Source organism: Lachnoanaerobaculum sp. MSX33 (assembly GCF_000512995.1).
Classification (GTDB): Bacteria; Bacillota; Clostridia; order Lachnospirales; family Lachnospiraceae; genus Lachnoanaerobaculum.
The window spans coordinates 173,014-276,358 of record NZ_AZXX01000062.1 but is presented as its reverse complement, the minus strand read 5'-3'; the positions used below and the strand labels follow the sequence as shown (position 1 = coordinate 276,358).

Below are 103,345 nucleotides of genomic sequence, written 5' to 3'. Positions count from 1 at the left end.
AGAAGAACTGTATGAATGCGAAGACTGTAGTGGATGTCCATATGCAAAGAAATGTAAGAAGACAGATAAGAATCGAACCGTTCGGATCAATCAGGAACTAACTTCTATGCATCAGGAAGTAATCGAAAACCTGGAAAGTATCCACGGTGCGTTATTACGAATGAATCGTTCGATACAAGCAGAAGGTACTTTCGGAATTATGAAAAGCGACCGTTGGTACAAGAGAATTGTCCGAAGAGGTATTCATTCAGTCAAACTGGAAGTTTTACTCGTGGCGATAGGCCATAATTTATATAAATATCAGAAAAAAAAGACAAGAAACAGAACTGCCGCATAGATTCAAAAAAAGAATTTCTATGAGGTAGGGGAAGTGCGCTTTTTTTGTGTATGATTTCAGTCATCTATACACAATAAGTGCAAAAAGGGAGATGCGAAAAAACTCAATCGAGTTTTTTCACATCCCCATATTTTATAAATGTAAAGTTTCATTTGGTTTTAAACAAATCTTACCCTATTAGAGATATTTTCTTTTTCCTTAGGATCCGGTTCTGCTACGATTCCTCCAAAAGGCATTTGTGCGATTGATTTCCATGACTTAGGAACTTCAAACATTTCTTGCACAAGGTTGTCAATTACAGGATTATAGTGCTGTAAGTTTGCACCGATTCCAAGCTCCCTAAGAGCTGTCCAGATATTTATTTGCAACATACCGTTTGCTTGATTAGCCCAAACAGGAAAGTTATCTGCATATGTCGGGAACTTTTTTTGCAGTGCCGCTACAACTTCTTCATCATAAAAATAAAGTATTGTACCTGCTGCAGCCTTAAATCCGTCGATTTTTTCACGAGGGACCTTGCCCTCAAAGGTATCAAATATTCTATCCCAAAGCTCATCCTGTTTCTTATCCATAACTACAAGTACACGAGCACTCTTCATATTAAAGGCATCAGGTACAAGTTCGGTGATTTCTTCAACGACCTTTTTTACTTCATCATTTGATACCGGAAGTGTTTTGTTTAGATTATAGTAAGTCCTTCTTTGTTTTAAATTATCTATAAGTTTCATAAAATCTCCAATCTATTCCTATATAATAAATATGTATGTAATATGGAATGTCTGATTATTATAGTCTATTTTTTAATTATTTTAAAGTAAGATACTTTTAATATATAAAACCGGATTTTTATTTTCGGTTTGTGATACAATATAGTTGTTACCATATATGTTGTTTGCATGGAATAAAGGAGGGAAGTATGGAGTTTATAAAAAGGCATAGAAGGTTTCTTATAAATACACTTATCTATATCATTTCTTTTGTTGTAATTGTTATTCCTATGGATATGTGGATATATAAGGGATTAAACCTTTATAGGCTGGGAAAAAGTGCGGTTTATGTTTTTGGAATATGGTTCGGCGTATCTGCAATAATTGCCGCTGTAAATTATTATGAAAATAAGGATAATAAATGAAGGCGAAGATTTTATGTTTTAACTGACAACTCAAGAAGTTGAGGAATTTTCAAGGTGCAAAATTTCACCTTGTACAGAGGTACCGGACGATGGAGTAATATTAAGTACAATCCTTATGCCTTTACTGAACAGGGGATTTATATGCTTATTACTGTATTAAAGGGTGACCTTGCATTAAGGCAAAGTAGAGCTTTAGTTCGTACTTTTAAACAAATAAAAGACTACATTGTAGAAAATTAAGAAATGTATAACAAGCTAACATGCGTAAAATTGACAAGTTCATTTATCTGAACATATAAAGCTTATATTAGAAAATATGTAATTTAATTAAGGAGGACTTTGATGGAAAATTTGGAGAATAAAAAAATATACAGATTTAAAAAATTTTTAGGATTCTTGGGATTGTTAGGTTTTTTAGGATTTTTAGGATTTGTATTTGATTATGTAGCATTTTTTCATTTTTTTGGTTTTTATTGTTTTTTTTCATTTTTTTTTGTGAATGATACGCAGAGTATTAAGAATAAAGATGACAAAAGACATACTTTATACAGAGGTGTTTTGGCAGTTATATTTACAGCCAATATAGTTATAACTAACGGTGAATATATCCATGATAAATATGCGGCTATGACTATTTTAATCAACGTAGCTTTTGCTATAGCCGTAATAGTGGATACTATTATTGAAAAAAGTTGAATGTAGTTGAAGTTGAGTTAGTGTTTATTGAGTTTGTACTTATACAATAAAAAACACCGGCATGTCAGGTGTTTTATTGTATTAGCTCAGAGCCACATCCAGTGCCATCATCACTGTAAATCCGAAGGCAAATAATATAACTCCTATATTTGAATGTTCTCCTTCACTCATTTCGGGGATAAGTTCCTCTACTACAACATACATCATAGCTCCTGCCGCAAAGCTTAGAAGATATGGCATTACAGGGATAAAAATCTTTGATGCTCCAAGCATTATAAAAGCTGCAATAGGTTCTACCGCACCTGAGAGTATACCGTAGAACAGTGCTTTCATTTTGCTCTCTCCTTCCGCATGAAGAGGCATGGATATAATGGCACCCTCAGGGAAGTTTTGAATTGCAATACCCAGAGAGAGTGCAAGAGCAGCCCCTGCAGATATACCTATAGTTCCGTTTAAAAATCCTGCATATACTATGCCGACTGCCATTCCCTCAGGTATGTTGTGAAGAGTTACTGCAAGTACCATCATAGTTGTTCTTGCAAGCTTGCTTTTTCTACCCTCAGCTTCATTTGCATACATATGTAAATGGGGAATTATATGGTCAAGACTCAGCAAGAACAAAGTTCCGAGCCAAAAGCCTATAAATGCCGGAAGAAAGCTGAGCCTGCCTGCACCGGACTCTTCCATCTGTTCAATAGCCGGGATGATAAGACTCCAGACTGATGCGGCCACCATAACACCTGCAGCAAAGCCTGTCAGTGCTCTTTGGACACTTCTGCTCAGTCCGTTTTTCATAAAAAGTACACCGGCCGCACCTAATGATGTACCTATAAAAGGAATAAAAATTCCTTGTATTGCTTCATATAACATAAATACACCTCCTATATTAGATTTATATAAATTTGATTGTACACTATCAATATATACATATGATAACATTTATAAATACAAATGGCAATATATAAACTTAAAGAATGTACTACTGTATAAATGTTTTATAATAACTTATCTCACTTGATATGTTAAATCCCAAGTCTGTGTATATTTTATAAGCAGGTGTATTTTCCAAAAGCAGCTGCAAATGAATCTTTGTTTTTCCTATATTCTTTAAAAATAAAAGGATAGCTCTCATAGACATTTTTCCAAGTCCTTTGTTTTGATACTCCTCATATATATTAAAACTGTGAAAATAAATATCACCAACATCAAAGTTAAAAGTATAAAAACTGAATGATCCTATTTCTTCGTCCTTATAATAAATATAGAAAATGTCATCATCTTCCTCATAAATGTCGATATCGGTTATCACATTGCAGGAATATGTGGACAAGTCAAGCTCCATCATAGTTTCAGTACATTCATAGTCAAATGAAAGCTTTTTTGCACATTCAAGTGCAGATGAATAGTTTCTTTCGCATATAAAAGAAAGCTCTGTACCGGCTTTCAAATCAGTATAAAGGTAGTCTAAAACAGCTTTGAAATAACCTTTTTTTCTGTTATCTACATCTGTAAAAGCTATTATCTCATAAATATTATTATCTATTTCAAATAAAGCCGAAACAGACATAAGGTTTTTGCTTTCATAACAGAGATAATATACACATCTTTCATCACTGAAATCAAAATAAAGCGGAAGGTGATACTCTTTGTCCTGGGCCTCAACTATGGAATTTATTTGATTTATCATATTTTCTGATAAATCTCTCGTTTTTATTATATTCATGGCAATCTCCAAGCGTGCATTTATTGAAATAATACGGGTATATGTGTTATACTTTTAAAAACATAATTATGCCCAAAGGGCTCTTAGGAGAAAATATGATTGCAAAACTTATTGAAAAAATCAAGCAAACAAATGCCCCTATATGTGTAGGTTTAGATCCGCTTATTTCGCATATACCGGATTATATACTGGATGAGAAGATAAAGAAATACGGAAAAACTACAAAGGCTATAGGAGAAGCTTTCTTTGAGTTCAACAAAGAGATAATTGACAAGACCTATGATCTTATTCCTTCGGTAAAACCTCAGATAGCTATGTATGAGGAGTTTGGTATAGAGGGAATGATTGCCTACCAAAAAACAGTCGAGTATGCCAAGGAAAAGGGTTTACTTGTTATCGGTGATGCAAAAAGAGGAGATATAGGTTCAACTTCACTTGCTTATGCAAAGGCACATATCGGAGTAAGTGATGTATTGGGCGGAAAAATAGTAGGATTTGATACGGATTTTGTAACTGTAAATCCATATCTAGGTACAGACGGTGTGAAGCCCTTTATAGATGTATGTAACAGTGAGAATAAGGGTATATTTGTACTTGTAAAGACTTCAAATCCTTCAAGCGGTGAATTCCAGGATCAGCTGATAGACGGAACACCTCTTTATGAACTTGTAGCAAAGAAGACCTGTGAATGGGGTGCTATGAGCATGGACGGAAATTATTCAAATGTAGGTGCCGTAGTGGGTGCAACATATCCTAAGATGAGTGCAATACTTAGAGAAAAGATGCCGAATACTTTCTTCCTTGTTCCGGGATACGGTGCACAGGGTGGAACAGCCGAGGATTTAAAGCCATGCTTTAATAAAGACGGACTTGGTGCTGTAGTAAATTCTTCAAGAGGAATCATAGCCGCATATAAGCAGGAAAAATATGCTTCACTTGAGTTTGGAGATGCGGCAAGAGCGGCTGTAAAGGATATGATAACAGATATAAACAGAGTTTTATAAAGAGAAGTGAAATGACAAAGATAATGGATAATGGGAAGGTACTTTCCCAGGATGAACTGAGTAAAGATATTTATTCGATTTGGATAAAGACAGATATAGCAAAGACCACAAAGCCGGGACAATTTGTAAATGTATATACAAAGGACCCTTCAAAGCTTTTACCGAGACCAATAAGTATATGCGAGGTAGGTAAAGACTCTATAAGGCTTGTGTACAGAGTTACAGGTGAAAATGCCGGAACAAAGGAATTTTCAAACTTAAAAACCGGAGATGATATCAAAGTTTTGGGGCCTCTTGGAAACGGCTTCCCTACAGATTCAAAGTCTACTATCCTTATAGGAGGAGGTATAGGAATACCTCCGATGCTTGAAACCGCAAAGCAGACAGAGGGTGAAAAGATAATTGTACTGGGATTTAGAAACAGTGATACTTTCCTTGCAAATGAACTTGAAAGCTATGGGAAAGTATATATTGCCAGTGAAGACGGAAGTATAGGCACAAAGGGTAATGTACTTGATGCAATAAGAGAAAATAACTTGAGTGCAAAAAGGATTCTTGCCTGCGGACCTACTCCGATGCTTAGAGCTATAAAGAACTATGCGGATGAAAACAATATCGAATGTTTCCTGTCATTGGAAGAGAAGATGGCATGCGGAATAGGTGCATGTCTTGCTTGTACATGTAAGTCAAGTGATATTGACAGCCACTCCAAAGTGAAAAATAAAAGAGTTTGTACTGAAGGGCCCGTATTTAATGCTTCGGAGGTGGAACTATGATAAATACAAAAGTAAAGATTGCAGGAGTGGAGTTTAAAAATCCTGTGACGGTTGCAAGCGGAACCTTCGGACATGGTGAAGAGTTTGCAGACCTTGTGGATATCAACAGACTCGGTGCGGTGACTACAAAAGGTGTTGCAAATATCCCATGGGAGGGAAATCCTACACCCAGAATTGCGGAAGTCTATGGAGGTATGTTAAATGCTATCGGCCTTCAAAACCCCGGAGTTGATACATTTATTGAAAGAGATTTGAAATTCCTTAAAGAAAAGGATACAAAGATAATAGTAAATGTCTGCGGAAGAAGTGTTGAGGATTATATTGAAACCGTTGAAAGACTATCAGATGAGGATGTGGATATGTTTGAAATCAATATATCCTGTCCTAATGTATCACATGGGGGTATTGCTTTCGGTACAAATGTTGAGAGTGTAAGTGAGATTACAAAGCAGATGAAGGCCCATTCAAAGAAACCTATTATCATGAAGCTTTCACCGAATGTTACAGATATAACAGAGATTGCAAGGGCAGCCGAGGCTGCAGGAAGCGATGCGCTTTCACTTATAAATACAATCACCGGTATGAAGATAGATATCAATAAGAGATGCTTTGCAATAGCAAATAAGACAGGCGGAATGTCAGGACCTGCCATTAAGCCGATTGCTCTCAGAATGGTATATCAGGTGGCAAATGCTGTTAAGATTCCTATAATAGGTATGGGAGGTATATCTACTTTTGAGGATGCCATAGAATTTATGCTTGCAGGTGCCACAATGGTAAGTGTTGGAACAGCAAATTTTATAAATCCCAATGCAAGTATTGAGATAGCTGAAGGTATTGAGAAATATCTTGAAAATAACGGATTTAAAGATGTAAACGAGATTATAGGTTTGGTAAAATAAACCTTTGAATGGAGAATTTATGGAAAACTACAAAAAAGAATTTATTGATTTTATGATAGAATGTGAAGTTTTAAAGTTCGGTGACTTTGTGACAAAGAGCGGAAGAAAGACTCCGTTCTTTGTTAATACGGGATTTTACAGAAGCGGAGCACAGCTTAGTAAGCTCGGAAAGTATTACGCAAAGGCTATAAGAGGTGCTTTCGGTGATAAATTCGACATCCTTTTCGGACCTGCATACAAGGGTATTCCTCTCAGTGTTGCAACATCGATGGCACTTAGCGAAGAAGGTGTGGATGTAAAATACTGTTCAAACAGAAAAGAAGTAAAAGATCATGGAGATACAGGCATTTTACTCGGTTCACCTATTAAAGACGGGGATAAAATCGTTATAATCGAGGATGTGACCACAGCGGGAACATCTATCGAGGAGACTCTGCCTATTATAAAGGCACAGGGAAATGTAGATGTACTCGGTCTTGTAGTAAGTGTGGACAGATGCGAAAGAGGACAGGGTGAGAAGTCCGCACTTGTGGAGATAAGTGAAAAATACGGTATAAAGACTACAGCCATCGTTACAATGAATGAAGTTGTAGAGTATCTTTATAATAAAGAAGTGGGCGGAAGAATTATCATAGATGATAAATTAAAGGCCGCCATAGATGATTACTACAAGATTTACGGAGTAAAATAAAATCCGGCGGAGGAAAGATGGAAAAGACATATAAACTTATGAAATTCTGTGGTGGAGCAGGGATTGCTATCGGTGTGATAATGATAGTTGTAGGTGTTGCTACAGGTGTTATGTCCATTGTAAACGGAGCAAGACTGCTGGCAGGAAAGAAACATATAGAGTTTTAATATGAATAAACTTGGCACTAAGTTTAGATTCATAGGGATGATTTTTTTTATAATATATCTTTTGGTATTATGCTATTTTCTCTTTTTTGCAGAGGCATTCGGAAGAGGAATATCTTTTGAAGCACATGGTTACAATACCACACCTTTCTTTGAGATAAGAAGATATATTGATAATTTTGATAAACTTGGTATGATAACGGTGATGAATCTGGGGGGTAATGTACTCGCTTTCATGCCCTTCGGATTTTTCAGACCGATAATCGGCAGAAGAAAAAATGCGTTTTTCAGGACTTTGATTCAGGGCTGTCTGTTTTCACTTATGGTGGAAGTTATACAGCTTTTGACCAATGTAGGAAGCTTTGATGTGGACGATATTATACTTAATACATTGGGAGTCTTTCTGGGATATATTATTTTTATTCTGTTTAAACTTATCATATGGAGACGGGAATGAGTTTTTTTAAAAAAAAGAGAATAGGAATTCCTTTTAGAAGAGAAGAAAATATTTTGGACTCCGACATATTTTTATCGGCAGAGGACAAGGTCAAGTTTGCTACAAGTAGAAAAGATATGGTCGACTATATGAGACGACCTTTTGCAAAGGATGCAAAATTTGCATTGTTTATGGATATAGTTGCCGTGGTACTGCTTGTTTTTGCAGTAAGAAAAGTGATAGAAAATCAGGGTGCACCAAGTACCCAGGTATCCGCTTTTGCACTTTGTTCATTTCTGTTTGCAGCGGCGGGATTTTATTATTCGCTGAAATCTTTTAAACAGGGAACGGCCAGGAAATCACTTTCGGTGATTACTACAATAATTGGAGGAGTTTTATTTTTACTATGGTTTATGATATTTATTCTTGGGATAGCAGGCTGATAGTAGAGAGAATAAATTTGGCAATGGAGAGAATTTCTCAGATAAAATCTGAGAAAGATATCAGATTTGGTGAATTTTTCTTGAAACTCTCAAGCTTTTTGGAACAAGTAAATGATTTAAGAATAAAAAGAGATACGGGAGAGTTTGAAAAGCAAAGCTTTGAAGAACTTAATATATCTCAAAATGAACTTTTTTATGATTTAAAAGAGGAAAACTATGATACATCCGTATACAATCCGGATGTATTGGAGAAGCTTTGTGACAAGGAGTTTGTGTCACCGCTTTTAAGCCTTTCTTTTGAGGTAAGAGCTGCACTTATAACAGTATTTGAAGGAGACCTTGAAGGATTTGTCAATATTTTGGAGCTGTTTTTACAGGTATACGGTATATGCCTTGAGGGAGGAGATGCCAAGGAAGTCTCCGAGGCTGTTTATTGGTACGCTTCAGACTATCTTGATATTACAGCAAGAAAAAAGATAATAGAAAGCTTCACTACTTCCAACAGATTTTTTTATAATATAATTATGAAAGATGATCTTTCCGATCTTAGATATCTTTTTAAATTCGGAGAATACATCGGTGAAAACGAGATAAAAACCGCAAAATACCTTAATTCACTTGATAATGATACTGTCAGACTGTGTGCAAAAACTTTTGTGGACGGCTACAGAGACGGTTTTATTGCAATGCAAAAGGATATCTCAAAGAGAAGTATTGTATCTTTGATATATCGCATCGGATTTGAGAGAATCGTAAAAGAAGCCGTTATACTCTTTGAAGATATGGGCTTTGAGGTAGTGCTTGACAGAAAGCCTTACAGACTTGCCGATATGTCACATATCAGAAATAGAGGCATCTGCAGTGGCGGTGTAAACAGACAGTTTGTGTACGACCACAAGTATGATATGAATATCTTTACAAAGAAGGCATATCTTGACAGAAAATATGAGATAAGCAAGCAGACATTTGAAGAGATAAAGGAAAATATGGCACTCTACGGTGGTCCTGCATTGATGGATGCATTCGGTGACACTGAATTTTTGCCTGTAAAGAAAAATTCTGCAAATTCATTTGTTGAAAAGCAGAATAATTTGATGAACAATTACAGAAATGATATGATGCTTTTACAGGATGAGTATATAGATACTTCAGGTACCGCATTCTGTATTATTGCATGGCCTCTTCCAAGTATTGCAAATAAGCCGGAGGTTTATTCAAATATATTTGATGATATTATAAGAATAAATACTTTGGATGCCGGCAAATATAAAGAAGCGCAGCAAAAAATTATAGATGCCCTTGATAAGGCCGACACTGTAAGAGTTATCGGAGGTAAGAATAATAAGACGGATCTTACCATAAAGCTTCATGAGTTAAATGATCCTTCCAAGGAAACTAATTTTGAAAACTGTGGAGCGGATGTAAATATTCCGGTAGGTGAGGTTTTTACATCTCCTGTACTTGAAGGAACAAACGGTACACTTTTTGTTAAGGATGTTTTTTTGGCAGGATATCATTTAAAGAATCTTTGCATAACTGTAAAAAACGGTATGATAGAGGATTATATCTGTGAGAACTTTGAGACAAGAGATGACAACAGAAGAATGGTTGAAGATTCCATCTTAAAGGGACATAAGTCTTTACCTATGGGCGAGTTTGCCATAGGTACAAATGTGGTGGCTTATAATGTAGCTAAGAAGTATGACATTTTTGAAAAAATGCCTATTTTGATTGCTGAAAAAATGGGACCTCATTTTGCATTCGGAGATACATGCTATTCACATGATGAAGAAAATGTTTCTTACAATCCTGACGGCAAGGCTATTATTGCCAGAGACAATGAATGCTCTATAAAGAGAAAGACAGATATCAAGAGCGCATATTTTAATTGTCACACAGACATTACAATCCCTTTGGTTGAGCTTGGGGATATCTATACAAATGAACCTGACGGTACAAATACTTATATTATCAAAGACGGCAGATTTGTGCTTGAGGGCAGTGAAATATTGAACGAATAAAGAAATCCATAGGCTTTGTTTTACAAATTATTTTGTAAAACAAAGCCTATGGTTGGTTATACAATAATATTATTTTTCACAATGGAGGTAAGTATGGTTGAGGTTGCTATAGTTATGGGAAGCGATTCGGATTTGAATGTTATGAGAGCCGCCGGAGATTTCCTAAAAGAGATGGGTGTGGAATATGAATATAATATCATTTCAGCACACAGAGAGCCCGACATTTTCTTTGCATGGGCAAGAGATTTAAAGAAAAGAGGAATCAAGACGGTAATAGCAGGTGCGGGAAAGGCGGCGCATCTTCCGGGAATGTGTGCGGCACTTACACCGCTTCCTGTAATAGGAGTACCGATAAAGACTTCGGATCTTGGCGGTGTGGATTCACTATACTCTATAGTTCAAATGCCGGGAGGAATCCCCGTAGCAACCGTAGCGATAAACGGAGCAAAAAATGCGGGAATACTTGCAACAAAGATACTTGCCTTAAGCAATGAAGAGCTTTTTGATAAACTTGAAAAATTCAGCGACAGCATGGCTAAAGAGGTGGAAGCCAAGGATAAAAGATTAAAAGATGTGGGAGTTGATACTTTTTTGAAAGGCTGATTACTATAATTTCAGTTCTTTCTTCTTTGTATAGTTGTTTTTGTTTTGTATATTGGAGGTAATATGGATTACAAGAGTGCCGGCGTGGATATTGAAGCAGGTTATAAGGCGGTTGAGTTGATGAAGCGGCATGTAAAGGCTACTATGAGACCGGAAGTCCTTGGAGGACTTGGAGGTTTTTCAGGAGCGTTTTCTTTAAGTAAGATAAAGAATATGCAAGAACCTGTTCTTTTATCCGGAACCGACGGAGTGGGAACAAAGCTTAAACTGGCCTTTTTAACGGATAAGCATGACAGTATAGGTATTGACTGTGTAGCTATGTGTGTGAATGATGTGGCCTGTGCAGGCGGTGAACCACTGTTTTTCCTTGATTATATAGCTTGTGGAAAAAACGATCCCGAAAAAATAGCAACTATTGTAAAAGGTGTGGCGGACGGATGTATACAGTCGGGAGCAGCACTTATAGGTGGTGAAACTGCAGAAATGCCGGGATTTTACCCTGTAGATGAATACGATTTGGCAGGCTTTTGTGTGGGTGTTGCCGACAAATGCGATCTTATTGATGGAAAAGATTTAAAGGCAGGAGATGCTTTGATAGGTATTGCTTCAAGCGGTGTACATTCAAACGGATTTTCTTTGGTAAGAAAAGTTTTTGATATGACAAAGGAAGCCTTGGATACCTACTATGATGAACTTGGGAAAACTTTGGGGGAAGCACTTTTGGCACCTACAAAAATATATGTGAAGGCACTTAAAGCTGTAAGAGATAAAAACATAAAAATAAAAGCCTGTTCACATATTACAGGTGGAGGATTCTATGAAAACATTCCAAGAATGCTTATTGAAGATACTAAAGCTGTGGTAAGAAAAGACTCCTATGAAATACCGGCTATATTCAAACTTATGGCAAAGACAGGTGATATCAAAGAAGAGATGATGTACAATACCTTCAATATGGGACTCGGAATGGTGATAGCCGTTGATAAGTCTGATGTATCAAAAACGCTTGAAGCACTGAAGTCTTCAGGAGAGTCGGCATATGAAATCGGATATATAGAAAAAGGAACAAAGGGAATAGAGCTTATATAAAGGAGCAACTATGTTTGATATTGTATGTCTGGTTTCGGGAGGCGGAACCAATCTTGCCGCAATTATAAAAGCAATAGAAGAAAAACGGATAAAAAATGTAAGAATAAAAGCCGTTATATCAAATAATAGTGATGCATATGCCTTGGAGAGAGCAAAAAATGCAGGAATAGATGCAAAATGTATATCACCTAAAAACTTTTCAAACAGAGATGAGTTTAATAAGGCATTGCTTGAGGAACTGAAAATGCTTAATCCGGATTTGATAGTACTGGCAGGCTTTTTGGTAAATATATCGGAGGATATAGTAAAAGCTTTTCAAAATAAGATAATAAATATTCATCCTTCCTTGATTCCTAGTTTTTGCGGTAAAGGCTACTATGGATTGAAAGTTCATGAGGCTGCATTAAAAAGAGGGGTTAAGGTAACGGGAGCCACAGTGCATTTTGTAGATGCAGGGATAGATACCGGCAGGATAATAATTCAAAAGGCCGTGGAGGTTCATGCAAAAGATGATGCAAAGTCATTACAAAAGAGGGTAATGGAAGAGGCTGAATGGATTATTTTACCTGAGGCTATTGAAAAAATTGCAAATGGAGAGAGCTTATGAAGATTTTAGTAGTAGGTGGAGGCGGCAGAGAGCATGCCATAGTTAAGAAATTATCCGAGAGCAAAAAAAGACCGGAAATTTATGTGGCTCCGGGTAATGCAGGCACGGAAGATATTGCAACAAATGTGGCAATATCGGTTATGGATTTTAAAGCTCTGACAGACTTTGCAAAGAAAGAAAAAATAGATTTAACGATTATCGGAATGGATGATCCGCTTGTAAAAGGTATAGTGGATTGCTTTGAAGCCGAAGGACTTAGAGTATTCGGGCCGAGAAAGAATGCCGCCATACTTGAGGGTTCAAAGGCTTTCTCAAAAGACCTTATGAAAAAGTATGATATTCCTACAGCCGGATATGAAAACTTCAGTAACCCGAAAGAGGCCATGAAGTATCTTGAAAATGTCAAATACCCTATAGTACTTAAGGCTGACGGTCTTGCACTTGGAAAGGGTGTGCTGATTTGTAAGGATAAGTCTGAGGCGATATCGGGAATAGAGGAGCTGATGACCAAAAAATCTTTTGGAGATGCCGGAAATACCATCGTTATAGAAGAATTCTTAGAGGGAAGAGAAGTCAGCGTACTGTCTTTTGTTGACGGAAAGCACTATGCACTTATGACTTCGGCACAGGATCATAAAAGAGCCAAGGACGGTGATGAGGGACTTAATACCGGAGGTATGGGAACTTTCAGTCCAAGTCCCTTTTATACTGAAGAAATAGATAAGTATTGTAAGGAACATATTTATCAAAAAACTGTGGATGCTATGAGAGCCGAGGGCAGAGAGTTTAAAGGTATAATTTTCTATGGACTGATGCTTACAGATAAAGGGGTAAAGGTACTTGAGTACAATGCAAGATTCGGAGACCCTGAAACTCAGGTAGTACTTCCTAGAATGGAAAATGATATCATAGATGTTTTTGAAGCCTGTATTGACGGAACTTTGGATAAAATCGAGCTTAAATTTGAGAACAATGCCGCAGTTTGTGTTGTACTGGCAAGTGAAGGCTATCCGCTTGAGTATGAAAAGGGAAAGAAGATAAGCGGATTTGAAAATTTTAAGGATAGAGACGATTTATACTGCTTCCATGCAGGTACAAAAAGGGACGGAGCTGATATAGTTACAAACGGAGGCAGAGTCCTTGGAATTACCGCCAAGGCAGCCACGCTAAAAGATGCAAGAAAAAAGGTTTATGAAGCAACAAAACTTGTGGATTTTGAAAACAAGTATATGAGAAATGATATCGGTATAAGTATACTTGACAACGATTGACACGGTAGTTTGTATTTGTTAGACTAATGAGAAAAAAGTAATAGAAACTGCATTGAATCGCAGAGGCGTTCAATGTGTATCCGGCAAAAAAGGAGAAAAACCATGGCAAGGATCATAGGTGAAGGCATCACATTTGATGATGTACTATTGCAACCGGCATATTCAGAAGTTATAGGAAATCAAATTGATATTTCTACATATTTAACAAAGAATATTAAATTAAATATTCCTTTGATGAGTGCAGGAATGGATACTGTTACAGAACATAGAATGGCTATAGCTATGGCCAGACAGGGCGGAATCGGAATTATTCATAAAAATATGAGTATTGAAGAGCAGGCACAGGAAGTTGATAAGGTAAAGAGATCGGAAAACGGAGTTATTACAGATCCTTTCTATCTTTCACCAAAGTATACACTTTCAGATGCCAATGAGCTGATGGCAAAGTATAGAATCTCAGGGGTTCCGATAACGGAAGGGAAAAAGCTTGTAGGTATTATTACAAACAGAGATTTAAAATTTGAGGAGGATTATACAAAGAAAATATCCGAGTGTATGACAAAAGATAATCTGGTTACGGCGCTTGAAGGTACTACTTTGGATGAGGCCAAGAAAATACTGGCACATGCCCGTGTAGAGAAGCTTCCTATAGTGGATAAGGACGGTAATCTCAAAGGGCTGATTACAATAAAAGATATAGAAAAGCAGATAAAGTATCCTAATTCAGCCAAGGATTCTCAAGGAAGACTGCTTTGCGGAGCCGCACTTGGAATTACAGGAAATGTACTTGAAAGATGTGAAGCTCTTGTAAATGCAAAGGTGGATGTTGTGGTACTTGATTCGGCACATGGACATTCCAAAAACGTAATTGACTGTATAAAGGCAATTAAGGAAAAATATCCGGATTTACCTGTTATAGCCGGAAATGTGGCAACAGGTGAGGCTACAAAAACACTTATTGAAGCAGGGGCGGACTGTGTAAAGGTCGGCATAGGACCCGGGTCCATCTGTACCACAAGAGTTGTTGCAGGTATAGGTGTACCGCAAATCAGTGCAATAATGAATTGCTATGCTGTGGCAAAAGAGTATAATATACCTATAATTGCAGATGGAGGAATCAAATTTTCAGGTGATATTACAAAGGCATTGGCGGCAGGCGGAAATGTATGTATGATGGGTTCGCTTTTTGCGGGATGTGATGAATCACCGGGAGACTTTGAATTATATCAGGGTAGAAAATATAAAGTTTATCGTGGTATGGGATCTCTTGCGGCTATGGAAAAAGGCAGTAAGGACAGATATTTCCAGACAGATGCTAAAAAACTTGTACCTGAGGGAGTAGAAGGAAGAGTGGCATATAAGGGACTTGTGGAAGATACCGTATTCCAGCTGCTTGGAGGACTCAGATCGGGTATGGGATATTGTGGAGCGAAGGATATAAAGACTCTTCAGGAAACTTCGGAATTTATAAAAATAAGTGCCGCATCCTTAAAAGAGAGTCATCCTCATGATATCCATATAACAAAAGAAGCACCGAATTATTCATCGGAAGATAACTAAAAAATAAACATAAGGGGGATACAAGATGAATGCAACATTAGTGGTTATGGCGGCCGGTATCGGCTCAAGATTTGGCGGAGGCATAAAGCAATTGGCACCGGTAGGGCCAAACGGTGAGATTATTATGGATTATTCCATATATGATGCGAAGGAAGCAGGATTTAATAAAGTTGTATTTATAATCCGTCATGATTTGGAGAAAGATTTTAAAGAAATCATCGGGGACAGAGTAAAGAAATATATAGATGTGGATTATGCTTTTCAGGATCTTAACGATTTGCCGGAAGGATTTGAATGTCCGAAAGAAAGAAGCAAGCCATGGGGAACAGGTCAGGCGTTGCTTTCTGTAAAAGGCATTGTAAATGAACCTTTTGTAGTAATAAATGCGGATGATTATTACGGAAAAGAAGGCTTTAAAGTAATATATGACTACATGGCAAATAAGATGGACAAAAACAGCAAAAAGCTCGATCTGTGTATGGCAGGCTTTGTACTTAAGAATACTCTCTCAGACAATGGCGGAGTTACAAGAGGAGTATGTAAGGTCGATGCAAACAATAAGCTCGCCGATGTGACAGAGACCTTTGAGATTGAAGTAAAAGACGGGGTATTAAATGCTGTAGATGAAAACGGTAATAAAAGAGATGTAAATCTTGATGATATTGTTTCCATGAATATGTGGGGACTCACACCTGAATTTCTTGATATTTTGGAAGACGGTTTTCCGAAGTTCCTTGGCAGCATGACAAATGAGTTGAAAAATGAGTACTTATTGCCTTCAGTAATAGATGAAGCAATCAAGTCAGACAAAATCAGCGTGGAAGTATTAAAGAGCCATGACAAGTGGTTCGGAGTAACATATAAGGAAGATAAGGAGATTGTTGTTAATTCAATAAGAGCCTTAGTAGATAAGGGAGTTTACCCTGAGAAAATTTTTGATTAAGAGGAATTTATGACAAAGCTTAGAACATTGATAATGGGACATAAGAACCCGGATACGGATTCAATCTGTGCGGCTATAGGTTATGCCGATCTAAAGTCCAAAACTGAAGAGGGGGAGTTTTTACCAAGGCGTGCCGGCGAAATCAATGAGGAAACCAAATTTGTACTTAATTACTTCAAGGTTAAACCGCCTAAGCTTACTGAAAGTGTGAAAACTCAAGTAAAAGATGTTGAGATAAAGCATACAAAGGGTGTTGATAAGAATATATCATTTAAAAAAGCCTGGGCACTTATGCAGGAACGCGATGTGGTGACTTTGCCTGCGGTAAACGGTGAAGGTGACCTTGAAGGAATAATATCAGTCAGTGATATTGCAAATTCATATATGAATATATATGACAGCAGAATACTTGCAAAAGCAAATACAAGATATTCAAATATTATAGAAACCATTGAAGGAACTTTGGTAGTCGGTGATGACAAGGCCTATTTTAATTCGGGTAAAGTAGTTGTTGCAGCAGCAAATCCGGATATGATGGAATACTATATAGAAAAGGATGATCTTGTAATACTTGGAAACAGATATGAGATGCAGCTTTGCGCCATTGAGATGGGTGCGGCCTGTATTATAGTTTGTGAGGGTGCCGGTGCATCCATGACTATAAAGAAGCTTGCAAAGGATCATGGAACCACTATAATTACTACGGCCTATGATACATTTACCGTAGCAAGACTTATAAATCAGTCAATGCCTATAAATTACTTTATGAAAACCGAGAATCTTATAACATTTGAAAATGAGGATTATCTGGACGAAATAAAGGAAGTAATGGCGAATGTAAGACATAGAGATTTCCCTATTCTTGATAAAAACGGAAAATATCTCGGAATGTTTTCAAGAAGAAACCTTCTCGGTGCCAAGGGTAAGAGAGTAATTATGGTGGATCATAATGAAAAGAGTCAGGCGGTGGACGGTATAGAGCATGCAAATGTACTTGAAATAATAGACCATCACAGACTGGGTACCGTGGAGACTATAGGGCCTGTTTATTTCAGAAATCAGCCTCTCGGATGTACATCTACAATTATTTATCAGATGTACCATGAAAAGGGAGTGGAGATTCCAAAACAGATTGCGGGGCTTCTTTGTTCAGCTATTATATCGGATACTTTACTTTTCAGATCGCCTACATGTACGGAAGTTGATAAGGCTGCAGGCCTTGACCTTGCAAGAATTGCAGGTATTGATATAGAAAAGTATGCAAACCAGATGTTTGCATCGGCAAGCAATCTTACAGGTAAGACCGATGAGCAGATTTTCCATCAGGATTATAAGACATTTGCACTTGGAAAAATTAATATAGGAATAGGACAGATCAGTTCCTTGAATGAGGAAGAGTTAAGAGATATTGAAAACAGACTCCTGCCATTCCTTGTAAAGCTTCATGAAAGCAGCACAGAGGATATGATGTTCTTTATGCTTACCAATATATTGGAGCAGTCAACAAGACTTATATGTGTCGGTCCGGGTGCGATGGCTCTTGTAATGAAGTCATTCAGAATCGAAGAAGGCGTTTACGAGATAAATGATTCAGGTGTAATAGAGCTTGCTTCGGTGGTATCAAGGAAAAAACAGCTTGTACCGAGTCTTGTAATAGGAATACAGATGTAGGAGAGATATGGGGAAAAAAACTAATATTACATTAATCGGTATGCCTGCATCAGGTAAGTCTTCAGTCGGTGTGGTTTTGGCCAAGCGACTTGGTAAAAAGTTTGTAGACACCGATATCGTTATTCAGGAAAAATATGGAAAGCTCTTAAAGGAACTTATAGAAGAGCATGGTGATGAAGGTTTCAGAGAAATTGAGGATGAGGTAAATGCCGGACTGGATTTGGACAATTGTATCATATCGCCGGGAGGCAGTGTGGTATATGGTGAAAAAGCCATGCAGCATTTAAAAGAAATCAGTGTTATTATATATCTGGAACTTTCATACACTGCAATAAAGTCAAGACTTGGCGACTTAAGAGAGAGAGGAATTACTTTAAAAGAAGGACAAAGTTTAAAGGATCTTTACCTTGAAAGAGTTCCGCTTTATGAAAAGTATGCCGATATTACAGTCAATGAGATGAAAAAATCATTGGCAAAGACTATTGATGAAATCTGTGAGAGATTGGGTGAAAAGCCGAAAAAGAGAAGAAACTTCAAGAGTAAGAGAGTTCCTTTCGCTCCTAAAGATAAGCAGGAAAAAAATCCGTCACATAAGAGTGGTACGGCTAAGAGTATCAAAGATAAAATTATCAAAGACAAGAATACTAAAGACAAGAACTTTAAAGACAAGAACTTTAAAGATAAAAACTTTAAAGACAGATTCAGTAGAGAAAAATCCGATATAGCGAATAACAATAAAGCTAAAGCAAACAATATTCAAAGAAAAAATATAAAGAAACACTTTAAGAAAAATGAGAATTGATTTTAAACCCGGAAATATGCTATACCCCGTACCGGTGGTAATGGTAAGTTGTGCAGACTCTGAAGGAAGAAGCGATATAGTTACTGTGGCGTGGACAGGTACAATATGTACCAATCCTCCCATGGTTTATATTTCTCTTAGACCAAGCAGATATTCATATGATATAATAAAAAAGTCCGGAGAATTTGTTATAAATCTTACAAATGAAAAGCTGGCAAAAATAGCGGATGAATGCGGTGTAAAATCAGGCAGAGATATTGATAAATGGAAAGTATTAAAGATAGAGCAGTTGCCATCAAAGGTGGTAGCTGCTTCATCTATTAAAGAAAGTCCGGTTTGCATTGAATGTAAAGTTGAAGATATCATTGAGCTTGGTTCACATCATATGTTTATAGCAAAAGTGGTTGCTGTAAATGTAGACGCAAAATATATGGATGAAAAAAACAAATTTGACCTGACAAAAGCTGACATGGTAGTATATAATCATGGAGAGTATATTGGACTTTCAAAGGTACTTGGTACCTTCGGTTATAGTGTAAGAAAGAAAAAAATAAGAAAATAAGGTAAACTCGGGAGGCATCTTTTGAAAAATATTAAATTTAATGATATAAAGCACATATATTTTTGCGGTATAGGCGGTATAAGTATGAGCGGACTTGCAAGAGTACTTTTTGAAAAGAACTTTGAAGTGAGCGGCTCGGATACAAAGGCTAATAACAGGACAAAGGATCTTGAGGACAGAGGTGTAAAAATATTTGTAGGTCAAAAAAGTGAGAATATCAGTGATGATATAGATTTGTTTGTATATACTGCCGCCATACATAAGGACAATCCTGAGTTTATTGCGGCTAAAGAAAAGAATATAAAAATGATGACCAGAGCTGAGCTTCTGGGATATGTAATGTCAAAATTTAAAGAGAGTATAGCAATAAGCGGTACACATGGAAAGACCACAACAACTTCCATGTTGTCATATATATTACTGGATACAAAGCTTGACCCTACAATCTCTGTAGGAGGTATCGTAAAGAAGATAAAAGGAAATATTTATATAGGCAAGGGTGACACATTCGTTACGGAAGCTTGCGAATATACCAACAGTTTCCTTGAGTTATATCCTACAGTAGGTGTTATATTGAATATCGAAGAGGATCATCTGGATTTCTTTAAGGATTTGGATGAGATCAGAGACTCTTTTAAGAATTTTGTAAAAAATACAAGCCCTAAGGGTTGTATAATAATAAACGATAAGATTACAAATAACAGAGAGATTACACAAGGGTATGAAGGTAATATAGTAAGATACGGAACAGAAAACAGTGACTGCTATGCTACAAATATAAGATATGATGCTTTGGGGTATCCGACATTTGACCTTGTACATAAAGAAGAGACATATGAGAATGTAAAACTTTGTGTAGGAGGAAACCACAATATATACAATGCCTTAGCTGCTATTTGTGTTGCCTTTGAACTTGGAGTAAGTATCGAAGATATAAGAAAAGGACTTTCGGAGTTTAAGGGTGTGGACAGAAGATTTGAGGTCAAAGGAAAGCTTGACGGCATCACAATAGTTGATGACTATGCACATCACCCAAGTGAGATATCGGCTACATTAAATATTGCGAAGAGATATCCTCATGAAAGACTTGTAGTGGTATTCCAGCCACATACATATACCAGAACGAAAGCATTTTTTGATGATTTTGCCAATGTATTAAAGAATGTGGACGAGGTTATAATTGCAAAAATTTATCCTGCAAGAGAGAATGACAATCTCGGTATGAGTTCAAATCTTCTGTCAAAAAGAATAAATGAACTGGGTGGAAATTCTACAAGTTTTGAGACTTTTGATGAGATAGAAAATTATCTGTTGGAGGAGCTTAGAAAGGGTGATTTACTGATTACCATGGGTGCCGGAGATATATTAAGAGTGGGCGAGTTTTTACTTGGGAAATAATTTATAAAGATATAGATTTAAGACAAAGGGAGAGCTATGAAGTACGAATTTTTAAAGGCAGATATAACAAGCATTGTAAGTTTGCCGTCAGAATTTATAGATAAATACATGCTAAAGGCAAACGGTGATTATATAAAGGTATACCTTTTTATGTTGAGAAATGCCGACAGACTGATAAATCCCGAAATCATAGCCGATGCCCTTGAACTTACTATAAAGGATGTTGAAAGAGCTATAGCATACTGGTGCAAGAGCGGAGTGCTGATAGAAAAGGCTGAGAATATAGGTAAGCTTGGAAACGGCGACGACTTTGAAGAAGTTCTTATTACAAAGGGAATGCCTTCAAAAGAAGAACTTGAGGAAGCAAGACGTATTCTGACGGCGGCAAAAGAAGTATATAAAAGAAGAGAAATGCTTGAAGCCGGTATGGGAGCGGAAACATTAAAAGAGAATAATGTTAAATCGGAAAGCCCTGATGCAGCAAAAGACTTAAAAGAAAGCGATTGTAAAGCGTCTGATGCGACAAAAGATTCTGATGTAGAGAATAATTCCGAGAGCGAAGCAAAGGCTGAGATACCTGAAGAAAAACCGGAGCCGCCAAAGCTTCCTGACAGAAGTCTGGTGGATTTGACAAAGCTGAAAGGCGATGAAGATTTTCAGGAACTTGTATTCTGCGTGCAGACATATACTGAAAAGATATTTACACCTACAGATACTGAAAAGCTGGCATATCTTTATGATGTTGTGGGTATGTCAAAGGACTTACTTGAATATATAGCGGAAGTTTCAGTACAAAAAGGTAAAAAGAGTATAAACTATATCGAAAGAGTGGCATTTTCATTCCATGAAAAAGGTATTACAACTGTGGAGGAAGCCAAAGAGGACAATGTAAAATATTTCAATGAAAATAAAGCCGTGTTAAAGGCATTCGGAATATATGACAGAGTTTTGGCACCGGTTGAATTAAGATTTGTTAAAAAGTGGTTTGATGAGTACGGTTTCAGCACTGAGATAGTGGTCGAAGCCATCAGCAGAACAGTACTTAACACATCATCACAGAGTTTTTCATATGCCGACGGTATACTTACAAGATGGCATAATGAGAATGTGCGTACACTTTCAGATATAAAGGCACAGGATGAAAAACATGATGAGAAAGTAAAGGCGGCTCCGAAAACTTCAAATACCGCTTCCGGTTCAAAGTTCAATAATTTTGAACAGAGGAATGACAATATTGATTCCGATATGCAGGACAAGTTTTTAAATGAGTTGAACAATTTATAGTTTGGCTTAAAGGAGATATATGGCTATAGATAATTCCTCATATAATGCAATAATGAGAGAATATGAAAATATAAGAGCAAATAACAGAGCCGCGCAGGTCAGAAGAATAGAAGAGGTATATGAAAAAATACCTGAAATGAAGGAATTAAACAATTCCACAGGAAGTGTGGCTGTTTCCAGATATAAAGAAAGCTTGAAATCGGGGAAATTGTCAATAAATGATTTAAAAAACGATATTGACGGAATAAAAAATAAAAAGGAAGAACTTTTGCTTTCTGCCGGCTTTCCGAAAGATTATATGGAAATAACATATGATTGCAAAGACTGTAAGGACACAGGATATATTGACGGAAAAAAATGTCATTGCCTTCAGTTAAGGATAAGGAAACTTCTGTATGCTCAATCAAATCTTGAAAATATATTAAGTAAAGAAAATTTTGAAAATTTCTCATTTGATTATTATGATAATAAAACAATACTTCCGGGGCAGAATATGACAAATGCCGCCTATATGGAGGGTGTAAAAAGATTTTGTGAGAAATTTGCGGACAAATATTTTAAAATAAACGGAAGCAAAAATGGGGTTGATACTGCTTCCGACGAAAATGACAGAAGAAATATTATATTCAGCGGTAATACCGGTGTAGGCAAGACCTACTTAAGCAATTGTATAGCCAAGGTATTACTTGACAGATATTATTCTGTAATATATCTCAGTGCAAAAGAACTTTTTGAAGCACTGGTAAAGGTTAAGTTGGAAAAGAGTGAGGATCAAAAATATTTGCTTCTTATTGAAGAGGTGTATGAAAGTGATATGCTGATAATTGACGATCTCGGCACGGAACTTTCCAATCACTTTACAACTACCGAATTTTTCCATATAATAAACCGTAGGGTTAACACCGAAAAATCTACTATAATATCGACTAATCTCAGTCTGGATGAAATGAGAGACATATACAGTGAGAGAGTTACTTCAAGAATAAGAAAAAGTTTCATGTATATCAGATTATTTGGAAATGATATTAGAGCAAAGCTGTAATGGAGGGAAAATGCTGTACGAAGATAAAAAAATTGATTCTATTCCTGTAGGTCCTTTGGGACTTATACCTCTTAAAGGAATGGAGGATTTTACAAAAAAAGTAAATAATTACCTTGTAGAGTGGCGTAAGGAGAGAGAAAGTGAGCATAAGGATACACTTTTATTCTCAGAGTATGAGAAAGAAGATTATATTATAAAATCAACCATCTCAAGATTCGGCTCGGGTGAGGCAAAAGGAACCATAGAGGAATCTGTAAGAGGTGATGATTTATATTTGCTTGTGGATGTATGTAATTATTCCATGACCTATTCACTGTCAGGAAAAATAAACCATATGTCACCGGATGATCATTTCCAGGATCTTAAGAGAATTATTGCGGCAATAGCGGGAAAGGCAAGAAGAATAACTGTTATAATGCCTTTCTTATATGAGAGCCGTCAGCATAAAAAGACCGGAAGAGAGTCTTTGGACTGCGCACTGGCATTACAGGAACTCACAAATATGGGTGTTGACAATATCATTACATTTGATGCACATGACCCGAGAGTACAAAATGCCATTCCTTTAAAGGGATTTGAGACTGTGCAGCCGATTTATCAGTATACAAAGGGACTTCTAAGACATTTCCCGGATTTACAGGTTGATTCGGATCATATGATGATTATTTCTCCTGATGAAGGCGGAATGAGAAGGGCGATATATTTTGCAAATATGCTTAAGCTTGATGTAGGTATGTTCTACAAGAGAAGAGATTATACAAAGGTTGTTGACGGCAGAAATCCGATTATAGCACATGAGTTTTTGGGATCGGATGTTGAAGGTAAAGATCTTGTAATCATTGACGATATGATATCTTCTGGTGAGAGTGTTCAGGAAGTTGCAAAGGAACTTAAAAAGAGAAAGGCAAAAAGAGTCTTTGTATGTGCCACTTTCGGACTGTTCACCAACGGCTTTGCAAAATTTGATAAATATTATGAGAACGGTATTATCGACGGTATATTTACAACAAACTTAGTGTACCAGTCACATAATCTCTTAAGCAAACCTTATTACTACAATGTTGAGATGAGTAAGTATGTGGCTCTTATTATCGACAATTTGAATCATGATTCTACTATAAGCGGTCTTTTGACACCTACAAACAGAATCAACAATTTACTTGAGAAGGTAAAAAATAACAAATAGGATATAAGGTTTGGGTTATGAGAGTAGTTATATGTGATGATAATCCAATAGAACGAAAGAATTTGTTAGAGATCACTACACATATATCAAAGTCGGAGGGCTTTGATACGGAATTTGAGGTGTTTGAGAGCGCCAAGCAGATGTTATTTGAAGTGGAAGATAAACTTGAGCTTATTGATGTAATGTTTCTGGATATAAATATGCCGGGAATTGACGGCATGGAAGCCGCATCAAAACTTCGTTCAAACGGATATATCGGAGAGATAGTATTCATCACAGTTTCAAAGAATCATATGTTGGGGGCTTTTGACGTCAGAGCCTTCAACTATATTGTGAAAGGTGAGACTGACGGTGCCAAGACGGTAAAGATAATAAAGGATGTTTTTAAAACGGCATTAGAAAAATCAAAAGAGTATATGCTCTTTACCGGCATCGGTGAATATAGGAATATCGCGATAAATGATATAAAATATTTTGAAGTTAGAGGAAAGATAATAACCGTGTACTACGGCAGTAAAAGTTTTGAGTTTATTTCAACAATAGGAAAACTTGAAAACCTGCTGTTTACAAAAGGTTTTTTAAGAGTGCATAGATCATTTTTAGTTTCATTGCAACATATAAAGAAATTCACTTATGAGGAAATCACATTGATAGACAACACGGAAATTCCGGTGGGAAGAAAGTACTACAGTGGACTTAAGGAAGCGATGAAAGAAAATGCAATAGGGTGATTAAATGAAGAAAAAATATAAAGCAATGGGTGCTATGTCATTGGCACTGACGACCGCCTTTATATCGGTAAACGGTGTAGGTGTTCTAAAAGGCAATGCGACAACTGTTGGAGCCGCATATGTAGATATGACAGGTATTCAAAAAAACGGAGGTTTACATGGCTCAAACGCAGGGTATGTTGAAACCTCAGCCGGAATAGATGAAAGCAACTATGGAGAGTGGATAATTGAAAGAGAGCCCACATATGAGCAGGACGGGCTAAGAAAAAGAGAATATGTCGCTTCGGACGGTACATTTTATGTACAGTATGAGACTATTCAAAAGCTGCCTGTACCGCCGGTGCCCTCAGATCCGAGACCTGAGCCTACAAGGCCTTCAGATTCTGGAGAGGGAACAAAGCCTTCAATACCGGATAAAAATATTGCCACAAAATCCAATGCGAATAAGTCTTTTGGACATTCATCGGGAAAAAAGAAAAGAATTGAAAATTCGGAAAGTTCAAAAAAAGGTACAAAAGCCTCTCAGAGCGGCAATGACAATTCGGACACTAAGAACCCGACAAATAATGTAGAACCAACCGAAAGCTCCGCGCAAAAGGCTGAAACTGCAAAGCAGCCGGAAAATAAATCAGGTCATAAACATAAAAGAAATGATAATGACAGTGTGAGTAAATCTGAAGTTGACAAAAATGTTCAGACTGAGGTAAATACCGATAGTACAATTACAGATAATGCGACTGAAAACAATACGTTCACAAGCCTTCCTGATATTACTGAAACTTCGACTGAAATAAGCAATAATGAAGTTATTAATGAAACTGTTGAAGCTTCAACAAATGCGGATGAAAGTATAGAGGAAAACGGTTCAACTGATAAAAGCTTTAACAGATATGACGGTGTTACACTTTTGGCTGCCGGTGCATATGCATGGTGGATTGCAATTGTATTATTACCGATGATAAATGCGGTTAAATGGATAAATAAAAAGAGAAGAGAAAAATCGAGGGGCAATGTTAATAAGAAATATAATTGAGATTGCATTAATTATTATATTATTCATTGTAGGCATCGTGGTATATTTGTATTTAAAAAGAAGGATAAATGATGCCGAATCTGATTTGGTAATCAGAAAGAAAAAAGAAATAAAAGAAGATATAGAGGATTAAATAAAAATGGCTAAAGAAAAAAAGCTTGTAGAAGAAATTACTTCCATGGAGAAAGACTTTGCACAATGGTATACAGATATTGTGCTTAAGGCGGAGCTTGTTGACTATACAAGTGTAAAGGGTTGTCTTGTAATAAGACCTGCCGGTTATGCAATATGGGAAAATATGAAAAATGAGATAGACAGAAGATTTAAAGAGACAGGAATTCAAAACTGTTATCTGCCTATGTTCATACCTGAGAGCCTTTTACAAAAAGAGGCGGACCATGTTGAAGGCTTTGCACCTGAGGTTGCATGGGTAACTCATGGTGGAATGGAGGAGCTTGAGGAGAGACTCTGTGTCAGACCTACATCGGAAACATTATTCTGTGACTACTACTCAAAGGTTGTAAAGAGTTATAGAGATCTTCCGCAGCTTTTAAATCAGTGGTGTTCTGTAGTAAGATGGGAAAAGACAACCAGACCTTTCCTTCGTTCAAGAGAGTTTTTATGGCAGGAGGGACATACTGTTCATGCCACAGCCAAGGAAGCTCATGACAGAACGGTACAGATGCTTGAAGTATATGCGGACTTCTTTGAAAAGGACTTGGCTATACCTGTTATAAGAGGTATAAAGACCGATAAGGAGAAGTTTGCCGGAGCCGAGGCAACCTATACCATAGAGGCACTTATGCATGACGGTAAGGCATTACAGTCAGGTACCAGCCACTACTTCGGAGACGGATTTGCAAAGGCATTTGATGTAACATTTACTGATAAGGACAATCAAATCAAGCCTGTTTTTGAGACCTCATTCGGTATGACTACAAGAATAATAGGCGCTGTTATAATGGTACATGGTGATGACTCAGGTCTTAAGTTACCACCTCATATAGCACCTGTTCAAGTAAATATAATACCTGTAGCCGCACATAAGGAAGGTGTACTTGAGGCGGCTAATGCGCTTAAAGACAGACTGTATGCTGCAGGTGTAAGAGTAAAGCTTGATGACAGCGAGAAGAGCCCGGGATTTAAGTTTGCCGAGTCTGAGATGAGAGGTATACCTCTTAGAATTGAAATCGGACCGAAGGATATTGAAAATGATCAATGCGTATTTGTCAGAAGAGATACAGGTGAGAAGATCTTCGTATCACTTGAAAATGTTGAAAGTGAAGTTAAGGAATGCCTTGAAAAGATTCAGACAAATATGTATGAAACAGCCCTTGCGCATAGAGAAGCTCATACTTATGAGGCAAGAACTATGGAAGAGTTCAAGAATATTGCAGATAACAAGCCGGGATTTATCAAGGCTATGTGGTGCGGTGACAGAGCTTGTGAGGACAAGATAAAGGAAGAGGCAGGAGCCACATCAAGATGTATGCCTGAGGCACAGGAGCAGCTTAGCGATGTATGCGTTTGTTGCGGCAAGAAGGCTACAAAGATGGTTTACTGGGGAAAAGCATATTAAAATAATAAAGAGACTGCAGTCAGAAGGCTGCGGTTTTAATATTAAGTTTTTAAGCATTCATATACTTATGTCCCCGGTATCAGCTTTTGCTAAGGAGATAAGAATGAGAATAGATTTGCCAAAAAACGTTGAAAATATTATAGAAAAGTTGGAGGAGAACGGTTTTGAAGGGTTTGCAGTAGGTGGCTGTGTCAGGGATTCCCTGCTTCACAGGAAGCCTAAGGACTGGGATATCACTACAAACGCTCTTCCTGAAGAAATGAAGAGGATATTTAAAAAGACCGTTGATACGGGTATTGCACACGGAACTATTACAGTACTTATGGACGGAGAAGGCTATGAGCTGACTACATACAGAATAGACGGAAACTACTCGGACGGAAGACATCCTGACAGTGTTTCATTCAGTAAAAGTCTTTCTGAAGATCTTTGCAGAAGGGATTTTACAATTAATGCAATGGCCTATTCACATAAAAAGGGTATAGTGGATCTATATAAAGGTCAGGAGGATTTAAACAGCGGTATTATAAGAGCTGTAGGAGATCCAAATAAGAGATTTGACGAGGATGCTCTGAGAATGCTTAGGGCAATACGTTTTTCTGCACAACTAGGGTTTGAAATAGAAAAAGCCACATTTGATGCAATAAAAGACAAGGCTTCATTATTATCAAATGTCAGCAAGGAGAGAATATTTGTAGAGCTGAATAAAACACTTTCAGGAAATTTTGCAGAAAATGTAAAGTATATATACAGCAGCGGACTTTATAAATATATCGGTAAAGAGTTTGCAAAGCTTGATGAAAGTTTTTATGAGTTTTACAAAAGAGATATCGGTGATGAAAAACATATGTACTGGACTGTATTTTTGCAAAATGTAGAAAATATAAATTCGGTAAAGAAAATACTTTCGGAATTGAAGTCTGATAATGCAACAAAAATAAATACCTGTCTGCTTATAGAGGAACTGAAATTACCTTTACCGAAGAAGGATTCGGATATAAGACTGTCCTTGCACAGACTCGGTACAAAACTCTTTGAGGACTATATTAAGATTTGCAAGTCGGACAGAAAAAATGCGAATATTTTGGAAGAGATAAATGATATTGAAAAGAGATATGAGAAGATTAAAGAAGAAAATCATGCTTTTGATATCTCCATGCTTGATATTACCGGGAAAGATCTGATGGAACTTGGAATACCGAAAGGACCTAAAATCGGTGAGATTCTGGAAGAGTTATTAAAAAGAGTAATTGAAAATCCCAAACTGAATAATAAAGAACTGCTTCTTGATATAGCAAAAAATGAGTAATAAAAAGCTACGGGTCGGTACAGTAGGTACAAACCTGTAGCTTTTAACTTTATTTGTTTCTTTTTCTTATTTCACTAAGTTCCTTCATCTGAGAGATGTACTTTTTATTAAGTCCCGGATTTCCTTTTATCATATTTCTAATAAAGAATGACATGATTTTTCCGGTTTTCGGTAAGCTTAAGGATACCTTTTCTCTTGCAACTTCATATTTTATTTTAAGCTCAAGATAAGCCGGACTCTTTGAAGCAACCGTATTTGAAAGTGATGAAAGAGCATTTTCTATATCGGATTTTAAATATGAGAAACTCACTCTTCCGTTTGAGATATATTCATTTGCCTGGCTCACACGTCCTGCCACACTGTCTTTGATACCTACAAGCTTATTTTGGGTTTCACTTACAAGGTCGTCTGCAATCAATGAAAGCTTTTCTTTGACTTCAAGGAATTCAACCTTAGCCCTTTCAAGTGCCGTATATGCTTTGGCAAGATTGAATGCGGCCTTTATTGAAAGAATCAAATCCGAGAAAAAGATAATACTCACAACTATTACAGAAGTCTTCAAATTTGACTCATTTATCTTAGATACAAATCTATAGACATTTACCTGTAAAAAATCGGTAAGCAGTAGTGATAAAAATCCCCATGCTATAGAGGTGGAGAGCGATATATATCCGCTTAAATTGAACTTGTGATCGCTATAGTCCCAGTATTTGACTTTGAAAAGTCTTTCCATCACATAACCTGTGATATATTCAAGTATTGTAGCAGCAATCATTCCTGAAAAGTAAACTTCCAAATTATTCCCATGAAAGTTGTCTGTAATAATAAGAACAAACAAAGCGCCGAAGGCATATATAGGAATATAAGGGCCTCGAAGGAAGCCTCTGTTTGTAAGTTTTCTCTCCTTGATAGTTGCATATCCGGATTCAAAACACCATCCGAAAAAACAATATATATAAAAAAATGCAATCCATTGCAATAGGGTGTACTTGGTCATAATCACCTCCAATGAGAACAATAATACCACAGTAGTAGATTATCTACAAGTTTTGAAGTTTTATAAAGATAATAAAAACTCACTTTATATCAACTTTTATGTTATAGTATGATATTGAAGTAAGCGTATTTAAAACCCTATGCGGTTTTACCTGCAAATAATATAAAAAGAGAGTATAAATATGAAAGTAAGTATATGCTGCATTACCTATAATCACGGTAAATATATAAGAAAGGCAATAGATTCCTTTTTGGCGCAGAAAAGAAACTTTGATATAGAAATTCTGATAAATGATGATGCATCAACAGATGATACGGCAGATATTATAAGAGAATATGAAAAACAATATCCGGATATTATAAAGCCCTTATTTCATGAGGAAAATATGTACTCGCAAGGGGTTACAAATCCAAGCGGAAAATACAACTTTCCAAGAGCAAGCGGAGAATATATAGCCATGTGTGAGGGAGATGACTACTGGTGCGATGATAATAAACTTCAAATGCAGGTGGATTATATGGATGCACATCCCGAAATAAGCTTTTGCTTTCATGCTGCGAAGGTTGAAAATCTGGATGCCACATTTTCTCCAAACCTTATAAGACCTTATACCGGAAACTGTGTAGTCGGTGCAAAAGAAGTTATAAATAAAAGAGCACATTATCCCACTGCCTCACTTTTATTACGAACAGAGTATATGAAGAGTTTGCCCAAGTATTATTTTGACTGTAAGGTGGGAGATATACCCATGCAGATAATATCTGTAAAATACGGTGATGCCTATTATATCGACAGGGTTATGAGTGTGTACAGAATGGGAGTGCCGACTTCATGGACAGCCTCACAGTTTAGCGGTGATTACAAAAGAAAACAGGAAGAGTATTATCAAAATATGGAGGCTATGTATAAGGCATATGATGAAGACTCAGGATACAGATTTCATGATGAAGTGCTAAGTGCCGCAAAGAGACTTCGTTTCCTTACATATGTAAATACAAGAGATTTTAAAAACATATTGTCAAAGGACTTTAAAAAAGAATATAATGAGCTGGATTTTAGAGAAAGATTTTTTATAAAGTTTGAATATTTCTTACCTGCATTATATAAGTTTGTGAGGAATACAGCATTATATTTTAAAAGATAACGGAGGACTATGACATATTTTAAAAATATAAATCTGATAAAAGTAATAAAAATTGCTGTCGGAACAGGACTTGCAATATTTATTGCCGGAATTTTCGGGTTAAACTACAGTGCATCGGCAGGTATTATAACCTTACTGAGTATACAGGATACAAAAAAATCCACAATAAAGATTGCATTAAAAAGAATTGCGGCATTTGTTCTGGCTATGTTGATTTCATTTGTCGTATTTAGTTTATTCGGATATGATATATGGGCGCTGGTTTGCTACTTGCTCATATTTGTAGCGGTTTGTATGGTCTTTGATTTAAATGAAGGACTTTCACCATGTACCGTCTTGGTAACACATATTCTGGCAACGAAGTATATGAGTTTTGATGTTGTAAAAAATGAAGCGGTTTTGATGCTTATAGGAACATCCGTCGGAATATTTTTAAATATGTATATGCCGAGAAACTTGAAACATATAAGGGAATATCAGGCAAAAATAGAAAATGAAATAAAGTACATGCTGGATACTTTGGTAGGCTTTCTAAGAGATGAGAATAACAGGGTAAAACTTGAATATGATTTTGATGCGCTTGATAAGCTGATAGACAGTGCAATCTCAAAGGCATATATTGATAAAGACAATATACTAAGCTATGATTTGAAATATTTTATAAACTATATGGAAATGAGAAAGTCTCAAATCATGACCCTTAGATATATTTTTGATCAGGGAAAGGGAATGAAGACAAGACCAAGTCAGGCAAGAGATGTGGCTGAACTTATTTTTAATCTTGTGCCCAAACTGCATGAGTCAAATAATGCGGTAAATGCCCTGATGGACTTATATTTTGTAAAAGAAAAGATGAAAAACTCACAGCTTCCAAAGAGCCGAGAGGAATTTGAAGACAGAGCAATACTTCATTCAATGGTAGTAAATTTTGAGCAGTTCCTTGAAATAAAAAGGGAGTTTGCCGCAAATTTGAGTGAAGAAGAGAAAAATATATTTTGGAACAGGTAAATATATGGCAAAGAAATATTATGCGGTAAGAAAAGGAAGAAATACAGGTGTCTTTGAGACATGGGATGAATGTAAAAAGTCAGTTAGCGGATTTTCGGGAGCCGCTTATAAAAGTTTTACAAGCAGGGAAGAGGCTTTGGATTTTGTAAACGGAACAAAGAGTGTTGAGGATAAAGAGGAAGGCGAAGAGAAACAATCTGAAGCATTTGCATATGTTGACGGAAGTTATGACGACACTACCAAGTCATATTCATATGGCATGGTTATAATGCATAAGGATGATGAATTTTATTTTTCAAAAAAGTTTGAAAAGGATGATATGAGCGATATGAGAAATGTTGCAGGTGAGATACAGGGTTCTATGGCGGCCATGCAATATTGTCTGGATTATGATATAAAGAGTATCAGTATTTTTTATGACTATGAGGGTATAGAGAAGTGGTGCAACGGAGATTGGAAAGCCAAAAAGCCCGGTACCATGCATTATGTTGAATTTTATAAAAATGCTTCAAAGCATGTGGATGTGGATTTTATAAAGGTAAAAGGACATTCGGGAGATAAGTATAATGATATGGCGGATGAACTTGCCAAAAAAGCACTTGGAATTATATAAAAATGCCGGAGTATAAACTCCGGCAAAATTATTTTTCTTTATTATTTTCAAATAAACCGAGTCTGTTAAAAACAAGGTCATAGCCGTCATTTCCATAGTTTAGAGAACGGTTTACTCTGGAGATGGTAGCTGTAGAAGCGCCGGTTTCCTCGGCAATCTCCAAATATGTTTTCTTTTCACGTAGCATTTTAGCCACTTCATATCTTTGAGAGATGGAGAGCAACTCATTTACGGTGCAAACATCCTCAAAGAAAATATAAAATTCCTCTTTATCTTTTAGTGTAAGGATGGCGTCAAATAGATGGTCTACCGCGTCAGTCCTGATCTTATTATTCATACAAATTGCTCCATTCAAATAGTAATTACATTTTAGCATTTTAACTTGTAAAAGTAAAGTCGAGATAAAATAATATTTTTAGTGAATTATATTAAAAAAGATGGTATTATATTTTATTGTATAAAGCCAAATAACCCTAGGAGGGAATTTAGATGACAGATACTATACTAAGTCTGGAAAATATAAAGAAGAGTTTTGACGGTGAGAATGTTTTAAAGAACATCTCCCTTGATATAGGTAGAGGAGAGTTTATCACTCTTTTGGGTTCAAGTGGTTGCGGAAAAACCACTACGATAAGAATAATTGCAGGGCTTGAGAGTCCGGATGGCGGCAAGGTGATACTTAACGGTAAGGATATCACAGGACTGGCACCGGAAAAGAGAGATGTAAATACGGTATTTCAAAATTATGCTCTCTTCCCTCATATGAATGTTGAAAAAAATATAGGCTATGGATTAAGACTTAAAAAGATACCTGCAGATGAGATAAAAAAAGAGGTGGAAAAAGCTCTTTCTCTGGTACAGCTTGAAGGCTTTGAGAAAAGGAATCCGGCGCAGCTTTCAGGAGGTCAAAGGCAAAGAGTTGCAATAGCAAGAGCTATTGTAAATAAGCCGAGTGTATTGTTACTTGATGAGCCTCTCGGAGCACTTGATCTGATGCTTAGAAGACAGATGCAGATGGAGTTAAAGAAGCTTCAAAAAGCTCTCGGTATTACATTTATATATATAACTCATGACCAGGAAGAGGCTTTGAATATGTCATCAAGAATAGTTGTTATGAGGGACGGTAAGATAGAACAGATAGGTACTCCAAGCGAAGTATATGATACTCCTGCAACCGCTTTTGTAGCCGAGTTTGTGGGCGGTGCAAATCTCTATAAAGACGGTGAGAAAACATATGCAATACGTTCTGAACATGTAAGGCTTGGAGCAGGTGACTATGACGGTATAGTAATTGAAAACAGTTTTACCGCAGGTCTTTCAAAAGTAAAGGTTAGATTGAAAGATAATCAGGAGATTACTTCTTCACATATGGGCATGAATATCAATCTGAATCCGGGCGATGCTATAAGCATAGGCTGGGATAAAAAAGATATGGTGGAGGTTCAAGGTGAAAAATAAGAAACTTAACAAATATCTGCTAAGAATACCGATATATCTTTTTACAATCCTCTTTGTAATATTGCCTCTGGCCTATATGGTTCTGATCAGCTTTTTGACAAAGGCAAAGACCTGGGGATTTGATTTTACATTTACTTTGGAAAACTATAAAAAAGTATTTGATCCTTTTTACTTAAATATATTTTTGGAATCCATTAAGCTTGCTTTAGCATCAACCGTTTTGGTTACTTTGATAGGATATCCCTTCGGATATTTTATGGGAAGACTCAGTGAGAGATGGAAGAGAAGAATGATGATGCTTCTTATGATTCCCTTTTGGACCAGCGGTCTTATCAGGTTGAACGGATGGATAATAATATTTAGAAGTAACGGTGTGCTTGATAAACTTTTAATGTTTTTGGGCATTACAAAGACTCCGCTTAAACTGTTGTATACATATCCTGCCGTACTTGTAGGTATGGTATATTTTTTACTGCCTTTTATGATACTTTCAGTGTATTCCAGTGTGGAAAAAATGGATTGGAGCCTGATAGAAGCATCCAGAGATTTGGGGGCAAGCAGGCTTGAATCATTCCTCACAATAACACTCCGACTTACAATGCCGGGACTTCTAAGCGGTGTGGTACTTACATTTGTACCGAGTATGGGACTTTTCTATATCTCAGATATACTCGGAGGAAATAAAATAGTTCTTATCGGAAGTGTTATAGTGGAGCAGCTTACAAAGCTTAGAAATATACCTTTTGCGGCGGCACTGAGTGTAATACTTATGTTACTTACCATAGTATTCTTAAGACTTTATAAGAAGGTTTCGGGTACAGGAGAATTGGAGGGATTATTTTGAAAAAGGTATCAAAAGCGGCCGTTATATTTTTGGGGCTGGTAACTGTTTTAAACTATCTTCCCATTATACTCACTGTAGTTTATTCCTTTAATAAATCCAAGCTTACAAGCGTATGGGAAGGATTTTCTCTCGACTGGTATAAGATGCTTTTTAATGACGGTGATATAAAGAAAGCATTGTTAAACAGTATAATACTGGCGGTGTTGACATGTATGCTTTCACTTGTAATTGGTGTCAGTGCGGCTCTTGCCATGAGAGGGAAAAAACTTATTTTTGATGATTTCATCAGCGGTTTTGCATCTCTGCCTATAATGATTCCCGAGATTATTCTCGGAATGGTCTTTATGGCTATATTTTCATATATGAACCTGCCTTTCGGCTTTGTAACCATGACGATTGCACACAGTTCATTCTGTGTACCTTATATATTTTTGATTGTAAGGGCGAGACTTATGGGAATGGATCTTTCGCTTGAGGAGGCGGCAAGAGACCTTGGGGCAAGTGAGTTTGAAACATTCAGAGATGTAACATTACCATATATTTTGCCGGGAATTGCATCCGGATTATTATTATCATTTGCAATGTCCTTTGATGATGTGGTAATATCTATATTTACGACCGGTCCTTCAGTAAATACTCTTGCAATAAAGATATATACAAAGATGAAGACAGGTATTACTCCTGAAATAAATGCACTCGCAACCGTTATACTTGTGATTACGGTGCTTGTAATATTTATTTCGGAAAAAACAAGGAAAGATTGATTTGGAGGTAAATTAAATGAAATCTAAAGTATTAGGTTTACTCGGTTTGGGAGCGGCTGTTGCTCTTACAGCATGTGGAGGCGGTTCTAAAGATGCCGCACAGCAAAGCACAGGAGCTGCCACAGACAGCGCTCTTAAGGGGACCACTTTAAATCTGTATACATGGGACGGAATGTTCCCACAGGAGGTATTGGACGGCTTTACGGAAAAGACCGGAGTTAAGGTAAATTATTCAAACTTCGACCTTGATGAGACAATGCTTGCAAAGCTTGAAGAGACTAAGGGCGGTGATTATGATATCGTTGTTGCAGACGATTATATTATCCAGCTTGCAATAGGAGAAGGACTTGTTAAGGAGCTTGATAAGTCAAAGATATCTACATATGACAATATAAATCCTTTATTCCAAAGTAAGTTCTATGATCCTGACAATAAGTATACAATGCCTTACGGTGCAGGTATACCTTTGATAGTATATAATCCTGAGACTGTGAAAGTGGATATTCAAGGCTATAACGATCTTTGGAATCCTGAGCTTGCAGGTAATGTAGGTATTATCGGAAACTACAGAGTAATAGACGGTATTACTTTGAAATCACTCGGATATTCATTTAATACGAATGATCTTACTCAGATACAGGAAGCAGGAGATAAGTTAAAGACTTTAGCGCCGAATATACGTCTTATAAATGACAATAATCTTCAGGATTATCTCTTAAGCGGTGAAGTTGGAGCGGCATTTATGTATACATCACAGGTAACTCAGGCAATCAAAGCAAATCCTGATTTAAAAGTTGTATATCCTAAAGAAGGACTTGGATTCGGAGTAATGGGAAGCTTTATTCCTTCAAATGCACCGAATGCCGAGGCTGCATACAAATTCCTTGAGTATATCAATGAGCCTGAAGTAGCTGCAAAGTGCTTTGAGTACATCGGATACTTTGTTACAAACAAAGCTGCTGAAAGCTATGTATCAGACGATTGGAAGGACCTTATAGTATTCCCTGAGGATAAGATTTCACTTATTGAGGGCGGAGAGCTGATAGAGAATATCAGTGATGAGGCAAATGAGCTTCACAACAAGCTCTGGGAAGAGTTCAGACAGGAAACAAATTAGGAAATAAATAAGAGGGATGTCGCAATGACATCCCTCTTTTAAAATATACGGATATATTAATCGTCTTCCTCTTCTAAAAGCTCTGTTCCCGGATTTTTCGGCGGGAAAGCGATAGAGAAGATTACAAAACCGATAAATGCAAACACAAGTCCGGGTATAATTGCCTGAGAGAAGTGGATTCCGAAAAGGTATCCCTTGGAAAATTGTTCAAGATAAACCACAACAATTGTTCCGAAAATCAGAGAAGCAATAGTACCGGCTTTTGACGCCTTTGCCCAGTAATGTCCCATTACATATGGGAAGAAAGAGCCGGCGGCACGTAAAGTGAAGCAGAACATCAATATTGATACAATACTCTTTGTATTAAATAATGCAATCAAAAGAGATAAGAATCCGACTATAATCATAGTTATCTTAGTTACATTCATAACTTCCGAACTCTTTGCATTCGGACGAATATAAATCTTGTAAATATCATTTGCAAATATAGAACCTGCACCCAAAAGGTCGGAGTCCGAACTTGACATTGTAGCTGAAATTACTCCTGAGAAGAGCAGTCCGCAGACGATGGCAGGCATGGTACGGATAGCAAGAATAGGTAGAGCATATCTTGCGCCAACCGATGCAAAGTCCTTATCTGAGAATTTTCCCATATTAATTAATGCCAAAACGATAATTCCCAGTATTGTAGGAACAAACGCATAAATGAAATTAAGCAATGCTGCAAGCCATGCTCCCTGTTTAGCCGCGGTCTCGTTCTTTGCCGCATAGAAACGGGAAACTGCTTCCTGTCCGACGGAGAATGTTCCGACATACATGATTACAAGTGAAATAATACCGAATAAATCATATCCTGAGAAAAGATTCATTGTTTCAGGTGTAACATTTGTAACAACGGCGCTCCATCCTCCTGCGTAGTTAAGAGCAAAAGGAACCGCGGCAAGCATACCTAAAATAATTAAAAATACCTGAACGAAATCGGTTAATGTTACACTCCAAAGTCCACCCATAATTGAATAAATTGTTACGACAACGGCTACTATAATAACCGAAACTTTATAGCTGATTCCAAGCATAGTGGATAAAATTACGGAAGAAGCTATAAATTGTCCTGCTGTAAGCCCTATAAGAGGAAGCAACATAATAATTGCCGTAACAAATCCCGATTCCTTGCCATATCGTCTGCGGAAATATTCCGGAACTGTTTTTACTGTAGCGGCACGAAACTTAGGTGCTATAAAAGAAAGGATGGCAAAGGCGATTCCCATTGTAATAATATACCAGGCAGCACTTAAGCCGTATCCTGACATACCGTTTTGGACAACTCCTAACGAACTTCCTCCTCCTATCTCCGTTGCGGCTAAAGTACCTGCCATAAGAAAAGGTCCCAGTCGCCTTCCGGCAACCATAAAGTCAGTGTTACTGTTGATTTTAGTTGAGGAATACCAGCCTATAAAAAGCATGGCAATCAAATAAACTATTACGACAGCTGTTACGATCCAATTTGCACCCATAAAAAACTCCTTTCTGTACACAAACATAGATGCCTTGGAAAGAATTTTCGACAAAGTATTCACGAACATAGTTTTATTCTGCCGAAAATCTATCCGTCAAAGTTGAATAAAACTTTCTGTACTTATTATTTTAATAGAAAAATTCATATTAAACAAGTAAAAATTGTCCAAAAAACAGATAAATAAAAAAGCGATGTAAAATACTTTCACACCGCTCACAATTAATATATTAAATTATCTTCCCTGCATTATAGGATCTGTAGGATCGTATGTCTGGTTTGCAGGAATTGGCTGCTCTATAGCGTCCTTCTCAACAGGACCCTTATTTGTAGGATCGTTGTAAACTATAACAGGTGTGTTCATCTTGGTGTTGTAATATACCCAAGCCGCATCACCTGCACGGAGTCTTAAACATCCGTCAGATCTTGCATCATCAATATAGTTGTATGTAGATGCGTCAAGTCTGTTTGAATCCGCTTTATCATAGTAGATAAGTGAGTGAATGATATATCCGTCCTTAAATCTTGAAAGGAACTGACAATAGATATTGTCATGCATTATTTTCCATCTGTACTTAACATATGTCTTGAATGTACCTATAGGTGTAGCAGGTCCGTCAGTTGACATGAAAGTCTTGTAAGGAATTATATATCCGTTTGCACCGTCTTTAGCCATGATGTACATGGTCATTGTTGCTTTATTGTACTTAATCTCATAAGAATCCTGTAATCCCATAACAGGCTCAAGATCTCTTACAACGGCACCTGTATTCTCATCAAGATAATACTTATATCCGTCTATATACTGCCATCCCTTTTGAGTTGCACCGTCTTTAAAATAGTACTGGTCATTATTATAAAATCCCCATCCGGTATAGGCATCTTTTGATGAATACTGAACCTGACCGTTGGCATCTACATAAGTTCCTTCATAAACAGGAGCTTCCATAAGTACCTTTGTCGGCTCTGTGAATGCTGTCTGCTTGTCCCAAAGTGTAAGCTTAAGAGCTACTATATATCTGTCTGTACCGATAGTACCGAGAGTCTGACCGTTCTTAGCCCAGTCAAGTACGGTTCCGTCATTTAAAACGGCCTTGTAATAAAGGTCGCTTCTTACACCTGTATATCCTTTTACTCTTATTTGAACAGCCTGAACCTTGTTTGCAGGATCTGTAATAGGTGCAGTCTCCTTAGAGTTCATCCATGTTGACCAACCTGAGTTCATATTGTAGGTTCTGTAGTAATATCTACCTATACCTGAATGATTGAGATAAAGCTTGTTAAAACCGTCTTTTGCATAAGCATAAGCACTTGTGTTTGTCTCGGCACCTGAGATCTCCTGATCTGCAGTATTCCAAAGTCCGAAGTGAACCATCTGAGTTTCACCAAGTACAGGCTCGGGATTTGTATTTCCGTTGCCTACATTACCAAGACCTGCATTGGCAACTACGCTGTCAAGGTCAAGGTTTTCAGGCATATTTACATTGTTGATGGTGGAAGGTATATAATCGTTTGTAGATACCACCTCACCTGTAGCTGCAGAAGTTGCAGCCTCTGTACTTTCAGCTGTTTCGGTCTGTGCTGATGTTTCTACAGCTACCGAGCCGGCTGTGACATTTCTTCTTATTGTTGCTGCAAATACGTTGGATGATAATACTGAAGAAATCATCAATGCTGACGCAAATACAGCTGAAAATCTTTTTAAATGCATATTTCCTCCTTAAAAAGAATACATTAGTAAACTAAAGTCACTATGGTTTAAAATTATAACATATAAATAAATTTTGTTCAATTGATTTAAATATTACATAAATCTTTCATTTGTTAACGAATGTTACATTATATAAAATCTTTGCCTGATTTGATTGCGAAAATCAATATAAAGGGGTTATAATAGTCATTAGTTTATATATTGACGATATAGATAAGTTATATATTAGGAGGCAATATGGAAAAACTTTACTGTAAAGGCGGAGGTTGTACCGCAAAGCTTGGAGCGGGAATACTCAGCCATATACTTGAGAGATTGCCGAGGCAAAATTTTGACAAAAATTTAATGGTGGGTTTTGATGCAAAGGATGATGCGGCGGTTTATAAGCTTACTGATGACATTGCATTTGTTCAAACACTTGATTTTTTTCCGCCGATGGTGGAAGATCCGTACACATTCGGACAGATAGCGGCAGCAAATGCCTTAAGTGATATATATGCCATGGGCGGTGAGGTAAAGACAGCACTCAATATAGTATGTTTTCCGCAAAGCAGTGATTTAAATATCCTTGGAGAAATAATGCGAGGCGGACTTGAAAAGGTAAAAGAAGCAGGCGGTGTGCTTGCAGGCGGCCACTCAATAGATGATACTGATGTAAAATACGGTCTCAGTGTTACAGGGATAGTAAATCCTAAGAAGATTTATTCAAATAATACCGGAAAACCCGGAGACAGACTGATACTTACAAAAAGACTTGGAGTGGGGATTATATGTACTGCAGCAAGAATAGGTGAAGCGGATGGGAATACCTTAAATGAAGCTGTTGATTCTATGAGGACTTTAAATAAATATGCCTGTGATATATCAAAAAAATACGATATTCATGCATGCACCGATATAACAGGTTTCGGATTTTTGGGGCATCTTATGGAAATGATGGGTGATGATAAGTCCTGTGAAATTTATGCAAAACAGATTCCGGTATTTGAAGCAGCAAAAGCTTTGGCTGATGAATTCCTCATCACTGCCGGAGGACAGAGAAACAGAAATCATGTCGGTGAAAATGTGATTTTTGAGGATGTGCCTTTTGCAATGGAAGAGATACTGTTTGATCCTCAGACTTCAGGCGGACTTTTGCTTGCTGTTGGAGAAGAGGAGGCGGATGCACTTTTAAATGAATTAAAAGAGGCAGGTATGCCTGTCGCAATAGTAGGAGAAATAAAGGAAAAAGAAAATACAGCTATAAAAGTAGCTTATAAATAGGAGGAAAATATGATTAAAGTAAATGCGATAGGTGATGCATGTCCGATACCGGTGGTTAAGACAAAGAATGCGATAAGAGAACTTGGCGGAAGCGGAGCGGTAGAGGTAAGTGTTGATAATGAGATTGCGGTACAGAATCTTTTAAAGATGGCAAAGCAAAAAGAGTACGAGGCATCTTTTGAGAAAAAGTCAAATACGGAGTATATCGTTACCGTCAATGTAAACGGTGGAGAAGCTTCCGAGGCTAAACCTGTTACAAAGACTGCAGTAAAGTCTGATGAAATAAAATTAAAAGAAACAATTGTGGTAATAGATTCCGATAAGATGGGCGACGGTGATGAAGAGTTCAGTAAGACTCTTTTAAAGGGCTTTATCTATGCTCTCAGTTCACAGGATATACCGCCTGCAAAAATCCTGTTCTACAATACAGGTGTAAGAATTACTACAGAGGGTTCTGCAAGTATTGAAGATTTGAAGGTTTTGGAGAATGCAGGTGCAAAAATCTATTCATGTGGTGCATGCCTTAACAATTACGGACTTAGTGAGAAGCTTTTGGTAGGTGAGGTGACAAATATGTATGATATTGTAAGTTATCTCATGGAAGCCGATCTTGTAATCAGACCATAATGATTTATCTGGATAATGCCGCCACTACATTCAAAAAACCGATAAATGTAATAGAAGCTATAAACCATGCGCTTACATCCTATGGAAACAGCGGAAGAGGTGCATACAGGGCCGCGCTTGATTCAGGTAGAATGGTCTATGAAACAAGAGAAAAAATTTCAAAATTTTTCGGAAGCGGCGACCCTTCAAAAGTGATTTTTACATCCAATGCTACAGAGAGTTTAAATATCGTATTGTTCGGACTGTTTGGCAGTGGAGATCATGTAATAAGTACGGTAACGGAGCATAACAGCGTGCTTAGACCGCTCTATAAGCTTGAAAAAACCAAGCATATAGGCATTGATTTTATCGGAATAGATGAAAGCGGAAAATTAAAATATGATGAATTTGAAAAGCATATAAAAGAAAATACAAAGGCTATAATTGTAAACCATGTATCAAATGTGTCCGGTGAAATAGCGGATATAGAGTATATCGGGAAAATAGCAAAAAAGAATAATCTGTATTTTATAGCGGATGTATCTCAAAGTGCCGGAAATATCAAGATAGATATGAATAAAACGGGGATAGATATCCTCTGCTTTACGGGGCATAAGGGACTGTTCGGACCGGGAGGAACAGGCGGTATAGTTATAAATTCCGATATTTTGATAGATACCTTTAAGGTAGGAGGAAGCGGTGTGCAATCCTTTAATAAGGAGCAGCCTGATGAGTATCCGACAAGGCTTGAAGCAGGTACATTAAATATTATGGGTATTGCGGGACTTGGTGCCGGAATTGATTTTATAAATGAAGTCGGAATAACAAATATACATAAAAAAGAGATGCATCTGTTAAAAAGGCTTTATGATGGTGTAAAGAATATAAAAGGTATAAAGTTTTATACGGATTGTTCTGAATTTGAAAAAGAACCCGAGTTTATAAGGCATGGGAGTATTTTGCCGTTAAACATAGACGGAATCCATTCGGGAGATCTGGCCGATTATCTTGGTGAGGACTATGATATAGCGATAAGGGCGGGTGCTCACTGTGCGCCCTTGGTGCATAAGGCATTTGGAACAGTGGACGAGGGAATAGCAAGATTTTCGTTTTCATATTTTAATACCGAGGAAGAAATAGATGCCGTTATAAAAGCGATAAAAGAAATAGTGGAAGAATAATGAGAGAAAAAAGTTGGAAATATATAGTGACATTTCAAACCACCACAGCCGCAATGGCATTTGAAAGTCTGTGTGCAAAAGAAAATGTACCGGGAAGGCTGATACCCGTTCCGAAAGAACTTTCCTCAGGTTGCGGTTTGGCATGGTGTGTTCCTTTTGAGTCGGCGGATTTGATAGATAACTTGATTAAGAAAGAAAATCCTCTGTATGATAAGGCAAGTAAGGTTTGGCATTAAAACTATATAATAAACAGTGTTAAACAAATATGTAAATTATTAACATGTTTAGTCTGAAAAATAGTATGATTTGCTCATAAAAAATAATATTTAGATTGATTTTTGCAAGAAAAAATGATAGTATATAAAAAATAAAAGCTATAACGATATTTTTTATTAAATATACCAAAGGAAAGTTTATAATTAAACAGTTAATATGTAGATATTTGACGCATCAGAGAATATCTGATGCGTATTTAAACCTTTTCTATTGATATCTTTTTAACAATAAGAAATTTAAATATTGATCCTTAGTACATTTCATCTCTAAGAGATGTAAAAATAAATGTCTTTTTTAAGGAGGATTAAAATGAGTGAAAAGACAAGTAGTTCAAATGTAAGTATTGATAATATTTACAAATTGGACGGAAGAGTTCCTGTGGCAAAAGCAATACCTTTCGGACTGCAACATGTTATGGCCATGTTCGTTGCAAATCTGGCGCCTATACTTCTAGTATGTGGTGCGTCAAAGTTACTTGGAAGTGATGCTGATAAGATTGGTGGAGTGGAGCTTGCGAGAATCATGCAAAGTGCCATGTTTATAGCGGGCCTTGGAACTTTGGTACAGTTATATCCTGTATGGAAAATTGGTTCAAGATTGCCGGTTGTAATGGGAGTCAGCTTTACCTTTGTGCAGGCACTAGGCTACATAGGTACTAATTTTAATTATCAAACAGCGATTGGTGCGATAATAGTCGGTGGATGTATAGAAGGCTGTCTCGGATTAACTTATAAGTATTGGAAAAAGATAGTTTCACCAATAGTTTCGGCTTGTGTAGTTACTACCATAGGTTTTTCTCTGCTTGCAGTAGGTGCAAAAAGTTTCGGAGGCGGATATGTTGATGATTTCGGTGCTCCAAAATATATGCTTGTTGGACTTATTACACTTGTATCATGTATAGCATTCAGTTCACTTGCAAAGGGATTTTGGAAGCAGCTAAACGTAATGTTCGGTCTTATAGTTGGATATATAATTTCTCTTATATTTGGTATTGTAGATTTTTCGCATTTTACCGGAACAATAAATACAGTGGGATTTATTGCATTGCCGAGAGTATTGCCATATAAGCCAATATTTAATCCCGGTGCAATTTTGTCTGTTGCTCTAATCTTCTTGGTATCTGCTGCAGAGACTATCGGTGACACCACTGCGGTTGTTGCAGGCGGACTTGACAGAGACATTACAGAGAAGGAAGTATCGGGATCACTTGCATGTGACGGTTTCTTAAGTGCTGTATCAGGTGTGTTTGGATGTATGCCTATAACATCATTTTCACAGAATGTAGGTCTTATTGCAATGACAAAGGTAGTAAACAGATTTACTATTATGTTTGGTGCATTGATCCTTATATTGGCAGGAATATTCCCACCAGTAGGTGCATTCTTTTCAACATTACCGGAACCTGTACTCGGTGGATGTACAATAGTGATGTTCGGTACTATAGTGGTAAGTGGAATGGATATGATTGGGAAATGCGGATTCACTCAAAGGAATACAATAATTGCGGCTTTATCTATAAGTATCGGAATAGGATTTACTCAGACACCGGGCATATTTGATTATTTCCCTAAGGTTATAGGAGATATTTTTGCAGGTAACTCCGTAGCGGGCGTATTTGTACTTTCAATGTTATTAAACTTCGTATTGCCGAAGGATATGGATGTAAAGAAATTGGTAGGTATGCAATAAATGATAATTTCATTAGTTGGTGGTGGTGGAAAAACCACCACCATGTTTTATATAGGTAGATATTTTGCCAAAAAAGGCAAAAAAGTTGTTATAACAACAACAACTCATATAATAAAGCCGGAAGAATATATTGAAATAGATTCTGCAAAAGAGCTTGAAAAAGTTGAGTTTAAGGATGAACCTGTGGTTATAGGAAAAGATGTAGGTGAAAAATTATCATCTCTTGATATAATAGAGGTGAGGGATTTTAATAAATATGCCGATATAGTATTGGTTGAGGCTGACGGAGCAAAGCGCTTACCTATAAAAATCCCAAGAGAAGGGGAGCCTGTAATACCTGAGAATACCGATATTTGCATAGTATGTATGGGTATTGATGCTGTCGGAAAAAAGATAAGTGAAAAATGCTTCAGGTATGAAAGAGCTGTTAAGCTTTTCGGATGGGATGAGAATCATGTTCTCAGTACGGAAGATGCCGCAAAGATTCTTACAGATGAAAGGGCGGAGTTTAAAGGTGTAAACAACAGAAAAACTTTATTTATTATAAATAAAACCGACACTGAAGAAGATGTAAAGAAGGCTTTAGAGATAGAAAAATATATAAAGATTTTCTGTGAAGCAAACGGTTTTAAAAATTTCAAGGTTTCAATAACATCATATAATAATAACAGAGAGTTTTGTGATTTTGAATTTTTAGTCTAGAGAGAAGGTTTATGATGGACAAAAAGATTTGGATAAGAGGTGCCGGAGATTTGGCAACGGGAATTGCTTTAAGATTGTACAGATCGGGATTTGATATAGTAATGTCTGATATCGCCGTACCTACTACGGTAAGAAGAACGGTTGCATTCTCACCTGCCGTTTATACAGGTGAGGCAAGTGTTGAAGGTATAACAGGTAAGCTCTGTGAAAATATTTCAATGATTGATACTGTAATGGAGTCGGGATGTATACCTGTGATAGTGGATCCAAGCGGGGAAATTATGAAGGAATATAAGCCGGATGTGATAGTGGATGCAATTATCGCAAAGACAAATATAGGCACCAAAATAACCGATGCCGATATTGTAATAGGTGTAGGACCGGGATTTAATGCGGGAGTTGACTGCCATGCGGTAGTGGAAACAAAGAGAGGACATAATCTGGGCAGAGTACTGTGGAGCGGAAGTGCTTATCCGAATACGGGAGTTCCCGGAAATATAGGCGGATACACTGTGGAAAGAATCATCAGGGCAACTGCAGACGGAGTGTTTAAGGCAAAGGTAAATATCGGAGACTATGTAAAGGCAGGAGATTTGTTGGCATACTGTGATGAAACCCCTGTATATGCAAATATTGACGGTATTGTCAGAGGACTTTTACAAGACGGTGTAAAAGTAAAGACAGGTATGAAATCGGGAGATGTGGACCCCAGAGCAGAAAGGGAGTATTGCTTCACCGTATCTGATAAGGCAAGTGCCATAGGAGGCGGGGTACTGGAAGCAATACTTAGTAAAATAAGCGGCAGGAAAGCTTAATGGATTTGGTGATTCTGGCTGCCGGAGAAGGTAAAAGATTCGGAGGTGACAAGCTTCTGGCAGATATCAAAGGGGTTAAGCTCTATCAATATATGGAAAAAATATATAAAAGAGCATATGACTTTGATAATAAGATAATAGTAAGTAAGGATACCGAGATTTTAGATTATTATAAAAAGAACGGATTTATAACCATATATAATGGTAAACCTGAGCTTGGAAAATCCCGCTCAATAAAGCTTGCGGTGGAGAAACTGAAAAATATTGAGAATTCAGGAAGTGTATTATTCGGTGTCTGTGATCAGCCTTTATTAAGATCACAGACAATAACAAAGATAATAGATGAATTTCAACAATCGAATAAAACTATAAGTAGTGTAAGATGTAAAAACAGGCTTGGAAACCCATGTATATTTTCCAGTGAGTATTTTGATGAACTGCTTTTACTTGGAGAAGAAGAAGGCGGCAAAAAGCTTATAAAAGCGCATATTTGTGAGGTTTTATTTGTAGATATAGAAAATGAAGACGAACTTTTGGATATTGATACGAAAGAAACTTATTATTATGTACTTGATAAAATACATTGATAAAAATAGAATAGTACAATTCTTATATATATATTGATAATTCAAATAAATATAGGGCATAATTCATATAAAAACTTCGCAAAAAATTTGACGAAAACCTAATTAGATGATATCCTCTAATCAAATAGATATTTAAATTATATTCTATGTTTCTCTTTTGGAGAGTTTACATAAAAATATTAAATTAGAGGACTTATATAAGCTCATAATCGGTTGAGCGTCTCTACCAATTACCGTAATAATTGACTATAGGCCCACAGAAATTGTGGGTGGAGTGAGGTGTGTTTCCATGCACAATGGAAAGCACCTCATATTTTTATTAGGGGAGAATATGATAGTTAAAGGGAATTTGGTGGATTGTACAAAGAAATGTACGATCAGAATAAGAGAAAAAAGCTTTTTAGTGGTTGAAGACGGTATTATATCAAAAATATATTCGGAAGATGAATTTCCCGATTCTTTAAAGAATGAAGAGATAGTAGACTACGGAGATTCTTTGATATTACCGGGACTTATAGATATGCATCTTCATGCTCCGCAATTTGCTTTCAGAGGGCTTGGAATGGATATGGAACTTTTGGATTGGTTGAATACATATACATTTCCGGAGGAAGCAAAATATAAGGATATTGAATATGCAAAAAAAGCTTATAAAAAATTTGTTGATGCACTGACTAAAAGCTATTCCACAAGAGCGGTAGTATTTGCAACATTGCATACAGATGCCACAATACTGTTGATGGATATGCTTGAAGAGAGCGGATTGAAATGTTTTGTAGGTAAGGTAAATATGGACAGGAATTCTACAGATGAACTTATTGAGACTACAAAGTCATCTATAGATTCCACAATTAAATGGCTTGATATCTGTAAAGACAGATACAAGAATATAAAACCTATAATAACTCCGAGATTTATTCCAAGTTGCAGTGATGAACTTATGAAAGAACTTGGTAAGATTAGAGGTGATACTTACGGTTTACAGTCACATCTATCGGAAAATCCGAAAGAAGTGGAATGGGTGAGAGAACTTTGTCCGGATTCGGAAGGATATCTGGATGCTTACAATAAAAGAGGTAATCTGAATAAAAGTAAGGTAGACACGGTTATGGCACATTGTGTATACTCTGATGAAAAGGAGATTGAACTTTTAAAGGAGAAAAATGTGTATGTCGCTCATTGTCCGCAGTCAAATATATGTCTGTCATCGGGAATAGCACCTATAAGGAAGTTCCTTGATAAAGGCATTAAGGTGGGACTTGGAAGTGATATAGCGGCGGGATTTTCACTGAATATATTTAACCAGGCGGTAGAAGCAATAGGGCTTTCAAAGCTTTATTGGAGATATATAGATAAAAATTCAAAACCTTTGGAGCTTGCCGAGGCATTTGCCATAGCAACAAGAATCCCCGGAAGTTACTTCGGAAAGGTGGGAGCCTTTGAAGAAGGATTTGAAGCGGATATGTTAGTAATAAATGATGAGGAATTGAATAAGGATATTGATGATATAAGAAAGAGATTTGAAAGATTCCTATATCTGTCAGATGAATGCTCATTGAGAGCAAAATATGTATCCGGACAAAAAACAGTTACTTTTTAATTTTATATTTTTATCAACTTACAAAGACACACAGCCAATCGCTACAAGAGGATAAAGGTATATAAATTAAATAATATAAAAATAATAATTTAGAGAGGAAATAATATGGAGGTTGGAAAAAGTATCACCAGAGTGGATGCGTTTGACAAGGTCACAGGTAGAACAAAATATACCGACGATTTATGTGATGCAGGAGCATATGTGGCAAAAATAGTGCATTCCACAATAGCTCACGGAAAAGTTCTTTCCGTTGACACAAGTGAGGCTGAGAAGATTGAGGGAGTTGTTAAGATTGTTACCTGTTTTGACCTTGGACAGTATAGAAATTACTTCCCTACAGCAGGACACCCATGGTCTACAGATGTAAGTCATCAGGACGTTGCAGACAGATTGCTTCTCACTGATGAAGTTAAATTTTACGGAGATGATGTCGCTGCGGTTATAGCTGAAAATGAGGTGGCGGCAAATCAGGCACTCAGGGCTATAAAGGTGGAATATGAAGAGTATCCTGTAGTTACAGATGTTTTGGAAGCCATGAAGGACGGCGCTCCACAGATTCATAAGGATTATCCCAACAATATTTTAAAGCACACAAGTCTTAGCAGAGGTAATTATGCAGAGGCAATCAAAGAAGAGGGTCTTACGGTAGTTGACAGATGGTATACTACAGAACCTGTACAGCATTGCCATATTGAGAACTTTATATGCTATGCTTATGCTGAAGGCAAAAGAATTACCGTAGTTGCTTCCACACAGATTCCTCATATTGCAAGAAGAGTCGTAGGTCAGGCTCTAGGAATTCCGTGGGGAGATGTAAGAGTTATCAAGCCTTATATCGGCGGTGGATTCGGAAATAAGCAGGATATACTTTATGAGCCGCTTTGTGCATTCCTTTCATTACAGGTAGGCGGACATCTTGTAAAGCTTGACTGCAGCAGAGAGGAAACTTTCTTTGCAAACAGAACAAGACATGGTATAAAGTTCCATATAATTTCACATGTAAGAAAAGACGGTACATATGCCGCAAGAAAGATAGAAGCATTCTCAAATCAGGGTGCATATGCTTCACACGGACATTCAATTGCAGCTAAGGGACTCGGTGCTTTCCCACAGCTTTATCCATGTGATAATGTTGAAGGAGATGCATATACGGTATTTACAAACAGACCTGTAGCCGGAGCCATGAGAGGATACGGAATTCCGCAGGCTATGTTTGCGGTAGAGTCTCATACGGAAGATGTTGCGAAGATAATGGGTATTCCACCTATCGACTTCAGACTTAAGAACCTTATGCCACAGGGATATAAGGACGCTTTTTCAAAGAATGAAAACTACTATGATACATTCAGACAATGTATCGAAAAAGGCAAAGCTTATATGGACTATGACAACAGAGTCAAAGAGCTTGCAAAACAGACAGGCAGAGTAAGAAAAGGTATAGGAATGGCAACATTCTGGTACAATACCGCAGTTTGGCCTATATCACTTGAGTCATCATCATCAAGAATGGTACTCAATCAGGACGGTTCCGTAACATTACAGCTTGGTGAGACTGAAATCGGTCAGGGAGCGGATACGGCATTCTCACAGATGGCTGCAGAAGTTCTTGGAATCAGAGCTGATGAAGTGCATGTTGTTTCAAACCAGGATACCGATATTACACCTTTCGGTACAGGTTCATACGCTTCAAGACAGACCTATGTAGGCGGTTTCTCCATTGCAAAGACTGCAGGACTTTTGAAGCAGAAGATTCTTGACTATGCTTATATTTTGACAAATATGCCGCCTTCAATTACAGATATCAAGAATTCTATGATAATAAGAACTACAGACAACAGAGAGCTTATTTCATTGAGTGATTTGGCAACGGAAGCACTTTATTCTCTCAGCGACAGCAGACATATTACAGCGGAGTCTACAGCACAGATTAAGTCAAATGCATATTCATTCGGATGCTGTTTTGCGGAAGTTGAAGTTGATATAGATATGTGTAAAGCAAAGCTCACAAAGATTATAAATGTACATGACTGCGGTAAGCTTATCAACCCTGCACTTGCAAAGGCACAGGTTGAGGGCGGTATGAGTATGGGTATAGGATATGCGCTCTCGGAGGTACAGCTTCTAGATAAGAAGACAGGAAAAGTGCTCAATGACAACTTACTCGATTATAAATTATCTACATGTATGGATCATCCGCATCTTGAGACGGCATTTGTTGAGAATCCTGAGCCTACATCACCTTTTGGTACAAAATCATTGGGTGAGCCACCGGTTTGTCCTGTGGCACCGGCTATAAGAAATGCTATTATGAATGCTACAGGTGTAGGTGTTAATGAATTACCTTTACGTCCGGAAAAACTGTATGAATATTTTGATAAAGCAGGTTTACTTAAGTAGGAGGAAGAAATGTACGATATAAAAGCTTTATACGAGGCGACAAGCGTAGATGATGCTTGCAGACTTTTAAAAGAACATCCGGGCTCACAGGTTATTGCCGGCGGAAGTGATGTTTTGGTACAGATAAGAGAAGGTAAGAGAGCGGGTAAGGAGCTTGTAAGTATCTATATGCTTGATGAGCTTAGAGGAATCTGCCTTGATGCCGATGAAAATATAAGAATAGGATCTTTGACAAGCTTCTCACATATTACAAAGAATCCTATTATACAAAAATACATCAATGTACTTGGTGAAGCTGTGGATCAGATAGGTGGACCGCAGATCAGAAATATAGGAACTATCGGCGGAAATACATGTAACGGTGTTACATCAGCCGACTCCGCATCTACACTTTTTGCATGGGATGCACAGGTTGAGATAGCCGGAGAAGGCTACAGAAGATTAGTACCTATAAATGAATTCTATATAAAGGCCGGTACAGTGGATTTAAAAGAGGGAGAGATACAGACAGCAATCATTATCCCGAAGAAGGCTTATGAAGGTTATAAAGGTCATTATATAAAGTATGCCATGAGAGAGGCTATGGATATCGCTACTACAGGATGTTCGGTAAATGTAAAACTCTCAGAGGATAAAAAGAGCTTTGAGGATGTAAGAATAGCTTACGGTGTAGCAGGCCCTATTCCTATGAGAGTTCCTTCAGCGGAAAACTTTATAAGAGGAAAAGAAGTTAATGAGGAGAATATAGAGGCTTTTGCGCAGAAAGTTTTGGAAGATATCAATCCTCGTGATTCATGGAGAGCAAGTAAAGCTTTCAGATGTCATATCGGTGTTGTTATGGCAAGAAAAGCTTGTGAAAAGGCTGTAAAGCAGGCAGGAGGTAAGGTCGATGACAGGACAGAGTTATAAATTAGTCAGTTGTACCATAAACGGCAAGAAATGTGAAAAAATGGTAGATGTAAGAAGTTCACTTACAGATATGCTCAGAAATGACTACAGACTTACTTCCGTAAAAAAAGGATGCGAAGTAGGAGAGTGCGGAGCATGTAATGTTCTTATAAACGGAGAGGCATTCAACTCATGTATCTACTTGGCAGTTTGGGCTGAGGGCAAGGATATTCTTACATTGGAAGGTCTTATGGGACCAAACGGTGAGATATCGGATTTGCAGCAGGCATTTATAGATGAGGCTGCTATCCAGTGCGGTTTTTGTACACCGGGATTTGTAATGTCGGCTACAGAGATTCTTAACAGCGGAAAACTCTATTCAAAAGAAGAACTCAGAAAGTTGCTCTCAGGACATCTTTGCAGATGTACAGGATATGAGAATATCCTTGTTGCAGTTGAAAAGACAATGAAAAAGAGACTTGGCGTTGACTGATCGATAGGAGCTTGACTTTTGGAGGGAGTATGAACAAAGATAGTTTAAAGCGACTGATTGATGTGGCAAATGGGAAGAAAAAAGCTGATCTTGTACTAAAAAACGGCTCTATAGCGGATGTCTGCAGCGGAAAAATATTTAAAGCGGACCTTGCTGTAGCGGAAGGTTATATTGCAGGATTTGGAGAATATGATGGTGAAGTTGAGGTGGATATAGAAGGGAAATATATCTCACCGGGTCTTATGGATGCACATATTCATATAGAGTCATCATACTGTACACCTGAAGAATTCGGCAGAATGGTGGTACCTCACGGTACTACCACTGTCATAGCGGACCCTCATGAAATAGTGAATGTATGTGGGATAAAGGGCTTTCACTATATGCAGGAGGCTGCAAAAAATACCTGCCTTTCAGTTAAATATATGATGCCGTCCTGTGTACCTGCAACAAAGATGGAGGATGCGGGATATGTGATATCGGCTGAAGATATGGCAGATGATATAGTGTCAAAAGATGTTCCGGGACTCGGCGAGTTTATGGACTACAATGCAATCATTGAAAATGATGATATTGCACTTGATAAACTTGTTTTAGCAAAGAATCACGGGAAAATTGTAGACGGACACAGTCCGAATCTATGCGGTAAGGCACTGAATGCATATGCCTGTGCAGGAATTGACACGGATCATGAGTGCTCCACACTCGAAGAGATGGAAGACAGACTTGAAAGAGGCATCTATGTACAGCTAAGACAGGGATCAGCCTGTCACAATCTTAGTGCACTTATACCGGGTATAAATGAGTTTAATTTCAGAAGATGCTTATTATGTTCGGATGACAGACAACCGAAGACTATATTTGAGGACGGACATCTTGAATATCATCTGAAAACTTTGGTAAATGCCGGAATCTCACCTGTTATGGCTTTGGCAATGGCTACTGTGAATGTAAGTGATTGCTATGGACTCAAAGACAGGGGAATGATAGTACCGGGAAAGAGAGCGGATCTTGTGATTTTTGAAGATTTGAAAGATTTCAAAGTATCATCGGTATACATTCTCGGTGAGGAAGCGGCAAGAGACGGAGAGTATCTCAAGGAGTTAAAAAAGCATGATTTTACAGATGTATCAAACACTGTACATCTGGATAACTTCAAAAAGGAAATGCTACAAATGTGGCTGAAATCCGATGAGGTTTATGCAATCGAAATGATTGCCGGAGGAGTGCTTTCAAAGAAAACAAAGATAAAGATAAAAAGAGATGAAAACGGACTTTTTGTCTTTGATAAAAATATAGATGCCTGCAAATGTGCGGTTATAGAGAGGCATCACAATACCGGAAAAGTCGGACTAGGAATAATAAAAGGTTATGGCATACAAAGCGGTGCCATAGCGGCATCTGTAGCACATGATTCACATAATATCATCTGTGTAGGTGTAAATGATGATGAGATGAATCTTGCTATTGAGAATGTAAAACAAAACGGTGGAGGTTTTGCGCTGGTAAAGGACGGAAAGGTGATTGAAAGCCTGTCTTTACCTGTAGCGGGACTTATGAGTGATTTAAGCGGTGAAGAGGTTTCAAAGAAACTTTTAAGTCTTCACAAAAAGGCTGTAGTTGAATTAGGGGTTAACGAAAGCCTTGAGCCTGTTATGTCACTCACATTTATGTCACTTATTGTTATTCCCGAGTTGAAACTCACTGCCCGAGGATTATTCGATATTTTTGAGAATAGGTTCATAGACATTGAGGCGGATTAGATTTTTAAAATATATTGAATGGCAGTGATATATAGACTTAAATATCTTGAATTAAATTTGACTTATAAGGAAACTAAAACTCCGGGCCGAGTATCACCGGAGTATAATAAAAAAAGGAGACTATATATGGAAAAGTTTTTTAAACTGAAAGAAAACGGAACCGATGTAAAAACCGAGATTATTGCCGGTATAACAACATTTATGACAATGGCATATATACTGGCGGTTAATCCTAACATCTTAAGTGCTGCAGGTATGGACAGAGGTGCCGTATTTACAGCAACCGCAATTGCTTCATTTTTAGGTACCGCACTTATGGCATTGTTTGCAAACTATCCTTTTGCACTTGCACCGGGTATGGGACTTAATGCATATTTTGCTTATACAGTAGTTTTAGGTATGGGATATACATGGCAGACAGCTCTTACAGCGGTATTTGTAGAAGGTATTATATTTATAGCACTCTCAGTTACAAATGTGCGTGAGGCTATCTTTAATGCGGTTCCAAGAAACTTAAAATCAGCTGTAAGTGTGGGTATCGGACTTTTTATTGCATTTATCGGACTTCAAAATGCCAAGATCGTTATAGGCGGTGCTACACTTGTAGAATTATTCTCACTTGGAGGATACAACAAGGTACATGGCGTTGAAGGTGTATTGGCTACAGGAAATGATGCAGGTATTACAGTTATCATCGCTATCATCGGTGTTCTTATTACAGCATTCCTTGTTGTAAAAGAAGTAAAGGGAAATATCTTACTTGGTATATTGGCAACATGGGTTCTCGGTATAATCGCTCAGGTTACAGGTTTGTATGTTCCAAACCCTGCCCTCGGTTTTTACAGTGTATTGCCTGATTTTTCAAACGGATTAAGCATACCGAGTATTGGACCGGTTTTATTCAAGCTTGAGTTCCACAAGATTGCAACATTGGAGTTTGTAGTAGTTATGTTCGCATTCTTATTCGTAGATATGTTTGATACTATCGGTACATTGATAGGTGTATCTACAAAGGCCGGAATGCTTGACAAAGACGGTAAGCTTCCAAATATAAAGGGTGCTTTACTTGCGGATGCTGTAGCTACTACAGCAGGTGCAGTGCTTGGTACAACAACAGTTACAACATTCGTTGAGTCTGCTTCAGGTGTTTCTGAGGGTGGAAGAACAGGTCTTACAGCAATGACAACAGCAGTTCTTTTTGCGGCTTCATTGTTATTGTCACCTATATTCCTTGCAATACCTTCTTTTGCAACGGCACCGGCACTTATAGTGGTAGGATTCTATATGTTCTCAAATGTTGTACATATTGATTTCTCAGATTTGACAGAGGCTATCCCTTGCTATATCTGTATAGTTGCAATGCCTCTCTTCTACAGTATTTCAGAGGGTATTTCAATGGGAATTATATCTTATGTAATTATCAATGCCTTTACAGGAAGAACAAAGAAGGTTACACCGCTTATGTATATACTTTCATTATTGTTTATATTAAAGTATATATTACTCTAGGTTTTACCGATATTTTCACTGCCTTGAATAGTTTTTAATAAATGAAGAGATATGGGGAGACCCGTATCTCTTTTTTAGTGACATGAAAGGGGCTTTAATTTTCAATCCTGAAAGTGTGGGATAAATATGTATATTAGTACTTTGTGCACAAATAAATACAATTCAAAATGTTTACTTTTAATAACAGCTTGGCAAGCACGGGAAAGTAGAAACAGAATGCAACAGGAGTATTGAAATTTATTTTCAGAAATGGTAAGATACTTTCAGATGGAGGTAGTAAAAATGAATGACAGAATCAAAAACCTAAAAGGGAAACTGATCGTTTCATGCCAGGCACTGGAAAATGAACCGTTACATTCAGACTTCATTATGGGGAGAATGGCTCTCGCAGCAAAGATGGGCGGAGCTTGCGGCATCAGAGCAAATACTGTTGTGGATATCAAAGAGATACAAAAACAGGTGGATTTGCCGATAATCGGAATCATTAAAAAAGATTATGATGACAGTGAGATTTATATCACACCTACAATGGACGAGGTAGATGCTTTGGTAGAAGCGGGGGTTGATATAATAGCACTGGATGCGACAAACAGACTCAGACCGAATAAAAAAAGCTTAAAGGAGTTCTTTGGAGAAGTTAGAGCAAAGTATCCTGATAAGCTGTTTATGGCGGATTGTTCTACAGAGGAGGAAGCAATCTTTGCGGATGAATTAGGTTTTGACTTCATCGGTACTACTATGGTCGGATATACAAAGGAGAGTGAAGGGCTAAGGATTGAGGAGAACGATTTTGAGATATTGAGAAATATCCTCGCTAAAGTAAAGCATAAAGTGATAGCTGAGGGTAATATCAATACACCTGAGAAATGTAGGAGAGTAATAGAACTTGGAGCGTTCAGCGTAGTGGTAGGTTCAATTATTACCAGACCGCAACTTATAACAAAAGAATTTTCAAAGGCGCTTGAACAGGTTGTGTAAAGGAATAATCTTGAGTGTAAGACTCATTAAGGAGGAAATATGAAGAAATTATTGTTAACAGGTTTGACAGTTACAGCAGCAGGTATGCTCGCGGCATGTGGCGGAGGAAAAGCGGCGGATCAAACAAGTGCAGCGGCTGATTCAAAGGTGGATACAAAGCAGGAGGGAGCAAGTGAAGCTTCAGGAGATGCTGCCGAAGTATCACTTTGGACATATCCTGTAGGTAAATGGGGAGACTCTGCAACAGTTGACGGAATTATCAAAAAATTCAATGAGAAGTATCCAAACATTAAGGTAACTGTAGAGTATCTTGACTATCAAAACGGTGATGACCAGATTAACACAGCTATAGAAGGAAAGCAGGCGCCGGATATCGTACTTGAAGGACCTGAGAGACTTGTAGCAAACTGGGGTGCAAAGGGACTCATGGTTGATTTAAAGGATATGTTTGAGAAGGATGCGGCATCAGATATTTATGATCCTGTAAAGGCTGCATGTAAGAGTCCTACAGGTGAGTTTTATGAGTATCCTGCATTCATGGTTGCACATTGTATGGCTGTAAACAAGACAATGTTTGAAAAGGCTGATGCATTACAGTATCTTGATTTGGATACACATACATGGACAACAGACAACTTCCTTAAGGCTGTTCAGGCGGTATATGATTCAGGACAGCAAAATGTAGGTGCTATCTACTGTGTTTCACAGGGTGGAGATCAGGGAACAAGAGCTTTGGTAAACAATCTTTACTCAGGTACATTTACAGATAAGGATCATACAAAGTATACAGTTGATTCTGAAGAGAACAAGAAAGCTTTACAGGCAATTGTCGATCAGGCAGGTTTAAACTTCGATCCGTCTATAGCAGGTGGTGATGAGATTACACTTTTCAGAAACGGTACTTTGGCAATGTCACTTTGCTGGAATGCATCACAGCAGACAAATTCAGATAACGGTCCTGCAGGAAAGACAAATGCAGGTGATGAGATTATACCTATGTTATTCCCAAGTGATGACGGCGTTACAGAGCTTTGCGGCGGTATCTGGGGATATGGAATCTTTGACAACGGAGATGCAGGTAAGATTGAAGCTGCAAAGACATTTATCGACTTCGTATGTAATGATGAGGCACAGGTTAAGGAAAGCGTTAAGGCTTCAGGATTCTTCCCTGTAAGACCTTCTGTAACAGGTGTATATGAGGGAACAGAGACAGCTGATGCAATGAAGCTTTTCGAAGAGAAGTTCATGCCTTCGATGGGTGACTACTATCAGGTAACAAAGGGATGGACTACAGCTCGTACAGAGTGGTGGAACATGCTTCAGAGAATAGGTGCAGGCGGCGATGTGGCAACAGAGGTCGCAACATTTACAACTAACGCAAACGCGGCAGCAGCTCAATAATAACAGTAGTAAAATACTGATCTTTAAAAAATAGTTAGGTGATCTAACATGTTATAAAATGTTGCTAGAGAGTTTCTTTAGCAACATTTTTTAGAAAGGGGAAACATGGCAAAGGGTGTTTATACAACCAGGTCAAAGGAATTGGTAAGAAGAGAAACCGCTTCAGCTTATATGTTTTTATTACCAAGCCTTGTATTCTTTATCGGTTTTGTAATAATACCGATGATTATATGTATATATACCAGCTTCTTTGATTCTACGATGGGCAAGGATGCTAAGGATGTATTTATCGGATTTGGAAATTATATAGAACTGTTTCAAGACGGAATTTTTCTAAAGGCACTTAAAAATACCTTTGTTATTGTTATCGTTTCAGTTCCTGTGGTTTGTATATTTTCATTGTGGGTTTCATCCGTAATATACAATCTAAATGATAAAGTGCTTTCAGTTTTCAGATGTATCTTTTATCTCCCTGTAGTCACCGGTTCGGTAGCCGTTACAGTGGTTTGGAAGTGGATGTACAATAATTATTACGGTATCTTCAATTATATCGGAAAAGGTACAGGTGTTTTAAAAACAAATATCAACTGGCTTGGAGACGAGAGATTTGCTCTGGCATGTATCATACTTATCCTGCTTACCACATCTGTAGGTCAGCCTATAGTATTATATGTATCCGCACTTGGAAATGTGGATAATTCATTGGTTGAGGCCGCACAGGTGGACGGAGCAAATGAGTTGCAATTATTCTGGAAAATCAAATGGCCGCAGATTATGCCTACAACATTATATATTCTTGTTATAACAACTATTAACAGTTTCCAGTGTTTCGCTCTTATACAGCTTTTAACATCAGGCGGACCGAATCATTCAACAGATACTGTAATGTATTATATCTATTATATGGCATTTAAGATGTTCAGATACGGATACGGAAATGCAATGGGCGTGGTACTTGCAATATTTATAGCGGTATTGTCTGCAATTCAGTTTAGAGTGGCAAAGGAGAGATAATATGAAAACTTCAAATACACTAAAAAAACTGTATACTGTTGTATCGATAATTGTACTGATAGCTTTGGCATTTTGCTTTGTTTTTCCACTGTATTGGATAGTTACAGGCGCATTTAAAACACCTGTTTCAATAAATTCACCGGTACCTGATTGGATACCTAAGGAGCTTGTACTTGATAACTTTAAAAAGCTGTTCTCAAGACAGACGGCACCTATATTTGAATTGGGATTCATAAAGGGGCCTATGGCGCCTGCGGCAGTAAGATGGATGATAAATACGGTATTTATGGCGGTTATGGCCATGGTATTTACATGCCTTACAGCATCTATGGCGGGATATGCGCTTGCAAAAAAGAGATTTCACGGAAGAATTATACTTTTTACACTTATAGTATGTGCTATGGCATTGCCTAAGCAGGTTATTCTGATACCTCTTATCAGAGAAATGTCCGCACTTAAGCTTTATAACACTATATGGGCGGTTATACTTCCTACCGTAGGATGGCCTTTCGGTGTATTCCTTATGAAGCAGTTCTCCGAGGGTATACCTACAGAAATGCTTGAAGCTGCAAGAATTGACGGCGCAAGTGAATTTAAAACATTTACCGATATAGTTTTCCAGATGGTAAAGCCGGGAGTAGGTGCTTTGGCAATATTCACATTTATTAACAGCTGGAATGATTATTTCATGCAACTTATTATGCTAAGTTCTACTTCTAATTTGACAATTTCTCTCGGAATTGCTAAACTACAAGCAGAAAACTCGACAGATTTCGGACTTATAATGGCGGGAGCTACACTGGCCGCAGCACCTATACTGATAGTGTTTATTGCACTTCAAAAATACTTTACAAAAGGTATTACTCTGGGTGCTGTAAAGGGTTAGTAAGTAGCGGAAAGAGGGGAAAATGATATACGAAAAATCAGTGATTCCGATAATAGAATCAAAATATACGCTTTTTACAAATACTGAAAAAAAGATAGCGGATTATTTTTTACAATGTGATGCAAATATGGATATAAATATCCAGAATGTGGCTGAACAGCTCTATGTATCACAGGCATCTATTTCAAGATTTGCAAAAAAGTGCGGCTTTGTAGGTTTCAGAGAATTTATATTTGCCTACCTGGACAGTGCAAGAGTGAAAAAGCCGAACGGTAACAGCACTACACAAAATGTATTTAATACATATCAGGATCTTTTGAATAAGGCATATTCACTGCTTGACAACGATCAGGTACAAAGAATAGTGAAGATGCTTGTAAATTCAAAGAAGGTCATAGCTGTAGGTAAGGGAAGTTCAGGATATGCGGCAAGTGAAATGGAGAGCCGTTTTGTGAGAGTGGGACTTGATATAGACTCTCTTACGGATTCAGACAGAATAAGAATGCAGTCGGTATTTTTAAAAGACGGAGATACAGTGGTCGCATTCAGTATAAGCGGTAAGACTGAGGATATTATTTTCCTTTTAAAGCATGCACATGACCGAGGCAAGAAGACCGTATTTTTCACAGCGGCGGACAACCCTCATTTACATGAATTCTGTGATGAGGTTGTATTGGTGGCTTCACTTGAATATCTGGAGAACGGAAATCTTATTTCTCCACAGTTTCCGATGTTACTTGTACTTGACCTTATATACAGTGAGTACATAAATATCGATCCTGTTTTTAAGAGTGCAATCTTGGAGGATACCGTTACTACTTTAAATAAGAAAGAAGATGACAGAAGATTTTATCTGTCAAGACCGACCAGATAATTATTATATGAAAATTCGGTAAAGAGCTTGTATTATACTCGACAAAGTAATTTACAGGCTCTTTTGATATTATTTTCAATTTTACTGTATAAATATCCGCTTGAAAAAATATATTAAAAGCATTATAATGTCAATGCAAATGATAGAAGTAAATACAATGGCTACTTATATTCATTTTAAGAACGTGCATTTATTTCAGATTGTTTGCAGATAAAATAAAAATAGATATGTCAATTATCGGCATCTATTTGTGAAGGGATGATCTTAGTGGCTAAAGAAAACCGAAATACTACAGGAAGTAAGGCATCAAAAGGCAGTGAAAGTGCAAATAAGAAAAAGATGTCACCGCAGGAGTTCTTACAGAAACTGGAGGAACTTGTAAATAAGGGCATGGCTTCTGACATGAAACTTAATATAGGTGAGATAAATGATTTTTTTGCGGGTACGGAGCTGAATGCCGACAGCGTAGAGCAGATTTATTCTTACCTTGAGAACAAGGGTATTGAGATCAATGAAAACATCTCGGATGATATTAATATTGATATTGACAATATTGATAATATAGACAGTATTGTAGATGATGACTCACTACTCTTAGACGATGATGATGAGTTTGACAAGGACTCTGAAGAGGACATAGATCTCAGTGCGATTGACCTGCTTGAAGGTGTAGGTACTGAGGACCCTGTAAGAATGTATCTTAAAGAAATAGGTACTGTACCTCTCTTGACAGCAAATGAAGAGCTTGAATTGGCGAAAAGAAAACAGGATGGCGATGAATACGCAAAGCAGCGTCTTATAGAAGCTAACCTTCGTTTGGTTGTAAGTATTGCAAAGAGATATACAGGAAGAGGAATGAGTTTCCTTGACTTGGTACAGGAGGGTAATTTAGGCCTTATAAAAGGTGTAGAGAAGTTTGACTACACAAAGGGCTTTAAGCTTTCAACATATGCTACATGGTGGATCAGACAGTCTGTAACAAGAGCACTTGCAGATCAGGCAAGAACCATAAGAGTTCCGGTACATATGGTAGAGACCATAAACAAGATGAGCAAAATGCAAAGAAAACTTACTTTGGAACTGGGTTATGAGCCAAGTGTTACAGAACTTGCAAATGCACTTGATATGACTGAAGAAAAGGTCATGGAAATAATGCAGATTGCAAGAGAGCCGGCATCTTTGGAGACTCCTATAGGTGAGGAAGATGATTCAAACCTTGGAGATTTTGTTGCAGATGCAAATGTTTTGACACCTGAGGGAAATGTTGAATCGGTAATGCTCAGAGAGCATATCGATACATTGCTTGGAGACTTGAAAGAAAGAGAAAGACAGGTTATTGTGCTTAGATTCGGTCTTGAGGATGGACATCCGAGAACCTTGGAGGAAGTAGGAAAAGAGTTCAAGGTAACAAGAGAGAGAATAAGACAGATTGAAGCTAAGGCTTTGAGAAAACTCAGAAATCCTGTCAGATCAAAGAGAATCAGGGACTTTTTGGCGTGATGAAGAGAAATTTACAAAAAGAATTGGAAGATATTATAAAGAAAGAGGAAGCTTTGGGCAATCGCCCAAGGCTTCTTCTTCATGCCTGCTGCGGACCGTGTTCATCATATTGTATGGAATATTTGGAAAAACATTTTGATTTGACTGTGTTTTTTTACAATCCGAATATTGATGATACCAAGGAATATAAGCTCAGGGTGGAAGAAGCAAAGAGACTGATAGAAGAGATGGATTTTACTTCAGAGGTAAAATTCATCGAAGGAGATTATGATCCGAGCATTTTTCACAGCGGAATAAAGGGCTATGAAAATGAAAAAGAGGGCGGAAAAAGATGTGATATCTGCTTTGAGCTAAGACTGCATGAGGCTGCAAAAGCGGCATCAGATTACGGTTTTGACTATTTTACAACTTCTCTTACCATTTCACCTATGAAGAATGCCGAAAAACTTTGTGAAATAGGCGAAGAGGTGGCTAAAGAATATAATGTAAAGTATTTGCCGAGCGATTTTAAGAAGAAAAACGGATATAAGAGATCTGTGGATTTGTCTAAGGAACATGAGCTTTACAGGCAGGATTATTGTGGATGCTCATTTTCAAAACGAGAGTCGATTGAAAGAGCCAAGGCAAGAGAGAATATAAAGAGCCAAGGCAAGAGAGAATATCGTTTGACGATTGGTATACTTTGATTTATAATTAATAGGTAATGTTTATATCAATGATCAAAAGATCTTGAAATATGAAAGGAAGATTATTATGTTAAGTAGAAAAATTACTATCAAGAATCCTTCAGGTTTGCACCTACGTCCGGCAGGAGTTCTGTCACAGACAGCAATGAAGTTTAAATCAGATATAATAATTGAGTACGGTGAGAAGAAGATAGTTGCAAAGAGCGTGCTTAATGTTATGGCTGCAGGTATCAAGTCAGGTACAGAGGTAAATCTGATAGTTGAAGGTGATGACGAAGAGGAAGCAATGAAGACTTTGGTAGAGGCTATAGAGTCAGGCCTTGGTGAAAAATAATAAATAATTTTTCTATTTGTAACATATCATACTTGACAAATGCCTATATTTGGTGGTTAAATAATGCAATGTATTTTGTATTGTGCAAAATACGATGTTATAAAATGAGGTATAGATATGAAAGAAAGAAAAATCCGCCTTCTGTCGGTTGAAGACGCTAAGAACTTTGTTAAAGTTGCTACCGAGTGTGATTTTGATGTGGATTTATATGATAACAGTATTATGATTGACGCAAAATCTATTATAGGAGTGCTGAGCATGGATCTTAGACATGTTTTGACAGTCAGATATTCAGGCGAGAACGAAGAATTGGAAGCTTTTTTAGATGAACATATGAAGGGAATCGAAAAAATAGCTTAAGCATATTTATGATATATCATAAATGGTTTAAAATAAGCCGGCTTGACCGGTAGTTGTTTAACATACAGGCAGGTCTTTGACTTGCCTGTTTTTCCATATAGAAGAGACGGAAAGGTAATTATGAGAATAGGACATGGATATGATGTTCACAGACTTGTAGAAGGCAGAAAGCTTATAATAGGAGGAGTGGAGATAGAGCATACTCTGGGACTTCTCGGGCATTCGGATGCGGATGTACTTTTACATGCGATAATGGACTCTTTACTTGGAGCTGCAGGACTTGGAGATATAGGAAAACATTTTCCAGATACAAAAGCGGAATATAAGGATGTAAGCAGTGTTGTGCTTTTGAAAAAAGTTGCTAATATACTTGACGAGAATGCATATATAATAGAAAATATAGATGCGACTGTTATTGCGCAAAAGCCTAAAATTGCTCCTCACATTGATAGGATGAAGGAAGTGATATGTGATACGCTGAGTATATCACCGAGCCAATTGAATATAAAGGCGACCACTGAAGAGGGGCTTGGCTTTACAGGAAATGAAAGCGGTATATCTGCGCACAGTGTCTGTCTGTTGAATTCGGTAAGAGATGCTTTTTATGTATCTACAGATTCAAAGGATTGCACTGCCTGCAACGGATGCCCAAGTAAAGGATAAAAGGAATTTTATGAAGATTTTTAATACACTTTCTAAAAGGAAAGAAGAGTTTGTGCCTATTGAAGAGGGAAAAGTAAGAATGTATGTCTGCGGACCTACGGTCTACAATTTGATACATATCGGAAATGCCAGACCTATGATTTTCTTTGATACGGTAAGAAGATATTTTGAATACAGAGGATATGATGTAAACTATGTTTCAAACTTTACGGATGTTGATGATAAGATAATCAATAAGGCGATAGAAGAGGGTGTTGATGCCTCTGTAATTTCCACAAGATATATAAATGAATGTAAGAAAGATATGGAGGCAATGAATGTGCTTCCCGCAACAAAAAATCCTCTGGCAACAGAAGAGATAGGCGGTATGGAGGAGATGATATCAACTCTTATCGAAAACGGCCATGCATATGTGGCAAAGGACGGTACGGTATATTTCAGAGTAAAAAGCTTTGACGGATATGGTAAGCTGTCACATAAGAATATTGATGAACTTCAGTCCGGATTCAGAGAGATTAAGGTAACGGGTGAGGACGGAAAGGAAGACAGCAATGACTTTGTGCTTTGGAAACCTAAAAAAGACGGAGAGCCTTACTGGGATTCACCATGGTCAAAGGGAAGACCGGGATGGCATATAGAATGTTCCGTAATGAGTAAAAAATATCTTGGCGATCAGATAGATATCCATGGCGGCGGAGAAGACCTTATCTTCCCACATCATGAAAACGAGATAGCTCAGTCGGAGTCGGCAAGCGGAAAGAGCTTTGCAAATTATTGGATGCACAATGCGTTCTTAAATATTGACAATAAGAAGATGAGTAAATCTTTAGGTAATTTCTTTACAGTAAGAGATATCAGTGAGAAGTACGACCTTCAGGTATTAAGATTTTTTATGCTCTCCGCACACTACAGAAGTCCTCTTAATTTCTCGGCGGAGCTTATGGAAGCTTCAAAGAACAGCTTGGAGAGAATTCTTACAGGAGTTGAGAATTTAAAGGATGTTCAAAAGAAGAATAATTCTTCACCGATTACAGATGCCGAGCTCTCAAATCTTGAGATGGCAAAGGTATTAAAGGATAAGTTTGTAGCCGCGATGGACGATGATTTCAATACAGCTGACGCGATAAGTGCTATATTTGAGCTTATAAAGCTTTCAAACACTTCATTAAATGAAAACAGCACAACGGAGTATGCAAACGGACTTTTAAATATAATTGAGCCGCTTTGTGATGTACTTGGAATTATTACAGAAAGAAAGACCGAAATTCTTGACAGTGAAATAGAGGATCTGATAGAGCAGAGAACTCAGGCCAGAAAGAATAAGGATTTTGCACTTGCTGATAAGATCAGAAACGATCTCCTTGAGAGAGGTATTGTACTTGAAGATACAAGAGAGGGAGTTAAATGGAAGAGATCTTAGATTATCTTCTGAAACCTTTTAATATAGAAAAAAGGGATGCAAAAGAGTTTTCTCCATTGGTATTGGCTTATATAGGTGATGCTGTATATGAGCTTATAATAAGAAGTATTCTGGTATCAGGCGGAAACCGCCCGGTAAATAAACTTAATAAGGATGCCACTTCTCTTGTAAAAGCCGGAGCACAGGCACAAATTATAAAACTTATAAAGGATGAGTTAAGTGAGGAAGAGTTCACCATATTTAAAAGGGGCAGGAACTCTTCTCCGCATACCATGGCAAAGAATGCCAGTATGACTGATTATAAATATGCTACCGGATTTGAAAGTCTTATAGGTTTTTTATATCTGGACAATCAGTTTGACAGAGCGCTAGAACTTGTCAAAACCGGTCTTGACAGATTCTTGGAAAATAATGATATTGGAGTAAAGAATATATGAATGAAAATGCCATAGAAGGCAGAAATGTGGTAATAGAGGCTTTCAGAAGCGGTAAAACTGTTGATAAATTATATTTGCAGGACGGTTTGAAGGACTATACAGTTTCTACAATATTAAGAGAAGCCAAAAAGCACGGTACATATGTAAATTTTGTAAGTAAGGACAGACTTGACACAATGAGCGAGACCGGAAAGCATCAGGGAGTTATTGCCATAGTTGCTGCATATGAATATGCAAGCGTTGAGGATATACTGGAAAAGGCAAGACAAAAAAATGAGCCGCCTTTTGTATTTATTTTAGACGGCATAGAGGATCCTCATAATCTCGGTGCAATTATAAGAACAGCCAATCTCAGCGGTGCTCATGGAGTGATTATACCTAAACACAGAGCTGTAGGTCTTACTGCCGTAGTGGCAAGAGCTTCAGCAGGAGCTATAAATTATACACCTGTTGCCAAAGTCACCAATATAAATAAAACAATGCAGGAACTGAAAGATGCAGGAATGTGGTTTGTTTGTGCAGACATGGGCGGAGAAAGGATGTATAATATTGATTTGACAGGAAGTATCGGACTTGTAATAGGTAATGAGGGAGACGGAGTAAGTGAAAGCGTCAAGAAAAATTGCGATTTCATAGCTTCTATACCTATGAACGGTGATATTGATTCACTCAATGCATCCGTTGCCTGTGGTGTATTGGCTTATGAGATAGTCAGACAGAGGATTGCGAAAGGAGCAATATATGAAAAGTGATAAGAGAAAAGTTGTTCTTGTAGGATGCGGTATGGTCGGCATGAGCTACGCATATGCTATGTTAAATCAAAATGTTGTGGACGAGCTGGTTCTTATAGATGTAAATAAATTAAGAGCCGAGGGTGAAGCTATGGATTTAAACCATGGTCTGGCTTTTTCAGGTTCACATATGAGGATCTGGGCAGGAGATTACAGTGACTGCACAAGTGCGGACATTGTCGTAATATGTGCAGGTGTGGCTCAGGCACCGGGAGAGAGCAGAAGAGATCTCTTAAAGAGAAATATGGAAGTGTTTAAATCCATTATAGATCCTATTACAGAGAGCGGATTTAACGGAATCTTTCTTGTAGCAACAAACCCTGTGGATATAATGACAGAGATTACATATAAGCTTTCAGGATTTAATCCGAGAAGAGTAATAGGTTCGGGAACCGCACTTGATTCTGCAAGACTGAGATATCTGCTTGGATCTTATATACAGGCAGATCCCAGAAGCGTGCATGCCTATGTTATAGGTGAACATGGCGATTCCGAGTTTGTTCCATGGTCAAATGCAATGCTTTCTACAAAGCCTATAACAGATCTTATAGTTGAATCAAAGGGCAAACTGAATATAGAAGAGCTTGACCGCATTGAAGAAGATGTAAGAACAGCTGCATATAAGATAATAGAAGCTAAGAGAGCTACTTATTACGGTATAGGAATGAGCCTTACAAGAATTACAAAGGCTATACTGGGTGATGAGAACTCGGTTCTTACAGTATCTGCAAATCTTCGTGGTGAATACGGACAAAACGATGTATTTGTTGGAGTTCCATGTGTAATAAACAGTGCAGGAATCCAAAGAATACTTGAATTCTCTCTTACAGATGAGGAAAAAGCAAAGTTTGCAAAATCCTGTGAGGAGCTTAGAGCTACATATAAAGAGCTGGAAGAGAAATAAAATAGAGACATCTTTGTTTCATTTTGGAGGGTAGACTTGAAAGACAAATATTATTCTATTGGGAGAGTATCGGAAATATGTAATATTCCTATAAAGACTTTAAGATATTACGATAAAATAAATGTAATGGTTCCAAGTATCAGACAGGAAAACAATAATTACAGATATTACAGTCATGACCAGATGGTACGGCTTTTTATAATAAAGAGACTCAGATATTTGGGATTTTCTCTGGAAGAAGTTAGGAATATATTAAAAGAAGATGATATTCAAAAGATAGAACTTATAGTGACAAAAAAACAAAACTCCATAAAAGATGAAATTATTGAGCTGAATAAAAAGTATGAAGAAGCCGCTACACTAAAGAATAAACTTCAATCTGCGCAAAGAATACTTGAAAACAGTAATAACTACAATGTAGAAAGTTCATTTAAGCTTGAAAAGCAAAGAGAAGTATATGTATTTGGCAAAACTACCATGATGCAGTCGTATAAGAATGAAAAAGTCAGTTTAGAAAAGTGGATAGATATTATAGAGTCTGCCAAAGAAAGAAATCTGAATATTCAAGGCGATATACTTGTGTCTTATCATACTGAAATGTTTGGGCAATTTATTCACAGAGACTGTGAAGTAGAGTTTTCTATTGTAGTGGAAAACGATACAAAGGATGCTGAAGTAAAGAAATTCGGAAATTTTCTTGCCGCAAATGCAATTCATGTAGGCGATTATAGCGATATAGTGCATACATATATTTCTTTGAAAAGATGGATTGAAGAAAATGAGCTGATGGTGGATGGACCTGTAACGGAAAGATTTATGCTTTCACCTGTAGATCTGCCAAATACTGAGCAACATATAGTAAAAATAATAGTTCCGGTAAAACCGAGAAATTAAATTATATAAAATATAATGGTAGTGTTATTAAAAGTCTCCACCTGGTGGAGACTTTTTTGTTATGTAAAAATCCGTTGAGAAAAACTTGTGATAGGCATAACTAACAAAAATATAAATTCGATATTGTGTAAGATTACTTTCAAAAAATAGCAATATGCATAAAAGAAGACTTATAGTAGCTTTTTGTTGAATTAATTATATGTAAATTTATGCTTTGAGTAATAAATTTATAGGAGACAAAAATGAAATACAGATAAAATATATATTAAATTCAGAAAAATTTAACTTGAATATACAATAGCTGTATATTCTAAGATAATAATTAAATAAAATAAGTTCTTAAACAAGTGATAGTTAATTATTTAACATTTTAAAATAAAATATGTAGGAAAGGAGGACAGTATGGCGGGATTTATTATATCAAATACCATATCAAACATAATTGTATGTGGTCTATGGACATATATATCAGCTATGTTTGCAGGTCCGCTGATAGCAACTTGGGTAGGCTTTGCAGGATGTACATCTTATTATGCAGCCGGTTGTGGTAAAAACGGTTTTATCAGATCTTTATGCAGTAATATGGCGGGAATCTTTATAGGATGTACCATAATTTGGCTATGTGTAAATGTAAATGGAAGTCTATGGTTTAACGGATTGATAACAGGAATTTTCAGTGGAGTTATCATTTATATCACTCATTGTGATTTGACCAGATTTGCAACTTGCACATTTATGGGCGGCTTCAGTGCATTTGCATCAGGTGGTAATTGGAAGATGCTTATTATTTGCTTTATCCTGGGAAATATCGTTGGGCTCGCATCAGATTATCTGGGAAGATTTATTTTAGCAAAGTTTTTCAAGAAGACCGATAAAAAAGACTGGGTCATAGCTAAATTTTTAGAGGATTAAGAATCAAAAAGTAAGGGGTTTTAATATGAGCAAAATTTTAAAATTGGCATATGGCATGGAGAAGTCGGAAGGCTTTAATTACAGACTTGCCATGGAGGAAGCATCCAGGTGTCTTCTATGTGAAGATGCACCTTGTTCTAAGGGATGTCCTGCAGGGACAGATCCGGCTAAGTTCATTCGCTCACTGAGATTTAAGAACATAAAAGGTGCTGCGGAAACAATAAGAGAAAATAATCCGTTAGGTGGTTCATGTGCTTGGGTATGTCCTTATGACAGAATGTGTGAAGAAGAGTGTAGCAGATGTGGAATAGATAAGCCGATTCAGATTGGTAAAATACAAAGATATCTGGTTGAAGAAGAGCAGGCTATGTCGGCAAAATTTGTCAGTGCGGGAAATAAAATCGGAAAAAAAGTTGTATTGATAGGTGCCGGACCTGCATCACTTGCTTGCGCAAGAGAGCTTGCACTTGCAGGAGTGGATACAACTGTTTTTGAAAAGCAGGCTAAGGCCGGTGGAGTTTTGAGATATGGTATTACACCTACAAGACTTCCCGACAGAGTTGTGGATTTTGATATAGAACTTATAAAAGAGCTGGGAGTAAAGTTTGAATTTAATAAGGAAATAAAATTTGAAGATATTCCTAAGCTAAAGAGTGAGTATGACGCCGTATTTGTCGGAGTCGGACTTTGGGATTCAAAGAAGGTTGCAGTAGAAGGAAGCGAGCTTAAGGGCGTTGAATCGGCTATTGATTTCTTGTTTAAAGCAAGAACCGGTGAGACAAAAGAGCTTCCGGAGAGAGTAATTGTAATCGGTGGTGGTGATGTAGCGATGGATTGTGCTACAACCGCAAGACAATTGGGTGCTGAGAAAACATGTATCTGCTATAGAAGAACTATAGAAGAAGCACCTGCAAATATTGAAGAGATTTCTTTTGTAAGAGAGATGGGAATTCCTATTTATACAGGATTTGCGCCTGAAAAGATCTGTGGGGAAAACGGTCATGTAACGGCTCTTGTTGCAAAGGGAATGAAGGACGATAATGAGATGACACTTAAGGCAGATATGGTTATCTTTGCTATAGGTCAGGACCAGGTAGAGGATTATAAAGGACTTATGGCAGGTGATGGAGTATTCACCGGCGGTGACGCATTACATGGTGTCGGTATAACAGTGGTAGAGTCTGTTCATGAAGGAAAAGAAGCGGCTTACCAGATATTAGATTATATAAGGTGAGGAGATTAATATGGCTTTGAAAAAAGATTTATCAATAAATTTTTTAGGTGTTGATTGTGAGAATCCTTTTTTTCTATCTTCTTCACCTGTAGGCAGTAATTATGAAATGTGTGCTAAGGCACTGAGAGCCGGTTGGGGTGGTATTTTTTATAAAACAATAAGTGTTTTTATACCAAATGAATGTTCCCCAAGATTTGATATAGCCTCAAAAGAGGGAACACCTTGGACCGGATTTAAGAATATGGAGATGACTTCAGATAAGCCGAATGAAGTAAACTTTGAGTTTATTAGGCAATTAAAGAAGGACTTTCCGAATAAAGTGATAGTTTCAAGTATAATGGGCGCAAGTGATGATGAGTGGGAAATACTTGCAAAAGAGTCTGAAAAGGCCGGAGCGGATATGATTGAGTGTAATTTCTCATGTCCACAGATGACATCATCCACTATGGGTTCTGATGTAGGACAAAATCCTGATTTGGTAAAACATTATTGTGAAGTGGCTTCTTCAAGTACTAAATTGCCGATAATAGCAAAGATGACACCAAATCTTGGAAATATGGAGATTCCTGCAAGAGCTGCTATAGAAGGCGGTGCAAAAGGAATAGCTGCAATCAATACAGTAAAATCTATTACAAATCTTGATATAAACTTAAGAACAGGAATGCCAGTTGTCAACGGAAAATCTGCAATATCAGGGTATTCCGGAGCGGCGGTAAAACCTATTGCACTCAGATTTATATCAGACTTAATGCATGATCCTATTGTAAGTAAAGTTCCGATAACCGGAATGGGTGGTATAGAAACCTGGAGAGACTGCTTGGAATTTTTGATGCTGGGTGCATCAAATCTTCAAGTAACAACTGCAGTAATGCAATATGGATATAGAATTGTTGAAGATATGATAAGCGGTATATCACATTATATGAATGATTACGGAATCAATAAACTTCAGGATATAGTGGGCACTGCTGTAGGAAATATTGTAGGAGCTGATGATTTGGACAGATCATATAAGATTCTGGTTCAGATTGATAAAGAAAAATGTGTCGGATGTGGAAGATGCTATGTATCATGCTTTGATGCGGCACATCAGGCTATTGAATATGACTATGCAACCAGAGTACCTACAATAGATGAAGATAAATGTGTAGGATGTCATCTTTGCTTAAATGTTTGTCCGGTAATGCATTGTATACAACCCGGAAAACTTGTTTATAAGGATAAGAATGATAATCATACAATTAATTTAAAGGAAACTAATAGTTATCTATAATATATCAGGGGGGTTGATCTATGTTAGATTTAATTATTAAGGGTGGAACTGTAGTTACGGCAACGGATATGTTCCCGTGTGATGTTGGTGTAAAAGACGGTAAGATTGTTGAGATGGGAATGAATCTTGACATGGATGCAAAGGAAGTAGTGGATGCTACAGGAAAGCTTGTGCTTCCGGGAGCATTGGATGTACATACTCATCTGGCTATGCCTTTCGGAGGAACAATATCTGCAGACAGTTACCTTTCAGGTACCAGAGCTGCAGCCTGTGGAGGTGTTACTACAATATTTGATTATCCGGTTCAGAGAAAAGGTGGCACCATTATGGATTTGGTAAATTCCAAAAAAGCCATTCTTGAAAAAGAAGCCTGTGTAGACTGGGCATCTCATTGTATAATTACAGACTTTAATGACGGTCAGATACTTGAAGAGATGGAAGAAGCCGTTAAAGAAGGTATTACTTCTTACAAATGCTTCATGGTATACAAAAAAGCCGGAATGATGGTAGATGACGGAATGTTTGCGACTTTGCTTCTCAGAGCAAAGGAACTTGGAGCATTGGTAAATGTTCATGCAGAGAATTCCGATATGATAGATTATTTTGAAGCTAAGTTTAAAAAAGAAGGAAACTTAAGTCCTTGGTATCACTATCTGGCACGTCAAGAGTTTGTTGAGGCTGAAGCCGACAGAAGAGCTCTACATTGGTGTAAGCATTTGGATGCACCGCTCTACATTGTTCATATGGCTGACAAGGAAGGTCTTGAAGCATGTATAGAAGGTAAGAAAGAGGGCGTACCTATTTATGTGGAGACCTGCCCTCAGTATCTTGAGTTTACATGTGAGGTATATAAGAGAGAGGACGGAAGAAACTTTGTATGTTCACCTCCTATAAAGGGAGAGGAAAGCAGACAGGCTCTTTGGGAAGCTATAAAGAAAAATCAGGTTGATGTTGTTGCAACAGATCACTGTCCGTTCCAAAGTTATGAAAAGGATTGGGGAATTGACGACTTTACAAAGATTCCAAACGGATGTGCAGGTGTAGAAAATATGTATCCATATATGCTTGATGCAGCTAATTCAGGAAAAATCACTTTCTCACAGGCAGTAGCTCTTTGCTCAACAAATCCGGCAAGAATATTCGGATGTGATAAGAAGGGAGGAGTCAGAGTAGGGAATGATGCGGATATAGTTATTTATGACAGGGATAAGGATTTTACAATAAGTGTAAATAATATGCATTCCGACTATGACCATACCATATGGGAAGGAAAGAAGCTTCATGGATATCCTGTAAAGACATTCCTTAGAGGACAGCTTGTCTATGATAACGGAGATTTTGTAGGAAAACCGGGAATGGGTAGATTCGTAAAGAGAGTACCTAGAAGTTAAAGTATTAATGATTGTATTTTACTGTCACTGCTTTATATATAGGTAGTGGCAGTACGATTTTAAATAATATGTTTTTTAATAGGGGGTAATATGTATAAGTGTAGCGAAGATAGAATGGCAGATAAAATCAAGACTATGAGTCAGTTTGGTGATGCAGGACATGGCGGTATCACAAGATATTCTCTTTCAAAAGAAAATCTTATGGCAAGAGCTGAATTCAAAAGAAGAATGGAAGCTATCGGTGCAAAAATCAAAACCGATGATATGGCAAATATGTATGCAACATTAGAGGGCAGCGATCCTACATTACCTGCAATTGTTATGGCTTCACATTCAGATTCGGTTAGAAACGGTGGAAACTATGACGGTATTTTGGGTGTAATGGGAGCTATGGAGGTCTTGGAGACTGTTGCAGAACAGAAGATACCACATAAACACAATCTTGTAGCAATGATTTGGACCAATGAGGAAGGTTCATTATATCCACCGGCTATGATGTCATCAGGTGTTATCTGTAATGATTATTTGCCTGAAGAGATTGGAAAGAAGTTTAAGCATGAGGACATGCTGGCATCAACCTCGGTTCTTGATAAGAATAAGACATTTAAAGAGGCTCTTGAAGCAAGCGGCTATAAGGGGGATGTGGCAAACAGATTAAATCCTAAGGATTATAAGGCTATGTTTGAGCTTCATATTGAGCAGGGACCTATCCTTGAGGCTGCAAAGAATGATATCGGTATCGTTACCTGTGTACTTGGAATGATAAATTACAGAATTAAGACCTTCGGTCAGTCGGATCATGCAGGAACAACACCTATGCCGTATAGAAAAGATGCATTATATGCAGCTGCCAAGCTTTTACAGTATTTGCATGATGAACTGGATAAGCTTGATAAGGCATTAGTATATACTACAGGTGAGATAGTATGTCATCCTAATGTACATACAGTTATTCCTGATTTTGTAGAGTTCTCAATTGATGCAAGACATGAGGATCCGAAGGTTATAGAACAGGTAGTTGAAGTAATAAAGAATATGCCGAAAGAAATAGTGGGTTGTACTACAGGTTATGAGAGAGCATGGTCAAGAGATACGGTTTATTATGATGAAAAGCTTGTAGGTTATGTAACAGAGGCTGTAAATGAGCTTGGATACTCAAATCAGAGAATTAACTCAGGTGCAGGACATGATGCACAGTTTGTAAGCTATATGATGCCTACTACAATGATATTTGTGCCTTCAAAAGACGGACATTCACATTGTGAAGAGGAGTTTACACCGGTTGAACAGTGTACAAAGGGTGCCAGTGTACTTTTGAATGCAGTATTGAAGTGTGATGCTCAATAATATGATGTAAGTGTTGGGGTCAAATGTTTTTGGCCCCAATATTATAGTAGAACAGAGGTGTGAAATGAGTGTAAGAAAAGTAGCGGAATTAAATTATAATATGACAACTGCCGATGCAAATAATGTTGAAGGAAAAATACCGTTCGGACGACAGTTTGATTTTATCGGTGATGTTGAAACCGAGCTGATGATATTAAATGACGGTGATGAATCATTGTGTCTCGGATATACTGATGTTGAATTGTATGAAGATGCATATGTGGGTGATCAGCTTAATTTCAGAGCAGAGATGTTAAAGGTGGGAAATACATCAAGAACCTGTAGAATAAGTACATATAAGGTTGCAACACCTGCTTACAGAATGGGTATCAAAGATGCAAATCCGGGAGATATGTATTATTTTGATCCTCCAAAATTGATTACTGAAGGTACTGTAGTACTTGTAGTAAAGAAAGAATTACAACGTGGAAATCAGCCAAGTGGTGAAGTTATTGACCCTTGGAGAGAACTTGAGCTTTAATAGGGGGGTATTATGAGTACTGAAGTTACATTAAGATATAGAATGTCCGATAGAGATGTTTTCTACGGTGGAGGAGTTGTAAACGGTGCCAGGTCTATTACTTTGATGGAAGATACCGCAAACAGATTGATGACTAAGGTTTATGGAAATCAAAGCAGATGTGCAAAGGTAAGAAAAGTAAGATTGTTTGTGCCATGTTTTGCCGGAGATTATATGGAGTATAAGGCGAGACTTTTGGGTGAAGAAAACGGAAGAGCAATTATCGAAGTGCGTTCATTTAAGGTTGCGGTTATCCCTGAGGAGCCTGAGTTTGAAAGCTCTATAGATGTTTTGGAGGATCCTCCTCTTTCAACTGTATGTATTTTTGAATATGTTATTCCTGCAAAGAAGGAGAAAAAGAAAGCAAAAGCCCTTGAGGGGCTGAAAGTTCTTGACCTTACACATGCATATAACGGTCCTTTCTGTACCGCACTTTTAGCAGACAACGGTGCCGAGGTTATAAAGATAGAGCCTCTTACAGGTGATCAGTCAAGATATTGGCCTCCAATGGATGACAATAGCGGTGAGAGCGGATTTTATGCATTTATAAACAGAAATAAAAAAGGAGTTACTCTTAACTTAAAGACTGAAAAAGGAAGAGAGATTTTCTATGACCTTGTCAGAGAGGCTGATGTGGTGGTAGAAAACTTCAGAGTCGGAGTAACAAAGAAATTACAGGTTGACTATGAGACATTAAAGAAGATAAATCCAAGAATAATTTATGCTTCAGGTAGCGGTTTCGGACAGTATGGACCTTTCTCAAACAGACCGTGCTATGATATCGTTGCACAGGCTCTGGGCGGTATGATAAATCTTACAGGTTATACAGATGCCCCTCCTGTAAAATGCGGTGTATCGGTAGCCGACAATGTTACCGGAATTTATCTTTGCGTCGGTGTACTTATGGCTCTTTACAGAAGAAATGTAACCGGTGAAGGTCAGCAGGTAGATGTGGCTATGGCAGATACTATATTCACATTGCTTGAAAATGCAATAATCTATACAACCCTTAAGGGAATTATACCTCAGAGACAGGGAAATATTGATGCTACAGTTTCACCATTCAATGTATATGAGGCAAAGGACGGATATATAGCGCTTGGAGTAGGTACAGATAAGCTGTTTAAGGTATTCTGTGATGTAATAGGCAGACCGGACCTTGTTACAAATGAAAAATTTGCAACCAATGATCTCAGAATTAAAAATTACAATGACGGTTTACATGAGATAATTGTGGATTGGGTAAAGCAAAGAGGTAAGGCGGAAGTAGAGAGTATGTTTGAAGAGGTGGGAATACCTTGCGGACAGATACTTGATATGAAGGAAGCGATAGAACATCCACATTTCCAGGCAAGAGAGATGATGGTACATGTTGAGCATCCTACTATCGGTGATATGTATATACAGGGTTGTCCTATAAAGCTTAGCGAAACACCGGGAAGCGTAGATGCTCCGGCACCGCTACTTGGACAACATAATAAAGAGGTTTACGGCTTTGATGATGAAACATTGAAACAATTAAAAGAAGAAGGCGTAATCTAGTGGAGGAAAAGAAATGGATTTTAATTTTTCCAAAGCACAGTTGATGCTGAGAAAAACTGTAGCCGACTTCAGTGAAAATGTGGTAAAACCAAGAGCTGAAGAAATAGATAGAAGCGGGAAATTTCCAAAAGATTTATTTTTGGAGATGACCAAGATGGGATTAACCGGTATAGGAACTGAAGAAAAATATGGAGGAAGCGGAGGCAGCGATATCGAAAAGGTAATTGCTGTGGAAGAAATAGCGAAATACTGCGGTTCTACTGCAGCTACACTTTCAATACATACTATATTTGCTTCAGTAATCGGAAAATTCGGTACTGAAGAACAAAAGCAAAAATATTTGCCGGTAGTATGTTCAGGAGGCGAGTTGGGGGCATTTGCCCTCACCGAGCCAAATGCCGGATCTGATGCAGGAAGTGCAAGGACAACCGCTATATTTGATGAGAGTACACAAGAGTATGTTTTAAACGGTACAAAATGCTTTATAACAGGTGGAGGATTGGCAAAGTATGTATTGGTATTTGCTCTTACATCACCTGAATTAAAGACCAAGGGACTTAGTTGTATACTCGTGGAGCGTGGAACTCCGGGATTTTCAATAGGTAAGATAGAAGATAAGATGGGACTTCACGGATCTGAGACAGCGGAGCTTATATTTGATAATTGCAGGGTACCTAAGGATAATCTTGTAGGACCGCTCGGTAAGGGATTTAAAATTGCAATGACTGCACTTGACGGTGCAAGAATAGGAATTGCGGCACAGGCTGTTGGAATTGCGGCAGGTGCATTGGATGAAAGCGTAAAGTACACAAAAGAAAGAGTACAATTTGGCAGACCTATTTCCTCATTGCAGGGATTACAATGGTATATTGCGGAGATGGCTACAAAGGTTGAGTGTGCAAGATGGATGACATATAGAGCGGCAAGCCTTAAAGTAAGCGGTATGCCGTATACAAAAGAGGCTGCTATTGCAAAGTTTAATGCATCAAAGGTAGCTGTCGAAGTAACAGATAAGGCGTTACAGATACATGGAGGATATGGATATATGAGAGACTATCCATTAGAGAGAATGTATCGAGATGCAAAAATAACAGAAATATATGAAGGTACTTCAGAGATTCACAAGGTTGTTATAGCCAGAGAAGTGCTGAAATAGGGGGTAATATGAAGATCATTGTATGTATAAAGCAGGTGCCAAATACAAGTGAAGTCAAGATCAACCCTGAAACAAAAACACTTATCAGAGACGGAGTGGAAAGTATAATAAATCCTGATGATAAGAATGCACTTGAGGCGGCATTAAAAATAAAGGATGAAAAGGGTGCTAAGGTCGTTGTAGTAAGTATGGGACCTATGCAGGCAAAGGAAGCACTACTTGAGGCTCTTGCTATGGGCGCTGACAGCGCTTATCTTATAAGTGACAGAAAATTCGGTGGATCCGATACTTGGGCTACAGCAACTATTTTGGCGGCTGCTATAGAAAAAATAGGTGACTATGATTTGATTATATGTGGCAGACAGGCTATAGACGGTGATACTGCTCAGGTTGGACCGGAGATAGCAGAGTTTCTTAATATACCACAGGTTACATATGCAAAGGAGTTGGAACTAAAAGACGGTGCGGTAACAGTTAAGAGATATTGTGAATCAAAGGACTATGAATTTGAAGTTAAACTTCCTGCTCTTATTACAGCTATTAAGGAACTTAACACTGTGAGATATCCAAGTGTAAAGGGAATCTTCAAGGCTTATGAGAGCGATGAGGAGTTGGTAGAGGTGTTGACATTTGATGATTTAAATGTAGATGAAACACAGATAGGTATTAAGGGTTCACCTACAAATGTACACCGCTCGTTTGTACCTGTTAAAGAAAAACATAGTGAGTTTATAGAAGGAAATACAGCTATGGAAAAGGCTAAACTTCTTTTAACAAAACTATACGAAAATAAATTGATACAGTCCGGAGGTGCCAAGTAGTGGAAAGAGCAAAGGTAAATCAAGACATTAATCTTAATGACTATAAAGATGTATGGGTACTTGCGGAATTTGTAAACGGTAAGATATTACCTATAACATTGGAACTTATGGGTGAGGGTAGAAAACTTGCAAATGAGCTTGGAAAGCAACTTGCAGTTATTGTACCCGGATACAACATCGAAGAGGCCGCAAAGGAGCTTATGGAGTATGATGTTGATACGGTATACTATGTAGAACATGAGCTTTTAAAAGACTTTTCAACATTGGGTTTTGTTGAAGTATTATCAAAAGAAGTAAAGAAAAGAAAACCTGAAGTGCTCTTAGTAGGGGCAACTTCAATCGGCAGGGACATAGGACCGAGACTTGCTGCAAGACTTGGAACAGGACTTACTGCAGATTGTACCGGACTCGAGGTGGATGCAGAAGATAAGAAGCTTCTTATGACAAGACCGGCTTTTGGCGGAAATATTATGGCGACTATTATATGTCCTAAAAACAGACCTCAAATGGCTACAGTCAGACCCGGGGTAATGGCAAGAGCCAAGAAAACAGGCAAGTCGGGTGCAATTTTTGAAAAAATTATTCCTGAACTTAAAGAAGAGGATATAAGAACAAAACTGTTAGGAACAGTTGAGCATGACAAAGAAAGGGTAAATCTGACAGATGCCAAGATTATAGTATCCGGAGGAAGAGGTATCAAAAATAAAGAGGGCTTTGCTTTGATTGAAAGTCTGGCTAAAGCTTTGGGCGGTGAAGTCGGTTCATCACGTGCCTGTGTGGATGCAGGGTGGATAGATTCTTCTCATCAAGTCGGACAAACGGGAACTACAGTAAGACCCGATCTTTATATTGCTTGCGGTATATCGGGAGCTATACAGCATTTGGCAGGAATGAGTGAGTCAAAGTATATTGTTGCAATAAACACAGATAAAAATGCACCTATATTTGATATTTGTGATTATGGCATTGTAGGTGATTTAAAAGAAATCATACCGGCTCTTGTTTCAAGTATAGAATCGGGAGAGTTTACATTATAGTCGATTGTCGGTAATTTTGAATATGGGGTGGCTGATGCTGCCCCTGATTTTGTTTATTTAAAGTTTGAAAAATTAAGGAGGAGATATGGAAGAAGCACGTGTGAAAAATAAAATGGAGGTGGAACCGATAAAATCTCTAATTTTAAAGATGTCCATACCGCCTCTTATTTCTATGTGCATGCAATACTCTTACAATCTTTTGGATTGTATATTTGTATCATCTGTCAGCGAGAAATCATTAAGCGCTGTGTCAATAATTTTCCCTATTACTACACTTTATATTGCTATAGCTATTTGGATTGGAGTAGGAGTAAGTGTGCTTGTAGCAAAGTATTTGGGTGAAAAAGAGGAGGAAAAAGCAAATACTATAGTGGCAAACGGTATTGTAGTATCATTTGTAGTTAGTAGCCTGGTAACTTTCATAACAATGAATACTATGAAGGGATTTATACTTTCGTTTACAAGTGATCCGGAAACTGTTGATTTGGCAATGGCATATATGGATATATGTGTATTTATGGCAATTCCATGTGCAGTACATATTTGTATACAAAAAGTATTACAGGGGACAGGAAATATGCTGGCTCCCATGTGCTTCCAGATAGCAGGTGTTTTAACAAACTTGATATTTGATCCGATACTCATCTTCGGATATTTCGGATTTAAACCTATGGGAGTAAGAGGTGCAGCTATTGCGACAGTTATGGGATATACGGTGTCTACAATACTTGCATTTTTGGTGCTTATATTCCAAAAACAAAAGGTCGAGCTTGGTTTAAAATACTTTAGAATACAATTAAAACATGTAAGAGATATATTTGTGGTGGGATTTCCGTCTTTTATTATGAATGTGCTTGGAGCCGCTATGGTATATAATACCAATCTTTTCTTAAAACAATACTCCGAGCTTGCTATAGCCTTTTTCGGAGCATACTTTAAGATACAGCAGATGGTTATAATGACATTGAACGGACTTATACAGGGATGTATACCTGTAATGAGTTATAATTACGGAGCGGCGAGAGAAGACAGGTTGAAGGAGAGCTTAAGGATAGGAACAATTGTGGCAATAATACTTACATCAATAAGTATAGTACTGCTCTGGGTATTTACAAAAAACATATTGATGACTTTCAATACTCCTGATGAAGTTCTTGAATTTGGAATTTTCGGTATCAGAGTAATGAGTTTAAGCTATGTATTTGTTGGAATTACTACAATGATTGCATCATATATGCAGTCCACAAAGAATGTAGGTAAAAGTATATTAATAAATCTTTGCAGACAGCTTGTGGTATTGGTTCCGGTAATGTTTATCGGATCAAAGACTTTCGGTTTGAAAGGAATATGGAGCGCGTTTTTGGTAACTGAGTTGATTTGTGTTGTATTAAGCTTTGTACTATATAAAAATACATAAATATGATTAATTTCCTGTATATTTAGAAAACAATATGTTATAATTTGGTTAGTGAAACCTAACTAAATTAGCTATAGTTTTATATATAGGAGGATTATTATGGCGGAAAAAGGACATGAATTCCTGGCAAGAATTGGTAAGACAAGGCTTAGACCGGGAGGAATAGAGGCAACTAACTGGCTGCTTGAAAAGGCTGATATTAAGGAGGACTCAAAAGTTCTTGAGGTTGCCTGCAATATGGGGACTACTTTAGTTCATATAGCAAAAAAATATGGATGTGATATTGTGGGGGTGGATCTTGATGAGAAGGCAATTGAAAAGGCTGATAAGAAAATAAAAGATAATGGATTGGAGAACAAAGTAAAAGCCATATATGGAAATGCATTTGATCTGCCTTTTGAAGATGAGAGCTTTGATGTGGTAATTAATGAAGCGATGCTTACAATGCTTTTGGGAGATCAAAAGGAAAAAGCTTTAAGAGAGTATTATAGGGTATTAAAACCGGGTGGAATAGTAGTAACTCAGGATGTGGTTTTAATTACAGATAATAATGAAAGGGCGAAGGAGCTTCGAATAGGACTTAGCAGAGCTATAAATGTAAATGTTGAACCTCTTTTGAGCGATGGTTGGGAATCCTGCTTTGAAAGGGTCGGATTTAAAGTGGAAAGTAAAACAGGCCCTATGACACTTATGAGTATTCCGGGAATGATGAAAGATGAGGGAATATTTGAAGCATTAAGTATTATAAAAACAGGATTACAGGAATTTAATAAGGAATATTTTCAGAGAATGCGCTCTTTTATGATGGATAATAAAAGGGAACTTGGGTATATTTGTTTTGTAGGAAGAAAAGAGTAAACAATAAAAAATTACTTGCAAATATTGCGCTCATATGCTAATATTGTCAAGTAATGAGCCGGTGTGGCGGAATGGCAGACGCGACAGACTCAAAATCTGTTATTCGAAAGGGTGTGCGAGTTCGAGTCTCGCCACCGGCATTAAACTGTATGAGGAATTCATGCAGTTTTTTAATGCAAAAATATTTTACATTAAAAATCTTTCTATAAAATGGAAAAGTAAGTCTTTTTATGCTAGAATACATCAAAGAATTTTTATAAGACTTTTATAAAGGTGGTAATATGGATTATAGTAAAGAAGCTTTAAAATTACATGAGGAAAACGGCGGTAAGGTTGCCGTTGTAAGTAAAATAAAAATAAATAACAGAGATGATTTGAGTACGGCATACACTCCCGGAGTAGCACAACCTTGTAGAGAGATTGCAAAGGATCCTGAAAATGTGTGGAAGTATACTGCAAAGAAAAATCTTGTGGCGGTAGTTTCAGACGGAACGGCTGTGCTCGGACTTGGAGATATAGGCCCGAAGGCTGCAATACCTGTAATGGAGGGTAAGGCTATACTTTTTAAAGAGTTCGGCGATGTAGATGCCTTTCCTATATGCGTAGATACAAAGGATACGGAGGAGATAATAAAGACTGTAAAGAATATTGCGCCATGCTTTGGTGGAATAAACTTGGAGGATATTGCATCACCGAAATGCTTTGAAATAGAAGAAAGACTTGAGAAAGAACTTGAGATACCGGTTTTTCATGATGACCAGCACGGTACCGCAATAGTTGTTACAGCGGCACTTATCAATGCTCTCAAGCTTGTAAAAAAAGAAATGTCTGAGATAAAAGTTGTGCTGAACGGACCGGGAAGCGCCGGTACTGCAATTATAAAAATGCTTTTGGAATCAGGTGTGAAGGATATAACGGCTTGTGATGAGTTCGGTATACTGTATAAGACCAGACCTCAGGGTATCAAAGATCATAAGGAGTGGCTGTGTACGGTTACCAATCTTAACGATATGAGAGGAAACTTATCAGATGCTCTTGTAGGTGCGGATGTGTTTATAGGAGTTTCTGTAGCAAATATCCTTACCGAGAATATGATAAAGACAATGGCTGACAAGCCGATAGTCTTTGCTATGGCAAATCCGAACCCTGAGATTTCATATGACGAGGCAATAAAAGCAGGAGTAGCTGTAATGGGAACCGGAAGAAGTGACAGACCGAATCAGATAAACAATGTACTTGCTTTCCCGGGTATATTCAGAGGGGCGCTTAATGCAGGCGCAAGAGATATTAATTATGATATGAAAAAGGCGGCTGCAAAGGCTATTGCGGAGTATATAAAGCCTGAGTATCTTAATGCGGAAAATATTATACCTTCCGCACTTGATAAGTCGGTGGCACAGGCTGTAGCCAAGGCGGTAGAAAAAGCCGCTGTAGATAGCGGTGCTGTCAGAAAGTAGGATACAGTTATGGAAGATATAAAAGAGATATTTTTATTTTCATATAATGAATTGAAAAAGGTAAAGACAATTACGACAGTTGCAATGTTTGTTGCGTTGTCAATTATACTGGGAGCGTTTACGGTTCAGGTGGGTAATTTTCTGAAGATCGGATTTTCTTCATTAACTACAGTCGGAATCGGATATTTATTCGGACCCATAGTCGGGAGTATATTCGGTGCAATTACCGATATTGTAAAATATATGATAAAGCCAACCGGACCTTTCTTTCCGGGATTTACATTTAATGCTGTTATAGCAGGCCTTATATATGGAAGTGTTCTATATAAAAAGCCTGTTTCGATAACAAGGATATTGGTAGCTGAAGTTTTGGTAAGCTTTTTATGTAATATATTGCTTGGTACACTTTGGCTCAATATATTATATGGAAAAGCCTTCCTTGCTATTTTACCTATGAGAGTGGTAAAAAACATGATTTTACTTCCTATAAACAGTTTTATGGCATTTGCCATATTAAAGTTTATGGAGCAGCATAATTTAAGAAAAAACTTCGATTAGAAGTATTAAAATACAACTCACGAAAATACTATAAAAGCTGTGAAATAAAAATAAAAATAATTTTAAAAAAGTGCTTGCAATCGGTTTTTGTTTGTGCTATCCTAGTATGGCTGTGACATTGATAGCTAAGAAGCATAGGTTGCCGTTTACGGGTTTTATGTGGAGCGAAGGTCATGTTGCAAAAACTGGCGACAAGTCACTGTACAAACAGCATCTCATATTGAGTATTTTCGTGGGTTAGTCACTATGACACGCACGGAAGAGTGTACAGTCACCACTTGTCAATTTCTTTTATAAAGATTGAAAAGGAGGCGGCTTTTTTTATGGCAAATCAGGTAATGAGAATCACATTAAAAGCTTATGATCATCAATTAGTTGACAGCTGTGCTGCAAGAATTGTTGATACTGTAAAGAAGACAGGAGCAGCTGTTTCAGGACCTGTTCCACTACCAACAAAGAAGGAAGTGGTTACTATCCTTAGAGCTGTACATAAGTACAAAGACTCTCGTGAGCAGTTCGAGCAGAGAACACACAAGAGACTGATTGATGTCATTGCACCATCACAGAAGACTGTTGATGCACTTTCCAGATTGGAAATGCCAGCAGGTGTGAACATAGACATCAAAATGAAGAGTAGATAATCCGCTAAATAGCGTTAATCCTGCTCTAGGATGAGCACAGAGTGCTCCGCTGTAGAATAAACCAGGAGGTATATTAATGAAGAAGGCAATACTTGCTAGAAAAGTCGGTATGACACAGATTTTCGATGAGAACGGTGTGTTAATACCTGTAACAGTTCTTCTTGCAGGACCATGTGTTGTTACACAGGTTAAGACAGAGGAAAATGACGGATACAATTCAGTTCAGGTTGCATATGGACAGATCCGTACAAAGTTGGTTAATAAGGCTAAGGCAGGTCATCTTGCTAAGGCAGGAGTTGAGAAGACTGTTGTAGAGAATGGTGACAAGAAGAGAGAAGTTTTTGCTGCCGGAAGATTTATCAGAGAGTTCAAGTTTGAGAACGCATCAGAGTATGCTCCAAAGGCTGAAATCAAAGCAGATATCTTCGCAGCAGGAGATAAGGTTGATGCAACTGCTATCTCAAAGGGTAAAGGATTCCAGGGTGCTATTAAGCGTCATGGACAGTCAAGAGGACCTATGAGTCACGGTTCAAAGTTCCACCGTCATCAGGGTTCAAACGGTTCATCTTCAGATCCAAGCCATGTATTTAAGGGCAAAGGAATGCCCGGACATATGGGCGCAAAGAAGGTAACTACACAGAATCTTGAAATCGTAAGAGTTGATGCAGATAAGAACCTTATCCTTGTAAAGGGTTCAATGCCGGGTTCAAAGAAGGCTCTAATAACATTAAAAGAAACTGTTAAGAAGAAATAACTAACAGAAAGGAGGAACACAAATGGCTAATATATCAGTATTTAATATTGAAGGAAAAGAAGTAGGTAGTATAGAATTAAATGATGCTGTGTTCGGAGTTAATGTTAACGAGCATTTAGTTCATATGGCAGTTGTTGCACAGTTGGCAAACAAGCGTCAGGGAACACAAAAGGCAAAGACCCGTTCCGAAGTTAGTGGTGGCGGAAGAAAGCCTTGGAAGCAAAAAGGTACAGGACATGCACGTCAGGGTTCAACAAGATCACCTCAGTGGAAGGGTGGCGGTGTTGTATTTGCACCTACTCCAAGAGATTATACAATCAATTTAAATAAAAAAGAGAAGAGAATTGCTCTTAAGAGTGCTCTTACAAGCAGAGTTCTTGAGAACAAGTTCATCGTTGTTGATGATTTCGCAATGAGCGAGATTAAGACGAAGAAAATGCAGCAGACTTTAAATAACTTAAATGTTAAGAAGGCGCTTGTTGTATGTGCTGAGAATGAGAAGAACACTGTACTTTCTGTTAGAAATATTTACGGTGTTAAGGCTGCTTCACCTAAGACTATCAATGTATATGATATCTTAAAGTACAATACAGTAGTTGCTTCAAAGGACGCTGTTAAGACTATAGAGGAGGTATATGCGTAATGGCAAATATTCAATACTATGACGTAATACTTAAGCCGGTTATTACAGAGAAGAGCATGCTCGGCATGACAGATAAGAAATATACTTTCCTTGTACATCCTGACTCAAACAAGACAATGATTAAAGAAGCGGTTGAGAAGATGTTTGACGGCGTTAAGGTTTCAAAAGTAAATACTATGAACCAGGATGGAAAGACAAGAAGAAGAGGAATGACAACAGGTAAGACTGCAAAAGTTAAGAAGGCTATTGTATGGCTTACAGAGGATAGCAAAGAGATCGAGTTGTTCCAGGGCTTATAAAGCAACAAAAGTTGCTTTCCCGAAATTGATTCGGGATATATTATACGGCATCCTGCCGTGATAAAGTGCGCAGCACAAGAAGGAGAAAAAAATGGGAATAAAGAAATATAGTCCATATACACCGTCAAGAAGAAACATGACAGGTTTGGACTTTAGCGTAATCACAAAGAGTACTCCTGAGAAGTCATTATTGGCACCAATTAAGAAGAACTCAGGAAGAAACAATCAGGGTAAAATAACAGTTAGACATCGCGGTGGCGGTGCAAAGAGAAAATACAGAATCATCGACTTTAAGAGAAACTCTAAAGACGGAGTTCCTGCAAAAGTTGTTGCTATAGAGTATGATCCTAACAGAACAGCTAACATTGCACTTATTGCATATGTAGACGGTGCTAAGGCTTATATACTTGCTCCTGAAGGACTTCAGGTCGGAGCTACAATCGTTAGCGGTTCAGGTGCAGAGGCAAGAGTTGGAAACTGTTTACCACTTGCAGAGATTCCTGTAGGTGCACAGATTCATAATATCGAGCTTTATCCAGGAAAGGGCGGACAGCTTGTTCGTTCAGCAGGAAATGTTGCACAGCTTATGGCTAAAGAAGGTAAGTATGCAACTCTTCGTCTTCCTTCAGGTGAGATGAGAATGGTTCCAATCATTTGTAGAGCTACTATCGGTGTTGTTGGAAACGGTGAGCATTCACTTGTTAAGCTTGGTAAAGCCGGAAGAAAGCGTCACATGGGTATAAGACCTACAGTTCGTGGTTCTGTTATGAACCCTAATGACCATCCACACGGTGGTGGTGAAGGTAAAACCGGAATCGGTCGTCCGGGTCCATCTACTCCTTGGGGCAAGCCGGCTCTTGGTCTTAAGACTAGAAACAAGAAGAAACAGTCTAATAAGTTGATCATCAGAAGAAGAGATGGTAAGGCCGCTACTAAATAAAGGAGGAAAGATAAATGTCACGTTCACTTAAAAAAGGACCATTTGCAGATGCAAGTTTATTAAAGAAAGTTGATGCAATGAATCAGACCGGCGACAAGAGTGTTATTAAAACATGGTCACGCCGTTCAACAATCTTCCCACAGATGGTAGGTCATACTATTGCTGTTCATGATGGAAGAAAGCATGTTCCGGTATATGTTACCGAGGATATGGTAGGACATAAGCTTGGTGAGTTCGTTGCAACAAGAACTTACAAAGGACATAAAGCTGACGATAAGAAAGCTTCAAGATAAGAGAGGGTTGAAAGGAGGTTTTTTAAATGGCAAAAGGACATAGATCCCAGATTAAAAGAGAAAGAAATGCAGTTAAGGACACCAGACCATCAGCTAAGCTCTCATATGCCAGAGTACCTGTTCAGAAAGCATGTTTCGTGCTTGATGCAATCAGAGGAAAGAATGTTGGTGAGGCTTTGGGTATTCTTATGTATAGCCCAAGATATGCGTCAAGTGTTATCAAGAAATTGGTAGAGTCGGCAGTAGCTAATGCTGAGAACAATAATAATTTAGATCCTTCTAAATTATACATTGCAGAGTGTTATGCAAGTGACGGCCCTATAATGAAGAGAATTAAGCCAAGAGCACAGGGTAGAGCTTATCGTATCGAGAAGAGAATGAGCCATATCACAGTGGTCTTAGATGAAAGATAGGAGGAGACGCGAAAATGGGACAGAAAGTTAATCCACATGGACTTAGAGTCGGTGTTATAAAAGACTGGAGCTCCAGATGGTACGCTGATAAGGATTTCGCTGATTGTTTAGTAGAAGACTACAATATCAGAAAGTTCTTAAAGAACAAGCTTTATTCAGCAAGCGTATCAGATATTGAAATCGAGCGTGCTTCAGACAGAGTTAGAATAATACTTCATACTGCAAGACCGGGTGTTGTTATCGGTAAGCAGGGTGCAGAAGTTGAGAAATTAAAGAAGGAAGTATCAAAGTTTACAGATAAAAAAGTATTCATTGATATCAAAGAAATCAAGAGACCTGATAGAGATGCACAGCTTGTAGCTGAGAGCATTGCGTCACAGCTTGAGAACCGTATTTCATTCCGTAGAGCAATGAAGTCAACAATGTCAAGAAGTATGAAGGCAGGAGTACTTGGTATCAAGGCAAGCTGTTCAGGACGTCTTGGCGGTGCCGACATGGCTCGTACAGAGTTCTATTCAGAGGGTACAATTCCTCTTCAGACATTAAGAGCTGATATTCAGTACGGTTTTGCAGAGGCAAACACAACATACGGTAAAGTCGGTGTTAAGGTTTGGATATATACAGGTGAGGTGCTTCCTCAGAGAAAAACACAGGAAGGGAGCGTAAAATAATATGTTAATGCCTAAGAGAGTAAAGCGTAGAAAACAGTTCAGAGGTTCTATGGCAGGTAAGGCCTTAAGAGGCAATAAGATCACTTATGGTGAGTATGGTTTAGTATCCCTTGATCCTTGTTGGATAAAGTCAAACCAGATAGAGGCTGCCAGAGTTGCTATGACTCGTTATATCAAGCGTGGTGGTAAAGTTTGGATAAAGATTTTCCCTGATAAGCCTGTTACAGCAAAACCTGCTGAGACTCGAATGGGTTCAGGTAAGGGATCTACAGAATATTGGGTAGCTGTTGTAAAGCCGGGTCGTGTATTATTTGAGATCGCAGGCGTACCTGAAGAGGTTGCCAGAGAGGCTCTTCGTCTTGCAATGCATAAGCTTCCTTGCAGATGTAAGATAGTTTCAAAGGCTGATTTGGAAGGCGGTGAAGCAAGTGAAAACTAAGAATTATGTAAACGAATTAAAGTCAAAAAGCTTAGAACAGTTAAATGAGGAATTGGTTTCCGCAAAGAAGGAACTTTTCAACCTTAGATTCCAAAATGCAACCAGCCAGTTGGATAACACTTCAAGAATTAAGGAAGTTCGTAGAAACATTGCCAGAATTCAGACAGTTATCACTGAGAATGCAAAATTGGCATAAAGATAAAGGAGATAAACCGTGGAGAGAAATCTTAGAAAAACCCGTATCGGCAAGGTTGTTAGCGATAAGATGGATAAGACAATCACTGTTGCAATCGAAGACCATGTAAAGCATCCACTTTATGGCAAGATTGTAAAGAAGACTGTTAAGTTCAAAGCACATGATGAAAAGAATGAATGTAACATTGGCGATACTGTAAAGATTATGGAGACAAGACCTCTTTCAAAAGATAAGAGATGGAGACTTGTACAGATAATTGAGAAGGCAAAATAATTTAGGTAGGAAGGAGTATCCGGCATGATTCAGCAGGAAACAAGATTGAAGGTAGCCGATAACACCGGAGCAAAGGAATTGCTTACAATTCGTGTTATGGGTGGTTCAACTAGAAGATATGCTCATATCGGCGATATAATCGTCGCTACCGTTAAAGATGCAACACCAGGCGGTGTTGTAAAGAAAGGTGATGTTGTTAAGGCTGTTGTAGTAAGATCAGTCAATAGCACACGCCGTAAAGACGGTTCATACATCAGATTCGATGAAAACGCAGCAGTTATAATCAAGGATGACAAGACTCCAAGAGGTACTCGTATCTTTGGACCGGTTGCAAGAGAACTTCGTGAGAAGCATTTCATGAAGATTGTATCTCTCGCACCTGAAGTATTATAAGGAGGTCTAGCGTGCATAAAATCAAAAGAGACGATATGGTTAAGATCATATCTGGAAAAGATAGAGGCAAGACAGGTAAAGTATTAAAGGTTGATACTAAGAAGAACAGAGTAGTAGTTGAAGGCTGTAATATGATTACAAAGCATACAAAACCAAGTATGGCTAACCAGAACGGTGGAATCGTAAATACAGAGGGAACTATTGATATATCAAATGTAATGTTAGTTGTTGACGGTAAGGCTACAAGAGTCGGTTTTGAAGTAAAAGACGGCAAGAAGGTTCGTGTAGCTAAGAAGACCGGCAAGGCTATCGACTAATTGGAAAGGAGGAAAACATGACAAGATTAAGGGAAACATATGAGAACGAAATCGTTGCAAAGATGATTGAGAAGTTTGGCTATAAGAATCCTATGCAGGTACCAAAGCTTGATAAGATCGTTATCAACATGGCTGTTGGTGAAGCAAAAGATAATGCAAAAGTATTAGATGCTGCAGTTAGAGATCTTGAAATTATCTCCGGACAAAAGGCGGTAGTTACAAAGGCAAAGAAATCAGTTGCTAACTTTAAACTTAGAGAGGGTATGCCTATAGGTTGTAAGGTAACTCTTCGTGGTTCAAAGATGTATGAGTTTGCTGACAGACTTATAAATCTTGCTCTTCCTAGAGTGCGTGACTTTAGAGGTGTAAATCCTAATGCATTTGATGGCAGAGGAAATTATGCTCTTGGAGTTAAGGAACAGCTTATCTTCCCTGAGATAGAGTATGATAAGATTGATAAAGTGCGTGGTATGGATGTTATATTCGTTACTACAGCAAACACAGATGAAGAAGCTAGAGAACTTTTGACATTATTCAATATGCCATTTTTCAAATAATTTAGGAGGAAGATTTCATGGCAAAGACTTCAATGAAGATTAAGCAGGCTAGACCGGCAAAATTCTCTACAAGAGAATACAGCAGATGCAAAATCTGCGGTCGTCCACATGCTTATCTTAAAAAGTATGGTATCTGTAGAATTTGCTTCCGTGAATTGGCTTATAAGGGTCAAATCCCGGGAGTTAAGAAAGCCAGCTGGTAGGCATTGAGCACTTAATGAGCACAAACGAAGTGCTGTGCGAATTTAGTGCGAAAGCCCGTCCCGAGCCTTAGCGAAAACGAGCAAAGCGAAGTTTGAGCTTAGTCGAGTGGACGTATTTATCAAAAGGCTTAATCAAAGCAAAGAAAAGAAGTTATACAAGATACATTTAAAATAAACAGGAGGAAAAAATTCCATGACAATGAGCGATCCAATTGCAGATATGCTTACCAGAATCAGAAATGCAAATACTGCAAAACATGACTCAGTTGATATTCCTTCCTCAAAGATGAAAATAGCAATAGCTAACATACTTGTAGAAGAAGGTTATGTAGAGAAGTACGAACTTGTTGACAATGGTAACTTCAAGGATATCAGGATATTCTTAAAGTATACAGCTAACAAGAGCGAGAGAATAATAAGTGGATTGAAGAGAATTTCAAAGCCGGGCTTACGTATATACGCAAGCAGAGAAGAGCTTCCAAGAGTTCTTGGCGGTCTTGGAACAGCTATTATTTCAACAAATAACGGCGTTATCACAGACAAAGAAGCAAGAAAGCTTAACGTAGGTGGAGAAGTATTAGCTTTCGTTTGGTAGGCATTGAACACTTAACGAACGCGAGCAAAGTGAAGCGTGAGTTTAGTGTGAAAGCCCGTCCCGAGCCTTAGCGAAAACGAGCAAAGCGAGTTTGAGCTTAGTCGAGTGGACGCCGCCCGGCATACATATGTATGCAAATGTGGAGTCGAACCCACCGGCAGATATACGTTTGCCGATGTCGAGTGGACGCCACCCGGCACATTTGTGTATGCAAATGTCGAGTGGACAAAACAAATATAAATTAAGTTTCAACTCTAATAGCAGTAGTCATAAAGAAATATTTCTTTAATGGCTGCCTATTAGATGATATAAACCTGAAAACCTGAGCGAAAAGCTCACGACAAATTTAAGGAGGAAGACGGCATGTCACGAATTGGAAGAATGCCTATCGCAATTCCGGCAGGAGTAACTGTTACAATTGCAGAAAATAATCATGTGACTGTAAAAGGTCCTAAGGGTACACTTGAGAGAGCATTACCTGTAGAAATGACTATTAAGCAGGAAGGTGATGATATTGTAGTAACTAGACCAAATGACTTAAAGAAGAATAAGGCATTACACGGTCTCACAAGAACTCTTATACATAACATGGTAGTAGGTGTAACCGAAGGCTATGAGAAGGTACTTGAGGTAAACGGTGTTGGTTACAGAGCAGCAAAGCAAGGAAACAAGCTTGTACTTTCACTCGGATATTCACATCCTGTAGAGATGGAAGATCCTGAAGGTATCACATCTGTTCTTGACGGACAGAACATCATAAAGATTCAGGGTATTGACAAGGAAAAAGTTGGTCAGTACGCTGCTGAAATAAGAGGCAAGAGAAAGCCTGAGCCATATAAGGGCAAGGGTATCAAATACTCTACTGAAGTTATCAGACGTAAAGTCGGTAAGACCGGTAAGAAATAATAGGAGGGTAAGTAAATGGTTAGCAAAAAATCAAAAAGCGATCTTAGAACTAAGAAGCATTACAGATTACGTAATCGTCTCAGCGGAACAACTGAGAGACCACGTCTTGCTGTATTTAGAAGTAACAACCATATGTACGCTCAGATTATTGACGACACAGTGGGAAATACAGTAGTTAGTGCCTCAACACTTGAGAAGAGTGCAAGAGCGGAGCTTTCAAAGACAAATGATGTAGATGCTGCAGCATTCGTTGGAACTCTTATTGCAAAGAGAGCACTTGAGAAGGGTATAGACAAAGTTGTATTTGATAGAGGCGGATTTATCTATCAAGGTAAGGTTGCTGCATTGGCAGAAGCTGCCCGTGAAGCAGGATTACAATTCTAATAGGAGGAGAAACATACATGAAGAGACAAATCATCGATCCAAGCAAATTGGAGTTAAATGACAGAGTCGTAAATATCAAGCGTGTATCCAAAACCGTAAAGGGTGGACGTACAATGAAGTTTTCTGCTCTTGTTGTTGTAGGTGACGGTAATGGTCATGTCGGTATCGGTCTTGGTAAAGCAGGAGAGGTACCTGAGGCTATCCGTAAAGGTAAAGAAGCTGCAACTAAGTCATTAGTTGAAGTTAGAATAGATGAGAATTTCAGTGTACCACATGATTACACAGGAAAATTCGGAAGTGCAAGTGTTCTTTTAAAGAGAGCACCTGAAGGTACAGGTATCATCGCAGGTGGCCCTGCCCGTGCGGTATTGGAGCTTGCAGGATATAAGAATATTCGTTCAAAGTCTTTAGGTTCAAATAACAAGACAAATGTATGTCTTGCTACACTTGCAGGTTTAGCAGCACTTAAGACTCCTGAGGAGATTGCAAAACTCCGCGGAAAGTCAGTTGAAGAAATATTAGCATAATAGGAGGAAAATATGGCAAAGTTAAAAATTACATTGGTTAAATCCCCTATCGGTGCTATCCCAAAACAGAGAGCAACTGTAGAGGCGCTTGGTTTAAGAAAATTAAACAAGACAGTGGAAATGCCTGATAATGATGCTGTAAGAGGCATGATTTGGCATGTAAGACATCTTGTAAAAGTTGAAGAAGTCTAAAGAAGGAGGTGTAGTTATGGATTTATCTAATTTACAGCCTGCATTAGGCTCAAAGCATAGCGATAATTTCAGACGTGGCCGTGGACATGGTTCAGGTAACGGTAAGACTGCCGGTAAGGGTCACAAGGGTCAGAAAGCTCGTTCAGGTGCTACAAGACCGGGATTCGAAGGTGGACAGATGCCATTATACAGACGTATTCCAAAGAGAGGATTTACAAATCGTAACTCTAAGGATATCGTAGCTGTAAACATTTCTGTTCTTGATCGTCTTGAGGACGGTATAGAAGTTACTCCTGAGACATTAGTAGCTGCAGGAATAATCAAAAAAACTGGAGATGGAGTTAAACTCTTAGGAAACGGTTCATTAACAAAGAAGTTCAATATCAAGTACATTGCTGTTAGTGAAAGCGCAAAAGCTAAGATTGAAGCCGCAGGCGGAACTTGTGAGGTGATCTAATGCTCACAACACTCCGAAATGCATTTAAGGTAAAGGATGTACGAAAGAAGCTTCTGTACACATTTATAATGCTGGTAATTATTCGCTTCGGCAGTAATTTACCGATACCGGGTGTGAATACAACTTATTTTAAAGATTTTTTTGCAAAGCAGACCGGTGACGCATTTGGATTTTTCAATGCAATCACCGGAGGCTCATTTGAAAGTCTGAGTGTGCTTGCACTAAGCATTACTCCATATATTACAAGTTCTATCATAATCCAGCTTTTGACAATTGCAATTCCTGCACTTGAGGAATTACAACAGGATGGTGAAGACGGTAGAAAAAAGATAGTAGAGTACACAAGATACTTAACTGTCGCACTAGCCCTCTTACAGTCTTCAGCCATGGCAATAGGATTCGGTAGACAGGGACTTTTAATTCATTTTGGAATAAAGAGTGTAGTTGTAGCTGTAGTTACAATGACAGCAGGTAGTGCATTTTTGATGTGGATGGGAGAGAGAATTACGGAAAATGGCGTAGGAAACGGTATTTCTGTTGTTCTTCTTCTGAATATTCTTGCTTCATTACCGTCAGACTTTAACAATCTGTATGTCAGATTCTTAAAAGGTCAGACAGTGGCAAGAATGGTGGTTGCCGCAGTTATTATAATAGCTTTTATAGTAGCAATGGTAGTATTCACCATTATCTTACAGGACGCCGAGAGAAGGATTCCTGTACAGTATTCATCCAAAACGCAGGGTAGAAGAAGTGTAGGCGGAACATCATCCAATATTCCGCTTAAAGTAAATACTGCAGGTGTTATTCCTGTTATTTTTGCTTCTTCATTATTCTCTACACCTATAGTTATTGGCCAATTCTTGCAAATTAATAACGGCTCAATAATAGGTGAGATATTAACATATATGAATTCATCAATGTGGTTTAAGCCTGAAGCACCGAAGTATTCAATCGGACTTATAGTTTATATCATTTTGATTATCTTATTTGCTTATTTTTATACATCAATTACTTTTAACCCACTTGAGGTAGCTAACAATATGAAGAAATCAGGCGGATTTATACCGGGTATCAGACCGGGAAAACCTACCAGCGATTACTTCTCAAAGATTTTAAGCTACATTATCATTATAGGTGCAACAGGACTCATAATAGTTTGTATCATACCTATAATAATTTCAGGATTGTTCAATATCAGTAGACTTTCATTTACCGGAACATCCCTGATCATCATTGTTGGTGTAGTCCTTGAGACAATAAAAGCAATTGAATCACAAATGCTTGTAAGAAATTACAGAGGATTCTTATTAGACTAGTCATCTTACGAAAAACCACTGGGGATATTCTTCAGGGGTTTTTCGTGGTTACTAATTAAAATTGGGGAGAAACGCCATGAAAATTATTATGTTAGGTGCACCCGGTGCCGGAAAAGGCACACAGGCAAAGAGAATTGCAAAAAAGTATAATATACCGCATATATCCACAGGCGATATATTCAGAGCAAATATAAAAGAAAAAACCGAGCTTGGAAATAAAGCAAAAGAGTATATGGATAAGGGCGAGTTGGTCCCTGACGATATTACTATCGGAATGCTTTTAGACAGAATACATAAGGATGATTGTAAAGACGGTTTTGTACTTGACGGTTTTCCAAGAACAATACCTCAGGCGAAGTCTTTAACAAAGGCGTTATCGGAGCTTGGTGAAAAAATCGATTATGCTGTAAATATAGACGTTCCGGATGAGTCGATTATCACAAGAATGGGCGGTAGAAGAGCATGTTTAAATTGCGGAGCTACATATCATATAGTATATTCGGCACCGAAAGCGGAAAATGTATGTGATACATGTGGTAACGAGCTTGTAATCAGGGATGACGACAAGCCGGAGACCGTAAAGAAAAGACTTGAGATTTATCATGATCAGACACAGCCTTTGATAGACTACTATGATAATGAGAAAATTTTGACTTCAGTAGACGGAACAAAGGATATGGAAGAAGTATTCTTAGACATTATTGCAGTTTTGGAATAGATTGTGAGGATGAAAATGGCAGTAACAATAAAGTCTGACAGAGAAATACAATTGATGAGAGAGGCCGGAATAGTACTGGCTAAAACTCATGAAGAATTGGAAAAGGCATTACATGCAGGTATGAGTACATATGAAGTGAATAAAATCGGAGATGAGATAATAAGATCATACGGTTGTGTTCCCTCATTTTTGAACTATCACGGTTATCCTGCTTCAATATGTGTGTCTGTAAATGAAGAAGTTGTACATGGTATTCCGTCAAAGAAAAGAATTTTAAAAGACGGAGACGTTGTGAGTCTAGACGCAGGTGTTATCTGGAAGGGATACCATTCAGATGCTGCCAGAACCCATATAATAGGCGAAGGAAGCGAAAAAGCAAAGGAACTTGTAAAGGTCACAAGAGAGTGCTTTTACGAGGGAATAAAATATGCGATTGCGGGAAATCACCTGAATGATATCTGTAAAGCAATAGGAGCATATGCAAAGGATAGAGGATACGGTGTAGTAAGAGATCTTGTGGGACACGGTATAGGTACACATCTTCACGAAGATCCTGAAGTTCCGAACTTTGATATGAAAAGAGGCGGAATAAAACTACAGCCGGGAATGACTCTTGCTATAGAACCTATGATTACAGCGGGAAGAGATGAAGTGGTATGGCTTGATGATGACTGGACGGTTGTTACAGATGACAACTCGCTTGCGGCACATTATGAAAATACTATTTTGATAACAGACGGTGAGCCTGAGATCCTTTCTTTAAGAAAAATATGATAAATACAGGTGATATTGTAATATCGATAATGGGACATGACAGAGGAGAGCATTATCTGGTTATAGACTGTGACAAAGATTTCATCTATGTTGCGGACGGAAGATTAAAGACTCTTGACAAGCCTAAGAAAAAGAACATAAAGCATGTCAGCAGGCTTGGAAAAAGTGATGAATTTATTGATATTAAGAACAGTGGTGATAACTTTAACGATGTTAAGTTAAAATATCTCTTGAAAAAGTGGAGGAATAAATGTCTAAATCAGACGTTATAGAGATTGAAGGAACAGTTGTTGAGAAGTTACCTAATGCTATGTTTCAGGTAGAGCTTGAGAACGGGCATCAGGTATTGGCACATATCAGCGGTAAACTTAGAATGAATTATATAAGAATTTTACCGGGTGATAAAGTTACTATCGAATTATCTCCATATGATTTGACAAAAGGAAGAATCATTTGGCGTGATAAATAAAATAAGACCTTGCATATTATAGTAGTTAATGCTATAATACTATGGCGTCTTTATTAGTAGCGATGAAAGGAGAGTTACAATGAAGGTCAGATCTTCAGTGAAACCGATTTGCGAAAAATGCAAAATAATTAAGAGAAAAGGTTCCATCAGAGTAATTTGTGAGAACCCAAAGCACAAGCAGAGACAAGGTTGATCTGCATAGGAATAAGGAGGAAGTAGGTAAATGGCTCGTATAGCAGGCGTTGATTTACCAAGAGAAAAGCGTATTGAGATTGGTTTGACATATATCTATGGTATAGGTCTTACAAGTTCAAGACGTATCTTGAAAGAGGCTAATGTAAATCCTGATACAAGAGTAAAGGATCTTACAGACGATGAAGTAAAAGAGTTGGCACAGGTTATTTCCGATACTCAGATGGTAGAGGGTGATCTTAGAAGAGAGATCGCTATGAACATCAAGAGATTACAGGAAATAGGATGTTATCGTGGTATTCGTCATAGAAAGAATCTTCCGGTTCGCGGACAGAAGACTAAGACAAATGCAAGAACACGTAAGGGTCCAAGAAAGACAGTAGCAAACAAGAAGAAATAATAGATAATATAATCTATTCATTTTTTCGAAAAGTAATTTTCGCTGTATGTTTTAAAAACAGGAGCGTAGTAAAGTTTAAAAAGGTAGGTTAGTTTAATGGCAAAGAATGCGTCCACCAAGAAGGTGACAAAGAAGCGCGTAAAGAAAAACGTTGAACGCGGACAGGCACATATTCAGTCATCATTTAACAATACAATTGTTACATTAACTGATACCCAGGGTAATGCGATATCATGGGCAAGTGCCGGTGGTCTAGGATTTAGAGGTTCAAAGAAATCTACTCCATATGCGGCATCTATGGCTGCAGAAACTGCTGCTAAAGCAGCTTTAGTACATGGACTTAAGTATGTAGATGTTATGGTAAAGGGACCCGGTTCAGGAAGAGAAGCAGCTATTCGTGCGTTGGCTGCATGTGGAATAGAAGTAACAAGTATTAAGGATGTAACTCCGGTACCACACAATGGATGTCGTCCACCAAAACGCAGAAGAGTCTAATAGGAGGTACTAAAAGTGGCAATTAATAGAGTTCCCGTTCTTAAAAGATGCAGATCACTTGGCCTTGAGCCGGGTTTTCTGGGAATAGATAAAAAGTCTAACAGAGATACAAAAAGAGCAGGCCGTAAGCTTAGTGAGTACGGTTTGCAGCTTAGAGAAAAGCAGAAAGCAAAGTTTATCTACGGTGTATTAGAGAAACCGTTCAGAAACTACTATGCTAAGGCTGAGAGAATGAAGGGTCAGGTTGGTGAGAACCTTATGATTCTCTTGGAGAGAAGACTTGACAATGTTGTTTTCCGTATGGGATTCGGCAGAACAAGAAAAGAGACAAGACAGATTGTTGATCATAAGCACGTTCTTGTAAACGGTAAGTGTGTAAATATTCCATCTTACCTTGTAAAGGCAGGAGATGTTATAGAGATCAAAGAGAAGGCAAAATCATCTGCAAGATATAAGGAAGTTGTAGAGTCAACAGCCGGAAGAATTGTACCGGCTTGGATTGATGCAGATCTTGAAAACTTAAAAGGTACTGTAAAGAGCCTCCCTACAAGAGAAGAAATTGATGTTCCTGTAGACGAACTTCTTATCGTTGAGTTGTACTCTAAGTAATAGGAATCTTAACAGCTGATACTTATTTTTGTATCAGCTGATTTGCTAATAATAGAAATATTTTAGCCTTGAAGTATTAACCAAGTCTCAAATATTTGAGACATAGATATAGTTTATCTAAAAGGAGGGACATTCGTGTTTGATTTTGAAAAACCCAATATAGAGATTGCAGAAATTTCCGAGGATAAGAAGTTCGGCAGATTCATATGTGAACCACTGGAGAGAGGTTATGGAACAACTTTAGGCAATTCCCTAAGAAGAATCATGCTCTCATCCCTCCCTGGATCGGCTGTCAGTCAGGTTAAGATTGACGGCGTGTTGCATGAATTTTCTTCCATACCGGGAGTAAAAGAAGATGTGACAGAGATCATAATGAATGTAAAGAGCCTTGCAATCAAGAATACATCTATTGATGATGAGCCGAAGGTTGCTTATATAGATTTTGACGGTGAAGGAGTTATCACTGCAGAAGATATTCAATGTGATCCAAGTATAGAAATCATTAACAAAGACCAGGTTATTGCAACAGTTTCAGAAGGAAAGTTCTACATGGAACTGACAATAACAAACGGTAGAGGTTATGTAAGTTCAGATAAAAATAAAGGAGAGGATACTCCTATAGGCGTGATAGCAATCGATTCTATCTATACCCCTGTAGAGAGAGTAAATCTTCTTGTAGAGAACACTCGTGTAGGTCAGATGACAGACTTTGATAAGTTAACACTTGATGTTACTACAAACGGTACATTGGCACCTGATGAGGCGGTAAGTTTAGCTGCCAAAGTTTTGAGTGAGCACCTTAATCTGTTTATAGATTTGTCTGATAACGCTAAAACTGTCGATGTAATGGTAGAAAAAGCAGAGGATGACAAGGAAAAAGTTCTGGAGATGAATATAGATGAACTTGAACTGTCAGTTAGATCTTACAACTGTTTAAAGAGAGCAGGAATCAATACAGTTGAAGAATTGTGTTCACGTACTTCAGATGATATGATGAAAGTCAGAAATCTGGGTAGAAAATCATTAGAGGAAGTCCTTCAAAAGCTTGAAGAGCTCGGACTTCACCTTCGTGAGAGCGAAGAATCATAAAAAAGAATAAACAGACATATATAGTAAGTCCAATGTTTGCGTATATATGTTTCCTATGGAGGAGAAAAAATGGCAAAGTATAGAAAACTTTCAAAGACATCAAGTCAGAGAAAAGCATTATTGAGAAACCAGGTTACAGCACTTTTACAGCATGGTAAGATTGTAACTACAGAAGCTAGAGCAAAAGAGATCAGAAAGATTGTTGAGCCGCTTATAGCATTAGCTGTTAAGGAGAAGGATAACTTCGACCTTGTAAAGGTAAATGCAAAGGTTGCAAGAAAAGATGCTGACGGCAAGAGAGTAAAAGAAGTTGTAGACGGTAAGAAAGTTACTGTTTATGATGAGGTAGAGAAGGAAATCAAGAAAGACAGACCTTCAAGACTTCATGCAAGAAGCAAAATCAATGCTGTAGTATATGTTCCAACAGAGTTACCTGCAAAGGCAGCCGGAAAGAAGAAGAATACAAAGTCTGTTGACCTTGCAAAGAAGCTTTTCGATGAGTACGGTCCAAAGTATGCAGATCGTAAGGGTGGATACACAAGAATAGTTAAGATCGGTCTTCGTAAGGGAGATGCGGCTATGGAAGTTTTACTTGAGTTAGTATAATACCATCTTTGATATATAAAAGTAGCAGTCTATGACTGCTATTTTTTATGTAATAAACTTCCCTTTGATTGAGCTTACAGAAAACTTATGATATAATTCGATAACTATGACAGGAGAGTCTTTTATGATTGAAAAAAAACTTAGAGGATATATTCTGCCAAATATCCTTGCTACAACAGGTACATCATGTTATGTATTGGCGGATACTATTTTTATATCAATGGCGGAAGGGGCAAACGGCATAACAGGTTTAAATCTTGTTTTACCGATATTTGCAATAACATTTGCTATAGGAGCCATGATAGGAATAGGCTCCGCAACAAAGTACACATTATTAAAATCACTGGGTGATAAAAACAGCGCGGATAAATATTTTTCAAATTCATTTATTTGTACCTTACTATTTAGTTTACCATTTTTAATTCTGGGTATTTTTGTTCCGGATGTGGTGCTTAGAATTTTCGGTGCAGATGAGGTTATAGTGCATGTAACTCACACATATGCACGTATAATTCTTTGCTTCTCGCCGTTTTTTATGTTGAACTTTACATTTACAGCCTTTGTGAGAAATGACAACTCACCGAGGATTGCTATGGCGGCAACACTTATAAGCGGAATTTTTAATATAATATTTGATTACATACTTATGTTCCCTGTAGGAATGGGGATGGCAGGTGCGGCACTTGCAACAGGAATATCACCTATAGTAAGTATGAGTATCTGTATGGTACATTTTTTGTCAAAAAAGAATAATGTGCGTTTTTGCTTCAATTTGCCTTCAGTAAAAAAATTGATTCTATCATGCAGTCTCGGCCTGGTGGCATTTGTAGGTGAAATTTCAAACGGAATAATAACGATAGTATTTAATTTTATTTTACTCTCACTTGTAGGCAATATAGCGGTTGCGGCATATGGAGTTATAGCAAACTCCGCCTTGGTGGGAGTGGCGATGTTAAACGGTGTCTCACAAGGCTTGCAGCCGGTGGCAAGTGAAACTTACGGTAAAGGTGAGAAAAAGGATTTAAGGAAGATTTACTTATATTCACTTTTTACAGGTATGATTATAGCGGGATTTTTGGTGGCAGTGGTTATGGCATTTGCTCCAAACATTATAGCCGCATTCAACAATGAAAATTCCGATGTACTGGCAAATTATGCTATTCCGGGTATCAGAATTTATTTTATAGGATTTATACCTGCCGCATTCAATATTATTACGGCGGGATTTTACAGTGCTACAGGAAGAGGAAGGGAGTCCTCTCTTATAGCAATATCAAGAGGTATAGTGGCAATAATTGTATTTGCACTTATCTTACCGGGGATTTTCGGAATAACGGGAGTATGGAGCTCATTTTTTGCGGCGGAAATGTTTACCGCAATATTATGTTTAATACTGATGAGAAAAAGTTTTTAAAAAATAAAAAGATTTCAACAGCATGCAATAAAATGATATTCTCATGCATTAATATATTGAAAGGATGATTATTAGATGCTTAATTTTGTGGCGGTCTTGGAGGAGGGATCAAAAGCTTCATCGACGGTGGATGATAAACTTATAAAAGATATCGCAAAGGGAAGTATGGAGGCTTTACATACTTTATATGAAAAAACTCATAAAAGTGTATATGCCTTTGCCCTTTCAATAACAAAAAATACTCATGATGCAGAGGATATTTTGCAGGATACTTTTTTGAAAATCTATCAAAAGGCAGCAGATTACACCTCATATGATAAACCTATGGCATGGATCTTTACGATAGCAAGAAATTTTGCACTTATGAAGATTCGTGACGGAAAAAAAGAGGGTAGTTTAGAAGATGATAACGATTTGCCGGAACAGGATTTTTCCTTTGTGGAAGATCTCAGTGAGCGTATTATTCTTAAAACAACAATAAATAAGTTGGACGATAATGAGAGAACGATACTTTTACTACATGCGGTAGCAGG

General features: G+C 37.8%; 120 protein-coding genes, 1 tRNA gene, 1 pseudogene and 1 riboswitch (1 of these 123 cut by a window edge). Of the genes and pseudogenes, 115 read left to right on the top strand and 7 right to left on the bottom strand.

The window, feature by feature from the left end; all coding sequences use genetic code 11:
• A partial coding sequence (locus tag HMPREF1495_RS14335) for a transposase (RefSeq protein WP_034213271.1) occupies positions 1-337 on the top strand: 337 nt, incomplete at its 5' end.
• Between the two features lie 158 nt (positions 338-495).
• On the opposite strand, the gene HMPREF1495_RS07305 is transcribed toward HMPREF1495_RS14335, so the two are convergent.
• Positions 496-1,065: a nitroreductase family protein gene (locus HMPREF1495_RS07305; protein WP_034213268.1), complete on the bottom strand. Its 570-nt coding sequence runs from the start codon at positions 1,063-1,065 to the stop codon at positions 496-498.
• Positions 1,066-1,253: 188 nt separating this feature from the next.
• Between HMPREF1495_RS07305 and HMPREF1495_RS07300 the strand changes: the two genes are divergently transcribed.
• The 3 genes and pseudogenes from HMPREF1495_RS07300 to HMPREF1495_RS07295 all read left to right on the top strand — a co-directional run bounded on the left by HMPREF1495_RS07300 (position 1,254) and on the right by HMPREF1495_RS07295 (position 2,165).
• Positions 1,254-1,469: a hypothetical protein gene (locus HMPREF1495_RS07300; RefSeq protein ID WP_034213265.1), complete on the top strand. Its 216-nt coding sequence runs from the start codon at positions 1,254-1,256 to the stop codon at positions 1,467-1,469.
• A 4-nt stretch (positions 1,470-1,473) separates the two neighbouring features.
• A pseudogene (locus tag HMPREF1495_RS13615) lies at positions 1,474-1,706 on the top strand (ORF6N domain-containing protein); the annotation flags it as partial.
• A gap of 105 nt (positions 1,707-1,811) precedes the next feature.
• Positions 1,812-2,165 (top strand): DUF3796 domain-containing protein, encoded by a 354-nt coding sequence (locus tag HMPREF1495_RS07295; protein WP_034213263.1) that lies wholly within the window; start codon positions 1,812-1,814, stop codon positions 2,163-2,165.
• 81 nt (positions 2,166-2,246) lie between these two features.
• Here HMPREF1495_RS07295 and HMPREF1495_RS07290 read toward each other — a convergent pair whose 3' ends face one another.
• Entirely contained in the window at positions 2,247-3,035 is a 789-nt protein-coding gene (locus tag HMPREF1495_RS07290; RefSeq protein ID WP_034213260.1) for a ZIP family metal transporter, read from the bottom strand.
• Between the two features lie 109 nt (positions 3,036-3,144).
• Entirely contained in the window at positions 3,145-3,888 is a 744-nt protein-coding gene (locus tag HMPREF1495_RS07285; RefSeq protein WP_034213257.1) for a GNAT family N-acetyltransferase, read from the bottom strand.
• Positions 3,889-3,983: 95 nt separating this feature from the next.
• Between HMPREF1495_RS07285 and pyrF the strand changes: the two genes are divergently transcribed.
• The 26 genes from pyrF to HMPREF1495_RS07160 all read left to right on the top strand — a co-directional run bounded on the left by pyrF (position 3,984) and on the right by HMPREF1495_RS07160 (position 28,995).
• Positions 3,984-4,892: an orotidine-5'-phosphate decarboxylase gene (gene pyrF, locus HMPREF1495_RS07280; protein ID WP_034213253.1), complete on the top strand. Its 909-nt coding sequence runs from the start codon at positions 3,984-3,986 to the stop codon at positions 4,890-4,892.
• An 11-nt stretch (positions 4,893-4,903) separates the two neighbouring features.
• The gene (locus tag HMPREF1495_RS07275; protein ID WP_034213250.1) at positions 4,904-5,668 is read left to right on the top strand and encodes a dihydroorotate dehydrogenase electron transfer subunit; all 765 of its coding nucleotides are present in this window, start codon (positions 4,904-4,906) and stop codon (positions 5,666-5,668) included.
• Complete coding sequence (locus HMPREF1495_RS07270) at positions 5,665-6,570, top strand: dihydroorotate dehydrogenase (RefSeq protein ID WP_034213247.1); 906 nt, start codon at positions 5,665-5,667, stop codon at positions 6,568-6,570. The genes HMPREF1495_RS07275 and HMPREF1495_RS07270 overlap by 4 nt, the downstream gene beginning before the upstream one ends.
• A 19-nt stretch (positions 6,571-6,589) precedes the next feature.
• Positions 6,590-7,261 (top strand): orotate phosphoribosyltransferase, encoded by a 672-nt coding sequence (gene pyrE, locus HMPREF1495_RS07265; protein ID WP_034213245.1) that lies wholly within the window; start codon positions 6,590-6,592, stop codon positions 7,259-7,261.
• Between the two features lie 17 nt (positions 7,262-7,278).
• A complete protein-coding gene (locus HMPREF1495_RS13900; protein ID WP_007593505.1) occupies positions 7,279-7,428 on the top strand; it encodes a hypothetical protein in 150 nt (49 codons plus the stop codon).
• 1 nt (position 7,429) lies between these two features.
• Positions 7,430-7,882 carry a VanZ family protein gene (locus tag HMPREF1495_RS07255; protein WP_034213243.1) on the top strand — a complete coding sequence of 151 codons (453 nt, stop codon included), beginning with the start codon at positions 7,430-7,432 and terminating at the stop codon, positions 7,880-7,882.
• Positions 7,879-8,304: a hypothetical protein gene (locus HMPREF1495_RS07250; RefSeq protein ID WP_034213242.1), complete on the top strand. Its 426-nt coding sequence runs from the start codon at positions 7,879-7,881 to the stop codon at positions 8,302-8,304. The genes HMPREF1495_RS07255 and HMPREF1495_RS07250 overlap by 4 nt, the downstream gene beginning before the upstream one ends.
• Positions 8,268-10,325, top strand: coding sequence for an aminopeptidase (locus HMPREF1495_RS07245; protein ID WP_034213240.1), 2,058 nt, complete (start codon positions 8,268-8,270; stop codon positions 10,323-10,325). The genes HMPREF1495_RS07250 and HMPREF1495_RS07245 overlap by 37 nt, the downstream gene beginning before the upstream one ends.
• A gap of 93 nt (positions 10,326-10,418) precedes the next feature.
• Positions 10,419-10,928 (top strand): 5-(carboxyamino)imidazole ribonucleotide mutase, encoded by a 510-nt coding sequence (gene purE / locus HMPREF1495_RS07240; RefSeq protein WP_007593497.1) that lies wholly within the window; start codon positions 10,419-10,421, stop codon positions 10,926-10,928.
• Between the two features lie 63 nt (positions 10,929-10,991).
• Positions 10,992-12,017 (top strand): phosphoribosylformylglycinamidine cyclo-ligase, encoded by a 1,026-nt coding sequence (gene purM, locus HMPREF1495_RS07235; RefSeq protein ID WP_034213237.1) that lies wholly within the window; start codon positions 10,992-10,994, stop codon positions 12,015-12,017.
• 10 nt (positions 12,018-12,027) lie between these two features.
• Positions 12,028-12,624: a phosphoribosylglycinamide formyltransferase gene (gene purN, locus HMPREF1495_RS07230; RefSeq protein ID WP_034213234.1), complete on the top strand. Its 597-nt coding sequence runs from the start codon at positions 12,028-12,030 to the stop codon at positions 12,622-12,624.
• Entirely contained in the window at positions 12,621-13,895 is a 1,275-nt protein-coding gene (purD, locus tag HMPREF1495_RS07225; RefSeq protein WP_034213231.1) for a phosphoribosylamine--glycine ligase, read from the top strand. The genes purN and purD overlap by 4 nt, the downstream gene beginning before the upstream one ends.
• 102 nt (positions 13,896-13,997) lie before the next feature.
• The gene (gene guaB, locus HMPREF1495_RS07220; protein ID WP_034213229.1) at positions 13,998-15,455 is read left to right on the top strand and encodes an IMP dehydrogenase; all 1,458 of its coding nucleotides are present in this window, start codon (positions 13,998-14,000) and stop codon (positions 15,453-15,455) included.
• 25 nt (positions 15,456-15,480) lie between these two features.
• Complete coding sequence (locus HMPREF1495_RS07215) at positions 15,481-16,398, top strand: nucleotidyltransferase family protein (RefSeq protein ID WP_007593485.1); 918 nt, start codon at positions 15,481-15,483, stop codon at positions 16,396-16,398.
• Positions 16,399-16,407: 9 nt separating this feature from the next.
• Positions 16,408-18,069: a putative manganese-dependent inorganic diphosphatase gene (locus tag HMPREF1495_RS07210; RefSeq protein ID WP_034213228.1), complete on the top strand. Its 1,662-nt coding sequence runs from the start codon at positions 16,408-16,410 to the stop codon at positions 18,067-18,069.
• Between the two features lie 7 nt (positions 18,070-18,076).
• The gene (locus HMPREF1495_RS07205) at positions 18,077-18,871 is read left to right on the top strand and encodes a shikimate kinase (protein WP_034213227.1); all 795 of its coding nucleotides are present in this window, start codon (positions 18,077-18,079) and stop codon (positions 18,869-18,871) included.
• Positions 18,861-19,433 carry a flavin reductase family protein gene (locus HMPREF1495_RS07200; RefSeq protein WP_007593482.1) on the top strand — a complete coding sequence of 191 codons (573 nt, stop codon included), beginning with the start codon at positions 18,861-18,863 and terminating at the stop codon, positions 19,431-19,433. Before HMPREF1495_RS07205 ends, HMPREF1495_RS07200 begins: the two co-directional genes overlap by 11 nt.
• 21 nt (positions 19,434-19,454) lie before the next feature.
• Positions 19,455-20,831: a UDP-N-acetylmuramate--L-alanine ligase gene (gene murC / locus HMPREF1495_RS07195; RefSeq protein WP_034213224.1), complete on the top strand. Its 1,377-nt coding sequence runs from the start codon at positions 19,455-19,457 to the stop codon at positions 20,829-20,831.
• 36 nt (positions 20,832-20,867) lie between these two features.
• The gene (locus tag HMPREF1495_RS07190) at positions 20,868-22,115 is read left to right on the top strand and encodes a DnaD domain protein (RefSeq protein WP_034213222.1); all 1,248 of its coding nucleotides are present in this window, start codon (positions 20,868-20,870) and stop codon (positions 22,113-22,115) included.
• Positions 22,116-22,134: 19 nt separating this feature from the next.
• On the top strand, positions 22,135-23,157 hold the full coding sequence (locus tag HMPREF1495_RS07185; RefSeq protein WP_034213219.1) for an ATP-binding protein: 1,023 nt from the start codon (positions 22,135-22,137) through the stop codon (positions 23,155-23,157).
• A 10-nt stretch (positions 23,158-23,167) separates the two neighbouring features.
• On the top strand, positions 23,168-24,343 hold the full coding sequence (locus tag HMPREF1495_RS07180) for a ribose-phosphate pyrophosphokinase (RefSeq protein WP_034213217.1): 1,176 nt from the start codon (positions 23,168-23,170) through the stop codon (positions 24,341-24,343).
• A 17-nt stretch (positions 24,344-24,360) separates the two neighbouring features.
• Positions 24,361-25,074 (top strand): LytR/AlgR family response regulator transcription factor, encoded by a 714-nt coding sequence (locus HMPREF1495_RS07175; RefSeq protein ID WP_007593474.1) that lies wholly within the window; start codon positions 24,361-24,363, stop codon positions 25,072-25,074.
• A gap of 4 nt (positions 25,075-25,078) precedes the next feature.
• Positions 25,079-26,107 (top strand): hypothetical protein, encoded by a 1,029-nt coding sequence (locus HMPREF1495_RS07170; RefSeq protein WP_034213210.1) that lies wholly within the window; start codon positions 25,079-25,081, stop codon positions 26,105-26,107.
• Positions 26,085-26,240 carry a hypothetical protein gene (locus HMPREF1495_RS13895; RefSeq protein WP_007593469.1) on the top strand — a complete coding sequence of 52 codons (156 nt, stop codon included), beginning with the start codon at positions 26,085-26,087 and terminating at the stop codon, positions 26,238-26,240. Before HMPREF1495_RS07170 ends, HMPREF1495_RS13895 begins: the two co-directional genes overlap by 23 nt.
• A 6-nt stretch (positions 26,241-26,246) precedes the next feature.
• Positions 26,247-27,686, top strand: coding sequence for a proline--tRNA ligase (gene proS / locus HMPREF1495_RS07165; protein ID WP_034213209.1), 1,440 nt, complete (start codon positions 26,247-26,249; stop codon positions 27,684-27,686).
• 103 nt (positions 27,687-27,789) lie between these two features.
• Positions 27,790-28,995 (top strand): CCA tRNA nucleotidyltransferase, encoded by a 1,206-nt coding sequence (locus HMPREF1495_RS07160; RefSeq protein ID WP_034213303.1) that lies wholly within the window; start codon positions 27,790-27,792, stop codon positions 28,993-28,995.
• 49 nt (positions 28,996-29,044) lie between these two features.
• On the opposite strand, the gene HMPREF1495_RS07155 is transcribed toward HMPREF1495_RS07160, so the two are convergent.
• On the bottom strand, positions 29,045-29,992 hold the full coding sequence (locus HMPREF1495_RS07155) for a putative ABC transporter permease (RefSeq protein ID WP_034213207.1): 948 nt from the start codon (positions 29,990-29,992) through the stop codon (positions 29,045-29,047).
• 181 nt (positions 29,993-30,173) lie between these two features.
• Between HMPREF1495_RS07155 and HMPREF1495_RS07150 the strand changes: the two genes are divergently transcribed.
• The 3 genes from HMPREF1495_RS07150 to HMPREF1495_RS07140 are packed head-to-tail and all read left to right on the top strand — an operon-like array spanning position 30,174 to position 32,757.
• Positions 30,174-31,136 carry a glycosyltransferase gene (locus tag HMPREF1495_RS07150; RefSeq protein WP_034213204.1) on the top strand — a complete coding sequence of 321 codons (963 nt, stop codon included), beginning with the start codon at positions 30,174-30,176 and terminating at the stop codon, positions 31,134-31,136.
• 9 nt (positions 31,137-31,145) lie between these two features.
• Entirely contained in the window at positions 31,146-32,144 is a 999-nt protein-coding gene (locus HMPREF1495_RS07145) for an aromatic acid exporter family protein (RefSeq protein WP_034213202.1), read from the top strand.
• Positions 32,145-32,148: 4 nt separating this feature from the next.
• Entirely contained in the window at positions 32,149-32,757 is a 609-nt protein-coding gene (locus tag HMPREF1495_RS07140) for a ribonuclease H1 domain-containing protein (RefSeq protein WP_034213300.1), read from the top strand.
• A 28-nt stretch (positions 32,758-32,785) separates the two neighbouring features.
• Here HMPREF1495_RS07140 and HMPREF1495_RS07135 read toward each other — a convergent pair whose 3' ends face one another.
• The gene (locus tag HMPREF1495_RS07135; protein WP_007593458.1) at positions 32,786-33,094 is read right to left on the bottom strand and encodes a YerC/YecD family TrpR-related protein; all 309 of its coding nucleotides are present in this window, start codon (positions 33,092-33,094) and stop codon (positions 32,786-32,788) included.
• Positions 33,095-33,246: 152 nt separating this feature from the next.
• On the opposite strand from HMPREF1495_RS07135, the gene HMPREF1495_RS07130 reads away from it, so the two are divergent.
• The 4 genes from HMPREF1495_RS07130 to HMPREF1495_RS07115 are packed head-to-tail and all read left to right on the top strand — an operon-like array spanning position 33,247 to position 36,940.
• Positions 33,247-34,215 (top strand): ABC transporter ATP-binding protein, encoded by a 969-nt coding sequence (locus tag HMPREF1495_RS07130; protein WP_034213199.1) that lies wholly within the window; start codon positions 33,247-33,249, stop codon positions 34,213-34,215.
• Positions 34,205-35,059 (top strand): ABC transporter permease, encoded by an 855-nt coding sequence (locus HMPREF1495_RS07125; protein WP_034213197.1) that lies wholly within the window; start codon positions 34,205-34,207, stop codon positions 35,057-35,059. Before HMPREF1495_RS07130 ends, HMPREF1495_RS07125 begins: the two co-directional genes overlap by 11 nt.
• Positions 35,056-35,823 carry an ABC transporter permease gene (locus tag HMPREF1495_RS07120; protein WP_034213194.1) on the top strand — a complete coding sequence of 256 codons (768 nt, stop codon included), beginning with the start codon at positions 35,056-35,058 and terminating at the stop codon, positions 35,821-35,823. Before HMPREF1495_RS07125 ends, HMPREF1495_RS07120 begins: the two co-directional genes overlap by 4 nt.
• Positions 35,824-35,839: 16 nt before the next feature.
• Complete coding sequence (locus HMPREF1495_RS07115) at positions 35,840-36,940, top strand: ABC transporter substrate-binding protein (protein ID WP_007593445.1); 1,101 nt, start codon at positions 35,840-35,842, stop codon at positions 36,938-36,940.
• Positions 36,941-36,996: 56 nt separating this feature from the next.
• On the opposite strand, the gene HMPREF1495_RS07110 is transcribed toward HMPREF1495_RS07115, so the two are convergent.
• Both HMPREF1495_RS07110 and HMPREF1495_RS07105 read right to left on the bottom strand, forming a co-directional pair.
• A complete protein-coding gene (locus HMPREF1495_RS07110; RefSeq protein ID WP_007593440.1) occupies positions 36,997-38,454 on the bottom strand; it encodes a sodium:solute symporter family protein in 1,458 nt (485 codons plus the stop codon).
• A 234-nt stretch (positions 38,455-38,688) separates the two neighbouring features.
• Positions 38,689-40,164, bottom strand: a complete 1,476-nt coding sequence (locus HMPREF1495_RS07105) for a L,D-transpeptidase family protein (RefSeq protein WP_007593439.1) — start codon at positions 40,162-40,164, stop codon at positions 38,689-38,691.
• Positions 40,165-40,401: 237 nt separating this feature from the next.
• On the opposite strand from HMPREF1495_RS07105, the gene selD reads away from it, so the two are divergent.
• The 78 genes from selD to HMPREF1495_RS06715 all read left to right on the top strand — a co-directional run.
• Positions 40,402-41,427 (top strand): selenide, water dikinase SelD, encoded by a 1,026-nt coding sequence (gene selD, locus HMPREF1495_RS07100; RefSeq protein WP_034213192.1) that lies wholly within the window; start codon positions 40,402-40,404, stop codon positions 41,425-41,427.
• A gap of 9 nt (positions 41,428-41,436) precedes the next feature.
• On the top strand, positions 41,437-42,054 hold the full coding sequence (gene yedF / locus HMPREF1495_RS07095; protein WP_034213190.1) for a sulfurtransferase-like selenium metabolism protein YedF: 618 nt from the start codon (positions 41,437-41,439) through the stop codon (positions 42,052-42,054).
• A complete protein-coding gene (locus HMPREF1495_RS07090) occupies positions 42,054-43,214 on the top strand; it encodes an aminotransferase class V-fold PLP-dependent enzyme (protein ID WP_034213187.1) in 1,161 nt (386 codons plus the stop codon). Before yedF ends, HMPREF1495_RS07090 begins: the two co-directional genes overlap by 1 nt.
• Positions 43,214-43,450, top strand: a complete 237-nt coding sequence (locus HMPREF1495_RS07085) for a DUF3343 domain-containing protein (RefSeq protein WP_007593434.1) — start codon at positions 43,214-43,216, stop codon at positions 43,448-43,450. Before HMPREF1495_RS07090 ends, HMPREF1495_RS07085 begins: the two co-directional genes overlap by 1 nt.
• A gap of 349 nt (positions 43,451-43,799) precedes the next feature.
• Positions 43,800-45,179, top strand: a complete 1,380-nt coding sequence (locus HMPREF1495_RS07080) for a uracil-xanthine permease family protein (RefSeq protein ID WP_007593432.1) — start codon at positions 43,800-43,802, stop codon at positions 45,177-45,179.
• On the top strand, positions 45,180-45,881 hold the full coding sequence (gene yqeC, locus HMPREF1495_RS07075) for a selenium cofactor biosynthesis protein YqeC (protein ID WP_034213184.1): 702 nt from the start codon (positions 45,180-45,182) through the stop codon (positions 45,879-45,881).
• 14 nt (positions 45,882-45,895) lie between these two features.
• Entirely contained in the window at positions 45,896-46,696 is an 801-nt protein-coding gene (gene yqeB / locus HMPREF1495_RS07070; RefSeq protein ID WP_034213182.1) for a selenium-dependent molybdenum cofactor biosynthesis protein YqeB, read from the top strand.
• Positions 46,696-47,283, top strand: coding sequence for a nucleotidyltransferase family protein (locus HMPREF1495_RS07065; protein WP_007593429.1), 588 nt, complete (start codon positions 46,696-46,698; stop codon positions 47,281-47,283). Before yqeB ends, HMPREF1495_RS07065 begins: the two co-directional genes overlap by 1 nt.
• 173 nt (positions 47,284-47,456) lie before the next feature.
• Positions 47,457-47,552, top strand: a riboswitch (purine riboswitch).
• 62 nt (positions 47,553-47,614) lie between these two features.
• The gene (locus tag HMPREF1495_RS07060; RefSeq protein ID WP_034213179.1) at positions 47,615-48,883 is read left to right on the top strand and encodes an amidohydrolase family protein; all 1,269 of its coding nucleotides are present in this window, start codon (positions 47,615-47,617) and stop codon (positions 48,881-48,883) included.
• A gap of 105 nt (positions 48,884-48,988) precedes the next feature.
• Positions 48,989-51,280, top strand: a complete 2,292-nt coding sequence (gene xdhA, locus HMPREF1495_RS07055) for a xanthine dehydrogenase subunit XdhA (protein WP_034213177.1) — start codon at positions 48,989-48,991, stop codon at positions 51,278-51,280.
• Positions 51,281-51,289: 9 nt separating this feature from the next.
• On the top strand, positions 51,290-52,189 hold the full coding sequence (gene xdhB / locus HMPREF1495_RS07050) for a xanthine dehydrogenase subunit XdhB (RefSeq protein WP_007593424.1): 900 nt from the start codon (positions 51,290-51,292) through the stop codon (positions 52,187-52,189).
• A complete protein-coding gene (xdhC, locus tag HMPREF1495_RS07045; protein ID WP_009663000.1) occupies positions 52,170-52,661 on the top strand; it encodes a xanthine dehydrogenase subunit XdhC in 492 nt (163 codons plus the stop codon). Before xdhB ends, xdhC begins: the two co-directional genes overlap by 20 nt.
• 29 nt (positions 52,662-52,690) lie before the next feature.
• A complete protein-coding gene (gene ade / locus HMPREF1495_RS07040; protein ID WP_034213173.1) occupies positions 52,691-54,424 on the top strand; it encodes an adenine deaminase in 1,734 nt (577 codons plus the stop codon).
• Between the two features lie 126 nt (positions 54,425-54,550).
• The gene (locus HMPREF1495_RS07035) at positions 54,551-55,933 is read left to right on the top strand and encodes an NCS2 family permease (protein ID WP_034213296.1); all 1,383 of its coding nucleotides are present in this window, start codon (positions 54,551-54,553) and stop codon (positions 55,931-55,933) included.
• Between the two features lie 282 nt (positions 55,934-56,215).
• Positions 56,216-56,911, top strand: coding sequence for an N-acetylmannosamine-6-phosphate 2-epimerase (locus HMPREF1495_RS07030; protein WP_007593415.1), 696 nt, complete (start codon positions 56,216-56,218; stop codon positions 56,909-56,911).
• 39 nt (positions 56,912-56,950) lie between these two features.
• A complete protein-coding gene (locus HMPREF1495_RS07025; protein ID WP_034213170.1) occupies positions 56,951-58,312 on the top strand; it encodes an extracellular solute-binding protein in 1,362 nt (453 codons plus the stop codon).
• 105 nt (positions 58,313-58,417) lie between these two features.
• Positions 58,418-59,326 carry a carbohydrate ABC transporter permease gene (locus HMPREF1495_RS07020; RefSeq protein WP_007593412.1) on the top strand — a complete coding sequence of 303 codons (909 nt, stop codon included), beginning with the start codon at positions 58,418-58,420 and terminating at the stop codon, positions 59,324-59,326.
• 1 nt (position 59,327) lies between these two features.
• The gene (locus HMPREF1495_RS07015) at positions 59,328-60,212 is read left to right on the top strand and encodes a carbohydrate ABC transporter permease (protein ID WP_034213168.1); all 885 of its coding nucleotides are present in this window, start codon (positions 59,328-59,330) and stop codon (positions 60,210-60,212) included.
• Positions 60,213-60,234: 22 nt separating this feature from the next.
• Positions 60,235-61,086 (top strand): MurR/RpiR family transcriptional regulator, encoded by an 852-nt coding sequence (locus HMPREF1495_RS07010; RefSeq protein ID WP_007593408.1) that lies wholly within the window; start codon positions 60,235-60,237, stop codon positions 61,084-61,086.
• Positions 61,087-61,344: 258 nt separating this feature from the next.
• Complete coding sequence (gene rpoD, locus HMPREF1495_RS07005) at positions 61,345-62,586, top strand: RNA polymerase sigma factor RpoD (RefSeq protein WP_084544505.1); 1,242 nt, start codon at positions 61,345-61,347, stop codon at positions 62,584-62,586.
• Entirely contained in the window at positions 62,586-63,272 is a 687-nt protein-coding gene (locus tag HMPREF1495_RS07000; protein WP_051402814.1) for an epoxyqueuosine reductase QueH, read from the top strand. The genes rpoD and HMPREF1495_RS07000 overlap by 1 nt, the downstream gene beginning before the upstream one ends.
• A gap of 67 nt (positions 63,273-63,339) precedes the next feature.
• Positions 63,340-63,606 (top strand): HPr family phosphocarrier protein, encoded by a 267-nt coding sequence (locus HMPREF1495_RS06995; RefSeq protein WP_007593403.1) that lies wholly within the window; start codon positions 63,340-63,342, stop codon positions 63,604-63,606.
• A 117-nt stretch (positions 63,607-63,723) separates the two neighbouring features.
• Positions 63,724-63,966 carry an HPr family phosphocarrier protein gene (locus tag HMPREF1495_RS06990; RefSeq protein WP_007593401.1) on the top strand — a complete coding sequence of 81 codons (243 nt, stop codon included), beginning with the start codon at positions 63,724-63,726 and terminating at the stop codon, positions 63,964-63,966.
• A gap of 120 nt (positions 63,967-64,086) precedes the next feature.
• Positions 64,087-64,629, top strand: coding sequence for a 2-C-methyl-D-erythritol 2,4-cyclodiphosphate synthase (gene ispF, locus HMPREF1495_RS06985; RefSeq protein WP_007593399.1), 543 nt, complete (start codon positions 64,087-64,089; stop codon positions 64,627-64,629).
• Between the two features lie 10 nt (positions 64,630-64,639).
• Entirely contained in the window at positions 64,640-66,049 is a 1,410-nt protein-coding gene (gene cysS, locus HMPREF1495_RS06980; RefSeq protein ID WP_034213166.1) for a cysteine--tRNA ligase, read from the top strand.
• Complete coding sequence (locus HMPREF1495_RS06975; protein WP_034213163.1) at positions 66,034-66,486, top strand: Mini-ribonuclease 3; 453 nt, start codon at positions 66,034-66,036, stop codon at positions 66,484-66,486. The genes cysS and HMPREF1495_RS06975 overlap by 16 nt, the downstream gene beginning before the upstream one ends.
• Positions 66,483-67,238, top strand: coding sequence for a 23S rRNA (guanosine(2251)-2'-O)-methyltransferase RlmB (gene rlmB / locus HMPREF1495_RS06970; RefSeq protein ID WP_034213161.1), 756 nt, complete (start codon positions 66,483-66,485; stop codon positions 67,236-67,238). The genes HMPREF1495_RS06975 and rlmB overlap by 4 nt, the downstream gene beginning before the upstream one ends.
• A complete protein-coding gene (locus HMPREF1495_RS06965) occupies positions 67,228-68,181 on the top strand; it encodes an L-lactate dehydrogenase (protein WP_034213159.1) in 954 nt (317 codons plus the stop codon). The genes rlmB and HMPREF1495_RS06965 overlap by 11 nt, the downstream gene beginning before the upstream one ends.
• Positions 68,182-68,217: 36 nt before the next feature.
• The gene (locus HMPREF1495_RS06960) at positions 68,218-69,075 is read left to right on the top strand and encodes a MerR family transcriptional regulator (RefSeq protein ID WP_034213156.1); all 858 of its coding nucleotides are present in this window, start codon (positions 68,218-68,220) and stop codon (positions 69,073-69,075) included.
• Positions 69,076-69,477: 402 nt separating this feature from the next.
• Positions 69,478-69,987, top strand: a complete 510-nt coding sequence (locus HMPREF1495_RS06955) for a DUF1097 domain-containing protein (protein ID WP_007593390.1) — start codon at positions 69,478-69,480, stop codon at positions 69,985-69,987.
• Positions 69,988-70,012: 25 nt separating this feature from the next.
• The gene (locus HMPREF1495_RS06950; RefSeq protein WP_034213154.1) at positions 70,013-71,221 is read left to right on the top strand and encodes an FAD-dependent oxidoreductase; all 1,209 of its coding nucleotides are present in this window, start codon (positions 70,013-70,015) and stop codon (positions 71,219-71,221) included.
• A 10-nt stretch (positions 71,222-71,231) separates the two neighbouring features.
• Entirely contained in the window at positions 71,232-72,494 is a 1,263-nt protein-coding gene (gene preA / locus HMPREF1495_RS06945; RefSeq protein WP_034213151.1) for an NAD-dependent dihydropyrimidine dehydrogenase subunit PreA, read from the top strand.
• A gap of 20 nt (positions 72,495-72,514) precedes the next feature.
• Positions 72,515-73,885: a dihydropyrimidinase gene (gene hydA / locus HMPREF1495_RS06940; RefSeq protein WP_034213149.1), complete on the top strand. Its 1,371-nt coding sequence runs from the start codon at positions 72,515-72,517 to the stop codon at positions 73,883-73,885.
• 90 nt (positions 73,886-73,975) lie between these two features.
• Complete coding sequence (locus HMPREF1495_RS06935; protein WP_034213145.1) at positions 73,976-75,232, top strand: Zn-dependent hydrolase; 1,257 nt, start codon at positions 73,976-73,978, stop codon at positions 75,230-75,232.
• Between the two features lie 64 nt (positions 75,233-75,296).
• On the top strand, positions 75,297-75,752 hold the full coding sequence (locus tag HMPREF1495_RS06930) for a beta-alanyl-CoA:ammonia lyase (protein WP_084544504.1): 456 nt from the start codon (positions 75,297-75,299) through the stop codon (positions 75,750-75,752).
• A gap of 12 nt (positions 75,753-75,764) precedes the next feature.
• Entirely contained in the window at positions 75,765-77,333 is a 1,569-nt protein-coding gene (locus HMPREF1495_RS06925) for a CoA transferase (protein ID WP_084544503.1), read from the top strand.
• Between the two features lie 13 nt (positions 77,334-77,346).
• Complete coding sequence (gene acrC / locus HMPREF1495_RS06920; protein WP_034213143.1) at positions 77,347-78,489, top strand: acryloyl-CoA reductase; 1,143 nt, start codon at positions 77,347-77,349, stop codon at positions 78,487-78,489.
• Between the two features lie 8 nt (positions 78,490-78,497).
• Positions 78,498-79,310 (top strand): electron transfer flavoprotein subunit beta/FixA family protein, encoded by an 813-nt coding sequence (locus tag HMPREF1495_RS06915; RefSeq protein ID WP_034213140.1) that lies wholly within the window; start codon positions 78,498-78,500, stop codon positions 79,308-79,310.
• Positions 79,310-80,347 carry an electron transfer flavoprotein subunit alpha/FixB family protein gene (locus tag HMPREF1495_RS06910; protein WP_034213138.1) on the top strand — a complete coding sequence of 346 codons (1,038 nt, stop codon included), beginning with the start codon at positions 79,310-79,312 and terminating at the stop codon, positions 80,345-80,347. The genes HMPREF1495_RS06915 and HMPREF1495_RS06910 overlap by 1 nt, the downstream gene beginning before the upstream one ends.
• 85 nt (positions 80,348-80,432) lie before the next feature.
• Entirely contained in the window at positions 80,433-81,764 is a 1,332-nt protein-coding gene (locus HMPREF1495_RS06905; RefSeq protein WP_034213136.1) for an MATE family efflux transporter, read from the top strand.
• A 99-nt stretch (positions 81,765-81,863) separates the two neighbouring features.
• Positions 81,864-82,622, top strand: a complete 759-nt coding sequence (locus HMPREF1495_RS06900; RefSeq protein WP_034213133.1) for a class I SAM-dependent methyltransferase — start codon at positions 81,864-81,866, stop codon at positions 82,620-82,622.
• Positions 82,623-82,679: 57 nt separating this feature from the next.
• Positions 82,680-82,762, top strand: a tRNA-Leu gene (locus HMPREF1495_RS06895).
• 141 nt (positions 82,763-82,903) lie between these two features.
• Positions 82,904-84,079: an NAD(P)-dependent malic enzyme gene (locus HMPREF1495_RS06890; RefSeq protein WP_034213130.1), complete on the top strand. Its 1,176-nt coding sequence runs from the start codon at positions 82,904-82,906 to the stop codon at positions 84,077-84,079.
• Between the two features lie 9 nt (positions 84,080-84,088).
• On the top strand, positions 84,089-84,637 hold the full coding sequence (locus HMPREF1495_RS06885; protein WP_034213128.1) for a folate family ECF transporter S component: 549 nt from the start codon (positions 84,089-84,091) through the stop codon (positions 84,635-84,637).
• A 323-nt stretch (positions 84,638-84,960) separates the two neighbouring features.
• The gene (rpsJ, locus tag HMPREF1495_RS06880; RefSeq protein WP_007593367.1) at positions 84,961-85,278 is read left to right on the top strand and encodes a 30S ribosomal protein S10; all 318 of its coding nucleotides are present in this window, start codon (positions 84,961-84,963) and stop codon (positions 85,276-85,278) included.
• Between the two features lie 76 nt (positions 85,279-85,354).
• On the top strand, positions 85,355-86,032 hold the full coding sequence (gene rplC / locus HMPREF1495_RS06875; protein WP_034213126.1) for a 50S ribosomal protein L3: 678 nt from the start codon (positions 85,355-85,357) through the stop codon (positions 86,030-86,032).
• A gap of 22 nt (positions 86,033-86,054) precedes the next feature.
• Positions 86,055-86,675: a 50S ribosomal protein L4 gene (gene rplD, locus HMPREF1495_RS06870; protein WP_007593364.1), complete on the top strand. Its 621-nt coding sequence runs from the start codon at positions 86,055-86,057 to the stop codon at positions 86,673-86,675.
• On the top strand, positions 86,675-86,974 hold the full coding sequence (gene rplW, locus HMPREF1495_RS06865) for a 50S ribosomal protein L23 (RefSeq protein ID WP_007593360.1): 300 nt from the start codon (positions 86,675-86,677) through the stop codon (positions 86,972-86,974). Before rplD ends, rplW begins: the two co-directional genes overlap by 1 nt.
• 91 nt (positions 86,975-87,065) lie before the next feature.
• Positions 87,066-87,914, top strand: coding sequence for a 50S ribosomal protein L2 (gene rplB / locus HMPREF1495_RS06860; RefSeq protein WP_007593357.1), 849 nt, complete (start codon positions 87,066-87,068; stop codon positions 87,912-87,914).
• A gap of 14 nt (positions 87,915-87,928) precedes the next feature.
• Positions 87,929-88,207, top strand: a complete 279-nt coding sequence (gene rpsS / locus HMPREF1495_RS06855; RefSeq protein WP_007593355.1) for a 30S ribosomal protein S19 — start codon at positions 87,929-87,931, stop codon at positions 88,205-88,207.
• 26 nt (positions 88,208-88,233) lie between these two features.
• Positions 88,234-88,620, top strand: a complete 387-nt coding sequence (rplV, locus tag HMPREF1495_RS06850) for a 50S ribosomal protein L22 (protein ID WP_007593354.1) — start codon at positions 88,234-88,236, stop codon at positions 88,618-88,620.
• Positions 88,621-88,634: 14 nt separating this feature from the next.
• Positions 88,635-89,291: a 30S ribosomal protein S3 gene (gene rpsC / locus HMPREF1495_RS06845; RefSeq protein WP_007593353.1), complete on the top strand. Its 657-nt coding sequence runs from the start codon at positions 88,635-88,637 to the stop codon at positions 89,289-89,291.
• Position 89,292: 1 nt separating this feature from the next.
• On the top strand, positions 89,293-89,730 hold the full coding sequence (rplP, locus tag HMPREF1495_RS06840) for a 50S ribosomal protein L16 (protein ID WP_007593351.1): 438 nt from the start codon (positions 89,293-89,295) through the stop codon (positions 89,728-89,730).
• Positions 89,720-89,926, top strand: coding sequence for a 50S ribosomal protein L29 (gene rpmC, locus HMPREF1495_RS06835; protein WP_007593349.1), 207 nt, complete (start codon positions 89,720-89,722; stop codon positions 89,924-89,926). Before rplP ends, rpmC begins: the two co-directional genes overlap by 11 nt.
• An 18-nt stretch (positions 89,927-89,944) precedes the next feature.
• The gene (gene rpsQ, locus HMPREF1495_RS06830) at positions 89,945-90,199 is read left to right on the top strand and encodes a 30S ribosomal protein S17 (protein ID WP_007593341.1); all 255 of its coding nucleotides are present in this window, start codon (positions 89,945-89,947) and stop codon (positions 90,197-90,199) included.
• A 24-nt stretch (positions 90,200-90,223) separates the two neighbouring features.
• A complete protein-coding gene (gene rplN / locus HMPREF1495_RS06825; protein ID WP_007593340.1) occupies positions 90,224-90,592 on the top strand; it encodes a 50S ribosomal protein L14 in 369 nt (122 codons plus the stop codon).
• An 11-nt stretch (positions 90,593-90,603) separates the two neighbouring features.
• Entirely contained in the window at positions 90,604-90,909 is a 306-nt protein-coding gene (gene rplX / locus HMPREF1495_RS06820; RefSeq protein WP_007593339.1) for a 50S ribosomal protein L24, read from the top strand.
• 17 nt (positions 90,910-90,926) lie between these two features.
• Positions 90,927-91,466: a 50S ribosomal protein L5 gene (gene rplE / locus HMPREF1495_RS06815; protein WP_007593338.1), complete on the top strand. Its 540-nt coding sequence runs from the start codon at positions 90,927-90,929 to the stop codon at positions 91,464-91,466.
• A gap of 17 nt (positions 91,467-91,483) precedes the next feature.
• Positions 91,484-91,669: a type Z 30S ribosomal protein S14 gene (locus HMPREF1495_RS06810; protein WP_007593336.1), complete on the top strand. Its 186-nt coding sequence runs from the start codon at positions 91,484-91,486 to the stop codon at positions 91,667-91,669.
• A 193-nt stretch (positions 91,670-91,862) separates the two neighbouring features.
• The gene (gene rpsH / locus HMPREF1495_RS06805) at positions 91,863-92,264 is read left to right on the top strand and encodes a 30S ribosomal protein S8 (protein WP_007593334.1); all 402 of its coding nucleotides are present in this window, start codon (positions 91,863-91,865) and stop codon (positions 92,262-92,264) included.
• A gap of 363 nt (positions 92,265-92,627) precedes the next feature.
• Entirely contained in the window at positions 92,628-93,170 is a 543-nt protein-coding gene (gene rplF / locus HMPREF1495_RS06800; protein WP_007593332.1) for a 50S ribosomal protein L6, read from the top strand.
• Between the two features lie 15 nt (positions 93,171-93,185).
• A complete protein-coding gene (gene rplR / locus HMPREF1495_RS06795; protein WP_007593329.1) occupies positions 93,186-93,554 on the top strand; it encodes a 50S ribosomal protein L18 in 369 nt (122 codons plus the stop codon).
• A 17-nt stretch (positions 93,555-93,571) separates the two neighbouring features.
• Positions 93,572-94,081 (top strand): 30S ribosomal protein S5, encoded by a 510-nt coding sequence (rpsE, locus tag HMPREF1495_RS06790; protein ID WP_007593327.1) that lies wholly within the window; start codon positions 93,572-93,574, stop codon positions 94,079-94,081.
• A 12-nt stretch (positions 94,082-94,093) separates the two neighbouring features.
• Positions 94,094-94,273 carry a 50S ribosomal protein L30 gene (gene rpmD / locus HMPREF1495_RS06785; protein WP_007593325.1) on the top strand — a complete coding sequence of 60 codons (180 nt, stop codon included), beginning with the start codon at positions 94,094-94,096 and terminating at the stop codon, positions 94,271-94,273.
• 16 nt (positions 94,274-94,289) lie between these two features.
• On the top strand, positions 94,290-94,730 hold the full coding sequence (gene rplO / locus HMPREF1495_RS06780; protein ID WP_007593323.1) for a 50S ribosomal protein L15: 441 nt from the start codon (positions 94,290-94,292) through the stop codon (positions 94,728-94,730).
• Positions 94,730-96,046 (top strand): preprotein translocase subunit SecY, encoded by a 1,317-nt coding sequence (gene secY, locus HMPREF1495_RS06775; RefSeq protein WP_007593321.1) that lies wholly within the window; start codon positions 94,730-94,732, stop codon positions 96,044-96,046. Before rplO ends, secY begins: the two co-directional genes overlap by 1 nt.
• Positions 96,047-96,122: 76 nt before the next feature.
• Positions 96,123-96,764, top strand: a complete 642-nt coding sequence (locus HMPREF1495_RS06770) for an adenylate kinase (RefSeq protein ID WP_034213121.1) — start codon at positions 96,123-96,125, stop codon at positions 96,762-96,764.
• 15 nt (positions 96,765-96,779) lie between these two features.
• Positions 96,780-97,538, top strand: a complete 759-nt coding sequence (map, locus tag HMPREF1495_RS06765; RefSeq protein WP_034213119.1) for a type I methionyl aminopeptidase — start codon at positions 96,780-96,782, stop codon at positions 97,536-97,538.
• Positions 97,535-97,810, top strand: a complete 276-nt coding sequence (locus HMPREF1495_RS06760; RefSeq protein ID WP_007593318.1) for a KOW domain-containing RNA-binding protein — start codon at positions 97,535-97,537, stop codon at positions 97,808-97,810. The genes map and HMPREF1495_RS06760 overlap by 4 nt, the downstream gene beginning before the upstream one ends.
• Positions 97,789-98,007, top strand: coding sequence for a translation initiation factor IF-1 (infA, locus tag HMPREF1495_RS06755; RefSeq protein ID WP_007593317.1), 219 nt, complete (start codon positions 97,789-97,791; stop codon positions 98,005-98,007). Before HMPREF1495_RS06760 ends, infA begins: the two co-directional genes overlap by 22 nt.
• Before the next feature lie 79 nt (positions 98,008-98,086).
• Positions 98,087-98,200, top strand: a complete 114-nt coding sequence (gene rpmJ, locus HMPREF1495_RS06750) for a 50S ribosomal protein L36 (protein WP_003497809.1) — start codon at positions 98,087-98,089, stop codon at positions 98,198-98,200.
• A gap of 30 nt (positions 98,201-98,230) precedes the next feature.
• A complete protein-coding gene (rpsM, locus tag HMPREF1495_RS06745; RefSeq protein ID WP_007593315.1) occupies positions 98,231-98,599 on the top strand; it encodes a 30S ribosomal protein S13 in 369 nt (122 codons plus the stop codon).
• Between the two features lie 96 nt (positions 98,600-98,695).
• Positions 98,696-99,094: a 30S ribosomal protein S11 gene (rpsK, locus tag HMPREF1495_RS06740; RefSeq protein ID WP_007593313.1), complete on the top strand. Its 399-nt coding sequence runs from the start codon at positions 98,696-98,698 to the stop codon at positions 99,092-99,094.
• A gap of 15 nt (positions 99,095-99,109) precedes the next feature.
• On the top strand, positions 99,110-99,703 hold the full coding sequence (gene rpsD, locus HMPREF1495_RS06735; RefSeq protein ID WP_007593312.1) for a 30S ribosomal protein S4: 594 nt from the start codon (positions 99,110-99,112) through the stop codon (positions 99,701-99,703).
• Positions 99,704-99,838: 135 nt separating this feature from the next.
• Entirely contained in the window at positions 99,839-100,792 is a 954-nt protein-coding gene (locus HMPREF1495_RS06730; RefSeq protein WP_007593307.1) for a DNA-directed RNA polymerase subunit alpha, read from the top strand.
• Positions 100,793-100,861: 69 nt separating this feature from the next.
• Positions 100,862-101,398 (top strand): bL17 family ribosomal protein, encoded by a 537-nt coding sequence (locus HMPREF1495_RS06725; protein WP_009663030.1) that lies wholly within the window; start codon positions 100,862-100,864, stop codon positions 101,396-101,398.
• Positions 101,399-101,522: 124 nt separating this feature from the next.
• A complete protein-coding gene (locus HMPREF1495_RS06720; protein WP_034213114.1) occupies positions 101,523-102,812 on the top strand; it encodes an MATE family efflux transporter in 1,290 nt (429 codons plus the stop codon).
• A 75-nt stretch (positions 102,813-102,887) separates the two neighbouring features.
• Positions 102,888-103,345: the 5' portion of an RNA polymerase sigma factor gene (locus tag HMPREF1495_RS06715; protein ID WP_034213112.1), read on the top strand. 115 nt of this gene lie beyond the right edge of the window; the window shows 458 of its 573 coding nt (coding positions 1-458); it begins with the start codon at positions 102,888-102,890; the stop codon falls past the right edge of the window.

What these genes read in the sequence shown, in the direction of transcription:
- HMPREF1495_RS07305 (WP_034213268.1), bottom strand. Translation starts at nt 1,065, where the DNA reads ATGAAACTTATAGATAATTTAAAACAAAGAAGGACTTACTATAATCTA.
- HMPREF1495_RS07300 (WP_034213265.1), top strand. Translation starts at nt 1,254, where the DNA reads ATGGAGTTTATAAAAAGGCATAGAAGGTTTCTTATAAATACACTTATC.
- HMPREF1495_RS07295 (WP_034213263.1), top strand. Translation starts at nt 1,812, where the DNA reads ATGGAAAATTTGGAGAATAAAAAAATATACAGATTTAAAAAATTTTTA.
- HMPREF1495_RS07290 (WP_034213260.1), bottom strand. Translation starts at nt 3,035, where the DNA reads ATGTTATATGAAGCAATACAAGGAATTTTTATTCCTTTTATAGGTACA.
- HMPREF1495_RS07285 (WP_034213257.1), bottom strand. Translation starts at nt 3,888, where the DNA reads ATGAATATAATAAAAACGAGAGATTTATCAGAAAATATGATAAATCAA.
- pyrF (WP_034213253.1), top strand. Translation starts at nt 3,984, where the DNA reads ATGATTGCAAAACTTATTGAAAAAATCAAGCAAACAAATGCCCCTATA.
- HMPREF1495_RS07275 (WP_034213250.1), top strand. Translation starts at nt 4,904, where the DNA reads ATGACAAAGATAATGGATAATGGGAAGGTACTTTCCCAGGATGAACTG.
- HMPREF1495_RS07270 (WP_034213247.1), top strand. Translation starts at nt 5,665, where the DNA reads ATGATAAATACAAAAGTAAAGATTGCAGGAGTGGAGTTTAAAAATCCT.
- pyrE (WP_034213245.1), top strand. Translation starts at nt 6,590, where the DNA reads ATGGAAAACTACAAAAAAGAATTTATTGATTTTATGATAGAATGTGAA.
- HMPREF1495_RS13900 (WP_007593505.1), top strand. Translation starts at nt 7,279, where the DNA reads ATGGAAAAGACATATAAACTTATGAAATTCTGTGGTGGAGCAGGGATT.
- HMPREF1495_RS07255 (WP_034213243.1), top strand. Translation starts at nt 7,430, where the DNA reads ATGAATAAACTTGGCACTAAGTTTAGATTCATAGGGATGATTTTTTTT.
- HMPREF1495_RS07250 (WP_034213242.1), top strand. Translation starts at nt 7,879, where the DNA reads ATGAGTTTTTTTAAAAAAAAGAGAATAGGAATTCCTTTTAGAAGAGAA.
- HMPREF1495_RS07245 (WP_034213240.1), top strand. Translation starts at nt 8,268, where the DNA reads ATGGTTTATGATATTTATTCTTGGGATAGCAGGCTGATAGTAGAGAGA.
- purE (WP_007593497.1), top strand. Translation starts at nt 10,419, where the DNA reads ATGGTTGAGGTTGCTATAGTTATGGGAAGCGATTCGGATTTGAATGTT.
- purM (WP_034213237.1), top strand. Translation starts at nt 10,992, where the DNA reads ATGGATTACAAGAGTGCCGGCGTGGATATTGAAGCAGGTTATAAGGCG.
- purN (WP_034213234.1), top strand. Translation starts at nt 12,028, where the DNA reads ATGTTTGATATTGTATGTCTGGTTTCGGGAGGCGGAACCAATCTTGCC.
- purD (WP_034213231.1), top strand. Translation starts at nt 12,621, where the DNA reads ATGAAGATTTTAGTAGTAGGTGGAGGCGGCAGAGAGCATGCCATAGTT.
- guaB (WP_034213229.1), top strand. Translation starts at nt 13,998, where the DNA reads ATGGCAAGGATCATAGGTGAAGGCATCACATTTGATGATGTACTATTG.
- HMPREF1495_RS07215 (WP_007593485.1), top strand. Translation starts at nt 15,481, where the DNA reads ATGAATGCAACATTAGTGGTTATGGCGGCCGGTATCGGCTCAAGATTT.
- HMPREF1495_RS07210 (WP_034213228.1), top strand. Translation starts at nt 16,408, where the DNA reads ATGACAAAGCTTAGAACATTGATAATGGGACATAAGAACCCGGATACG.
- HMPREF1495_RS07205 (WP_034213227.1), top strand. Translation starts at nt 18,077, where the DNA reads ATGGGGAAAAAAACTAATATTACATTAATCGGTATGCCTGCATCAGGT.
- HMPREF1495_RS07200 (WP_007593482.1), top strand. Translation starts at nt 18,861, where the DNA reads ATGAGAATTGATTTTAAACCCGGAAATATGCTATACCCCGTACCGGTG.
- HMPREF1495_RS07190 (WP_034213222.1), top strand. Translation starts at nt 20,868, where the DNA reads ATGAAGTACGAATTTTTAAAGGCAGATATAACAAGCATTGTAAGTTTG.
- HMPREF1495_RS07185 (WP_034213219.1), top strand. Translation starts at nt 22,135, where the DNA reads ATGGCTATAGATAATTCCTCATATAATGCAATAATGAGAGAATATGAA.
- HMPREF1495_RS07180 (WP_034213217.1), top strand. Translation starts at nt 23,168, where the DNA reads ATGCTGTACGAAGATAAAAAAATTGATTCTATTCCTGTAGGTCCTTTG.
- HMPREF1495_RS07175 (WP_007593474.1), top strand. Translation starts at nt 24,361, where the DNA reads ATGAGAGTAGTTATATGTGATGATAATCCAATAGAACGAAAGAATTTG.
- HMPREF1495_RS07170 (WP_034213210.1), top strand. Translation starts at nt 25,079, where the DNA reads ATGAAGAAAAAATATAAAGCAATGGGTGCTATGTCATTGGCACTGACG.
- HMPREF1495_RS13895 (WP_007593469.1), top strand. Translation starts at nt 26,085, where the DNA reads ATGTTAATAAGAAATATAATTGAGATTGCATTAATTATTATATTATTC.
- proS (WP_034213209.1), top strand. Translation starts at nt 26,247, where the DNA reads ATGGCTAAAGAAAAAAAGCTTGTAGAAGAAATTACTTCCATGGAGAAA.
- HMPREF1495_RS07160 (WP_034213303.1), top strand. Translation starts at nt 27,790, where the DNA reads ATGAGAATAGATTTGCCAAAAAACGTTGAAAATATTATAGAAAAGTTG.
- HMPREF1495_RS07155 (WP_034213207.1), bottom strand. Translation starts at nt 29,992, where the DNA reads ATGACCAAGTACACCCTATTGCAATGGATTGCATTTTTTTATATATAT.
- HMPREF1495_RS07150 (WP_034213204.1), top strand. Translation starts at nt 30,174, where the DNA reads ATGAAAGTAAGTATATGCTGCATTACCTATAATCACGGTAAATATATA.
- HMPREF1495_RS07145 (WP_034213202.1), top strand. Translation starts at nt 31,146, where the DNA reads ATGACATATTTTAAAAATATAAATCTGATAAAAGTAATAAAAATTGCT.
- HMPREF1495_RS07140 (WP_034213300.1), top strand. Translation starts at nt 32,149, where the DNA reads ATGGCAAAGAAATATTATGCGGTAAGAAAAGGAAGAAATACAGGTGTC.
- HMPREF1495_RS07135 (WP_007593458.1), bottom strand. Translation starts at nt 33,094, where the DNA reads ATGAATAATAAGATCAGGACTGACGCGGTAGACCATCTATTTGACGCC.
- HMPREF1495_RS07130 (WP_034213199.1), top strand. Translation starts at nt 33,247, where the DNA reads ATGACAGATACTATACTAAGTCTGGAAAATATAAAGAAGAGTTTTGAC.
- HMPREF1495_RS07115 (WP_007593445.1), top strand. Translation starts at nt 35,840, where the DNA reads ATGAAATCTAAAGTATTAGGTTTACTCGGTTTGGGAGCGGCTGTTGCT.
- HMPREF1495_RS07110 (WP_007593440.1), bottom strand. Translation starts at nt 38,454, where the DNA reads ATGGGTGCAAATTGGATCGTAACAGCTGTCGTAATAGTTTATTTGATT.
- HMPREF1495_RS07105 (WP_007593439.1), bottom strand. Translation starts at nt 40,164, where the DNA reads ATGCATTTAAAAAGATTTTCAGCTGTATTTGCGTCAGCATTGATGATT.
- selD (WP_034213192.1), top strand. Translation starts at nt 40,402, where the DNA reads ATGGAAAAACTTTACTGTAAAGGCGGAGGTTGTACCGCAAAGCTTGGA.
- yedF (WP_034213190.1), top strand. Translation starts at nt 41,437, where the DNA reads ATGATTAAAGTAAATGCGATAGGTGATGCATGTCCGATACCGGTGGTT.
- HMPREF1495_RS07090 (WP_034213187.1), top strand. Translation starts at nt 42,054, where the DNA reads ATGATTTATCTGGATAATGCCGCCACTACATTCAAAAAACCGATAAAT.
- HMPREF1495_RS07085 (WP_007593434.1), top strand. Translation starts at nt 43,214, where the DNA reads ATGAGAGAAAAAAGTTGGAAATATATAGTGACATTTCAAACCACCACA.
- HMPREF1495_RS07080 (WP_007593432.1), top strand. Translation starts at nt 43,800, where the DNA reads ATGAGTGAAAAGACAAGTAGTTCAAATGTAAGTATTGATAATATTTAC.
- yqeC (WP_034213184.1), top strand. Translation starts at nt 45,180, where the DNA reads ATGATAATTTCATTAGTTGGTGGTGGTGGAAAAACCACCACCATGTTT.
- yqeB (WP_034213182.1), top strand. Translation starts at nt 45,896, where the DNA reads ATGGACAAAAAGATTTGGATAAGAGGTGCCGGAGATTTGGCAACGGGA.
- HMPREF1495_RS07065 (WP_007593429.1), top strand. Translation starts at nt 46,696, where the DNA reads ATGGATTTGGTGATTCTGGCTGCCGGAGAAGGTAAAAGATTCGGAGGT.
- HMPREF1495_RS07060 (WP_034213179.1), top strand. Translation starts at nt 47,615, where the DNA reads ATGATAGTTAAAGGGAATTTGGTGGATTGTACAAAGAAATGTACGATC.
- xdhA (WP_034213177.1), top strand. Translation starts at nt 48,989, where the DNA reads ATGGAGGTTGGAAAAAGTATCACCAGAGTGGATGCGTTTGACAAGGTC.
- xdhB (WP_007593424.1), top strand. Translation starts at nt 51,290, where the DNA reads ATGTACGATATAAAAGCTTTATACGAGGCGACAAGCGTAGATGATGCT.
- xdhC (WP_009663000.1), top strand. Translation starts at nt 52,170, where the DNA reads ATGACAGGACAGAGTTATAAATTAGTCAGTTGTACCATAAACGGCAAG.
- ade (WP_034213173.1), top strand. Translation starts at nt 52,691, where the DNA reads ATGAACAAAGATAGTTTAAAGCGACTGATTGATGTGGCAAATGGGAAG.
- HMPREF1495_RS07035 (WP_034213296.1), top strand. Translation starts at nt 54,551, where the DNA reads ATGGAAAAGTTTTTTAAACTGAAAGAAAACGGAACCGATGTAAAAACC.
- HMPREF1495_RS07030 (WP_007593415.1), top strand. Translation starts at nt 56,216, where the DNA reads ATGAATGACAGAATCAAAAACCTAAAAGGGAAACTGATCGTTTCATGC.
- HMPREF1495_RS07025 (WP_034213170.1), top strand. Translation starts at nt 56,951, where the DNA reads ATGAAGAAATTATTGTTAACAGGTTTGACAGTTACAGCAGCAGGTATG.
- HMPREF1495_RS07020 (WP_007593412.1), top strand. Translation starts at nt 58,418, where the DNA reads ATGGCAAAGGGTGTTTATACAACCAGGTCAAAGGAATTGGTAAGAAGA.
- HMPREF1495_RS07015 (WP_034213168.1), top strand. Translation starts at nt 59,328, where the DNA reads ATGAAAACTTCAAATACACTAAAAAAACTGTATACTGTTGTATCGATA.
- HMPREF1495_RS07010 (WP_007593408.1), top strand. Translation starts at nt 60,235, where the DNA reads ATGATATACGAAAAATCAGTGATTCCGATAATAGAATCAAAATATACG.
- rpoD (WP_084544505.1), top strand. Translation starts at nt 61,345, where the DNA reads ATGATCTTAGTGGCTAAAGAAAACCGAAATACTACAGGAAGTAAGGCA.
- HMPREF1495_RS07000 (WP_051402814.1), top strand. Translation starts at nt 62,586, where the DNA reads ATGAAGAGAAATTTACAAAAAGAATTGGAAGATATTATAAAGAAAGAG.
- HMPREF1495_RS06995 (WP_007593403.1), top strand. Translation starts at nt 63,340, where the DNA reads ATGTTAAGTAGAAAAATTACTATCAAGAATCCTTCAGGTTTGCACCTA.
- HMPREF1495_RS06990 (WP_007593401.1), top strand. Translation starts at nt 63,724, where the DNA reads ATGAAAGAAAGAAAAATCCGCCTTCTGTCGGTTGAAGACGCTAAGAAC.
- ispF (WP_007593399.1), top strand. Translation starts at nt 64,087, where the DNA reads ATGAGAATAGGACATGGATATGATGTTCACAGACTTGTAGAAGGCAGA.
- cysS (WP_034213166.1), top strand. Translation starts at nt 64,640, where the DNA reads ATGAAGATTTTTAATACACTTTCTAAAAGGAAAGAAGAGTTTGTGCCT.
- HMPREF1495_RS06975 (WP_034213163.1), top strand. Translation starts at nt 66,034, where the DNA reads ATGGAAGAGATCTTAGATTATCTTCTGAAACCTTTTAATATAGAAAAA.
- rlmB (WP_034213161.1), top strand. Translation starts at nt 66,483, where the DNA reads ATGAATGAAAATGCCATAGAAGGCAGAAATGTGGTAATAGAGGCTTTC.
- HMPREF1495_RS06965 (WP_034213159.1), top strand. Translation starts at nt 67,228, where the DNA reads ATGAAAAGTGATAAGAGAAAAGTTGTTCTTGTAGGATGCGGTATGGTC.
- HMPREF1495_RS06955 (WP_007593390.1), top strand. Translation starts at nt 69,478, where the DNA reads ATGGCGGGATTTATTATATCAAATACCATATCAAACATAATTGTATGT.
- HMPREF1495_RS06950 (WP_034213154.1), top strand. Translation starts at nt 70,013, where the DNA reads ATGAGCAAAATTTTAAAATTGGCATATGGCATGGAGAAGTCGGAAGGC.
- preA (WP_034213151.1), top strand. Translation starts at nt 71,232, where the DNA reads ATGGCTTTGAAAAAAGATTTATCAATAAATTTTTTAGGTGTTGATTGT.
- hydA (WP_034213149.1), top strand. Translation starts at nt 72,515, where the DNA reads ATGTTAGATTTAATTATTAAGGGTGGAACTGTAGTTACGGCAACGGAT.
- HMPREF1495_RS06935 (WP_034213145.1), top strand. Translation starts at nt 73,976, where the DNA reads ATGTATAAGTGTAGCGAAGATAGAATGGCAGATAAAATCAAGACTATG.
- HMPREF1495_RS06930 (WP_084544504.1), top strand. Translation starts at nt 75,297, where the DNA reads ATGAGTGTAAGAAAAGTAGCGGAATTAAATTATAATATGACAACTGCC.
- HMPREF1495_RS06925 (WP_084544503.1), top strand. Translation starts at nt 75,765, where the DNA reads ATGAGTACTGAAGTTACATTAAGATATAGAATGTCCGATAGAGATGTT.
- acrC (WP_034213143.1), top strand. Translation starts at nt 77,347, where the DNA reads ATGGATTTTAATTTTTCCAAAGCACAGTTGATGCTGAGAAAAACTGTA.
- HMPREF1495_RS06915 (WP_034213140.1), top strand. Translation starts at nt 78,498, where the DNA reads ATGAAGATCATTGTATGTATAAAGCAGGTGCCAAATACAAGTGAAGTC.
- HMPREF1495_RS06905 (WP_034213136.1), top strand. Translation starts at nt 80,433, where the DNA reads ATGGAAGAAGCACGTGTGAAAAATAAAATGGAGGTGGAACCGATAAAA.
- HMPREF1495_RS06900 (WP_034213133.1), top strand. Translation starts at nt 81,864, where the DNA reads ATGGCGGAAAAAGGACATGAATTCCTGGCAAGAATTGGTAAGACAAGG.
- HMPREF1495_RS06890 (WP_034213130.1), top strand. Translation starts at nt 82,904, where the DNA reads ATGGATTATAGTAAAGAAGCTTTAAAATTACATGAGGAAAACGGCGGT.
- HMPREF1495_RS06885 (WP_034213128.1), top strand. Translation starts at nt 84,089, where the DNA reads ATGGAAGATATAAAAGAGATATTTTTATTTTCATATAATGAATTGAAA.
- rpsJ (WP_007593367.1), top strand. Translation starts at nt 84,961, where the DNA reads ATGGCAAATCAGGTAATGAGAATCACATTAAAAGCTTATGATCATCAA.
- rplC (WP_034213126.1), top strand. Translation starts at nt 85,355, where the DNA reads ATGAAGAAGGCAATACTTGCTAGAAAAGTCGGTATGACACAGATTTTC.
- rplD (WP_007593364.1), top strand. Translation starts at nt 86,055, where the DNA reads ATGGCTAATATATCAGTATTTAATATTGAAGGAAAAGAAGTAGGTAGT.
- rplW (WP_007593360.1), top strand. Translation starts at nt 86,675, where the DNA reads ATGGCAAATATTCAATACTATGACGTAATACTTAAGCCGGTTATTACA.
- rplB (WP_007593357.1), top strand. Translation starts at nt 87,066, where the DNA reads ATGGGAATAAAGAAATATAGTCCATATACACCGTCAAGAAGAAACATG.
- rpsS (WP_007593355.1), top strand. Translation starts at nt 87,929, where the DNA reads ATGTCACGTTCACTTAAAAAAGGACCATTTGCAGATGCAAGTTTATTA.
- rplV (WP_007593354.1), top strand. Translation starts at nt 88,234, where the DNA reads ATGGCAAAAGGACATAGATCCCAGATTAAAAGAGAAAGAAATGCAGTT.
- rpsC (WP_007593353.1), top strand. Translation starts at nt 88,635, where the DNA reads ATGGGACAGAAAGTTAATCCACATGGACTTAGAGTCGGTGTTATAAAA.
- rplP (WP_007593351.1), top strand. Translation starts at nt 89,293, where the DNA reads ATGTTAATGCCTAAGAGAGTAAAGCGTAGAAAACAGTTCAGAGGTTCT.
- rplN (WP_007593340.1), top strand. Translation starts at nt 90,224, where the DNA reads ATGATTCAGCAGGAAACAAGATTGAAGGTAGCCGATAACACCGGAGCA.
- rplE (WP_007593338.1), top strand. Translation starts at nt 90,927, where the DNA reads ATGACAAGATTAAGGGAAACATATGAGAACGAAATCGTTGCAAAGATG.
- HMPREF1495_RS06810 (WP_007593336.1), top strand. Translation starts at nt 91,484, where the DNA reads ATGGCAAAGACTTCAATGAAGATTAAGCAGGCTAGACCGGCAAAATTC.
- rpsH (WP_007593334.1), top strand. Translation starts at nt 91,863, where the DNA reads ATGACAATGAGCGATCCAATTGCAGATATGCTTACCAGAATCAGAAAT.
- rplF (WP_007593332.1), top strand. Translation starts at nt 92,628, where the DNA reads ATGTCACGAATTGGAAGAATGCCTATCGCAATTCCGGCAGGAGTAACT.
- rplR (WP_007593329.1), top strand. Translation starts at nt 93,186, where the DNA reads ATGGTTAGCAAAAAATCAAAAAGCGATCTTAGAACTAAGAAGCATTAC.
- rpsE (WP_007593327.1), top strand. Translation starts at nt 93,572, where the DNA reads ATGAAGAGACAAATCATCGATCCAAGCAAATTGGAGTTAAATGACAGA.
- rpmD (WP_007593325.1), top strand. Translation starts at nt 94,094, where the DNA reads ATGGCAAAGTTAAAAATTACATTGGTTAAATCCCCTATCGGTGCTATC.
- rplO (WP_007593323.1), top strand. Translation starts at nt 94,290, where the DNA reads ATGGATTTATCTAATTTACAGCCTGCATTAGGCTCAAAGCATAGCGAT.
- secY (WP_007593321.1), top strand. Translation starts at nt 94,730, where the DNA reads ATGCTCACAACACTCCGAAATGCATTTAAGGTAAAGGATGTACGAAAG.
- HMPREF1495_RS06770 (WP_034213121.1), top strand. Translation starts at nt 96,123, where the DNA reads ATGAAAATTATTATGTTAGGTGCACCCGGTGCCGGAAAAGGCACACAG.
- map (WP_034213119.1), top strand. Translation starts at nt 96,780, where the DNA reads ATGGCAGTAACAATAAAGTCTGACAGAGAAATACAATTGATGAGAGAG.
- HMPREF1495_RS06760 (WP_007593318.1), top strand. Translation starts at nt 97,535, where the DNA reads ATGATAAATACAGGTGATATTGTAATATCGATAATGGGACATGACAGA.
- infA (WP_007593317.1), top strand. Translation starts at nt 97,789, where the DNA reads ATGTCTAAATCAGACGTTATAGAGATTGAAGGAACAGTTGTTGAGAAG.
- rpmJ (WP_003497809.1), top strand. Translation starts at nt 98,087, where the DNA reads ATGAAGGTCAGATCTTCAGTGAAACCGATTTGCGAAAAATGCAAAATA.
- rpsM (WP_007593315.1), top strand. Translation starts at nt 98,231, where the DNA reads ATGGCTCGTATAGCAGGCGTTGATTTACCAAGAGAAAAGCGTATTGAG.
- rpsK (WP_007593313.1), top strand. Translation starts at nt 98,696, where the DNA reads ATGGCAAAGAATGCGTCCACCAAGAAGGTGACAAAGAAGCGCGTAAAG.
- HMPREF1495_RS06725 (WP_009663030.1), top strand. Translation starts at nt 100,862, where the DNA reads ATGGCAAAGTATAGAAAACTTTCAAAGACATCAAGTCAGAGAAAAGCA.
- HMPREF1495_RS06720 (WP_034213114.1), top strand. Translation starts at nt 101,523, where the DNA reads ATGATTGAAAAAAAACTTAGAGGATATATTCTGCCAAATATCCTTGCT.